Origin of the sequence: Pseudomonas marginalis (genome assembly GCF_008692035.1) — a bacterium.
Classification (GTDB): domain Bacteria; phylum Pseudomonadota; class Gammaproteobacteria; order Pseudomonadales; family Pseudomonadaceae; genus Aquipseudomonas; species Aquipseudomonas marginalis.
In genome coordinates, this window is record NZ_VTFG01000001.1 from 2,507,179 (window position 1) to 2,620,297 (window position 113,119).

Sequence of the window (113,119 nt, forward strand, 5' to 3'; positions counted from 1 at the left end):
GGTCGGTCTGGGCGATCACATCGACGTCACGGATGCAGCCATAGATCACCAACCCTTCCCAACCGTTTTTCGCGGCTTTCTCGGCGATCATGTCGCCCAGCAACGCGCGCCGCAGGGAACCACCACCGTCGACCACCAGCACCTTGCCGGCGCCCGGCTGGTCGGCCTGCTCCTTGACGAGGGAGTTATCTTCGAAACATTTGATGGTGACAATCTCGCCGCCGAAGGAATCTCGGCCACCGAAGTTGCTGAACATCGGCTCGACTACCTGCACCAGGTCCGGGTAGGCGTCGCACAGGTCGGGGGTCACGTAATGGTTCATTGAAAAATTCCTTTCCGCCAAAGAAGTGTCTTTCGAAAGAAGCACCAGCCGGAGCCGGTGCGCAACATCCCATCCGCTTCGTCGTAACGCAATAACCACTGCGCGACTGAATATGACCAGAAGCGTTTAACGCGTCATATATTAGCCGCAACCACACACGAGCGAAACGCCCTTGGCAGAGCCCTGGGTCAAACTACGACCAATGCCTCGGGCTTGGCAGCCAATAAAGGTGCCAGCGGGTCGTTCAACCATTGCTCAACCAGCGGCCAGACCTCGGCCTGGGCGGCCTTGCTGACGAGCATTTCCACATGCCCGAAATCACCGCTGAACCCTTGCTGGCGCCCCAGGCACAGGTACTGACGGTGCTCGGAGCCGATCTGCTCGAACAGCTTACGGCACGCCCAGTCCGGATCCTGCCGATCGCCCGCCGCGCTGACGGCCAACAGCGGCACATCGACGTCCGCCAGGCCTTTCCACCAATCGCGCTTACCTTCGCCAAAGCGACCGAACAGGCCATTCCAGCGCATGGCTTCGATCAGCACGCCCGCCGGTTCGTCCTCCGGGCCCCGCTTGAGCCGCGAGCCGGACACTGCGCCGAAACGCTTCAACAGCAGACGGCCGGTCCACTCCACCGGGGGAAGTTTCAAGGGCCAGTGGCTGCGACTGACCTGACAGCCAAACAGCGCCACCGAGGCCACTGCCGGCGCCCCCAGGTGCTGCCCACCCAGGGCCGCCGCCAGGGTTGTAGCGCCGAGAGAATGACCCATCCAATGGGGAATCTGCGCACTTTGCTCACGCACAAAGGCGCCAATGGCCGGCAGATCGTAACGCGCGTAGTCGGCGACGCGGTTGCGGGCGTAGCCCTGGTTGCGCCGGGACAGCCCATGACCGCGCATTTCCGGGATCCACACATCGAACCCCTGGCGGGCCAGGTAGGCGCCCAGGCCGATCCCCTTGGGCGAATACCAGAAACGCCGGTTGGAAAAACTGCCGTGCAACAAAATAACCGGGATGCCCCGGTTTTCCGGGACATCGGCCAGGCCCAAACGGGTCACCGCCAGCTCGACGGTACCGTCGGGGCTGTTACCGGGCTTGAGGCGATACACGTCTTCACTCAGGTCGCCACGACGCTCAGCGCTGATCAGGGCGACAGGAAACAGGTTGCTGCTGCTTTGCATAATGCTCTTGCACAAAAAAGGGCGACGTCCGCAAGGATTCCGCCCTGTACAGATAAGAATGCCGGTCACCCTGACGGGGGACCGGCACTTTTGACATGGCGACCTCAGGCGGACGCTTGGCCTTCCGCCAGGAAGAACCAGGTTTCCAGCACGGAGTCAGGGTTCAGCGAGACGCTTTCGATACCCTGCTCCATCAGCCATTTGGCCAGGTCTGGGTGATCGGAAGGGCCCTGGCCGCAGATACCGATGTACTTGCCGGCCTTGTTGCACGCCTGGATGGCGTTGGCCAGCAGCTTCTTGACCGCAGGGTTACGCTCGTCGAACAGGTGGGCGATGATCCCGGAATCGCGGTCCAGGCCCAGGGTGAGCTGGGTCAGGTCGTTGGAACCGATGGAGAAGCCGTCGAAGAACTCCAGGAACTCTTCGGCGAGGATGGCGTTGGACGGCAGTTCGCACATCATGATCACGCGCAGGCCATTTTCGCCGCGGGACAGGCCGTTTTCGGCCAGCAGGTCGACGACCTGGCTCGCTTCGCCCAGGGTACGGACGAACGGCACCATGATCTCGACGTTGGTCAGGCCCATCTCGTTGCGCACACGCTTGAGGGCGCGGCACTCAAGCTCGAAGCAGTCACGGAACGCTTCGCTGATGTAACGCGAGGCGCCACGGAAGCCCAGCATCGGGTTCTCTTCTTCCGGCTCATAGAGCTTGCCGCCGATCAGGTTGGCGTATTCGTTGGACTTGAAGTCCGACAGGCGCACGATGACCTTTTTCGGGTAGAACGCCGCCGCCAGGGTGCTGATGCCTTCCACCAGCTTCTCGACGTAGAAGCCCACCGGGTCGTCGTAGCCGGCGATGCGCTTGTCCACGCTTTCCTTGATGTCCAGCGGCAGGCCGTCGTAGTTCAACAGGGCCTTGGGGTGCACACCGATCATGCGGTTGATGATGAACTCCAGGCGGGCCAGGCCCACACCGGCGTTCGGCAACTGCGCGAAGTCGAAGGCACGGTCCGGGTTGCCGACGTTCATCATGATCTTGAACGGCAGGTCGGGCATGGCGTCGATGGAGTTTTGCTTGATGTCGAAGCCCAGCTCGCCTTCAAAGATGAAGCCGGTGTCGCCTTCGGCACAGGACACGGTCACGCCCTGGCCGTCCTTGAGCAGTTGGGTGGCGTTGCCGCAACCGACCACTGCCGGGATCCCCAGTTCGCGCGCGATGATCGCCGCATGGCAGGTACGCCCGCCACGGTTGGTCACGATAGCGCTGGCACGCTTCATCACCGGTTCCCAGTCCGGGTCGGTCATGTCGGAAACCAATACGTCGCCAGGCTGGACTTTGTCCATCTCGGACACGTCCTTGATGATCCGCACCTTGCCGGCGCCGATGCGCTGGCCGATGGCACGGCCTTCCACCAGCACGGTGCCGGTTTCTTTCAGCAGGTAGCGTTCCATGACGTTGGCCGAGGTACGGCTCTTCACGGTTTCCGGGCGGGCCTGCACGATGTACAGCTTGCCGTCGTCACCGTCCTTGGCCCATTCGATGTCCATCGGGCACTGGTAGTGCTTTTCGATGATCATCGCTTGCTTGGCCAACTCGCTGACTTCCGCGTCGCTCAGGCAGAAGCGCGCGCGCTCGGCCTTGTCGACGTCCACGGTTTTCACCGAACGACCGGCCTTGGCCTCGTCGCCGTAGATCATCTTGATGGCCTTGCTGCCCAGGTTGCGGCGCAGGATGGCCGGGCGGCCGGCTTCAAGGGTGTGCTTGTGCACGTAGAATTCGTCGGGGTTGACCGCGCCTTGTACAACGGTTTCGCCCAGGCCGTAGGCGCCGGTGATAAACACCACGTCACGGAAGCCCGACTCGGTGTCGAGGGTGAACATCACGCCGGCGGTGCCGGTTTCCGAACGCACCATGCGCTGCACGCCAGCGGACAGGGCCACCAGCTTGTGGTCGAAACCCTGGTGTACACGGTAGGAAATGGCACGGTCGTTGAACAGCGAGGCAAACACTTCCTTGGCGGCACGGATCACGTTTTCCACGCCGCGGATGTTAAGGAAGGTCTCTTGCTGGCCGGCGAAGGAGGCGTCGGGCAGGTCTTCGGCGGTGGCCGAGGAGCGCACGGCGACGGCCATGTCCGGGTTGCCGGCCGACAGGGTGGCGAAGGCGGTGCGGATTTCTTCGTTGAGCTTCTCGGGGAACTCGGCTTCCATGATCCATTGGCGGATCTGGGCACCGGTTTTGGCCAGGGCGTTGACGTCATCGACGTCCAGGGCATCCAGCGCGGCGTGGATCTGAGCGTTGAGGCCGCTCAGTTCGAGGAAATCGCGGTAGGCCTGGGCCGTGGTGGCGAAACCACCCGGCACCGACACACCTGCGCCTGCAAGATTACTGATCATCTCGCCGAGGGATGCGTTCTTGCCCCCTACGTGCTCTACATCATGGACGCCGAGCTTATCGAGGGAAACTACGTACTCTACCAAGGTGATCTCTCCACTAACTGTGTTGGAAAAGCTCAGGACGCCGGCTGCTCGTAGGAGCGATTACCCGCGTTTGTGGCCTGGACCTGGAAAATAAGTGAGAATGCGGCCCACTATGGGACGGCAAAATCGCGCCTATCATATCCAAGATTCGTCATCAGCTTAAGGCCCAGGGCTCAAATGAAACGATCTGCTTTCTTTATCTCCGACGGCACCGGCATTACCGCCGAAACCCTGGGTCAGAGCCTGCTCGCGCAGTTCGAAAACAATACCTTCGCCAAATTCACGCGGCCCTATATCGACAGCGTGGATAAAGCGCGGGCCATGGTACAACAAATCAATCTGGCGGCTGAAAAAGACGGCTTTCGGCCGATCATTTTCGACACCATCGTCAATCAAGACATCCGTGAGATTCTCGCAACGTCGAATGGTTTCATGATCGACATTTTCTCGACGTTCCTGGCGCCGCTGGAGCAGGAGTTGAGCGAACACTCCTCCTATTCGGTCGGAAAGTCCCATTCCATTGGGCACAACTCCAATTATATGGAGCGTATCGAGGCGGTGAACTTCGCCCTCGACAACGACGACGGCGCCCGCACTCACTACTACGACAAGGCCGATCTGATCCTGGTCGGCGTGTCGCGCTGCGGCAAAACGCCCACCTGTCTGTACATGGCCATGCAATTCGGCATCCGTGCGGCCAACTACCCGCTGACCGAAGACGACATGGAGCACCTGACGCTGCCCGCCGCGCTGCGCGCACATTCGCACAAGCTGTTCGGCCTGACCATCGACCCGGACCGTCTCACCGCCATCCGCAACGAGCGCAAGCCCAACAGCCGCTACTCCAGCTATGCCCAGTGCGAGTTCGAAGTGCGCGAAGTAGAAAATCTGTTCCGTCGCGAGAACATTGCGCATATCAATTCCACGCATTTTTCGGTGGAAGAGATTTCGGCGAAGATTCTGGTGGAGAAAGGTGTGGAGCGGCGCTTCAAATAATGCCTTGAGACACTGTTTTACTGTGGCGAGCGGGCTTGCCCCGCGCTGGGCTGCGCAGCAGCCCTAAACCAGTCACCGAGAACTGGCTGACACACCGCATTTATCTTGATTGGGGCTGCTTCGCAGCCCAACGCGGGGCAAGCCCGCTCACCACAACGAGCCTGCTCACAGCATGGACGTCCACTCGCTATAGGTGAAACCGCCCTCCCCCTTGCCCCAACGCCGTCGCCAACGCATCAAACCCCGCCCGCAACAACTGATCATCCCCCGAGGTATTGCAGATACTCGCCCGAATGAACTGCGGCACCGCCGTCTGCCCCACGGCAAACGCCTCGGCGGTGGCGATCAGGTAATTATTCTGCTTGAGCTCCGCCTCGATTTCCGACGCGCGCCAGGGCTCCGGCACCTCGATCCAGAAGTGCGGGCTGTTCAGGTGGGTGCGGTACGCCAGGCCGGCCAACAGGTCCTGCACCAGGGTCTTGCGGCGGCTGATCTCGTTGATCTGTTGGCGCAGCAGGTATTCCGCCGTGCCGTTTTCGATCCACTGCGTCGCCAGTTCCAGGGTCACCGGCGTGGCCATCCAGCAGGTGGAGCGCAACGCCGCCGAGATACGGCTGACCAGCGCCGGGGGCGCATGCACATAGCCCACACGCAGCCCGGCAGACACGGCCTTGCTCAGGCTGCTGATCAAAATCGTACGTTCGGGGGCAAAATGGCTGAGGGGCGGTGGACGGTCTTCAACCAACACGCCGTGGGCTTCGTCCTCAAGAATCAGCAGATTATGTTCCCGGCACACCTTCACCAGGGCTTCGCGGCGCGCCACGGATAACACCGCCGTGGTCGGGTTCTGGATGGTCGGCGTGCAATACAACGCTGAAACCCGGTGATTACGACAGACTTCATCCAGCGCGCTCGGCAGCACGCCTTCTTCGTCCATCTCCAGGCCGATCAGGCGGATACCCAGCATGCGAGCCGCGGTGATCAACCCCGGGTAAGTCAATTGTTCGGTGACCACCGTATCGCCGGCGCGCAACAGGGCCATCATCGCGCACAGCAGGCCATGCTGGCCGCCGTTGACGCAGATCACCTGCTCGGGGATCGGATGAAAATCACGCTGCACCAGCCACTGCGCGCCCGCGTCGCGATAACGCGGCAGGCCGGCATCGGGGGTGTAGGCGCTGATGTCCTGGAGGAACTTGGCGTTGGTCGAGAGGGTTTGGAAGCTCTGTGCCAGGAAGGTGGTTTCCTGACCCGGGATATGCATGTTGCGACTCATGTCGAAGTACTGGCGCGGCTCCTCGCTGAAGTTACGAAAGCCTTCATCACGCTGGCGCTCCATCCCACGCTTGCGGACGAAAGTGCCGTCACCCACTCGCGCTACTACCAAACCCAGACGCTCCAGCTCACCGTAGGCCCGGCTGATGGTGCCGATGGTCACCCCCAGATTGTCGGAAAGCACCCGATGAGGCGGCAGTTTTCGTCCCGGCTCAATCAAGCCTTCGAGGATGCCCCGTTCCATGACATCGGACAGGCGCTTGTACTTCACGCCCTGCCCGTTGGACAACCCCTCACGCATAATTGACACCATGTCAATATTTGTTTTGACAGCCATCTTTCGCCCTAATAGTGTGCTTTTACGGGTTCAATCGCCGAATTTCATAACTCATTACAAGTTCAATATAGAGTTCAATTCAGGCTCAGGGAAGCAATAAACGATGCCAATGTCCGCCGTTCTCGAAAACACCGCCAAAACCAAAACGCAAAAACAGTGGCTGGCCGGGCTGGTGACCAGCGTGATGTTCCTGATCGTGTGCCTGAGCTGGGGCACCACGTGGCTGGGGATCAAGATCGCCGTGGAGAGCGTGCCGCCGCTGACGTCCGCCGGCCTGCGCTTCCTGATCGCCTTCCCGCTGTTCCTGTGCTTTGCCAAGGTGCGCCGCGAGCCCATCCTGTTTCCCCGCGAGAGCCGCTGGTTCTTCGTGTTCGTGACCCTGTCCTACTTCAGCGTGCCCTACTACCTGCTCAACTACGGCGAGATGCATGTGTCATCCGGTCTCACCGCCCTGCTGTTCAGTTGCATGCCGGTATTCATCCTGATTTTCTCCGCGTTGTTCCTGCGCGAGCGCATCTACTTTTCCCAGGTGGTCGGCATCGGTATCGGCTTCGGCAGCCTCTACATGATCATCAGGAGCCAGGGCCTGCACCTGGACCACGCCGAGTTCCTGGGGGTACTGGCGATCCTGGCGGCCGCGATCATGCACGCCTTGTGCTACGTCATCACCAAGCAAAAAGGCAGCGCCATCAGCGTGATCACCTACAACACCCTGCCCATCGGCATTGCCGGGCTGATGCTGTTCGTGGCCGGGTTGTGGTTTGAAACACCGACCTTCGAAGCCATCACCCTGCGCTCCTGGAGCGCGCTGTTCTACCTGGGGCTGGTGGCCTCGGTGGGTGGGTTCATCGTGTATTTCATGCTGCTCAAGCGCTTGAGCCCGATCATCCTGTCGTTCGTGTTCATCATCTTCCCGGTGTTCGCGGTGATCATCGGCGCCTGGTACGAAGGCGTGGCGATTTCCCGCGACCTGATGCTGTATTCGGCCATCCTGCTGGCCGGCTTTGCGATCACCAAATTGCCCATTGAAAAACTCCTGGCCAAGAAAAATTGACCCGCCATCAACGCGAGAGAAACATGGACGTCCTCCGCCCAAAAGCCCTGGAACAGATCTACGCCCACGCCAGCCGCAGCTACCCCGAGGAATGCTGCGGCTTTGTCTTCGCCGACGGCAGCGTGTACCTGGGCAGCAACATCCAGAACGAACTGCACCGCAAAAACCCCGAGATGTACCCGCGCAGCGCGGCCAATGGCTACACCTTCTCGGTGGCCGACACCCTGCTGATGAACAAGGCTTTTCGCAGCGACAACCCGGTGGTGGTGATCTACCACTCCCACCCGGATGTCGGCGCCTATTTCAGCGATGAAGACCAGGACAAGGCCCTGTTCATGGGCGAGCCGATCTACCCCGTCAGTTACCTGGTGGTCGACGTTCGCCAGGGCCAGGCCCTGGGTTCAAAACTGTTTGCCTGGGATGGCGAGCATTTCACCCTTAATCCCTTCAACGACCTGCACACGGAGTTGTCCATGAACGCTGTCTCTTTCCCCGACATTCTGGTTCGCGTGGCCAAGCTGCCGGAATCGACCCTCGAGGGCGCCGGATCGACATTGCGCGAAGTCATTGAAAACCTCTGCAGCAGCCACCCGCAGTTGCGCGCCCATCTGTTTCACGAAAAGAACAACCAGCTCAAGGAACACTTCCTGTTCACCGCCGAGGAAGAGCTGATCGGCGCCGATGACCGGCTGCCGGAAAAAGCCCGCATCGAAGTGCTGCTCGCCACCTCCGGCGGTATGGACGTCGACAGCCTCAGCAACGAGGAAGTGCAACGTTACGTGCGCCATATCACCCTGCCCGGCGTCGGCCGCGAAGGCCAGTTGAACCTCAAGAAAGCCAAGGTCCTGATCATCGGCACCGGCGGCCTGGGCTCGCCCATCAGCCTGTACCTGGCAGCGGCCGGTGTCGGTACCCTGGGGCTGGTGGATTTCGACGTGGTGGAAAGCAGCAACCTGCAACGCCAGATCGTCCACGGCAACAGCACCCTGGGCATGCCCAAGGTCGACTCGGCCAAGCAGCGCTTGCAGGACCTCAACCGCCATATCCAGATCAACGCCCACGACACCGCCCTGAGCGCCGACAACGCCCTGGAACTGGTGGGCGCCTATGACCTGGTCATCGACGGCACCGACAATTTCGACACCCGCTACCAGGTCAACGACGCTTGCGTGCAACTGGGCAAACCCCTGGTGTACGGCGCCATCTACCGCTTCGATGGGCAGATCAGCGTGCTCAACTACCAAGGCGGGCCGTGCTACCGCTGCCTGTTCCCCAGCGCACCGCCCGCGGAACTGGCGCCCAATTGCAGCGCCGGAGGGGTGATCGGCGTGCTTCCCGGGGTGGTCGGGATGATCCAGGCCACCGAGGCGATCAAACTGTTGATCGGCATTGGCGAGCCCCTGTCCGGCCGCCTGATGCGCTTCGATGCACTGGCGATGAAGTTCAGCGAAATCCGTTTCAAGCGCCGTGCCGACTGCCCGTGCTGCTCCGACCTGCGCCACAGCGAAACCCTGGCGCCAGCCGTCTGTGCGGACGCAGTGCCCAGCCAACCGTCCCTGGCCGAAGAGCGCTATATCAAGCCGCGCGGACTCAAGCAGGTACTCGAACACCCCAGCAGCGCCGACGTGCTGCTGGATGTGCGCGACGCCAGCGAACTGGAGGTGTGCAAATTACCGGGGGTGGTGCATATCCCCCTGGCCGAGCTGGATGGCCAACTCGGGCGCCTCAGCCGCGACAACACCCATTACCTGATCTGCTACGCCGGCACCCGCGCCGAGCAAGCGGCCAGCACCCTGCTGGCGGCGGGTTTCGCCAACACCAAAGTCCTGCAAGGCGGCATGAAACACTGGGTTCGCGACGTCGAACCCGACATGCCGTTGTACTGACCCGGGGGCTGACCGATGCTGCATAACTCTATCCTCGACGCCATCGGCCATACGCCGATCGTCCGCCTGGCGCAGTTTTCCGAAGACCTTGGCATCGAGGTCTACGCCAAGCTCGAATCCCTCAACCCGGGGGGCAGCCACAAGGCGCGCATCGCCCTCGGCATGATCCTCGACGCCGAGCGGCGCGGCGTGCTGATCCGTGACGCCGGGCAAACCATCATCGAACCCAGCGGCGGCAATACCGGTATCGGCCTGGTGATGGCCGGCAACGTGCTGGGCTACAAGGTGGTGCTGGTGATCCCGGACAACTACAGCCCCGAAAAGCAGAAGCTGCTGCGCCTGTACGGCGCCAAGGTGGTGCTCTCCGACAGCCGCCTCGGCAACAATTCCCACGGTGAAAAATGCATGGAGTTGCAGCTGGAAAACCCCAGCTACGTGATGCTCAACCAGCAACGCAACGGCGCCAACCCGCAAACTCACCGTGACACCACCGCGCCGGAAATCCTCCGCGCCTTCGGTGATCGCCGTGTTGACTATTTCGTCAGCGGCATCGGCACCGGCGGCCATATCACCGGTATCGGCGAAACCCTCAAGGCCGCCTGGCCAGCCCTGCGCGTGATGGGCGTGGAGCCCGAAGAATGCGACCTGCTGAAGAACCAGCACGCGCCGCACCATATCCAGGGCCTGTCCATCGGCCTGATCCCGAGCATCCTCAACCTGGAGGTGATCGACGGCATGCTCAAGGTCTCGCGCCAGGACTGCATCGACATGATGAAACGCATCATGCGCACCGACGCCATCAGCCTGGGCCTGTCCTCCGCCGCCAACATGGTGGCCATCGCCAGGCTCGCCCCCGAATTGCCGCCCGAAACGGTGGTGTTGACCATGGTCTACGACAATGCCGACAGCTACCTGCCCAGTTTCGAATAACGGGTTTTCCAACCAGCCAGAATGCGGGGGTGCCTCCATGGGCGGCTTTATCGACATGCAACAGTTGCACGATGAGTTGCTCACCCAGCTCATCAAGACCCTCACCCCCATGCAGATGAAACAGCTGGAGCCGCACCTCGCGCCGCTGATCCAGAATGCCGCCCAGGCGGTGGCCGAGGACTTGATCGCCTATGCCTATCGCGACCCGGCATCCCGTGGCCGCGGCGAACTGATCCTGGAGTCCTACGCCTCGTTCAAGGCGGTGCTCTATTACCGGCTTGCGCATCAGGTGTGGAATTTCCCCGACCAGACCAACGGCGTGTTTTCACGCATCGCCCTCAAGCTGAGCAACCAGGGCAAGGTCCTGTCCGGGGCCGAAATCCACCCGGCGGCGCGTATCGGCCGGCGCTTTGTGCTCGACCACGGCTACGGCACGGTAATCGGCGAGACCTGCGAGATCGGCAACGATTGCTACATCCTCTGCGGCGTGACCCTGGGTGCCCGCGGCATCGCCAACAATCCCGATGGCAAGCGCCATCCGCGCCTGGGCAACAACGTCGAGGTCGGTTCCGGCGCCCGGGTGCTGGGCTATGTGCTGATCGGCGACAACGTGTTTATCAGCCCTTCCTGTGTGATCACCCAGGACGTACCCGCCGGCACCAAGGTGAAGGTGGTGAACCAGATCCAACTGCAAAAAAACGATGAATCGGACCACAGCAACTACCTCGGGGCCTTCGCCCTGGATGAGCGCCTGCACGTGGTCGGCGAGGTAAATGCCAGCCACAAGGTCACGGTGCTGGACGCCGACTTTCATCCGTTGCAAGGCCTGATGCTGGAGCCAACGGTGAAGGAACGTCACCACCTGCAATTCAGGCTGCACCGCCTCGAATCCGGCAACTACCTGCCGGGCCTGCCGCTGAACCTGAAAGTCTGCGGGCCGGAATTCGAAATCACCCTGCTCTCCCCCCCTGGCTTGAGCGCGATGGTGCGCCACCTGCTGCAGGCCAGCCCACTGATCGTCGGAGGTTGAACATGTCCGTGCACACCATGGAAACCCTGGCGCTGTTTGACAGCGCGCCCTACCAGAACGCATTCAGCGCCCGGGTGATTGCCGTCAGCGAACACGGCATCGCCCTGGAGCACACCCTGTTCTACCCCACCGGCGGCGGCCAACCCGGCGATACCGGCCACCTGACCCTGGCGGACGGTACCCGGGTCGACGTGACCGGCACGGTGCGCGACCCGGTGCTGCGTTCGATCATCTGGCACCAGGTGGAACACTGCCCCGAGCAACTGGTCGCCGGCGTGCTGGTGGACGCTGGCCTGGATTGGGAGCGACGCTACCAGCACATGAAAATGCACACCTGCCTGCACCTGCTGTGCTCGCTCATCGACGCACCAGTGACCGGTTGCAGCATCAGTGCCGACAAAGGCCGCCTGGATTTCGACCTGCCGGAAATGACCCTCGACAAGGACAGCATCACCCGTGACCTCAATGCGCTGATCGAACAGGCCCACGAGGTGAAGACCCTGTCGATGCCGGCTTCGGAGTACGCCACCCTGCTGCAGATCACCCGCACCCAGGCGGTTGCGCCGCCGGTGATCCAGGGTTCGGTACGGGTGATTGAAATCGGCGGGATCGATATCCAGCCATGCGGCGGTACCCATGTGCTCAACACCGAGGAAATCGGCCGGGTGTTCTGCGAGAAGATCGAGAAGAAGAGCAAGCACAACCGCCGGGTGATCCTGCGGTTTGAGTGAACGCAACAACTGTGGGAGGGGCTTGCCTCTCCCACATTTTTAGTTTTGCGGCGCCTGCTAGATGACGAACAGGTCCACGAAACGATTGACCGGCGTGGCCTCGAGCTTCGCCTGGTCCGTGCACAACGCAAAGATCTCGGCACTGCGCTGGGCGGTAAAGCGCGTGGCCAGGTTGGCCTTGAACTTGTCTTCCAGCAACGCAATGCCCTCCACTCGACGACGGCGATGGCCGATCGGGTATTCCACCGCCACTGGCTCGGTGCTGGAGCCATCCTTGAAGAACACCTGCACGGCATTGGCGATGGAACGCTTGTCGGCTTCCAGGTATTCACGGCTGTAGCGTGGGTCTTCGACGATGACCATCTTGTCGCGCAACTGATCAATGATCGGGTGAGCGGCGTGGAATGCATCCTCGTAGTGCTCGGCCACCAGGTTGCCGAATGCCAGGGGCACGGCGGTCATGTATTGCAGGCAATGGTCACGGTCGGCCGCATTGGCCAGTGGCCCGGCCTTGGAGATGATGCGAATCGCCGACTCATGGGTGGTGATCACGATGCGCTCGATGTCGTGCAGGCGATCCTTGACCAACGGATGCAAGGTCACCGCGGCTTCACAGGCGGTCTGCGCGTGGAACTCGGCGGGGAAGCTGATCTTGAACAACACGTTTTCCATCACGTAGGTGCCATACGGCTGGGACAGGCTGAACGCACGCTTGTCCTCGGGCTTGAGCGCCAGGTCGTTGTTGGTGTGGCTGAACAGCACGTCGTAGAAGCCCCATTGCGGCGCGCTCAGCACACCAGGGATGCCCATTTCGCCGCGCAGGGCTATATCCGCCAGGCGCACGCCGCGACTCGACGCATCCCCCGCCGCCCAGGATTTGCGCGAGCCGGCATTCGGCGCATGGCGATAAGTGCGCAGGGCCTGGCCATCGACGAAGGCGTGAGACAGCGCCGACAGCAACTGTTCGCGGTTGGCGCCCATCAGCTTGGCGGTAACCGCCGTGGAGGCGACTTTCACCAACAGCACATGGTCGAGGCCAACGCGGTTGAACGAGTTTTCCAGGGCAATCACACCCTGGATTTCGTGGGCCATGATCATCGCATCCAGCACCGCGCGCACGGTCAGCGGCGCGTCGCCATTGGCCACGCGCTGTTGCGACAGGTGATCCGCCACGGCAAGGATGCCGCCGAGGTTATCCGAGGGATGCCCCCACTCGGCGGCGAGCCAGGTGTCGTTGTAGTCGAGCCAGCGCACGATGCAGCCAATGTCCCAGGCCGCCTTGACCGGGTCCAGGCGAAACGAGGTGCCCGGCACCCGCGCGCCAAACGGCACCACCGTGCCTTCAACCATCGGCCCCAGGTGCTTGGTGCACTCGGGAAAACGCAGGGCCAGCAGGCCGCAACCGAGGGTGTCCATCAGGCAGTTGCGGGCGGTGTCCAAGGCGGCCTGGGACTCGATCCGGTAGTTGAGGACATAGTCGGCGATGTCCTGCAAAACCTGGTCGTAGTCGGGGCGGTTGTTCTGGTCGACGTTAGTGCTCATGGCAGATCTCCAAAGTGAGTTAGGGTTGTTGCATCCTCAGGGTCAGGGTTGATCGTTTCGCAGGTCTGAATGCCTGCTTATGACTGTGGGAGGGGGCTTGCCCCTCCCACAGGGGATTGGTGTTGGACTTTAGAAAGAGTCGCCGGGTACGCGGACGAAACCTTCCATCAACACCCGCGCACTGCGGCTCATGATGGCTTTCTTCACCACCCACTCACCGTCCACCTGGGTGGCTTCAGCCCCCACGCGCAAGGTGCCGGAGGGATGCCCGAAGCGCACGGCATTGCGCTCCACGCCGCCTGCAGCGAGGTTGACCAAAGTGCCGGAAATCGCCGCCGCCGTGCCGATCGCCACCGCCGCCGTGCCCATCATCGCGTGGTGCAGCTTGCCCATGGACAGGGCGCGCACCAGCAAATCCACATCGCCGGCCTTGATCGCCTTGCCACTGGACGCCACGTAGTCGGCAGGCTTGGCCACGAACGCCACCTTCGGCGTGTGCTGGCGCTGGGCCGCTTCGTCGAGGTGCTTGATCAGCCCCATGCGCAACGCGCCATAGGCCCGTACGGTCTCGAACATCGCCAAGGCCTTGGGGTCGCCGTTGATCGCGCCTTGCAGCTCGGTGCCGGTGTAACCGAGGTCTTCGGCGTTGATGAAAATCGTCGGGATGCCGGCGTTGATCAGCGTGGCCTTGAAGGTTCCGACACCCGGCACTTCCAGGTCGTCAACCAGGTTGCCGGTGGGGAACATCGAACCGCCGCCGCCCTCTTCTTCCGCCGCCGGGTCCATGAATTCCAGCTGCACTTCGGCCGCCGGGAAGGTCACGCCGTCCAGCTCGAAGTCGCCGGTTTCCTGCACCGCCCCGTCGGTGATCGGCACGCGGGCGATGATGGTCTTGCCGATATTGGCCTGCCAGACCCGCACCACGGCCACGCCGTTATGGGGCACGCGGGCCGCATCGACCAGCCCGGCGCTGATGGCGAACGAACCCACCGCCGCCGACAGGTTGCCGCAGTTGCCACTCCAGTCGACAAAGGGCTTGTCGATGGAGACCTGGCCAAACAGATAGTCCACGTCATGATCGGCGCGGGTGCTTTTGGCGAGGATCACGGTTTTGCTGGTGCTCGATGTGGCGCCGCCCATGCCGTCGATTTGCTTGTCGTAGGGATCGGGGCTGCCGATCACCCGTAGCAGCAAGGCATCCCGCGCCGCTCCCGGCACCTGCGCCGACTCGGGCAGGTCCTGGAGGCGGAAAAATACGCCCTTGCTGGTGCCGCCACGCATATAGGTGGCGGGGATCTTGATTTGCGCTGCGTGTGCCATGGTCATCCTCTTCAGGCGGTGGTCGCCGATTCCAGGAAATCCTGGGCAAAACGTTGCAACACGCCGCCCGCCTCGTAGATCGACACTTCTTCGGCGGTGTCCAGGCGGCACGTCACCGGCACCTCGACACGTTCGCCATCCTTGCGATTGATCACCAGCGTCAGCTGCGCACGCGGGGTGCGTTGGCCGATCACGTCGTAGGTTTCGCTGCCATCAATCTGCAAGGTGTGACGGTCGGTGCCCGGCAGGAACTCCAGGGGCAACACGCCCATGCCCACCAGGTTGGTGCGGTGGATGCGCTCGAAACCTTCGGCGGCAATCGCTTCCACACCCGCCAGGCGCACGCCCTTGGCCGCCCAGTCGCGGGACGAGCCCTGGCCGTAGTCGGCGCCGGCAATGATGATCAGCGGCTGCTTGCGCTCCATGTAGGTCTCGATGGCTTCCCACATGCGCGTGACCTGGCCTTCCGGTTCGATCCGCGCCAGGGAGCCCTGCTTGACCTTGCCGTTCTCCCGCACCATTTCGTTGAACAGTTTCGGGTTGGCGAACGTCGCGCGTTGTGCGGTCAGGTGGTCGCCACGGTGAGTGGCGTAGGAGTTGAAGTCGACTTCCGGCAGGCCCATTTTCGCCAGGTATTCGCCGGCGGCGCTGTCGAGCATGATCGCGTTGGACGGCGACAGGTGATCGGTAGTGATGTTGTCCGGCAGCACCGCCAGCGGGCGCATGCCCTTGAGCGGCCGCGCACCGGCCAGCGCGCCTTCCCAGTACGGTGGGCGGCGGATATAGGTGCTCTGCGGGCGCCAGTCGTACAACGGCGCGACTTTCGGGCCGGTGTCTTCGTGGATCGCGAACATCGGGATATACACCGCGCGGAACTGCTCCGGCTTGACCGAGGCCTTGACCACCGCGTCGATCTCTTCATCGCTCGGCCAGATGTCCTGCAGGCGGATTTCCTTGCCGTCGGCGTCGAGGCCGAGCACGTCCTTCTCGATGTCGAAACGGATGGTGCCGGCAATCGCATAGGCCACCACCAGCGGCGGCGAAGCCAGGAACGCCTGCTTGGCGTACGGGTGGATACGCCCGTCGAAGTTACGGTTACCCGAGAGCACGGCGGTGGCGTACAGGTCGCGGTCGATGATCTCTTGCTGGATCACCGGGTCGAGCGCGCCGGACATGCCGTTGCAGGTGGTGCAGGCAAACGCCACCACGCCAAAGCCGAGCTTTTCCAGCTCATGGCCCAGGCCGGCTTCTTCCAGGTACATGGCCACGGTTTTCGAACCCGGTGCCAGGGACGACTTGACCCAAGGTTTGCGCGTCAGCCCAAGCCTGTTGGCGTTGCGCGCCAGCAGCCCGGCGGCGATCACGTTGCGCGGGTTACTGGTGTTGGTGCAACTGGTGATGGCGGCAATGATCACCGCGCCGTCGGGCATTTGCCCCGGCACTTCATCCCACTGGCCGGAGATGCCCTTGGCGGCCAGGTCGCGGGTGGCGACTCGGGCGTGCGGGTTGCTCGGGCCTGCCATGTTGCGCACCACACTGGACAGGTCGAAGGTGAGGCCACGCTCGTATTGCGCGCCTTTGAGATCGTCTGCCCACAGGCCGGTGTGGCGGGCGTATTGCTCGACCAGGGCGACTTGCTCGTCTTCGCGGCCGGTGAGTTTCAGGTAGGCGATGGTCTGCTGGTCGATATAAAACATGGCCGCCGTGGCGCCGTATTCCGGGGCCATGTTGGAGATGGTCGCGCGGTCGCCGAGGGTCAGTTTGGACGCGCCTTCACCGAAGAATTCCAGCCAGGCGCCGACCACTTTCTGTTGGCGCAGGAACTCGGTCAGGGCCAGCACCATATCGGTGGCGGTGATGCCCGGCAGCAACTGGCCGGTCAATTCGACGCCGACGCTTTCCGGCAGGCGCATCCACGACGCGCGGCCGAGCATGACGCTTTCGGCTTCAAGGCCGCCGACGCCAATGGCGATCACGCCCAACGCATCGACGTGGGGGGTATGGCTGTCGGTGCCGACGCAGGTATCCGGGAAGGCCACACCGTCACGCACCTGGACCACCGGGGACATTTTCTCCAGGTTGATCTGGTGCATGATGCCGTTGCCCGGCGGGATCACGTCGACGTTCTTGAAGGCCTTTTTGGTCCACTCGATAAAGTGGAAGCGGTCTTCGTTGCGACGGTCTTCGATGGCGCGGTTTTTCTCGAACGCGTCCGGGTCGAAACCACCGGCTTCGACAGCCAGGGAGTGATCGACGATCAACTGGGTGGGGACCACCGGGTTGACCTGGGCCGGGTCGCCGCCTTGCAGGGCGATGGCATCACGCAGGCCGGCGAGGTCGACCAGGGCGGTCTGGCCGAGAATGTCGTGGCACACGACGCGGGCCGGGAACCAGGGGAAGTCGAGGTCGCGTTTGCGTTCGATCAACTGGCTCAGGGATGCGTTGAGGGTGGCCGGGTCGCAGCGGCGCACCAGGTTCTCGGCGAGCACACGAGAGGTGTAGGGCAACGTGGCATAGGCGCCGGGGCTGATTGCATCGACCGCCGCGCGGGCGTCGAAGTAATCCAGGCGGCTGCCGGGGAGTGGTTTGCGAAATTCAGTGTTCATCGTCAGGACTCGGTCACGGTGATTGCAAAAGGAAGACCTGGGCCGATCCGGAATTGAAATGCGATTCAAATGTGGGAGGGGCGGTGCGACGATTCGACTTGCCCCCGATAGCGGTGTGTCATTCAACACCTATGGCAACTGATAAACCGCCATCGGGGGCAAGCCCCCTCCCACACTGGGTCCGGTTTCCACTTCGGGATCGTCGGTGTTCCCATTCAGCGACGTTCGATTGGCACGAACTTGCGCTGTTCGACGCCGGTGTACTCGGCGCTTGGACGGATGATGCGGTTGTTGGCGCGCTGCTCAAATACGTGGGCCGCCCATCCTGTAAGCCGCGAGCAGACGAAGATCGGCGTGAACAGCTTGGTCGGGATGCCCATGAAGTGGTACGCCGAGGCATGGTAGAAATCGGCGTTGGGGAACAGTTTCTTCTGCTCCCACATGGTCTTGTCGATGGCTTCGGAGACCGGGAACAGCACGGTGTCGCCCACTTCGTCAGCGAGTTTTTTCGACCAGCCCTTGATCACTTCATTGCGCGGGTCGTTGTCTTTGTAGATCGCGTGGCCGAAGCCCATGATCTTGTCCTTGCGCGCCAGCATGCCGAGGGTGCCTTCGACCGCTTCGTCTGCCGAACCGAAACGCTCGATCATTTCCATCGCCGCTTCGTTGGCACCGCCGTGCAGCGGGCCGCGCAGGGAGCCGATGGCGGCGGTGACGCAGGAATACAGGTCGGACAATGTCGAGGCACACACCCGCGCGGTAAACGTCGAGGCGTTGAACTCGTGCTCGGCGTAGAGGATCAACGACACGTTCATGACTTTTTCATGCAGTTCGCTCGGCTTCTTGCCATGCAGCAGGTGCAGGAAGTGGCCGCCGATGCTCGGCTCGTCGGTCACGCAGTCGATGCGCTTGCCGTCGTGGCTGAAGCGGTACCAGTAGCACATGATCGCCGGGAACGCGGCGAGCAGGCGGTCGGTCACGTCGCGTTGCACGCTGAAGTCTTTTTCCGGCTCGATATTGCCAAGGAAGGAGCAACCGGTGCGCATCACGTCCATCGGGTGGGCGTCGGCGGGGATGCGTTCGAGCACTTCTTTCAGCGCTTGCGGCAGGTCACGCAGCGTGCTCAGCCTGGCGCTGTAGGCGGCCAGTTCGGCCTGGGTCGGCAGTTCGCCGTACAGCAGCAGATAAGCGACCTCTTCAAACTGTGCATCGGCAGCCAGTTCGCGCACGTCGTAGCCACGATAAGTCAAGCCGGCTCCGGCCTGGCCCACGGTGGACAGTGCGGTCTGCCCGGCGACCTGGCCACGCAGGCCGGCGCCACTCAGTACTTTTGCTTCAGCCATGGTTTTTCTCCAATCTTGTCGTTATTCAGGGAGGCGTGTTCGTCACTTTTTCGCGGCGAACAGCGCGTCAAGCTTCTGCTCGAAGGTGTGGTAGTCGATGCGATCATAAAGCTCCATGCGGGTTTGCATGGTGTCGATCACGTTCTGTTGAGTGCCGTCGCGACGGATCGCGGTGTAGACGTTCTCGGCAGCCTTGTTCATGGCACGGAAGGCGGACAGCGGGTACAGCACGATGGAAACATCGGCAGATTTCAACTGTTCAGTGGTGTACAGAGGCGTGGCGCCGAACTCGGTGATGTTGGCCAGGATCGGCGCCTTCACACGGGCGGCGAACAGTTTGTACATCTCAAGCTCGGTAATGGCTTCCGGGAACACCATGTCGGCGCCGGCTTCGATGCAGGCGGCGGCACGCTCCAGGGCGGACTCCAGGCCTTCCACGGCCAGGGCATCGGTGCGCGCCATGATCACGAAGCTGTCATCGGTGCGCGCGTCCACGGCGGCCTTGATGCGGTCGACCATTTCCTGCTGGGACACGATCTCTTTGTTCGGACGATGGCCGCAGCGCTTGGCGCCGACCTGGTCCTCGATATGAATCGCGGCCGCGCCGAACTTGATCATCGATTTGACCGTGCGCGCGACGTTGAACGCCGAGGAGCCGAAGCCGGTGTCCACGTCCACCAGCAGCGGCAGGTCGCAGACGTCGGTGATACGGCGCACGTCGGTGAGTACGTCATCCAGGCCGGTGATGCCCAGGTCCGGCACGCCGAGGGAACCGGCCGCCACGCCGCCGCCCGACAGGTAGATCGCCTTGAAGCCGGCGCGCTTGGCCAGCAGCGCATGGTTGGCGTTGATCGCACCGACCACCTGCAAGGGATGCTCGCTGGCGACCGCGTCACGGAAACGCTGGCCGGGTGTGCTTTTATTGTTCGAACTCATGACTCACCTCTATCAGGGGCGCCGCCTGGGAAATGACGGGCAATATTGCGTTTGGAAGCACCGATATGCCGGCGCATCAACAACTCGGCCAGTTCACCGTCGCGATCGGCAATCGCATCAAGAATGCGGTGATGCTCGGCAAAGGCCTGGCGTGGACGATTGGGGGTGGCGGAGAACTGGATGCGGTACATGCGCACCAACTGGTACAGCTCGCCGCAGAGCATCTGGGTGAGGGTGCGGTTGCCCGCACCTTGAATGATCCGGTAATGAAAATCGAAGTCGCCTTCCTGCTGGTAATAGCCGACACCCGCCTGGAACGCGGCGTCGCGCTCGTGGGTGTGCAGCACCTGACGCAGCTCTTCGATCTCCGCGTCGGTCATGCGCTCGGCGGCCAGGCGACAGGCCATGCCTTCCAGGGACTCGCGGATTTCATACAGTTCAACCAGCTCGGCGTGGCTCAAGGACACGACCCGGGCGCCCACATGGGGCACGCGCACCAGCAGGCGCTGGCCTTCCAGGCGGTGGATCGCCTCGCGCAGCGGGCCACGGCTGATGCCGTAGGTGCGGGCCAGTTCCGGCTCGGAAATCTTGCTGCCGGGCGCGATCTCACCCTTGACGATGGCGGCCTGGATGCGTCGGAAGACGTTCTCGGACATCGTTTGGGATTCGTCCGACGCCATTATCGGAGCTTCTGATTGACCCAGCATATTGTCGACACCTTTGAAAGCAATGCGGCAAAAACTAGCCAATAAACCGCGACCAGTCAAAGAATAAATCGATATTGTCGACAATCGTCTAATAATCCCGGCTGTATCCCCTCAGGGCATGGCCGGCTGCCAGCGCTGGCGCCAGAAAAGCATCATGTTAGAATGCCCGCCGCATTTGCCTGACATCACTTGATGAAACGGCGCACGAAGGGAGCTTGCGCAGCAATGCCAGTCGCCTTGAATTGAACATCGCACTGCACCGCCTCAGGATCTATGAGACTCAAGCCCTTCCCCCTGTTGTTTTGCCTATTGTCCATACCGAGCCTTGGCGCTGCCGCCGAGAAGACGGTGTATGGCCTCAATGAATACGCGCAATTGGCCGGCATCGACCTGGAAGTAGCCGCCAAGCTCGACACCGGCGCCAAGACCGCCTCCCTCAGCGCCCGTGACATCAAGCGTTTCAAGCGCAACGGCGAATCCTGGGTGCGCTTCTACCTGGCCATCGACACCGCCCATTCCCATCCCATCGAACGCCCCCTGGCCCGCGTCAGCAAGATCAAGCGTCGCGCCGGCGACTACGACCCCGATGAGGACAAGAACTACACCGCCCGTCCTGTGATTGCCCTGGATATCTGCATGGGCACCGCTTTACGCAGCATCGAAGTGAACTTGACTGACCGCAGCGCTTTCCAATACCCGCTGCTGATCGGCTCCGAAGCGCTCAAACGCTTTGATGCGCTGGTCGACCCCAGTCTTAAATACGCAGCAGGCAAACCTGCCTGCGCCGCCGACGCTCATACCGCCGAGTAAACCGAATGCGCGCTCTAACCCTGCACCTGAGAATCCTGATCGCCATCCTGGTGGTGTTGGGTATTTCGGTCACCGCCTACCAGATCTTCGTGCTGGGCATTCCCGTCACCGAGGACGCCACCGACGACCTGTGGAACATCGACGCCAAGGTCGAGTTCGTCGCCAACCCCAAGGACCCGGTGAAGATCCAGATGTTCGTGCCGCCCTTGAGCCGCGACTTCGTCAGTCTTAATGAGAGCTTTATCTCGAATAACTACGGGGTGAGCGTCAACCGCATCGACGGCAACCGCAAGGTCACCTGGTCGGCACGCCGCGCCAAGGGCAACCAGACCCTGTATTACCGCCTGGTGCTGACCAAGCGCTACAGCGGCGAAAAAACCAAGATCAAGGGCCCGACCTTCCGCGACAGCATTGCCGTGGAAGGCCCGGAAAAAATCGCCGCCGAAGCCCTGCTGGCGCCGATCCGCCAGCATTCGGCCGACGTCGAGACCTTTATCACCGAGGCCATCAAGCGCACCAACAACCTCAACGACGACAACGTGAAGCTGTTGCTGGCCGGCGACCCGTCGACGCCGCACAAGGCCAAGATCGTCGAGCTGCTGCTGTCCATCGCCCACGTGCCGGTGGAAAAGGTCCACACCATCCGCCTGGTGGCCGACCAGCCGCAAACCCCGGAACTGTGGCTGCGCAGCTTCAATGGCAACGACTGGCTGTACTTCAACCCGGAAACCGGCGAACAGGGCCTGCCCGCCGACCGCCTGCTGTGGTGGACCGGCGATGAAAACCTGATCACCGTCGATGGCGGCAAGAAAGCCATGGTCACCTTCAGCCTCAATAACAGCGAAATGAACGCCATTCGCCTGGCCAAGCTGACCGACGAGAACACCGACGCCAACTTCCTCGAATACTCGCTGTACGGCCTGCCGCTGCAAACCCAGCAGACCTTCATGATCATGGTGATGATCCCGATTGGGGTGCTGGTGATCCTGATCCTGCGCAACCTGATCGGCCTGCAGACCCTCGGCACCTTTACCCCGGTACTGATTGCCCTGGCGTTCCGCGAGACGCAGCTGGGCTTCGGGATTGTGCTGTTCACGATTATCACCGCGCTCGGCCTGTCCCTCAGGTCGTACCTGGAACACCTGAAGCTGCAGATGCTGCCCAGGTTGTCGGTGGTGCTGACCTTCGTGGTGGTGCTGATCGCCGCCATCAGCCTGTTCAGCCACAAGCTGGGGCTGGAGCGCGGGCTGTCGGTGGCGCTGTTCCCGATGGTGATCCTGACCATGACCATCGAACGCCTGTCGATCACCTGGGAAGAGCGCGGCGCCAGCCATGCCATGAAAGTCGCGATTGGTACGCTGTTCGCCGCGTCCCTGGCGCACATCATCATGAGCGTGCCGGAGCTGATCTACTTCGTATTCACCTTCCCGGCGATCCTGCTGATCCTGGTGGGCTTCATGCTGGCAATGGGCCGCTATCGTGGCTACCGCCTGACCGAGCTGGTGCGATTCAAGGCCTTCCTCAAGGCTGACTCGTAATGTTCGGCTTCTGGAAGACCTGGAAGGCCCTGGAAGCGCGGGGGATCATGGGCATCAACCGGCGCAATGCCGACTACGTGCTCAAGTACAACAAGCGCAGCCTGTATCCGATCGTGGATGACAAGATCATCACCAAGGAGCGGGCCATCGCCGCCGGCATCCATGTGCCGGAAATGTACGGGGTGATCTCCACCGAGAAGGAAATCGACAAGCTCGACGAGATCATCGGTGGGCGCAGCGACTTCGTGATCAAGCCGGCCCAGGGCGCCGGCGGCGACGGCATCCTGGTGGTGGCGGACCGTTTCGAGGGGCGCTATCGCACGGTGTCGGGCAAGATCATCAGCCATGAAGAGATCGAGCACCAGATTTCCAGCATCCTCACCGGCCTGTACTCCCTGGGGGGCCACCGCGACCGTGCGCTGATCGAGTACCGCGTGGTGCCTGACCAGATCTTCAAGAGCATCAGCTACGAAGGCGTACCGGATATCCGCATCATCGTGCTGATGGGCTACCCGGTGATGGCGATGCTGCGCTTGCCGACCCGCCAGTCGGGCGGCAAGGCCAACCTGCACCAGGGCGCGATCGGCGTGGGCGTCGACCTCGCCACCGGCCTGACCCTGCGCGGTACCTGGCTGAACAACATCATCACCAAGCACCCCGACACCACCAACGCGGTGGATGGCGTGCAACTGCCCAACTGGGACGGGTTCATGAAGCTCGCGGCCGGCTGCTACGAGCTGTGCGGGCTGGGGTATATCGGCGTGGACATGGTGCTCGACCAGGAAAAGGGCCCGCTGATCCTGGAGCTGAATGCGCGGCCGGGGCTGAATATCCAGATCGCCAACGACTGCGGCCTGACCTTGCGCACCCATGCGGTGGAGGCGCGACTGGAAGAACTGAAAGCCGCCGGCGTGACGGAAACTCCGGAAGAGCGGGTGAAGTTCGTGCAGGAGATGTTCGGGCATATTCCCCCCGTGGAAGGCTGATCCGGTCTTCGAACTGTCTATCCCCGACATCCCCCCTAGGAGCAAATCCTACGGGGGACTACAATCCCTCTCCCCCCGCGCCATTGGCTGATCCAACCCCGCATGTCGACCTGCTCCGTACACCCATTGCCCTACCGGGCCAACCCCGCCGAGTATTTTGCGGCGATTCGCCACGCTCCCGGCGCGGTCCTGCTCGACAGCGGCCGCCCGGCGGCCGAGCGTGGGCGTTACGATCTGCTCAGCGCCTGGCCCGACGCAACCTTGACGGTAGCGCCTGACGAAAGCGGCGCTGCTTTCCTGCAACGCTTGCGGGAAAACCTGACGCGACTGGGTGAAGCCACAATTCCTGCCGGTTTGCAGTTGCCGTTCGCCGGTGGCTTGATCGGCTACCTGAGCTACGACTTCGGTCGGCACCTGGAGCCCATGCCGCACCTGGCGGTGGATGACCTGCACCTGCCGGACGCGCGCTTCGGGCTGTACGCCTGGGCACTGATCAGTGACCACCAGGCCCGGAGCAGCCAACTGGTGTTTCACCCCTCGCTGGCAGACAGCGAACGGCAACGGCTGATCGCGTTGTTCAGCCATGGGGCGGTCGACACCTCTGCGACGTTCAAACTCCAGGGCCCGATGGCCCCCGACCTCAGTGCCGAGGCCTACCGCCTGGCCATCGTGCGGATCCAGGATTACATCCAGGCGGGCGACTGCTACCAGGTCAACTTCGCCCAGCGTTTCCGCGCGCCGTGCCTGGGTGATCCCTGGGCCGCCTACTGCGCGTTGCGCGAAGCCTGCCCGACGCCGTTTTCCGGGTTCCAGCGCCTGCCGGACGACGGCGCAGTGCTGAGCCTGTCGCCGGAGCGTTTCGTGCGCATCAGCGAGCGCCACGTCGAGACCCGCCCGATCAAAGGCACCCGCCCCCGCGGCCTTACGCCGGAAGAAGACGCGGCGAATGCCGACGAACTGCTGGCCAGCCCCAAGGACCGCGCCGAGAACCTGATGATCGTCGACCTGCTGCGCAACGACCTCGGCCGCACGTGCCGCACCGGCTCGGTCAATGTGCCGGAATTGTTCAGTCTGGAAAGCTACCCCAATGTGCACCACCTGGTCAGCAGCGTGACCGGCACGTTGGCCGACGACAAAGATGCCCTCGACCTGATCGCCGGCAGCTTCCCCGGCGGCTCGATCACCGGCGCGCCGAAGATTCGCGCGATGCAGATCATCGACGAACTGGAGCCCACACGCCGTGGGCTGTACTGCGGTTCGCTGGTGTACCTGGATGTGCGCGGCGAGATGGACAGCTCCATCGCCATCCGCAGTTTGCTGGTCAAGGATGGCCAGGTGTGCTGTTGGGGCGGCGGTGGGATCGTGGCGGATTCGCAGTGGGAGGCGGAGTACCAGGAGTCGCTGACGAAGGTGCGGGTGTTGTTACAAACGCTGGAAAGCCTGTAGCGCACAGTGCCTTCCTGGCTCTCAGACGCAGCGCCGGGCAGTAGAAAAAACCTGAATCAGAACCGCAGTAGACGTAGTTGAACTTCGGAAGATAGCGTCCGGCTTCAACCGTCCACCCGCCGTCTGTGAAGGATCACATGAAGCGACTGCCTACCCGTCAGGAAATATTTCCGAGATTGCCCCCCCTCTCAACCGCGCCTATCATCTCCCAAATTGGGAGGTTGCAGCGATGCGAATAATCGCCCTCTCGACCTTACGAATATTCTGGGAAAGCCAACCCGCCTATATCGATGCAAAGGCACCGCTTATTGAATTGTATCGCCATATGGAAAAGGCCATTTACCCAACGCCACAAGCACTCAAGGCAGCGCTCAGGACCGCGAGCATTCTCAAAGGTGGCAGGGTTGTATTCAACGTGGGCGGCAACAAATATCGAGTGATCATGGCGATCGATTACCAGCGACAGCTTGGGTTCATACGGTTCGTAGGGACTCATGCGCAGTACGACCAGATAAATGCGGAGACCGTGTAATGAACATCAAACCCATACACTCCCAGGAAGACCTCACTGCGGCACTCGCGCGGGTGCAGCAGCTCTGGGGAGCGGACATCGGCTCGACTGAAGGCGATGAGCTGGAAATTCTTGCAGTACTCATTGAGAAGTACGAAGCCGAACATTACCCAATGCCACCCTCTGATCCGGTGGAAGCCATTAAATTTCGCATGGAGCAACTGGGCATGACTGCCCGCGACCTGGAGCCATTTATCGGCACCAGCGGACGGGTGTCAGAGGTGTTGAACCACAAGCGCAAGCTGAGCCTGTCGATGATCAAGCGGCTGCATGAAGGCTTGAGTATTCCTTATGAGCGGTTGCTTGCAGAGGGCTGACAGGAACATAGGCAGTGGCTTTACCCGCCCCATCAGCCCGGCCGAAAAAATTAAAGGCTCAACGGCCGATTCGAAGCCTTGATGAATTCCTTCTTCAAATCTTCAAACGTATGCACCGCCGGGAATTGCGGGAACTCGCGGATCACGTTCTCCGGCGCATGGAACAGAATCCCACGGTCGGCCTCGCCCAACATGGTGGTGTCGTTGTAGGAGTCGCCCGCGGCGATCACGCGGTAGTAGAGGGTCTTGAACGCCAATACCGACTGGCGCTTGGGGTCTTTCTGGCGCAGTTGGTAGCTGACCACGCGGTCGTTTTCGTCGGTGATGAGACGGTGGCACAACAAGGTCGGGAAGCCCAGCTGGCGCATCAGCGGCTGGGAGAATTCGTAGAAGGTGTCGGACAGGATCACCACTTGGAAGCGCTCGCGCAGCCAGTTGACGAACTCGATGGCACCGTCCAGCGGCTTGAGGGTGGCGATCACTTCCTGGATGTCGGCGAGCTTGAGCCCGTGTTCGTCGAGGATGCGCAGGCGCTGCTTCATCAGCACGTCGTAGTCGGGAATGTCCCGGGTGGTGGCCCGCAGGGATTCAATGCCGGTTTTTTCGGCGAAGGCGATCCAGATTTCCGGCACCAGCACCCCTTCCAGGTCGAGACAGGCAATTTCCACAAGACACTCCCATTAGATGTTGTTAGTTGAGCGAGCAAAAGGACTGCCGAACTCTAGCGATTCAAGCCCGCCGCCGCAACGCAGGGCGGATTTTGATACCATCGCTCCCCTATAGAGCGCTCAGCGCCATTGACCTGTAGGAACCGTCCTGATGAACCAAGCCTTCGACGTCGTTGAACTCGCCACGACTTATGCCAACAAGTCTGCCCAGGACATTCTCAAGCTGGCGTTCAGCCAGTTCGGTGATGACCTGTGGATTTCCTTCAGCGGCGCCGAGGATGTGGTGCTGGTGGACATGGCCTGGAAGCTGAACAAGAACGTCAAGGTGTTCAGCCTCGACACCGGTCGCCTGCACCCGGAGACCTACCGGTTTATCGAACAGGTGCGCGACTTCTACAAGATCGACATTGAACTGATCTCGCCGGACCAGAGCAAGCTGGAACCCTTCGTCAAGGAGAAAGGCCTGTTCAGCTTCTACAAGGACGGCCATGGTGAATGCTGCGGCGTGCGCAAGATCGAGCCGCTGCGCCGCAAGCTTTCCGGCGTCAGCGCCTGGGCCACCGGCCAACGCCGCGACCAGAGCCCAGGTACCCGCAGCCAGGTGGCGGCGCTGGAAATCGACACGGCCTTCTCCACCCCGGAACGTACCCTGTACAAGTTCAACCCGCTGGCGCAGATGACCAGCGAGGAGATCTGGGGTTACATCCGCATGCTGGAGCTGCCATACAACAGCCTGCATGAGCGCGGCTTTATCAGCATCGGCTGTGAGCCGTGCACCCGGCCTGTGCTGCCGAACCAGCACGAGCGCGAAGGGCGCTGGTGGTGGGAGGAAGCCACACAGAAGGAATGCGGGCTGCATGCCGGGAATATCATCAGCAAGGCTTGAAGTTGATGCTGTAAAAAATGTGGGAGGGGGCTTGCCCCCGATAGCGGTGGGTCAGCCAGTTCAATAGTTGCTGACACACTGCAATCGGGGGCAAGCCCCCTCCCACATTTTGTCTTGTGCTGAATGTTAGAGATGTACACATAGATGTAACCATCGGTGCCATTTATGTGTGCAATTTCTCTTCAGCCGCACCATAACGTAACACCTCTCCCCTCCCGTCGATTGACCTGGCGAATCACAGGCTGACAGCGCAAAAATAAATAGCTGTTCAATCGGTCAATTTATATTTCTTCAAATTCAGCCAGTTATTTAACTAACCTATAAAAACGAAATTACCCAGAACGTTCATAGATCCAAAGCTGGCACGCATGTGGCTTAAGGTGAAATACGCTTTGTATACAATAAATACAAAACCTACATACACTTTGCCATCTGCAGCGCCCCGGCAGATGTGCTGGAGCCTGCCGGAATGCGTACAAGCCTCTCGAACAACATCGCACTGGATCTGCCCTCCTCCGCCCTGAACCCGGACGCCGCGAGCCCCGGCCCCCTGGTGCTCAGCCCGCGCCTGCACAACAAGGACCTGGCGCCCACCAAGATCGAAGGCCGACGCTGGGGGCGCTACAGCATCTTCGCGCTGTGGACCAATGACGTGCACAACATCGCCAACTATTCGTTCGCCATCGGTCTCTACGCGCTGGGCCTGGGCGGCTGGCAGATCCTGTTGTCCCTGGGCATCGGCGCGGCGCTGGTGTACTTCTTCATGAACCTGTCGGGGTATATGGGCCAGAAGACCGGCGTGCCGTTTCCGGTGATCAGCCGCATCAGCTTCGGCATTCACGGTGCGCAGATCCCGGCGTTGATCCGCGCCGTGATCGCGATTGCCTGGTTTGGTATACAGACGTACCTGGCGTCGGTGGTGTTCCGCGTACTGCTGACGGCGATTCATCCGGGCTTTGCCGACTATGACCACAACTCGATCCTGGGATTATCGACTCTGGGTTGGGCCTGTTTCGTGGCGATCTGGTTCGTGCAACTGGTGATCCTGGCTTATGGCATGGAGATGGTGCGCCGCTATGAAGGCTTCGCCGGACCGGTGATTCTGCTGACGGTGGCGGCGCTGGCCGGTTGGATGTACTTCCAGGCCGGCGGCAACATTGCCTGGTCGATCCGCGAACCGCTGAGCGGCGGCGAGATGTGGCGCAATATCTTTGCCGGTGGCGCGTTGTGGCTGGCGATCTATGGCACGCTGATCCTCAACTTCTGCGACTTCGCGCGCTCTTCGCCGTGCCGCAAGACCATCCTCGTCGGCAACTTCTGGGGCCTGCCGGTGAATATCCTGGTGTTTGCCGCCATCACTGTGCTGCTGTGCGGCGGGCAATTCCAACTCAATGGCCGAGTGATCGAAAGCCCGACTGAAATCATTGCAGCCATCCCCAATACCTTCTTTCTCGTGCTGGGCTGCCTGGCGTTCCTGATCGTCACCGTGGCGGTGAACATCATGGCCAACTTCGTCGCGCCGGCCTTTGTGCTGAGCAACCTGGCGCCCAAGTACCTGAACTTCCGCCGCGCCGGCTTGATCAGCGCCACCGTGGCCGTACTGATCCTGCCATGGAACCTCTACAACAGCCCGTTGGTGATCGTGTATTTCCTCTCCGGCCTGGGCGCGCTGCTGGGGCCGCTGTACGGGGTGATCATGGTCGATTACTGGCTGATTCGTAAAAGCCAGGTGGACGTGCCGCAGCTGTATAGCGAAAACCCGAATGGCGTTTATTACTACAGCCGTGGGGTGAATATGCGTGCCGTGGCGGCGTTTATTCCTGCAGCCGTGATCGCCATCCTGCTGGCGCTGTTGCCCGGATTTGCCAGCGTCTCACCGTTTTCCTGGTTGTTTGGCGCCGGTATTGCAGGGTTGCTGTACCTGCTGATCGCCAAGCGCCAGCCGTTCTACGCCGATGTCAGCGGCGAAAGCATTGCCGTCGATAACGTCAGTCACTGAGTAAGGACATTCCATGCGTATCCTTGTGGTCAACGTCAACACCACCGAATCCATCACTGAAACCATCGCTCAGCAGGCGCGGTCCGTGGCCTCGCCGGGCACCGAGATTGTCGGGCTCACGCCCTACTTCGGCGCGGAGTCGGTGGAGGGCAACTTTGAAAGCTACCTGGCCGCCATCGCCGTGATGGACCGGGTGATGGCCTACGACCAACCGTTCGATGCGGTGATCCAGGCCGGCTACGGCGAGCACGGCCGGGAAGGCTTGCAGGAATTGCTGAATGTGCCGGTGGTGGACATCACCGAAGCAGCAGCCAGCACCGCAATGTTCCTGGGCCACGCCTACTCCGTGGTGACCACCCTGGACCGCACCGTGCCGCTGATCGAAGACCGCCTGAAACTCGCCGGCCTGTACCAGCGCTGCGCCTCGGTGCGCGCCAGCGGCATGGCAGTGCTGGAACTGGAAGAAGACCCGCTGGCCGCCATGGAAGCCATCGTGCGCCAGGCGGAACTGGCCATCCGCGAGGACAAGGCCGAAGTGATCTGCCTGGGTTGCGGCGGCATGGCCGGGCTGGATGAGCAGATTCGCCAGCGCACCGGGGTGCCGGTGGTGGATGGGGTGACGGCGGCGGTGACCATTGCCGAATCCCTGGTGCGGCTGGGGTTGTCGACGTCGAAGATCCGCACTTACGCGACGCCACGCCCGAAGCAGGTGATTGGCTGGCCGACTCGGTTCGGCCGCTGACCGGCACCTGCTTTCAGATTGCGCTGAACCTCTGGCCCAGCTTCTTCTCGGCAAACTGCTCGATGATGAAATCCACAAACGCCCGGGTCTTGCCGGGCAGCAGTTTGTGCTCGGCGTAGTAGATGGAAATATTGCCGTCGTCGACACACCAGCCGGGCAACACGCGCGCCACCGCGCCACTGTCGAGGAACGGCACGGCCATGGGCATGCTCACCAGCGCAATCCCCAGGCCCTGGGCGCTGGCACAGCAGGCGGCTTCGGAGTCGCTCATGGTCATGCCGGGCTTGAGCACCAGCGGGCGGTGTTCACGTTCGACACTGGTCAACTGCCAGGAGCGGATACGCCCGGTTTGCGGCGAGCGGATCAGAATGCCCTTGCAGCGCGACAAGTCTTCGGGCTCGCGCACCGGCGGGCGCTGCGCCAGGTAACCCGGCGAGGCCACCAGCACCCGATGCGCCGGCGCCAGCTTGCGCGCCACCACCCCTTGGGGCAGCTCAAAACCGCCACCTATAGCGGCATCGAAGCCCTGGCCGATCAGGTCCACCTGGCGGTTATCGAAATGCCAGTCCGGGCTGATATCCGGAAAGCGCGCCATGAACGCCCCCAGCAACGGCACCACATAGCGATTGCCAAACACCGTGCCCATGCTGACCTTGAGCGTGCCCACCGGCCGGCCTTCGGCGCTGGCCAGGTTAGCCACGGCATTCTGGATGGTGGTGAGGCTGCCACTGACTTCGGCCAGGAACAACTTGCCGGCTTCGGTCAGGGCCAGACGCCGGGTGCTGCGCTGGAACAGCCGCACGCCGAGGCGCACCTCCAGCTTGGCGACGCTTTTGCCGACCGCCGCCGGGGTCAGGCTCAGGTGCCGGGCGGCCTCGGCAAAGCTGCCACCTTCAGCGCTGCGCACGAAGCATTCGATACTGCCAAAGCTTTCCATGTCGCCCCACTCTAAACTTTTGGTTTACACAGACTATAGCAATCACGGTCTACCGGCAGCGGCGAGCGAGGTCGATACTCGGCTCCAACAACAGGGCATTGCGCCTTGAATGACCAGGAGATCGACATGACCACACACAACCTCAGCGGCAAAGTCGCCTTGATCCAAGGCGGTTCCCGCGGCATCGGCGCCGCCATCGTCAAGCGCCTGGCCGCCCAGGGTGCAGCCGTTGCCTTTACCTACGTCAGCTCGGCCGCCAAGGCTGAAGCCCTGCAGCACAGCGTGATCAGCGAAGGCGGCAAAGCCCTGGCGATTCACGCCGACAGCGCCGATGCCACTGCGATCCGCAACGCGGTCAACGCCACCGTGGAAGCCTTTGGCCGCCTGGACATCCTGGTGAATAACGCCGGCGTGCTGGCCATCGCACCGCTGGAAGACTTCAAGCTGGAAGACTTCGACCAGACCCTGGCGATCAACGTACGCAGCGTGTTTATCGCCACCCAGGAAGCCGCCAGGCATATGGGTGAAGGTGGCCGGGTGATCAACATCGGCAGCACCAATGCCGAACGCATGCCGTTTGGCGGTGGTGGCCCGTACGCAATGAGCAAGGCGGCGCTGGTCGGTTTGACCAAGGGCCTGGCGCGGGATCTTGGGCCGCGTGGCATCACGATCAATAACGTGCAGCCTGGGCCGGTGGACACCGATATGAACCCGGCAAACAGTGATTTTGCCGAGAGCCTGATCGGGTTGATGGCGGTGGGACGTTACGGGCATGTGGAAGAGATTGCCAGTTTCGTGGCGTATCTGGCCGGGCCGGAAGCGGGGTATATCACCGGTGCCAGCCTGACTATCGATGGTGGGTTCAGCGCATAACCCAATGTGGGAGCGGCTTGCCCCCTCCCACAGGTTGACCTTGTTGGTTCAGGAGATGGGCGGCAGGCCATAGGCCGCCAGGTCGAAATCCGCAAGCTTGCGGATGATCTGGTCGGCATGCTGGTACTTGCTGTCGGCCATGGCCTCATCGGGCACGGCGATGGCGGTCATATGGGCGGCCTTCGCCGCCGTCACACCAAACGGCGAGTCTTCGAACACCAGGCAATCCTCGGGCGCAACGCCCAGGCGGCGAGCAGCAGTAAGGAAGATGTCCGGCGCAGGCTTGGCGGCGCCGACTTCCGGGTCGTCAGCGGTGACGATGGTGTCGAACAAACCAAACCACTCGCGGTGCAGGGTAGTCTTGTGGCCAAACGAATTGCGCGACGAACTGGTGCCCACGCCAATCGGTATGTTGTGCGCCTTCAAGTGCCGCACCAGCGCCTCCGCGCCGGGCATGCCCAAGGCCTTGGGAAAGCGCTCGCTCATCAGCGGCTCGCGAATTTCGAGGAATTCAGCCGGGGTAATCGGCAGGTCCAGCGCCTTGACCACATAGTCGGCCAAATCCTGGGCGCCGCGCCCGATGATGTGCTGCTTGATGCCCCAGTCGTAGGTTCGTCCGTAGCGTTCAGCGATGATCTGCGTGACTTCGGTGTAGATGCCTTCCGTATCCAGCAATAACCCGTCCATATCGAAAATCACGGCCTTGATCGGACCGACTGCGGTACGCGGTGCATTCATCACTACAAACCCTGGAGGAAGGACTAAATGGATTCAGCACAATAACGGCCTGGGTTGCCTGCAAGCAACCTTCGCGGCCAGGTATTGAGTCGGCACACGCCTGCAATCTGTGTGCGATCAGTGATTCATACCGCGCAACAGTTTTACCCGCTCGCGTGCCATGCGGCCGTCTAGGGTTTGTAGGAACAGAGCGTTCGGCCGATAGCTCTCCTCTGAAAAATACCCCTTGCAAACCTTATAAAAGACTTATTAACTTCTGATGAACTCAATCCACTGGACCCGAAAAGCCGTCAAGCAATTGCTTCGATTGCATTCGTATCATCAGCAACAAGTGCGTGATGCCGTCTTCGTACTTGAACGCATGCCCGACGCAGTCAACGTCAAGGCGTTGGTCAACCACCCCTGCGGTTACCGATTAAGGGTCGGGAGTTACCGAGTCCTTTTCGACTGGGACGGCAATATCCAGGTAGTCAGCATTCAAGAGGTCAAGAAACGTGACGAGCGAACCTACTGCCATACAGATCATCCACAATACGGAGGGCAAGCCAGCGTTCGTGGTGATCCCTTATGAACACTATCTGGCCCGGCAGAACGATCCAAACCTCATCCCCCACGCGGTCGTCAGCCGCCTGGTAGATGGAGCCACTCCGATCCGAGCCTGGCGCGAACACCTGAACCTGACCCAGGAAGAAGTCGCCCTACGCCTGGGGATTTCCCAATCCGCATTTGCCCAGCAAGAGGCGGTGAACAAACCTCGCCGGACGACGCGGGAAAAGATTGCCAAGGCATTTGGCATTAACGCCGCTCAGCTCGAGCTATAAGGTCAACCGGGACAGTCCGCGCCTTCCAGCCACTTAAAAGCGAAACCCTATGCTCTATCGTCTAGCCGCAGACAGCCTCGTGCTGTTCCACCTGTGTTTCATCCTGTTCGTACTGTTTGGTGGGCTGCTGGCCCTGAAATGGCGCCCGGTTATCTGGCTGCACCTGCCCGCCGCTGCGTGGGGCGTGGCGGTCGAAGTGTTCCACCTGCCCTGCCCGCTGACCCGCTGGGAAAACCTGTTTCGCCACCTCGCCGGGCAGGACGGTTATGGCGGTGGGTTTATCGAGCATTACATCCTCACGCTGATCTACCCGGCCGGGCTGACGCCACAGATCCAACTGGGCCTGGGCGGGTTGGTGCTGGCGATCAATATCGCGGTGTATGTGCGCTTGATCAGGCGTTACGTACAGGCTTGAGACAGCTTCTCTGGTGAAGAATCAGACTCCCTCAGTCCCTTCACCGGCGCGCCCCCATGTCCGAAGCCTTCGAAGTCCCCAGCCCCCACGAAAAACACCTCGAACACACCACCGAACATGCCCACGCCCGTGGTGACAGTTTCGCCAGCCGCATCGCCGTCATGACCGCGCTGATGGCCACCCTCGGCGCCATGCTCAGCTACCAGGCCGGCTCCACCGAGAGTGAGGCGGCGATGGACAAGAACAACGCGGCCATCATCAAGACCGACGCCGCCAACCAATGGAACTACTACCAGGCCAAGTCCAGCCGACAGAACCTGGCGGAACTCGCGACCCATATTCCCGGTGTGGATGCCGCCCATTACAAGGATGAGATCGAGCGCTACAAAAGCCAGAAGGAAGAGGTACGCAAGCAAGCGGAAAAACTGGAAGCGACCTCAAAGGAATGGGATGAAAAATCCGAGCAGGCCCTGCACCAGCATCATCGCTGGGCCCAGGCGATGACCGCGATTCAGATCGCGATTTCGCTGGCGGCGATTACGTTGTTGACGAGAAGGGAATGGTTGAAGCGCATGTCCTATGCGGCGGCGGGTGTGGCGGTGGTGCTAGGTAGCCTGGCCTGGCTGCATATCTAGCAATTTTACTTGGGCGCGTTGCACTCATCGCTATATAGTAAATGGCATAACGCTACCCAAGGAGAGACCGGTGTCCGCACAACCCAAAGAAGCCGTGGGCGCCGCCTACAGCATTGAATCCATGCGCTATGCCCAGGCCATGACCTGGCAAGCCATCGACCACCTCGCCCAGCGCATCCGCCCCGGCATGCTGGAATCCGAAGCACGCGAATTGGGCAAGCACGTGCTTGCCGAACTCGACATGCAACGCATCTGGCACCCGCTGCTGGTGCGCTTCGGCGCCAACACCCTGAAGACCTTCAAACAACGCTCCGATGGCGACCCGGTGCTGGGCGACAACGACATTTTCTTCATCGACATGGGCGCCGTGTGGCAAGGCCACGAAGGTGACGCCGGCGCGACCTTCGCCACCGGCAACGACGCGGACATGATTGCCTGCGCCCACGCCGCCAAGGCGCTGTTCGACCGCGTGCAAGCGCGCTGGAAAAACGACCAGGTCGTCGGCCTGGAGCTTTACCGCTATGCCGAAGAACAAGCCCAGGCCATGGGCTGGCAACTGAACCTGGACATCAAGGGCCATCGCGTCAGCGACTTCCCCCACGCCATCCATCGTGGCGGCGACCTGGGTGACTTCGAGCACTACCCGAATGCAGGGCTATGGATCCTGGAAATCCAGCTCGCCCACCCGACCAAGCCCTACGGCGCCTTCTATGAAGACTTACTCGCCTGACCGTTAAAGGAACAGAAATGGAACGCTCCACTGAACACTCTGTGCTGTTGTTTTCCTACGGCACATTGCAGGACAAAACCGTGCAACTGGCCAACTTCGGGCGGGAACTGGCAGGCCGACACGATGCAATGCTGGGCTACGCACAAAGCTGGGTAGAAATCACCGACCCGCAGGTACTGGCCAGCAGTGGCAAGACCCATCACCCGATTGTGCAACCTACCACCGAGGCGGGGGCGCGTATTGAGGGGATGGTGTTTCAGATTTCCGAGCAGGAACTGGCGGCGGCGGATGCGTATGAAGTGGCGGACTACAAGCGCATGGCTGTGACGTTGGCGTCCGGGCTGACGGCGTGGGTGTATGTGCAAGCCTGAAGATGACGTTGCCCAAATCGCCCAAGCTTTAACCTGAGCCCGCGACGTATCATGGGCCAACCTTTCGAGAATGGCCCATGAACCTCAGTATCTTCTACGCACTCGCCGCCGCCGCCCTGTTCGGCGCCAGCACCCCGCTCGCCAAACACCTCGGCCTGGGCCTCTCGCCCGTGCTGCTCGCCGGCCTGCTCTATCTTGGCAGTGGCGTCGGCCTCGCTGGTGTGCGCGTGATTCGTGATCGCGGCTGGAAACCCTCCGGGCTAACCCCTTCGGAATGGCCCTGGCTGCTCGGCGCCGTCGCATTCGGCGGCATCCTCGGGCCCGTCGCGTTGATGTTCGGCCTGACCCGCACCGCCGGCGCCACCGCCTCCCTGATGCTCAACCTGGAATCGGTGCTGACCGCCGTTGTCGCCTGGGTCGTGTTCAGGGAAAACGCCGACCGTCGCATCGTCCTGGGGATGATCGCCATCGTGCTGGGCGGCGTGGTGTTGTCAGGGGCCGACGGCGGTGGCACCAGCCATGACTGGACGGGGCCGCTGGCGGTTGCCGTGGCGTGCCTGTGCTGGGGGATCGATAACAACCTGACGCGCAAAGTGTCTGCGTCGGACGCGCTGTTTATCGCCGGGGCCAAGGGGTTGATCGCGGGGCTGGTGAATGGCGGGTTGGCGCTTTATCTCGGGGCGCGGATCCCGGGCATGGCGCAGCTGGCGCCTATCTTGCTGGTGGGTTTTCTGGGCTATGGCATCAGCCTGGTGATGTTCGTGCTGGCGTTGCGCGGACTGGGCAGTGCACGCACGGGGGCGTATTTTTCGACTGCGCCGTTCCTGGGGGCCGCGATTGCGCTGCTGTTGTTGGGTGAGTCAGTGACGCTGGCGTTCTGGATTGCCTCAGCGCTGATGGCCGTGGGGGTTTGGCTGCACCTGACGGAGCGGCATGCCCATGAACATCAGCATGACGCGACGGAACACGGGCATCGGCATGTGCATGATGAACACCATCAGCATGAGCACGGGTTTGCGTGGGATCCGGCGGAACCCCATAGCCATGTGCATGTGCACAGTCCGCTGAGGCACAGCCATGCGCATTTTCCGGATGTGCATCATCGGCATCGGCATTGAGGGAGCCCCCACTACCCGACGTAGCGCTGTCGCGCAGCAAACGGGGACCTTTGTGGCGAGCGGGCTTGTCGAAGCGTCGCACCGCCCGCGTTGGGGTGCGAAGCGCCCCTGATGAAGACGAATGAGGTCTATCAGGCACTCCTCTGCGCCTGGTTTTGGGGCTGCTGCGCAGCCCAACGCGGGGCAAGCCCGCTCGCCACAGGAATGCGGTCGCCTGAAATTGCTTATGCAAGGCTCAAGACTTTAGGATGAAATATTAAATCTTAAAAATCAGTAAGCTATTTTAAGTTTGGTAAGCGATGTATTGCACAGCAGCAATAGATTTGAGCAACTTCCTACAAAGCCCTCAGAAGCGCCACTCCTGCTCTTTTTGTCGACACCACCGCGCCTCTGCAGATACTGCTCGATGCCGCGACATATCGACTTCACGCCGTCACCCAAGTCCTGGAGAACCTCGTACTACACAGTGAAATCAGCTGCGATGCCGTTGTTCTGAGCGATTTTGCATTGCTCTGCTCAATCCCTCTACGAGACGGATGCGATTTGCTGGATGTCATAGGGCGACGGATGGATGTGGCGGGCGCGTGATTTAATCCTCACAGACTTTTTCAGAATCCGAAAATTACAAAACCCTGGTTTCTTTCGAAATCAGGGGTTTTGTTTAAAAATCAAATAAATCTTTCCGCTTTTCCTTGTAAAACCAGAGTGCCGGGAGCCGGTAGGCCACTCTAGGGGGGATTGGTTTCCGGAGCCCGAAAAAAGGCCCCCGCACCAGGTCAAAGTGTGGGGACCCTTTTTACATAAGCGGCGTTATTCGTAATGCGTCCAGATGAATTTTTGAAAGCCAGCTATCGACCCATAGCAGTCATCTGAACCGCATTGATCGACAGAAATGTCCACCGCCAATCCTAAAATCGTGAAGGTAGCTCATTTCCGGTCTTGATATTCGAAAAGACCTCATCTGGATCTGCCTGACACCAATATCTAAACAGAAGGCGAGGTTCGGTATTTCCGAAATACTGATCAACGGTGCTGTCGGGCGGCACGGTCAATTTAGGTGCTAGCCATTGCTGCGCTAAAACACCTATTGGTTTGTCAGACGACCAAATAATCCAAGTAGCCTTGCCTCCATTGATACCCGGTAAGTAGCCGGCATCTTGTATCACTTCGATTAAGGCGCGCAGCGTTGCTGATGGATCGAGTGTGATCGACGTCGCATGGCTTCCCAGATCATCTCCTGCATGAACGCTATCTCGATCAATGGCAACTTCCAACGTGACTACTCCTTTTTTACCGCTGTGCTGTCACTAGATCGTCCAGCGTAGAGACATCAACAGCTACCTGTCCACAGCCTGCTTTTGGCCGCAAGCTGACGTTGATCATACCGTGCAAAAGCAGGAAAAAGTGGACGTTAGGCACGAGCCTGTTGAAACTGACGTCGAATTGACCCAGAGGCCTATGCCACACTGCCCCATCCCGTCAGTAAATATCTAGTGCTGGTAATAGTTCACAGGGTAGGATCCTGGATCAGTAAAGTTTCTGTAACAGGGCCAATCCAGCACTGGCGATAATAATCTCAGGCGATATACACGTTTTACCAGAGGTGAAGTAATGCCGTTAGATAAAGATTGGCAGCCAAGTTTTGGGACTATCTTCACGTGGTTCGCCATGGATCGACATGGGCGTATAGCTGTAATGGTGAATAACTGTTTCGGCCCTATCCCTTCGAGCTTGTTGGCTATTCCAGAGCTAGAGAAAAAACTCGACAGTATAAATGAGTTTATGTGGGAAGAGTCGCGTGAGTTTCAAAGTTATCCAAAAAACAAGGAAGGTCAAACTCTTTTAGATATATATAGGTTTCGCAGGGAGCTCAAACCCTCGTCGCGCGGCGAAATGGAACGCATAGTCTTAGAGAGTTCGAACTTTTATCAAGAGCTCACGGAGTATTCAATTCCATCAATAAAAGGCTTCTATGTTTATCACGCGCTAGAAGATTACGTGTCCAGCGAAGACAATCCGATTGGTTATGAGGGCGACGCGGGAATTGGAGACTACTTTCGATATTTGATTCCAACGGCATGCGCTAGCATCGAAGACTTCCCTGAAGAATTAAGGTCACTAATCGCCGTATCCGACACATTAGATTTCACAGTTGACCGAGCCATATTTAGTATGTCAATCAATCAGAGTTTTAAGCGATCTTTTAATCAACAGACGTGAAAGATTAGCAGTTTTTAAAAAGTATTCGTTTCATCGGCTACGCAGTGAAGCGCTCTGGATTTGTAGACAAACGGAGTGTCAGTTATTGGCCGATTGCTGCCTGCGAGGTGATATTCCCTAGGCCTACCGCAGGCACATTATCGCGTCGGTAATCGCTTTTGCATTTGTGTCCAGAGTTGCCGTGGCCATGATTGCGTTATCTGCAGCACTCACTACGCCATTCTCTGGAAGCCACTTAGTGGTCTCTTCAATCGCCGCACCCAAGGCATGCTGAATGTGCAGGAGCAACGTCAAAGCGTCTGCTGCAGCGATATTGCAACCTGAGTTATCTGGCAGTCGTCCTTGATGAGAGTTGCGGAAATCCTAATTCACGCGGGCTAGAACAGTTTTCTGGTCCAAGTGTTGGCTTTTGAGCCCATCATACTTCTTCCGCTAATTTTCACACCAGAACAGGGCGCCAGTCTCATGGCGGTCCCATGAGGGCATTTTTCGGACGCAAAAAACCACAAACCCCCGACTTTCTCTAGGAAAATCAGGGGTTCGCGTTTTCAAAATGTGGCGGTGAAGGAGAGATTCGAACTCTCGATACAATTTCTTGTATACACACTTTCCAGGCGTGCTCCTTAAGCCACTCGGACACTTCACCGTATCTCGTCAAACCAGTTCAGTCTGTCGAGGCGCGCTAATGTAGTCGAAAGCCTTTCTGATGGCAAAGGTTTTTTTCAGAATTTTCATGCGGTTAGATGGGTATGCCGGGATGTGCCCGGCGAGGGGTGGTGATTCTGCCATTCTTGGGCATGGGCGTCCTGTGTCTGGGGCCAGTGTTGCGCCCTGCTCCAGGCCTTCCGGCGTTCTCCCTGCGGGGAAAGTCTGACTGGGCAGTCAGTCACGGCGCTTTACCGGGGCGGGCGTGGTGGGTAACGTCTGCGCATGCGCCTTTATAAACAGCCTCTCTATAACAAATCCTACAAGGAACCGCGTCATGAGTGAGTTGATTGCTTACCACCTCGAAGACGGTATCGCGACCCTGACCCTGAGCAACGGCAAGGTGAATGCCATTTCTCCGGATGTGGTCAGTGCGTTCAATACAGCGCTGGACCAGGCCGAGAAAGATCGGGCGGTGGTGATCATCACCGGCACGCCGGGGATCCTGTCGGGTGGGTATGACTTGAAGGTGATGACAGCCGGCCCCAAAGAAGCCATCGGCCTGGTGACGTCGGGCTCGACATTGGCACGTCGCCTTTTGTCCCACCCGTTTCCGGTGATTGTGGCGTGCCCTGGGCATGCGGTGGCCAAGGGTGCTTTCCTGTTGTTGTCGGCAGATTATCGGATCGGGGTGGAAGGCCCGTTCAGAATTGGCCTGAATGAGGTGGCGATCGGCATGACCATGCACCACGCCGGTATCGAGCTGGCGCGGGACCGTCTGCGTAAATCGGCGTTTCATCGCTCGGTGATCAATGCCGAGATGTTTGACCCGCAAGGCGCGTTGCAGGCCGGTTTCCTCGACAAGGTGGTGGCACCTGAAGAGCTGCAGGCGGCGGCGCTGGAAGCGGCACGTCAGTTGAAGAAGCTGAATATGAATGCCCATAAGCACACCAAGCTGAAGGTGCGTAAGGCGTTGCTGGAGGCGTTGGATGAGGCAATCATCCAGGATCAGGGGCATATCCTGAGTTAATACCTACAACCGGAACATCGAAGCCCGACCTTGCGTCGGGCTTTTTCGTACAAATGAATCCGAAACATCTTTAGCCGCTCTAGCCTGCCTATATCGGCACATGATGAAACATGTGCTTAAACATCGCCCATCTCCTACCTCTTTACGGGTAATTGCCGAATTCAGTGCACATCCGTACACTGCGCCACCTTTTATCCCGATGGGCCGTGTCGATGCTTTTTCTGTTACGCATGTTATTGATGGGCCTGCACTTTATGGTGGCCGGTGTACTGGGCGTGCTGCTCGGGGCCTGCCGGCCATTCCACCCGGACAACAGTCGCTTGTGTGCGCGCCTGTATGCGCTGCCGGCCATGTGGATCCTGCGCCTGAAGGTGAAGACCGATGTCGACTCCCTGCGCAACAAGCCTGGTACGTGTGTGATCATCGCCAACCACCAGTCCAACTATGACCTGTTTGTGCTGGGCACCGTGGTGCCCCATCGCACCGTGTGTATCGCCAAAAAGAGCCTGAAATGGGTACCGCTGTTCGGCCAGTTGTTCTGGCTGGCGGGCAATGTGCTGATCGACCGCGGCAATGCGCACAAGGCACGTCGCGCGATGCTCACCACCACTCATACGTTGCAGCATCAGGACACCTCGATCTGGGTGTTTCCGGAGGGCACGCGCAATCTGGGCAAAGGCTTGTTGCCGTTCAAGAAAGGCGCGTTTCATATGGCCATCGCCGCTGGCGTGCCCATCGTGCCGGTGTGTGTCAGCAATTACGTCACCCATATGAAGCTCAATCGCTGGAACAGCGGTGATGTGCTCATACGCTCGTTGCCGCCGATTCCTACTGTGGGCCTGACTTCGGATGACATCCCGCAGTTGATGCAGACCTGTCAGGCGCAGATGGATGAGTGCATTACAGCGATGGATCGCGAAGTGCAACCTGCCTGAACACCTTCCGGGGGGCCTGGCCTCCCCACGCAAACAAGCTTGCTCGTCACAAAAAGCGAGCACCTGCAGACGCCGCAACGGAACGTCATTCAAGCTAAGCTGCCCAACACCTGTCCTCCTAATAAGAAGTGATCAGCACCATGGGTAGAGTTGTTGCGGCCGCCGTGTACAGCGCCGGAAAGAAAGTCACGGATATCACCCTAGACGAAGGCGCGGCCTGGGCCGCCAAACCCGGGCATTTTGTGTGGATCGGCCTGGAAGAGCCCAACGCCCAGGAGTTGGCCAACCTGCAACGCCAGTTCAACCTGCATGAACTGGCCATCGAAGATGCCCTGGAAAAACACAGCCGCCCCAAGCTGGAAACCTTCGGCGACGCACTGTTTATCGTCACCTATTCACCGGTGCGCGAGAACGGCAAGCTGGAGTTTATCGAGACCCATATCTTCGCCGGCAACGGCTACATCATCACCGCGCGTAACGGCCATTCGGCGTCCTACGGCTTTGTTCGGCAACGCTGTGAGGCGCGGCCGTTATTGCTGGAGCATGGGGAAGATTTCGTACTCTACGCCCTGCTGGATTTTGTCACCGAGAACTACCAGCCGGTCAGCGAGGCGATCCACGCCGAGATCGATGAACTGGAGCACAACGTGCTGTGCAGCTCGCTGAGCGAGCGCGATATCCAGAAGATCCATGGCCTGCGCCGCGACGTGCTGCGACTCAAGCGCTATGTGGCGCCGATGGTGGAGATCAGCCAGGAACTGCAGAAGCTGAGCTTTCCGTTTATCGACAAGAACATGCGCCCGTATTTCCGTGACGTGCAGATCCACGTCACGCGGCAGATGGAAGACCTCACCACCCTGCGCGATATCGCCAGCCAGACCATCGAGATCGGTGTATTGCTTGAGGCCTCGCGCCAGAGCGTGGTGCAGCGCAAGTTTGCCGCGTGGGCGGCGATCCTGGCGTTCCCCACCGCGGTGGCGGGGATTTATGGGATGAACTTCCAGAACATGCCCGAGCTGCAATGGCACTACGGCTATTTTGCGGTGCTCGGGTTTATTGCGTTCGGTTGCACCGGCTTGTGGGCCAGTTTCAAGCGCTCGGGCTGGCTTTAAACCCGGGCCTCAGGCTTGTGCGCCACGAAGCGCATCATCCATTCCGCCACGGTCACGCCGTGGTGGTCGCGCGCCAGGCTGGCCACGCCGTTTGTGTAGACTTTTTCACCCAGGGTTGTCTGAAGAATCTCCAGCAACTCGCGGGAATAATCATGGATAAATTCCGGGTGCCCCTGGAAGCACAGCACCTGGTCGCCGATGTGATAGGCGGCGAACGGGCAAAACTCGCTGGAGGCGATGACCGTGGCATTGTCCGGCAAGGTGGTGACCTGGTCCTGGTGGCTGATCAATAGCGTCAACTCTGGCACTTCAGGGCTCATCCACGGCGCCTTGGTATCCAGTTTGTAATCGTGAATGCCCATGCCCCAGCCCTGCCCCGCGCGCTCGGCCTTGCCGCCCAGCAGCAGCGCGAGCAATTGATGGCCGAAGCAGATGCCCAGCAACTTGTCGCCGCGCTCATAGCGTTCGAGCAGGTAGGTCTTGAGGGTCTGGATCCAGGGGTCGGTGCCGAAGGAATCGGCCTTGCTGCCGGTCACCAGGTAGGCGTCGAACACTTCGTCGTCCGACGGGTATTCGCCCTGCACCACGTTGTACACAACGAATTCGGCGGCAATCGGCTGCTTGGAGAACAGGCGCTTGAACATCTGCCCGTAGCCTTGGTATTGATCGATCAAGCCTGGACGCAGGATATCGGTTTCCAGGATACAGACGCGTAGCGACATAAAAAATACCTGACACGGTGATGGGAATAATGCACACCCGAGAGCCTGCCTTGAAATACCCTGACAAGGCAAGCCCTGTGCATGCCCAAAACCGTCAGAAGGTCGTGTTCTGCGCAGCTTTGTCGAGCAACAATGCCGGCGGCGAGAACCGCTCCCCATACTGTTCCGCCAGGTAGCGGGCACGGGCGATAAAGTCATTGAGGCCGTACTGGTTGATAAACTGCAACGCGCCACCACTCCAGGCGGCAAAACCGATCCCGAAGATCGACCCCACGTTGGCATCCGCGGTGGACATCAACACGCCCTCCTCTACGCAGCGCACGGTCTCGATGGCCTGGATAAACAGCAAACGGTCGCGCACATCCTGTGCTGAAATGCGCTGGTCGGCTCGCTCAAAGCGCGCTTTCAATTCAGGCCACAAATGCTTCTGCCCGCCCGCCGGGTACTCGTAGAAACCGCCTCCCGCCGCCTTGCCCGCGCGTTTGTACTCGTTCACCAACAGATCAATTACCACCGTCGCCGGATGGCGTGGGACTGTTTTACCTTCCGCCTGCAGATCCTTGGCAGCCTGCTGTCGGATATGACTCATCAGGCTGAGGGACACTTCATCGGACACCGCCAGCGGCCCCACCGGCATACCCGCCTTGCGCGCCTCGGTCTCGATCATCGGCGCAGCCACGCCTTCGCCGAGCATGGCGATGCCTTCATGGGTGAAGGTGCCGAACACCCGCGAGGTGAAGAACCCGCGACTGTCGTTGACCACGATCGGAGTTTTCTTGATTTGCAGGACGAAATCGAACCCTCGGGCCAGGGTTTCGTCCGAAGTGCGGGCGCCCTTGATGATTTCCACCAGGGGCATCTTGTCCACCGGGCTGAAGAAATGCAGGCCGATGAACTTGCCTTGATCCGGCACCGCCGTGGCCAGGCCGCTGATGGGCAAGGTAGACGTGTTGGAGGCGATCACCACGTCGGCGCCGACCACATTGTGTGCGGCAGCCGAGACCTTGGCCTTGAGTTCACGGTCTTCGAACACGGCCTCGATGATCAGGTCACAGCCGGCCAGATCAGCATCCGAAGCCGTAGGATGAATCCGCGCGAGGGTGGTTTCGCGCTGCTCAGCGGTCAATTGCCCACGGCTGACCTTCTTCTCCAGCAGCGCCGTCGAATGCGCCTTGCCCTTCTCGGCGGCCGCCTGGTTGATGTCCTTGAGCACCACATCGATACCGGCGCAGGCGCTGACATAGGCGATGCCTGCGCCCATCATCCCCGCACCGAGTACCCCGACCTTACGCGTCACGTAAGGCGCAAAGCCCTGAGGCCGCGAGCTGCCGGCGTTGATTTCATTGAGTTGGAACCAGAAGGTGCCCATCATGTTTTTCGCCACCTGCCCGGTGACCAATTCGGTGAAGTAGCGGGTTTCAATCACATGTGCGGTATCGAAATCCACCTGCGCGCCTTCCACGGCGGCGCAGAGGATTTTCTCCGGGGCCGGGAAGCAGCCGTTGGTTTTGCTGCGCAAAATCGATGGTGCGATGGCGAGCATTTGCGCCACTTTCGGGTGAGACGGCATACCACCGGGAATCTGATAGGCCTTGTTGTCCCACGGCTGACTGGCCTGCGGATTGGCGAGAATCCATGCGCGGGATTTGGCCAGCAGCTCAGTGCGATCCGCCGCCAGCTCATCGACCCACCCGGCTTGCAGCGCTTGCTGGGGCCGGACTTTCTTGCCTTCGAGCAAATACGGCAAGGCCTTCTCCAGCCCCAGCATGCGCACCATCCTCACCACGCCACCACCGCCTGGCAGCAGGCCAAGGGTGACCTCCGGCAAACCGAGTTGTACCGACTTGTCGTCCAGCACGATGCGGTAATGACACGCCAGGCAGATCTCCCAACCGCCGCCGAGGGCTGCGCCATTGATGGCGGCCACCACCGGCCTGCCGAGGGTTTCCAGGCTGCGCAATTGCGCCTTCAACACCAGGACGCTGGCGTAGAAATCCTGGGCGTGGGCCTTGTCGACCTTGATCAGTTCATTGAGGTCGCCGCCGGCGAAAAAGGTCTTCTTCGCCGAGGTGATAACCACACCGGCAATGTCGTCCTTTTCCGCTTGCAGGCGTGCGACGGTGGCCGCCATTGCCTCACGGTACGCGGCGTTCATGGTGTTGGCGCTCTGGCCGGGCATGTCGAGGGTCAGCACCACGATCTGGTCCTGGCCTTTTTCGTAACGAATGGCAGCGGTCATGACAAATTCCTTGGGCTCAGAGGCGTTCGATAATGGTGGCGATGCCCATGCCGCCGCCGACACACAGGGTGGCCAGGCCGTAGCGCTGCTGGCGCACCTCCAGTTCGTCGAGCAGGGTGCCGAGGATCGCGCAACCCGTGGCGCCCAGCGGGTGGCCCATGGCGATGGAGCCGCCGTTGACGTTGACGCGCGCGGCGTCGATGCCCATGTCCTTGATGAACTTGAGCACCACCGAGGCAAAGGCCTCGTTGACCTCGAACAGGTCGATGTCTTCTACGCGCAAACCGGCCTTGGCCAGCGCTTTACGGGTGGCCGGCGCCGGGCCTGTGAGCATGATGGTCGGGTCGGTGCTAGTGACGGCCGTGGCGACGATGCGTGCCCGCGGTTGCAGGCCCAGCTCGCGGCTCTTCGCTTCGGAGCCGATCAACATCAATGCGGCGCCGTCGACGATGCCCGAGCTATTGCCCGGTGTGTGTACATGGTGGATGCGTTCTACATGGCTGTAGACCCGCAACGCGGTGGCGTCGAAGCCCATCTGCCCCATCATTTCGAAGCTGGGCTTGAGCTTGCCCAGGCCTTCGAGGGTGGAATCGGCGCGAATGAATTCATCATGGTCCAGCAGCACAATGCCGTTCTGGTCCTGCACCGCGATCAACGACTTGTTGAAGGAACCGTCTGCACGCGCCCTGGCGGCTTTCTGCTGGGACTGCAGGGCAAAGGTATCGACATCCTCGCGGGTGAAACCTTCCAGGGTGGCGATCAGGTCGGCGCCAATGCCCTGGGGCGTGAAGTGGCTGTGCATGTTGGTCTGCGGGTCGAGCACCCAGGCCCCGCCATCGCTGCCCATGGGCACGCGGGACATGGACTCCACGCCGCCGACCACCACCAGGTCCTCAAAGCCGGAACGCACTTTCATCGCGCCGAGGTTAACCGCCTCCAGGCCCGAGGCGCAGAAGCGGTTGATCTGTACACCGGCGACGCTGACGGCCCAGTCCGCCACCAGGGCGGCGGTCTTGGCGATGTCGGCGCCCTGGTCGCCCACCGGGGTAACGCAGCCGAGCACGATGTCATCCACCTGCTGGGTGTCGAGGTCGTTGCGTTGTGCCAGCGCGGTGAGCAGGCCGGCCACCAGGTTTACCGGCTTGACGCTGTGCAGGGCGCCGTCGGCCTTGCCTTTGCCGCGGGGCGTGCGTATCGCATCAAAGATCAAAGCTTGGGTCATGACGTCCTCGAACCATTGCGCAGTAATGCCCTTACCTTAGGCCCGATTGACACGGTTTCAATGACGGATGCGCTCATTGCTTTTGACCGCCACGCTCGGACGAACGGTAGGCACCTAAGGTAATTGCTGGATTAATCGTTTTAGCTGTCTAGCCAAGGCATTGGCGCCAAGATGGCGTTATGCCTCATGCCTTTTTAAGCTGAAATGTTGATCAGGTGATATGAAATGGGTCTAAGCCGCGCAGAACGAGGGCTCTAAGGTTCAATCAGTAAGAAGTTGCTGCCGGGTTTTGCTGGAGCAGCTGTAAGAAAAGCGACACGTCACATTGCGATACTCATATTCAACGGCACGCATTTGACGCTCAGGAATAACAACAAAAGGCAGTCAGCCATGTTCAAACATTCGAAAGTACGTCAGGCGGGACTTATTCTGTTCGCCACCACATTGATTCTGATCTTGCCCAACTTGACCAAGGTCATTGGGTGACCTCTTCTTGAGCCTGTTCTTTCCTCAGGATTACCGCTTTTGGCAGCACCTGCCGGGACTTCGTGCATAGCGATCCTGTTGCAGGTGCTGCCTTTTTACCTGCACTTTTCCGCTATCGTGGGCCCTATCGCCACTTAACACGGGGCCGCCGTCTTGAAACCGATCTTCGCATTCCTTGCCTTGTTGCTCGCCCTGCCCGCTTCGGCGGCGCAATTGACCGTCGAGCTGGATCACAGCCGCAAGACCTTGCAGACCGCCGACCTGCTCAAGCATCCGGACGCGCAGACAGTGCAGGTCGTCGATGACGTTTCCTACAAGCGCAACATGACCTATCGCGCAGTACCGCTGGCAGTGCTCCTGCCGGGCCTACAGCCCGATAATCATCTGCAAGCCGTTGCCCTGGATGGCTTCGCCGCCGAACTGACGGCTGCACCGTTGCTGCAAAAAAACGGCGCCCGCGCCTGGCTGGCCGTGGAAGACCCGGTCCACCCATGGCCCCCGTTGGCAGACGGCAAGCCGAGTGCCGGGCCGTTCTACCTGGTGTGGACCGATCCGCAGGCCGGGCATATCAGCCCGGAGCAGTGGCCGTTCCAGATCTCCGCGATCAAGCAGTTGAAGACGGTGGCCGAACGTTTTCCGGCGCTGCTGCCCGACCCGACGCTGGCTGCGAATGATCCGGTCAACCAGGGCTTTGCGCTGTTCCAGAAGAACTGCCTGGCCTGTCACCGCCTCAATGGCGCCGGCGATGCACAGGTGGGGCCGGACCTGAATGTTCCCTACAACCCTACGGAATATTTCAGCGGCGACTTCCTCAAGCGCTATATCCGCGACCCGCAGAGCCTGAGGCACTGGCCGCAGGCGAAGATGCCAGCGTTCGCCGCCAGGGTGTTGCCTGACAGCGAGCTGGAATTGCTGGTGGGGTACTTGAAGCATATGGCGGGGCGTAAACAACACCCCTGATCCCAGCCTGATCTCGGTGGCGAGCGGGTTATTGCTGCTGGACCAGGACCACCGGCGTCGGCGCCACGAATACCTTGGCATGCATCTGCTCATGCCCACCGCCACGGCGCATGCCGCGCACCGGGCAAGCGTCGAGGTAGTCCAGGCCCACGGCCAGTTTCAAATGCCGCTCCGGCCGGGCCAGTTGGTTGGTCACGTCAAAGCTGTACCAGGCGTCATCCAGCCAGGCTTCGGCCCAGGCGTGGCTGGCCAGGTGAGTACTGTCTTCCGTGTACAAATACCCCGACACATACCGCGCAGGAATGCCCAGGCTGCGCGCGCAGGCCAGGAACGCATGGGTATGGTCCTGGCACACCCCCGCCCGCCCTGCGAAGGCCTGGGCGGCGCAGGTGTCGACTTCGGTGGCGCCGGGCGTGTAGACCATCGACTGGTTGAGGGCGTGCATCAGGTCGATCAACGCGGTGCGATCACGACGCTGGTGGCAATGCTGCTGCGCAAAAGCGCGCAGGGCGTCGTCGGGCTCGGTCAGGCGGGTGCAGCGCAGGAACGGAAAGGCTGACTGGCTCTCGTGTTCAGCCTCACGCAGCTCATCGATATCCACCTGGCCACGGGCGCCAATAATGATGGCGTCGTGGGGTTCGTCCAGGGTCAGCACGTGCAGGATGTTGCCGAACGGGTCGATCTGCGCGCGCACCGGGCGAGGCAGGTCCAGTTGCCAACTGAGCACGTGCTGGCGCTCGCTGTCGTGGGGCGTGAGGCGCAGGTACTGGATGCTGGCGCGTACCTGGTCTTCGTAGTGGTAGGTGGTTTCGTGGCTGATGGAGAGTCTCATGCGGCCTCCAGGTAGGAACTGTAGATGGCGTCGCCCAACTGGCGGACCAAGGGGATAAAGTCGGTCAGCCAGGCGTGCAGGCCTTCCTCGAGGATTTCATCGATCGCGGTAAACCGCAGCCGCGCGTCCATCTCGGCCGCCAGACGCTGGGCCGGACGGCCGTTGATGCCGGGCAGGCTGGCGAGGATCTGGTCGATCTCTTCGCTGCAGGCCCGCAGGGAGCGCGGTACATCGGCGCGCAACAGCAACAGTTCCGCGACTTGCCGGGCCCCTGGGGCGTCGCGGTAGATCTCGGTGTAGGCCTCGAACGACGATAACGCGCGCAGCAAGGCACTCCATTGATAGTAGGCGTGGGCGGTGCCATCGGTAACGGCTTCGGCCTGGTCACCGGCCATTTCATAGCGCGCATCCAGCAGGCGCAGGGTGTTGTCGGCGCGCTCGATAAACGTACCCAGCCGAATAAAACGGAAGGCGTCATTGCGCATGATGGTGCCGTAGGTCGCCCCTCGGAACAGATGGGAACGCTCCTTGACCCACTCGCAGAAGCGGCTCATGCCGTAGCGGCTGAGGCCCTGCTGTGAGATTTCGCGAATCTCCAGCCAGGTTGCGTTGATGTTTTCCCACATGTCGGCAGTAATTCGCCCACGCACAGCATGGGCGCTGGCCCGCGCGGCACCGAGACAACTGTAGATGCTGGCCGGGTTGGCCGCATCCAGTGCGAAGAAATGCAGCAGGCGTTCGGCGTGCAATTCGCCGTGGCGCTCGCGGTAATCATCCAGCGTGCCGGTGATCAACAGCGGCATGGCCAGTTCATGCAGGCCATCACCGCGCCCATCCTGGGGCATCAGCGACAGCGAATAACTGACATCGAGCATGCGCGCGAGGTTTTCCGCGCGTTCCAGGTAGCGCGACATCCAGTACAAATCCGAGGCAGTTCTACTCAACATGGCATCAGTCCTCGACCACCCAGGTGTCTTTGGTGCCGCCGCCCTGGGACGAATTGACCACCAGCGACCCTTCACGCAGCGCGACACGGGTCAAACCGCCGGGTACCACACGGGTTTCCTTGCCGGACAACACGAACGGGCGCAGGTCGATATGGCGCGGCGCAATGCCGTTTTCGACAAAGGTCGGGCAGGTGGATAAACACAGGGTTGGCTGTGCGATATAGGCGTGGGGCTTGGCCTTGATACGCGCGCGGAAGGCTTCGATTTCCGCGGCCGTGGACGCTGGGCCCACCAGCATGCCGTAGCCGCCGGAGCCCTGGGTTTCCTTCACCACCAGGTCCGGCAGGTTGGCCAGCACGTGGGACAATTCGTCGGGCTTACGGCACTGGAAGGTGGGAACGTTCTGCAGGATCGGTTCTTCGTCCAGGTAAAAACGGATCATCTCGGTGACGAAGGGGTACACCGACTTGTCATCCGCCACCCCGGTGCCGATGGCATTGGCCAGCACCACATTGCCCGAGCGATACGCCGCCAGCAGGCCGGGCACGCCGAGCATGGAGTCGGGGTTGAAGGCCAGCGGGTCGAGGAATGCGTCGTCGAGGCGACGGTAGATCACGTCCACGGCTTTGGGGCCGTCGGTGGTGCGCATGAACACACGGTCATCGCGCACGAACAGGTCGGCGCCTTCCACCAACTCCACACCCATTTCCCGGGCTAAAAATGCATGCTCGAAAAACGCGCTGTTGAAGCGCCCCGGGGTCAGCACCACGACGCTGGGATTATCCAGGGGGCTGGCGCTTTTCAGGGTATCGAGCAGCAGGTTGGGGTAATGATCGATCGGCGCGATGCGCTGGGCCGCGAACAGCTCGGGGAACAGGCGCATCATCATCTTGCGGTCTTCGAGCATGTAGCTCACGCCGCTGGGTGTACGCAGGTTGTCTTCCAGCACGTAGTAGGTGCCGTCGCCGTCGCGTACGAGGTCGACTCCGGAGATGTGGGAATACAGGTCGCGGTGCAGGTTCAGCCCCTGCATTGCCAACTGGTATTGCTCGTTGGCCAGTACCTGTTCGGCGGGAATGATCCCGGCCTTGATGATGCGTTGTTCGTGATAGAGGTCGGCGAGAAACATGTTCAGCGCCTTGACCCGCTGGATGCAGCCACGCTCGACCATCCGCCATTCGCTGGCGGGAATGCTGCGGGGGATGGTGTCGAACGGAATCAGGCGCTCGGTGCCCTGCTCGTCGCCGTAAAGCGTGAAGGTGATCCCGGCGCGGTGAAACAGCAAATCGGCTTCGCGCCGGCGCTGGGCCAGCAGTTCAGCGGGGGTGTCGGCCAACCAGCGGGCGAACTCGCGGTAGTGAGGGCGAACCTGCCCTGCCCCATCGTACATTTCGTCGTAATAAGTGCGGATCATGCCGTACTCCTTGTCACCCGGACGCAAGAACCATCGCAAGGCCCGTGCCAGCGGCATAAACACTTAAAAATCAGTGAGTTGAATATAAGCAAAGACCTGATCGCACCGTCCTGGTGCGCGGAATCCCCACTGCACTGCCGCACGCTTCATGGCAATGCAGGCTTTGGCTATCAACAGCATAGTCAGAGTTGATTTCACTGCCCGTGCCAGCCTGCGGATAATTCTCCCCATCCGCTGAACAGGACACGTCCTACAGCCTTACCCATCCCGCACTCGGTACCTTGAAGCTCGTGTACTGACCGGCTCCTTCGGTCTTCCCTTTCAGCCACCCTTTTCGGGTGGCTTTTTTTTGTGCGGGAAAGGGCAACGGTAGTTCCGGAAATTTTCACACAGCACATACAAAATCGGCCGACCCCAGGGTCAGCCGATACGCTGTGTTGCTCATACAATGGCGCTACATGGGTAACCCACGCACCTCCTGCTTGACGCCCCAACCTTCGATGATTCCGCCCAGCGGCTCGACCACCGCTTCAAAGTCCTGCTCGAAGTCTCCTATGCCATCGTAGGTTGCAAACATGATCTTGCTCAGTTCCAGGTACCAGGCGCCATCGTCGCGCGCACTGACCTGGGCATTCAGGGACTCACCACGAAATTCACCCGCAGCCCTGCGCGCCCGTTCCTCATCCGGGAAAATGGCGTAGAACTCAATGGGGTGGAACCGTGAAAAGTCGAAACCGCCTTCTTTCATGCGGCGCAGAACGTTGGTGCTGATGTCTTCTTGATAGGCTGTGCTCATGAAACGTCCTCCTCAAACCGATGGATAGACTTTCCGTGCTTCCCAAAGCCCGCGCGCTGACGGCGCGGGTACCACGGCAACAACATCACCACGGGAAAACAAGCATGTAGCTGACAAGACCAGACCTTAGCGATTCATTCGCTGATCTCACTTGCAGAGTAGCGCGAAGCTATCACCTCCACCAGAGGTGCTTGAATGGCATACAGGAAATGTTCAGGCGGCGGGAGAGATGTCGAGGATTTGAATACTGTTCTGGTCTTTGAGGATCTTGACCGTTGGCTCGGGCTTGCGGCCCTCAAGGTCGTTGAGGTCCAGTTCGGCGGCCACGGGCACCAGCTTGTTGCGGATCATGTGTGCCGCATCTTCGAGGCTGGGCTTGTGCTCGCAGGTGAACTGCTCCACGGACTGTACGCCGTGATCATCAACGAAGGTAATCTGCCACTTTTGCATCGGTGCCTCCTCGATAAAACCCATGTGTGGGCTTACATCTATCTGGACCTTGAGGGCTCGGCAAACGTTCCACTCAAGTCAGGAAGCACCGGATCAAGCACAGTTATTTTTCAGCGTGTTCCTTCAAGGCTTTCAGGGTGTTGAACGGCGCTTCCACCACGAACTTGTTGGCCAGCCACGACGGCACGCTGCCGCCTGGCTCGGTGTGTACCTGGTAGGTGACTTCGGTCTCATTGGCGCCTTTAGGGACCAGTTTCCAGAAGCCCTCGACCTGAGCGACTCGCACGTAGCCTTTTTCTTCGGGCTTGTAGGTCGGCACGCCCTGCAGCTTGCGGGTTACGCTGCCGTCGGCGTCCTTGGTGGTGGTGACATGGATGTACGAATCACGATCGGTCACCGGGAACGGCGCCTTGAACTGGGTGTAGGTCCAGGCCTCATCGCCTTTCTTGTCCACCAGCTTCTGGGATTTGCATTCATGAATCCACGAGCAGGCACCAGCCACATCTTCCTGCAGGGCCTGGATCCTGGCGACAGGCGCCTTGATCACGGTCACACCGCGATACGCCTTGTATTTGGAGCCGGCGACTTCGCTCAGGGACACTTTGATACCGTCTTCATCCTTGGCAACCTGCCAATCCTCTGCCTGGGCAGTGGCAGCAAATACCAGGGTAAAACCGCACAGCACAGCCATTCGTTTCAGCGAACCCATTGTTGTATTCCTTATTGTTGAAGTTCCGATAGTAAAGCCCCTCAAGCCGCCGTCATCTGCTCCCACCAGCCGATCAACCGGATCGCATCGGCCTGGTCGGTGCCGCAGACATCGATATCCGCCTTGAAATCACTGCACACCGCCGGGCGCTCCGGCTGGCCGAACAGTTGGCACAGCTGTTCGACCGACAGGTGCAGGCAGCGTTCGCCCGCCGGTTTGCCATTGGGCATCCCGGGTAACGGCGAACTGATGGAGGGGGCGATGCAGCAGGCGCCACAGCCTTCACGGCAATTCATGACCAGCAGGTCCTCGACGACTCAATAGGGACGGCCGGGCTAGGGTACGCCCTTAAACAGTCGTTTTAAAATGGGTTAACAGGGGTTTTTCGCACAAAACAAAAGTGACCGACCAGTCTGCGACAGATGGTCGACGGCCTGCGTCACTTTGTAGGAAAAAGTTTACTGTTTGAACTCGAATTCCAACGCGGCACCTTCCACTTCACGGCGCTCTTCGTTGCGCAGTTGCAGCTTCATCTCATTGCTGAGCAAACGGCCGTTGATCTGGAACGCACTGTTGTCGGTGGGCTTTTCACCGAACATCGGCGGCAACAACGGCACGCTCTTGGGCTTGGGCACGGTCCCCAGGGGCTGCAGATGCCTGACCATGTCCGAAGGCAGGGACAAATCCAACTGTGCCGGTGGCAGTTTGGTCTGTGCCACTTCCTGGGCTGACTTGGATTTTTTCGCCGTCGACGCACGTTTTTTCGCCGTGGCGGTTGGTTTTTTCGCGACGGGGGCTTGCTTGGCGGGGGAAGGTTTTTTTGCCGGGGCATCCTGCCGGGTATTGGCAGCGGGCTTGTTTTCAGCCACGGGTGCCGCCGCCAGCGCTGTGCCGACGTTACACAGGCTTAACAGGCCAATCACCAAAGCAGCGCGAACAATCGAGGTCATATTGCCTACAGCATTAACGGCAGAGGGCCATATGCTCGCTTGTTGTGCGCGGCATGACAAGCGCGGTGATCAGCCAGCTATCGGCGCTGCGCCTTTTCGGCGCCTCAAAAGCCGGCTGCGGTTTCCTGGCATAGCTGGCTGGCCAGCATCCCCAGGGTCATCAGCGCACGCTCTGCTTCGCGGTTCCACGGTGTGCCGCAGTTAAGGCGAATACAGTGGTTGAACTGCTCGGTATTGCTGAAGATCAAGCCCGGCGCAATGCTGATGCCCTGTTGCAGGGCGCGCACGTGCAGTTCCTGGGTATTGACCCGCCCTGGCAAACTGACCCACAAGATAAAGCCGCCCGTCGGACGAGTCATCTGGGTGCCTTCCGGGAAATACTGCTGCACCGCCAGTTGGAAGGCGCTGAGATTCTTGCGGTATTCCTGGCGGATGTAACGCAGGTGCCGGTCGTAGCCGCCGTTCTCCAGATACGCTGCCACGCCCATCTGGGTGACGCTGCAGGCCGAGTGGGTGCTGAACATTTGCAGGCGCTGGATTTCCTGCTGGTACTTGCCGGCGATCATCCAGCCGATGCGCACACCCGGCGACAAGGTCTTGGAAAAGCTCGAGCAATAAATGACCCGGTCCAGGCGATCATAGGCCTTGAGGGCCTTGGTGCGGCCGAGTTCGAACATCAGTTCGCCGTAAATATCGTCTTCGACAATCTGGATGTCGAAATCCGAGGCCAGGCGCAGCAACTGTTTCTGCCGTTCCTCGGGCATGGTGCCGCCCAGGGGGTTGCTCAGGCGCGTGGTCAACACCAGGGCCTTGATCGACCATTGGTTGGCGGCCAGTTGCAGGGCTTCCAGGCTCATGCCGGTGGACGGGTCGCTGGGGATCTCGATGACCTTGAGGCCCAACAGGTCGGCCAGTTGCAGCAAGCCGTAATAGGTCGGCGATTCAGCCGCGATCAAGTCGCCGGGGCGTGTCAGCACCCGTAGCGACATCTGCAAGGCGTCAACACAGCCGTGGGTGATCACCACTTCGGAGGGGTCCACCACCACGCCGGCGTCACGCATGCGAATCGCCACCTGGCGACGCAGCGGCTCGAAACCGGGGCTGAACATGTAGCTGAAGGCGCGTGGGCTCTGGAAGCGCGTGACCTTGGCCAATTGCTGGTGCAGCGCCCGTACCGGCAGATAGTCGACGCTCGGCACGGCGGCGCCCAGGGGAAATACACCTTCGCGGCGCGACTCGCCCAATACCTGCTGGATAATGCTGCTGCGGGTGACCAACCCCGGGCGCTCGACCCGCGCGATGTCCGGCGTGGGCGCCGTGAGTGCTGGTGTCTGGTGCACGTAGTAACCGGACTGCGGCCGTGCCCGGATCAGCCCCTGGTCTTCCAGGTTGGCGTAGGCCTGCAATACCGTAGCGTGGCTGACATTGAGCTGGGAGCTCATCTTGCGCACCGAGGGCACGCGCTCGCCAGGTTGATAGACACCGCGACGGATGTCCTCAGCCAGTTGCTGGGCGATACGTTGGTAAAGCAACAGATTGGTCATGACGCAGCACTCGATTTCACGGGTATTTTATTTTTGTGTGAAACATACCAGCACAGTTTAGAAGTGTACGGGGACAGTTGCCACAATAGTCGAGCGCGCGCGGGAGTGACAGTAAAAACTGTAAGGTGAGTGGAGAGAATATTCAGATGTATACAGAACAATGTGGGAGGGGGCTTGCTCCCGATGACGGAGTGTCAGTCGCCGAAAATAGTGACTGGTCCACCGCTATCGGGGGCAAGCCCCCTCCCACCCTTTTGATTTGCGCAAGGCTTCAGCGAGCGGCGCCCAACTGGCCCTTCTCGTCGGAGAACACTATTTCCACGCGACGGTTCTGCGCGCGGCCACGCTCGGAGGCGTTGGCTTCCACCGGGTACTGGTCGCCGTAGCCTTCAACCTGGATGCGCTTCTCATCGATCCCCAGGTCCACCAGCACATCGGCCACCGACTGCGCACGATCACGGGACAGCTTGAGGTTTTCCTGCTGACCACCGGTATTGTCGGCGTACCCCTCGATGCGCACCACACGCTTGGGGTTCAGTTGCAGGAACTGCACGATTTTCAACACCGTGCGGTTGGCCGAATTTTTCAACTCCGCTTCGCCGGTATCGAACAGCACGTCGCCCAGGGTCATCACCAGGCCGCGATCGGTCTGGGTGGTGGTCAGGCTGGCGATCTGTTCTTCGAGCCATTTACCCTGCTGCTGCACGCTGATCAGCTTGCTTTCGCGCAGGGCCAATTGCAGGCGCTGGCGTTCCAGTTCGAGCTTGGCGGCACGCTCTTCGTTAAGTGTCTGCTCGGTGTGTTCGCGGGCGATGGCACTGTAGCGCTGGCTCAGGTAGGCGTAATGCACCACGTCGGCACCGCTGCCCCAGTAGCTGGACAAACGGTCGGCCCGCGCCAGGGATTCGCCGGCGCGGATCACGTCCTTGGGTGCGATACGCAGCACGTTGGCGTCTTCCTTGACCTTCTGGAAGTCGCTGCCCGCCTGTTGCAAGGCCTGTTCGCCATTGGGGTGGCTGGCACAACCGCCCAGTGCCGCACTGCCCAGCAGCACCGCACAGCCCAGACCACGGATCATCGGGTTCATTGGGCTTCTCCCAGCTGCAATTGCTTGCGCAGGCGCGTGATGCGGGTGTTGAGCACGTTCAGTTGTTCCTGGCTCTTGCGGGTCAGTACCTGGGCTTCGGCAAGGCGCGCGTCCAGCTCGGCCTGTTCGGCCTGCATGCGCGCGTCCTTGTAGGATTGCTCGGCCATGTCGGCCTTGGCCTGGGCGAATTTGTCCTCGGCCAGTTTCAGTTCGGGTGATTCATCGGCGCTGGCGCCCACGGCGTTGGCTTGTTCCAGGGCTTGCTGGGTGAGGCGAATTTGTTCATTCGGCGCAGGATCGGCCGCACATCCCGCCAGAGCGACAACGGCGAGGGCCGCGAAAAAAGGTCGAAGAGTCACTGAAAATCCCTACTTTGTTGGGGTGCCGACGGGTTGTTGCAATTGCGCTTTCCAACGCTCCAGATTGCGCTGCAGCGCGGCTTCCGTCACACCAGACCCGGGCAATTCTGTCATCTTTTTGGCCAGCTGTCCGCGCAGCCACGGATCATTGCAGGCCGAGTTGTGGGAAATCGCCAGGTACAGGCCGGGCTGATCGACGGGCACGTCGCGGGCGACCAGGTCATTGCTCATCCCTAACGTCTGGGCCATGGCCATGCCGGAGTAACGCCCGGCCAGCACGTAGTCCACTTCCCCCAGCAGCAGTTTCTGGAAGGCCGGGGTCAACGTGGGCAGGCGTTGCAGGGTCAGTTGCTGGCCGGCGAAGGTTTCAAAGTCGCGGCTCAAGCGTGCTCGCTCCGACACTGCACCCTTGTGGCCATGCAGGTCGGCCGCCGTGGTATAGGCCAGCGCCGAATCCTTGCGGGTCCAGACCAGATAATCGAGCTGTACCAGCGCCGGGTGGATGTAGTCGAGGGTTTCCAGCTCGCCAAGGTTCAGCGGTGCATCGGCGAGGATGTCCATGCGCCCGCTGCGCACTTCGTCCAGGGCCAGGGAACGCTTGCCGCCGTAGAGCAGGTCGATTTTCAACCCAAGCTCCTTGGCTACCTGTTGCAAGACATCGGCGGTGGCGCCGATCAGGTGCGTCGGGTCTTGGGGATCGCGCCACAGCAGCGGCGGTGCGTCCGGGCTGCCGGTGATCACCAGGCGGTCACATTTGCCGGCTGCCTGGGTCAGGCTCGGCAGCAGCGTAAGTCCCAGCAGTACGGCCCAGGGGCGCAGTTCCATGGCGGTTTCTCCGGCGTTCAAAAAAGCCCGGGCCAAAAAAAGCCCGGTCACTAGACCGGGCTCTTTATAAGTGAAGCGGCTGGATTAGACCAGCTTCTCCAACTCAGGTACGGCTTCGAACAAGTCCGCCACCAGGCCGTAATCGGCCACCTGGAAGATCGGTGCTTCTTCGTCCTTGTTGATCGCGACGATCACCTTGGAGTCTTTCATGCCGGCCAAGTGCTGGATCGCGCCGGAGATACCGACGGCGATGTACAGCTGTGGCGCAACGATCTTGCCGGTCTGGCCGACCTGCATGTCGTTGGGTACGAAGCCTGCGTCGACGGCCGCGCGGGAGGCGCCGACCGCAGCGCCGAGCTTGTCGGCCAGGGCGTACAGGTGCTTGAAGTTGTCACCGTTCTGCATGCCGCGGCCGCCGGAAACGACGATCTTGGCAGCGGTCAGCTCAGGACGGTCCGACTTGGCCAGCTCTTCGCCGACAAAGCTGGAGGTGCCAGCGTCGTGGGCCGCGGAAACAGCTTCAACGGCAGCCGAGCCACCTTCAGCGGCAACCGGGTCGAAACCGGTGGCACGCACGGTGATGACTTTGACGGCAGCGGTCGATTGCACGGTGGCAATCGCGTTACCGGCGTAGATCGGGCGCTTGAAGGTGTCGGCGCTTTCTACCGAGATGATCTCGGAGATCTGGTCAACGTCCAGCTGCGCGGCAACGCGTGGCAGGATGTTTTTGCCGTTGGAAGTGGCGGCAGCCAGGATGTGGCTGTAGCCAGCGCCCAGCTCTGCTACCAGAGGGGCGACGTTTTCCGGCAGTTGGTGAGCGTAAGCGGCATTGTCGGCCAGCAGTACTTTGCTCACGCCAGCCACTTTGGCTGCAGCCTCAGCCACGGCGCCAGCGCCTTGACCGGCGACCAGTACGTGGATGTCGCCACCGATTTTAGCGGCAGCAGCAACAGTGTTCAGGGTGGCCGGGGCCAGCACCTTGTTGTCGTGTTCAGCGATTACCAAGATAGTCATTTTTAGATTACCTTCGCTTCGTTTTTCAGTTTCTCGACCAGTTCAGCCACCGACTTGACCTTGATGCCCGCGCTGCGTGCAGCCGGCGCTTCGACTTTGACGGTCTTGTTGGTGGAGGCGGTGGAAACGCCCAAAGCATCCGGAGTCAGCACTTCGAGAGGCTTCTTCTTGGCTTTCATGATGTTTGGCAGGGACGCGTAGCGCGGCTCGTTCAAACGCAGGTCGGTGGTGACGATGGCCGGCAGTTTCAGGGAAACCGTCTGCGCGCCGCCGTCGATTTCACGGGTCACGGCAACGTTGTCGCCGCTCACTTCGACTTTGGAAGCGAAGGTGCCCTGGCCGTAACCGGTCAGTGCAGCCAGCATCTGGCCAGTCTGGTTGTTGTCGCTGTCGATCGCCTGTTTGCCGAGGATCACCAGCTGAGGCTGTTCCTTGTCGACAACGGCCTTGAGCAACTTGGCCACGGCCAGGGAGGTCAGCTCTTCAGCGGACTCGACCAGGATAGCGCGGTCGGCACCCAGTGCCAGGGCGGTACGCAACTGCTCTTGAGCAGTGGTCGGGCCGATGGAAACCACAACGATTTCAGTCGCCACGCCTTTCTCTTTCAGGCGTACGGCTTCTTCCACGGCGATTTCACAGAAAGGGTTCATCGACATCTTGACGTTAGCAAGGTCGACGCCGGAATTGTCCGCCTTGACGCGAACTTTCACGTTGTAATCGACAACGCGTTTGACAGCTACAAGAACCTTCATGGATTCCTCGTTACTCTCCGGTGAAAAGAAAGTCGCCTAGGCGAACCTGGCGGTTGATGCTCATCGGCACACAAGGGCACCTCCAAAAACGGCGGCGAATGACCTTGCTCACGGGAAGTGATGACCGTTCGTCAGTGGTGACTGGGAGGTCATTCTTTATCGCGGCGTGTAAACTGCGCGCCATCAATTAAACGCGCGTCACCTGTTTTGCCTTTGCCGTGCTTTTGGACGTGCTCTTGAAACCTACAGTCTGCCTACGGTCTGTGCAAAACCGACCGTATATTGACCGGAACGCCTATTCTGGTCAATACGGCAAAATGGCCAGTCATAAGCCGCGTTGCTTTGATTTACCTAGCCTGCGGGCAATTCAAACAAACGTTTGTATTGGACGCTGACAGTGGTCTATATATAATGCGCCACCTAGAGAGACAGGTGGGTCATCCCCTGCCGTTGCGCACGGCGATGACGGACACGACACCGAACCTCCACCCATTAGAAAAAAAGCCTGTTGAGCCTTGAGTAGGAGATAGCCTGTGGAACGCGAATACATGGAATTCGACGTGGTCATCGTCGGCGCTGGCCCGGCGGGCCTGTCTGCCGCCTGCCGACTGAAGCAGAAGGCCGCCGAAGCCGGTAAGGAAATCAGCGTCTGCGTGGTCGAGAAAGGCTCCGAAGTGGGCGCACACATCCTCTCCGGTGCCGTGTTCGAGCCCCGCGCCCTGAACGAACTGTTCCCGGACTGGAAGGAACTCGGCGCCCCGCTCAACACCCCCGTGGTGCGCGATGACATCTATGTGCTGCGCAGCGCCGACACCTCCACCAAGGTGCCTGACTTCTTCGTGCCCAAGACCATGCACAACGAAGGCAACTACATCATCTCCCTGGGCAACCTGTGCCGCTGGCTGGCCCAGCAGGCCGAGAACCTGGGCGTGGAAGTCTACCCAGGCTTCGCCGCCCAGGAAGCACTGTTCGATGAAAACGGCGTGGTGCGCGGGATCATCACCGGCGACCTGGGCGTCGACCGTGAAGGCCAGCCAAAGGAAGGCGTCTATACCCCCGGCATGGAACTGCGCGGCAAGTACACGCTGTTCGCCGAAGGCTGCCGTGGGCATATCGGCAAGCAGTTGATCCAGCGTTTCAACCTGGACAGCGACGCCGACGCCCAGCACTACGGCATCGGCCTCAAGGAAATCTGGGAAATCGACCCGGCCAAGCACCAGCCAGGCCTGGTGGTGCACACCGCCGGTTGGCCGCTGGACATCATGAGCAACGAGAACACCGGTGGCTCGTTCCTCTATCACCTGGAAAACAACCAGGTGGTGGTTGGTCTGATCGTCGACCTGTCCTACAGCAACACCTTCCTGTCGCCCTTCGATGAGTTCCAACGCCTCAAGCACCACCCGGTGCTGGCCCAGTACCTGGAAGGCGGCAAGCGCATCAGCTACGGCGCACGCGCCCTGGCCAAGGGAGGTATCAACTCGTTGCCGAAGATGGTCTTCAAGGGCGGCGCGCTCATCGGCTGCGACCTGGGCACCATGAACGTGGCCAAGATCAAGGGCAGCCACACTGCGATGAAGTCCGGCATGCTCGCTGCCGATGCCGTGGCCGAACGCCTGCTGGCCGAATCCGAAGGCGGCGATGAGCTGACCAACTATGTCGACAGCTTCAAGGCAAGCTGGCTCTACGAAGAACTGTTCGCCAGCCGCAACTTCGGCCCGGCGATGCACAAGTTCGGCCCGATCATCGGCGCCGGCTTCAACTGGTTCGACCAGAACATCCTCGGCGGCAAGATGCCGTTCACCCTGCACGACACCAAGCCGGACTACGCCTGCCTGAAGCTGGCCAAGGACAGCAAGAAGATCGACTACCCGAAACCCGACGGCAAGTTGAGCTTCGACAAGTTGAGCTCGGTGTTCATCTCCGGTACCAACCACGAAGAAGAGCAGCCGTGCCACTTGAAGTTGAAAGACCCAAGCATCCCGATCGGCACCAACCTGCCGCTCTACGATGAACCGGCGCAGCGTTACTGCCCGGCGGGCGTGTATGAAGTGATCACCCAGGAAGACGGCGAGAAGCGCTTCCAGATCAACGCCCAGAACTGCGTGCACTGCAAGACCTGTGACATCAAGGACCCTTCGCAGAACATCACGTGGGTCACACCGGAAGGTGCGGGCGGGCCGACTTACCCGAATATGTAAGCCAAGCGAGGCTCCCGAATGGGAGCCTTTTTTATGCAGTCAAACTCGGACAACTGTGGGAGGGGGCTTGCCTGAAATGACTAGGCAGCCCGCTCTTCGCCAGGGTTGCGCTCGAAGTAGCGCTTGTACTCGCGACTGAACTGCGACGTACTCTGGTACCCCACGCTATGCGCCGCCTGCGCCACGCCCATGCCCTCCACCAGCAGCAACTGCTGAGCCTTGAGCAAGCGCAAACGCTTCAAGTACTGCACCGGCGACAGCAGCGTGCAACGCTTGAAATGCTCGTGAAACGTCGACGCACTCATATGCGCGTACCCCGCCAACGTCTCGATATTCAGCGGCTCGGCGTAATGGGCATGCAGGTGATTCAACGACGTGGCGATCCGCGAAAACTGCCCCTGCTGTTCCACCAAGGCGCGCAGCACATCGGCCTGGGGGCCGCGCAAGGCGGTGAACAATAATTCCCGCACCCGCGCCGGGCCCATGATCCGGCTTTCCAGTGGATCGTGCAGGCACTGCAGCAGCCGCTCCACGCAGCCGCGCATGGCGTCATCCAGGACCACCGAACTCATCGACTCCAGGGTTTGCGCGGTCGGCGGCGGACCGGCCTGCATGCCCATGGCCATCACCAACTCACCCAGCACCACGCGGTCGATGCCCACGGTCACCCCCAGCAGCGGCGCACCGGGCGCCATGGCGAATGTCTCGCACTCGAACGGCACCGGCATCGCCTGGATCAGGTAGTGCCCGGCGCCATACTCCAGCGTACGCGGGCCCAGGTAGGCGACCTTGCTGCCTTGGGCGACGAACATCAGGCTCGGCTCGTAGATCTGCGGACCGCGTGCCACGTCGCAACTGGCGCGCAGTACTTGCACACCCGGCAGGTGGGTCGGGGAGAAACCGTCGCGGGACGTCAGCCCCTCGATCAGGGCAACCAGCGTGGCGTTAGCATCAACATGGCGGGTCAACAGCATGGCAAAAAACTTCGCGAATAAGGGATGAGAGCATCATCGCAGGTCTGGCCGCAGATGAATCCAAACAGGGGGCACTCCCGGACGAATAGGCATGAGACTCGGAGCAATCGCCATGGCCGCATCAGGGGGTGACGCGGAAAATGGCCCGCCTCATCTGTCCCTGCTTTTGCGAGGTTTTCGCCATGTATACCGCCATCGGTTACGCCGCCCAGTCGGCCACCACTCCCCTCGCCCCCATGTCGTTTGAACGCCGCAGCCCGCGCGCCGATGACGTGGCCATCGAGATTCTCTACTGCGGCGTGTGCCATTCCGACATCCACCAGGCGCGCAACGAATGGGGCATCGCCGTGTACCCGCTGATGCCGGGCCACGAGATCGTCGGCAAGGTCACCGCCGTCGGCGCCCGCGTGACCGCGCATAAAGTCGGTGACCTGGTCGGCGTCGGCTGCATGGTCGATTCGTGCCGCCACTGCGAAGCGTGCAAATCGGACCTGGAGCAATATTGCCTCGAAGGCCCGACCATGACCTACGCCACACCGGACCGCGTCGATGGCAGCAACACCATGGGCGGTTACTCCGACAGCATCGTGGTCAGCGAGCACTTCGTGGTGAAGATCCCGGCCAAGCTCGACCTGGCCAGCGCCGCGCCGATCCTGTGCGCAGGCATCACCACCTATTCGCCGCTCAAGCACTACGGCGTCAAGGCTGGCGACAAGGTCGGGGTTCTCGGCATGGGTGGCCTGGGCCACATGGGCATCAAGTTCGCCAAGGCCATGGGCGCGGAAGTGACACTGTTCACCCGCTCGGCGAGCAAGGCTGAAGAAGGTCGTCGCCAGGGTGCCGACCATGTGATCGTGTCCACCGATGCCGAACAGATGCAAGCCGCCGCCGGCAGCTTTGACTTCCTGCTCGACACCATCCCGGTGCAGCACGACCTGAACCCCTACCTCGACGTATTACGCTTTGATGGCGTGCACATCCTGGTTGGCCTGATCGAGCCCGTGGACCCACCGGTCAACGCCGCCAAACTGGTATTGGGGCGTAAAGTGCTGGCCGGTTCGCTGATCGGTGGCATTGCCGAAACCCAGGAAGTCCTGGATTTCTGCGCCGAGCATGGCATCACCTGCGACATCGAAATGCTCGACATCCGCCAGATCAACGAGGCCTACACCCGCATGATCGCCGGTGATGTGAAGTACCGCTTTGTCATCGACATGGCGACCTTGAAGGTCTGATCAGGCCTTCGCACCCAACTCCGCCGACAGCCGTGCTGCGACCTGTTTGATCACAGGGATCAGCTCGGCCATTTTCTCCAGCGGCATGTAGGGCACGGTACTGGCGATGCTGATGCCGGCGACGATTCGCCGGCTGGCATCGCGCACCGGTGCCGCTACGCAACGGATCGACGGTTCGTTGTCTTCCAGGTCGAACGCATACCCGCCCACCACATACTCACGCATGCGCTGCTCGAACTGCGCCCAGGACTGTTCTGGATGCTGCGGCCATTGCAGGTTTTTCCCACCCGCCGGCAGGCTGGTCTCGTACAAGCGCTGCCACTCTTGCACCGAGTCATCCAGCAGCATCGCCTTGCCCACGCCCGTGCGCGCCAACGGCATGCGATGGCCGACCCGCGAGCGCATTTCCGGACCGTTGCGGCCAGGGTTCTTGTGCAGGTAGAGCACATCGTCGTATTCGCGAATGGCCAGGTGGATGGTGTCGCCGGTCAATGCCGACAGCTCATCCAGGTACGGCACCGCCAGGGTCACCAGCGGCAGCTCTTCGCGGGCCTGAAACCCCAGCTCGATCAACTTCGGCCCCAACAGGTAGCCGACTTGCGGCACCACGCGCAGGTAACGCTCTTCCACCAGGCAACTGGCCAGGCGGTGGGTGGTGCTGCGGGTGGTGCCGATGCGCCTGGCGATCTCTTTCAGATCCCGCGCACCGGCCGCCACCGCCTGCACGACGCCCAGGCCACGCAGCAGGGTCTGGGTGCCGGTGGGGGCAGCGTCTTTGACGGGGGTGTGGGCGTTTTCCTGCATATCGGGCCTATAGGTATGAAAGCGGGGGCATTATGGCAAATACCGTCCCTCAATACAGTGGCGATCCAAAGGTGGGAGGTGTTCGGTCTAGCGCTGCTTCATGCGGTCGATGATGACCGCCAGCAACAGGATCGAACCACGAATCACGTACTGGTAGAAGGTGTCGATATTCTTCAGGTTCATCGCGTTCTCGATGATCGCCAGGATCAGCACCCCGGCAATCACATGGCGGATCATGCCGATGCCGCCGCTCAACGACACCCCGCCCAGCACGCAGGCGGAAATCACCGTCAGCTCGAACCCCTGGCCGATCATCGGCTGGCCCGAGGTCATGCGCGAGGCGAGGATCACCCCGGCCAAGGCGCCGATCAGGCCGTGCACGGCGAAGATGATGATCTTGGTGCGATCAACGTTCACCCCGGCGAGCAACGCCGCTTCCTGGTTCCCCCCGATCGCCATGGTGTTGCGCCCATAGGTGGTGTAGTTCAACAGCCAGCCAAAAAACACAAAGCACAGCACGGTGATGATGATCGGCACCGGCACGCCCAACAGTTGGCCGTTGCCGAACACAAAGAAATCCTCGTTCATCACCCCTACCGCTTTGCCGTTGGAGAAGATATAGGCCAGGCCGCGCACGATCTGCATGGTCGCCAACGTCGCGATCAACGCATTGATACGCAGCTTGGCGATGACAATGCCGTTGATCAGCCCCACCACCAGACCCATGGCCAATGCAGCGGACACACCGAGCGCCACGCTGTCGGTGTCGCGAATCACGATCCCCGCCACCACACCGGCGCAGGCGATCACCGAGCCCACCGACAGGTCGAAGTGCCCCGAGGCCAGGCAGAACAGCATGGTGCAGGCGGCGATGCCCACGGTGGAAATCGCCAGGCCCAGGCCACGCATGTTCAGCGGCGAGAGGAAGTTGTCGATAAACAGCGCGCTGAGCACAAAGATGCCCAATGCCGCCAGCAGCATCACCCAGTCATCGAGAAACTTGCGCTGGTTGAAACCCGGCCAGAAGCCCTTTGCAGTTTTTACCTGAGACATGCCTACACCCTCTTATTCTTCAAGCCCGCGAACGCGGGAGTGCCAATTGCAGCAGGCGTGCTTCATCCGCTTGATCGCGGCTCAGCTCGCCGGTCAGCGCGCCTTCGCTCATCACCAGGATGCGATCGGAGATGCCCATCACTTCCATCAGGTCGCTGGACACCACAATCACCGCAATACCGCTGGCGGCCAGGTTATGAATGATCTGGTAGATCTCCGACTTGGCGCCGATGTCGATGCCGCGAGTCGGCTCGTCCAGCAGCAGCACCTTCATCGGCATCGACAGCCAGCGGCCAAGAATGGCTTTCTGCTGGTTGCCGCCGGACAGGTACATGATCTTTTGCGCGGCAGTCGGGGTTTTGACCTTCATTGCCTTGATCTGCTGGTCGGCATTGCCCTTCTCCCAGCCATCGCGCAGTAACCAGCCGAACGAAGAGTGGGCGCCACGGGCGCTGATATTGATGTTCTCGGCGACGCTGGACAGCGGAATGATGCCTTCCTTCTTGCGGTCTTCCGGGCACAGCAGTACACCGGCGGCGATGGCGTCGCGGGGCGAGCGCAGTTGCAGGGCCTCCCCACATAACTCAAGGCTGCCGGCGCTGGCGCGCTCCAAGCCGCTGAGCAAACGGAACAGCTCCGTGCGCCCTGCCCCGACCAAGCCGAACAGGCCGAGAATCTCGCCCTTGCGCACCTCAAAACTGACCGGCTCACGCAAACCCGGGCCCAACAAACCGTCGACCTTGAGCGCCACCTCGCCGTGCTCGCGCGGGCGGTAGTCGTAGATGTCCTGGATGTCGCGACCGACCATGCAGGTCACCAACTGGTCGTGGGTCAGCGCGCTCATGTCATCGAAGGTGCGCACGTAGCGGCCGTCCTTGAACACCGTCACCGCGTTGCAGATGCGGAACACTTCTTCCATGCGGTGCGACACGTAGAGCACCACTTTGCCCTCGTCCCGCAGGCGCGCGATGATCGCCATCAAGCGGTCGATCTCCCGCGCCGACAGGCTGCTGGTGGGTTCGTCGAAGGCAATCACATGGGCGCCACGGGACAGCGCCTTGGCGATTTCCACCAGTTGGCGCTGGCCCAGGGACAGACGCCCGAGTTTTTCCTCGGGGTCGATTTCATCCGCCAGGCCCTTGAGGCAAGCCAGGGCCTGCTTGCGCAGCAGGCCCCGGTTGACCACGCCGAAGCGCGAGGGCAAATGCCCGAGGAACAGGTTTTCGGCGACGGTCATTTCCGGCACCAGGTGCAGCTCCTGGTGGATCACCGCGACGCCGCTGGCGATGCTGTCGGCGGCGCATTTGAACGCCATGGTCTGCGCGCCGATCTGCACGCTGCCGCTGCTGGGAATATAGGCGCCGCCGAGGATCTTCAGCAGCGTCGACTTACCGGCACCGTTCTCGCCCATCAGGGCGTGTACCTGCCCCGGGTGGGCGGTGAAGCTGATGCCGTCCAGCGCCTTGACCCCGGGAAAGGTCTTGCCGATAGCGTCGAAACGCAGGGCTGCCGCCGTCATTTCCACAGCCCGATCTTGGTCAGTTCTTCCTGGAAGTTGGCGCGGGTGATCAGGGTCACTTCATCCATGGCCGTGTACTTCGGCGGTTCGGTGCCCTTGGTGACCCACTCGTACATCATCAGCGCAGTGTTGTAGCCCTCGATGTGCGGGCTTGGCAGCATGGAGCCGAAGAAGCCGCTGTTGGCCTTCTTCAATTCGCCGATGGCGTCGGTGCCATTGATGCCGATACCGATCACATTGGCCGCAGCGAAACCGGCGCTTTCGGTGGCGCGCACGCCGCCGAGCACGGTGTTGTCGTTCATGCCGCCGATGATCAGGTTTTTCGCACCGCTGGGCAGCTTGACCAGGGCCGAGTTGGTGGCGTCCATGCTGCCGGGGACGTCGAGGGTTTTCAGTGCGGCGGTGAGGATGTGGTCTTTAGGGATGCCGGCTTCTTCGAGGGATTTGATCGAGCCGTCGGTGCGTTTCTTGCCGGTGTCGAGTTCATTGAAGGTGTTGATCACCGCGTAGGTGTCCTTCCAGTCCCAACCGCGTTTTTTCGCCTCGGCGGCCATGGCCGCGCCCTGTTTCTGGCCGACTTCAAAGGCGGCCATGCCCAGGTACGGCACGTCCTCCATGAAGTTGCCCTTGGCATCGACAAAGCGGTCATCCACGGCAATCACTTTCAAGCCGTTGGCCTTGGCCTTGGCGACGATCGCCGGGCCCAGGGACACATCCGGCGGGCAGATCACAAAGCCCTTGGCGCCGTTGGCGGCCAGGCTGTCGATGGCCGAGAGGGTTTTCTCGCCATCGGGCACGGCGATCTTGATCACGGTAAAGCCATGCTCCTTGCCGGCTTTTTCGGCAAAGGCCCATTCGGTCTGGAACCACGGTTCCTCGGCCTGCTTGACCAGGAAACCGATCTTCACTTCCTCGGCAAATGCGAAAGTACTGAGGCCGCTGAGCACGGCGGCAGCTGCCAGTACGCGTATTGCTTTTTTCATGAACGGCACCTCTTGTTGTTATTGGGAGTGGCAAGTTCTAGTCGTGGTACATCACCGACCGCCCGCCATCGATCATCAGGCAGGTGGCATTGATAAAGGGCGCCTCGTCGGTGGCCAGGAACAGCGCCGTCATCGCCACCTCGACGGGCTGGCCGATGCGCTTGGGCGGGTGCAGGTCGAACGCGCGCTGGCGCTCGGCGTGGGGGTCGGGGAAACCGTTCCAGTAATCGACGTTGAGCTGGGTCTCGATATAACCCGGGGCGATGGCATTCACGCGGATGCCCTTGGGCGCGTATTCGATACCCAGGGCGCGGGTGAGCCCGAGCAGGCCATGCTTGGCCACGGGATAAGGGAAACAGCCGGGAATGATGTGGCTGGAATGGGTGGAGGCGATATTGATGATGTTGCCGATGCCCTGCTCGAGCATGTGCGGCAACACCGTGCGGCAGCCGTACCAGGCGCCGTCGAGGTCGATGGCGAAGCAACGGCGCCAGTCTTCGTCGCTCATCTCCAACGGGTCGCGGAACACGTTGACCCCGGCGCAGTTGACCAGCACATCCACCCGGCCGAAGCGCTCAATGGCCACATTGACCAACGCCAGCCATTGCGCTTTGCAGGTGATATCGACGGGTTGGGCGTAGATCTCGGCGCCGCGTTCGCGCCAGTGGGCGGCGACTTTCTCGACCTTGTCGCCCTGTATATCCGCGATCACCAGGCGCGCCTGCTGGGCCTGGAAACACGCGACGATCGCCTCACCAATGCCCTGGGCGGCGCCGGTGATGATCACCACCTTGTTCTTCAGGCGCTCGCCGTAGGTTGGCTCGGGCACGGCGGGTAATGACAACGGTTGGGCCTGCATCGCGTCACCTGTTTTATTTTTGGCAGTGAGTGCTGATGCAGACGACTATAAACCCATCATTTGAAATATCTCAATATATAAATTTGCATCCCATATAGTGAGCAAAATCAAAAAATAATGTGGGAGCAAGCCGCCTCCCACATTTGATCTACAGTGCTTTCAAAACGGTGGCTTCAGCCGAGGGCGAAGTCCCGCAGCGCATCACCTTCCATGCGATAACGCACCCACTCCTCCTGCGGCTGGGCACCGATGGATTTGTAAAAGGCAATCGCCGGCTCGTTCCAGTCCAGCACGCTCCACTCGAAGCGCGCGCAACCGTTATCAAAGGCAATCTTCGCCAAATGACGCAACAGCTTCTTGCCCGCCCCGCCGCCACGCTGTTCCGGGTTGATGTACAGGTCTTCCAGGTACAGGCAGTTGCTGCCCAGCCACGTGGAATAGCTGAAAAAGAACACCGCAAACCCAATCGGCAAACCATCCCGCGAGCAGATCAGGCCATGGGCCGTGGCGCCCTCGCTGAACAGGCTGCGCTGGATGTCCACCACGCTGGCGATCACTTCATGCCGGGCTTTCTCGTACTCGGCGAGTTCGGTGATGAAAGTCAGGATCTGCGCAGCATCGCTGGGCACGGCGGGGCGAATCTCGATGGTCATGGGCGAGCCTTGGCAATTTCAAAGCACACATACTAAGGCGCTTTGATGACTGATTGCAGTGCAATTTATGGGGAACCCGGCAGCCGACACACAAAATCTTACAGGTGCCACGGCACCGTTCGTCGCCACCCAGGCACGATCATCAAGGCACAACTGACCAATAGAGGGTAAGGACATCAATCATATGGAGACACCCTCATGAAGCATTCCAAGTTTGCCGCCCTCGCATTTGCCGGCCTGTTGTCTTCGGTTTCGCTGAGTGGTTTCGCTGCCACGTCGTCCACCGGTCCTACCAACCCGGACGCCACCACGGAATCGCAGAAATCCATGGGCACCGGCCTGGACACCAACGGCGGCGCGGTCATCGATAACACCAATGGTGCCGACCCGCATACCCAGGGCCACGATACCCAACGCCAGGCTCCCGCTGCCGTCGGCAACGGCAAAATGGGTCCTTCGGTGAATGAGCCGAAGATCAATAAAGGCGATGACTCGAACCTGCCGGGCGCGCCGAAACAGCCTGCGCCTTAACGCTTCACACACAATCGCAACACCCGATCATTCCCCAATGAAGAGGTACGCATGAACGTCGATAAAGACCTTGAAAAAGAAGTCCTCACCCGCCTGCTGCACGCTCATCCCCAGGGGCTGGGCAAGGAGGTGCTGGATAACTACCGCGGAGAGAAAGTGGTCGCCAGTGCGTTGGCATTTCTGCAGGACCGCGGGTTGATCAAGGATGGGCATGTGACCACCGACGACGCCGGTGAATACTCGCTGAATCTGCCGATCAAGTTGACGGCGTCAGGTGTGGATGAAGCGCGCAAGCTCGAAGGTGAAACGCGCCAGTAGCCCTCATGCAAAACCCAATGTGGGAGGGAGTAAACCTTCCTCTCACATGCTTGGGCCTATCTTCAGTCCGTAAGTAATGCGTCGACTTCGGCGGTGCCCGGGGAAGTTGCCGGCCCCCAACGCGTCACCGCCAGGGCCGCCGCTGCATTCGCCCGCCGCGCCGCCTCAGCAGGTTTCAAACCATCCGCCAAACCCGCAATAAACACCCCCGCATGCGCATCCCCCGCGCCATTGCTGTCGACCGCCTGTACCTTGAAGCCGGGCACATGCTCGATCTGACCCGCACGCCCCACCCAGCAGCCATTCGGTCCGTCACGCACCACCAATAGCGTCTCGGCGCGCAGGTGCTGGCTGAGCGCCGGCAACGCGGCAGCGATGTCCGCCGCGCCGGTAAACGCCAAGGCTTCAGGACCATTGCTGGTCCAGATATCGATACGTGGCAACAGCGCACCCATCAAGGCCGAATCCGGCGCTTTGACCAGCGGCCCCGGATCGAACACCACCACGACTTCCCGGGGCAGTGCCAGCAGCCAGTCGATCAGCGCCTGGGCCTTGCCTTCCAGGAGCAGGCTGTAGCCACTGACATAGACGTAGTCGTCGACACGCGCTGCGACGGTGGTCAAATCCTCCTGGCTGAGTTCACCCTCGACGCCGATATGGGAAATGAACGTGCGCTCGGTGGTGGCTTCGGTCAAGGACACACACAAGCCAGTGTCCTTTGCGCTGCTGGCTGCCAGGGCCATTTCAATGCCCTCGGCCTGCATCGCCGCGCGGGCCAGGTCGCCGAAGCGACCAGTGCCGTGACGGCCCAGATAGACCACCGGCAAGCCATTGCGCCGCGCCGCCGCCATCACATTGAAGCCCCCGCCGGCTTCGAAGCGGGCGGACTTGGCCAGCACGTCGCCGCCGGTCGCGGGCAAGGTGTCGAGGGCCATGACCAGGTCGACGATGACCTGGCCGGTGTGCAGCAATCTAGACATTAGCACTCTCTACCAACGCCGGACGACGGTCAGTCGCGCCGCCCAGTACCGCATAAATCCCACCGGCAACCAGGAAAGTGACGATCCAGCCCAGGCCATTGTGGCCCAGCCAGGAGTCGGACAACGGCCCGGCGAACCAGATGTTCTCGGCAGTGGTGCCGATGGTGGTGAAGCTGAAACCCAGCACGATGGCCACGGCCCAGGCGCCGAAGGCGCGCCATTCCACACCGCCGCGATACCAGTAGGCGCTGCTCGGGCTCACGTCCAGCAGGTCCTTGGGGCTGTAGTAGTGACGATGGATCAGGTCGACCACGAAGATCCCCACCCACGCGGTGATCGGCACCGCCAGCAACGAGATGAAGGTGATGAACGGGCCGTAGAAACTGTCGGCGATCAGCATGAAGTAGATGGAGCCGGCGAAGATCGCCACGATGTCGACGATCACCGCATGCACGCGCTTGACCTTCAGGCCAAGGGTCAAGGTGGTCAGGCCGGCCGAATACACCGACAGGTTGTTCGACAGCAGCAGCCCGCCAAACGCAGTGATCAGGTACGGCACCGCCATCCAGGTGGGCAGCATGTCGCGGATCGCGATGATCGGGTCAGTGGCCGCGGCCAGGTCGTTGTTGCCGACCGACAGCAGGCCGCCGAGGGTAATCAGCAACACCAGCGGAATGCCCGCACCAAACGCCGCCGACGCCACCAGGCGCACGGCGGTGACGCTGCGGTGCTGGTAGCGCGACATATCGGCACCGGCGTTGGCCCAGCCGATACCGGTACCGGCGGCCATGGTACCGACGCCGATGATCATCGCGCTCAGGGGAGCCGGGGTGGTGTGGAACACCGCGCTCCAGTCGATGGTGGCGCAGAGGAAACCGCCCACCAGGATATTCAACGCGCCGAACACGTAGGTGGCCCACTTCTGGATCACCAGCAAGGTGGCGTGGCCGAGGCCCGAAACGGCCAAGGTCAGCAACACGAAAATGCCGATGAAGATCAGGGTGAGGACCGGTGCGCTTTTCGCTTCCACCGCAGAGCCGAACAGAATCGAACACAACGACAGCAGCACGAAGGCCGCCGTGGTGGTGTTGACGGTTTCCCAGCCCAGGCGCGACATCAACGACACCAGCGTCGGGCCGATATTGCCGCGCACGCCGAAGATGGCGCGGGACAAGGTCAGGCTGGGGGCACGGCCGCGACGGCCGGCGATGGAGATGATGCCCACCACGGCGAACGAGCCCGCGGCGCCGAGGATCGCGACGATGATCGCCTGCCAGATGGCCAGGCCGCGAAACGCCACGAGGGTGGCGCCGAGGGGCAGGCCGAGGATGCTGATATTGGCGGCGAACCACACCCAGAACAGTTGCAGTGGATGGCCGTTGCACTCGCCCTCAGGGACCGGTTCGATACCGCGGGTTTCCAATTGCCCGGCGCTTTGGCCGGAAGAAGTGCTGCTCATGAGTGGTGCTCCTGGTGCCTGTATTGTTGTGGTTGTGGCGGATACGCGGTCTTCCTGACTCAGCGCAATGCGAGCAAGCCTTGAACCAGCGGCTGCAGATCGAGGCCGTTGACCTGCTTGACCTGTTCGATCATCGATTCGGGCCAGCACTGCAGGCCGAGGCAGGCACCGAGCATCGCGCCGAGCATCGCGGCAATCGTGTCGGTATCGCCGCCCAGGCTGGCAGCCAGGCACAGGGCTTCGAACGCGTTCATGGCCCCCACCGCCACTTGCTGGGCGAGGGCAAACGACACCACCACCGACTCCTGGGAGGCGACGGAGGTGCCGATCAATTCATACAGCAGGTCGGCGAACAGGGCTGTGTCGCCGCTGCCGACGCTCAGGGTGCGCGCCCAACTGATACGGGTGGAGATGCGCCCGCCGGCAATCCAATGGCCATGGCCTTCCGCCTGTTGAGCCACCTGGGTGCCGATATTCAAGGCCTCACCCAAGTCCACACCGTTGATGCCTGCGGACACCACCGCCGCCACTGCCGCGGCGCTGGAGATGCCCAGGGTGGTGTTGTGGGTGACCTGGCAGGCCTGGATCACCGCCTGGATAAATCGCGCCGGGTCGCTGACATCGGCGGCGATCCCCACGGGCGTGATGCGCATGGCGGCGCCATTGGTGGTGCCGTAGCGCCCGGATTCTTCCGGGGTATGGCCGTTGAGGATCATGTCGATTGCACGCTTGGTCGACGGGCCGAGCAGATCCTGGGAACCTTTGGCGCGCATCACCGCTTCCCAATCGATCAGGCGCCGGGCGAGCACGGCGGGGTCGATCTTGCCTTGGCCCTCGACCAGCAGTTCACCCACCAGGATCGCTTGCTCGGTGTCATCGGTGATGGAGCCCGCCGGCATATTGGGCGCGATGGGTTGGTCGGCGTCGGCATCTTCCAGGCCGGTAATGGCACCGAAGCGCTGTTGCACTTGCTCACGGCTCAGGGATTGGGTGGGCATGCCCAGGGCATCGCCCAACGCCAGGCCGTAGAAAGCGCCGAGGGCGCGGGTATTGGGGGTCATTTCGAAGATCCAAACTGCAGGTGCAGGCGAAAGTGCAGAGGGTCGAGCAGGCTTTCGACGTACTCCATGAAGCGCTCGCGGCGATCGTAGGTGGTGCGCGAGGCCTTGAGGAACACCGTGCCCACCGGGCGGCCAAGCAGCTCGGCGTCTTCATCGCTGAGGGGCTCGGCGCCGATCCACTGGTCACCTTCGGCACCGACGTAACCGTAGGCTGCCAGGGTGATGGTCAGGGAATTGTCGATCAGCCCAACGCGCGGCAGGCTTTCCAGGCCACCGGACGCGGGCATCAGCGAGCGCTCAAGGGAAACGGCCGTGCCATCAGTCGTGCGGCGACGGCGGTCGAGGGCGATAAATTGGTCGGTGCCGAAGCGACTGAACAGATCGGCGCGCGTCACCGCTTCCAGGCGCAGGATATCGGTGGTCACCAGGGCCCCGGTGTCCGCCAGGGCCTGGGCCCAACCGCTGGTTTGATCCAGCGCCATGCCATCAAATGTGACGATGGAGCCCACGCCGCTCTGGGTCGCGATGTAATTGCGCCTTTTGAGTTCGGCGAGGGCTTCACGCAGCGTGCCCCGGCTGACCGCAAACTCTTCAGCCAGTTGATGCTCGCCCGGCAACAGGAAACCGTCGGCCATCACCCCTCCCTCGATACGGCGGATGAGCTCGTCGACGACGCGTTTTTTCTTATCAAATCGGACATGTCTAATCATGTACAAATTGATAACCGAAAGCGGCCATTTGCAGCAAGGGAATTATTTCAGGGAGATGAAAAAACCGGCCTCACGGCTCCAGGCCAATACGGAAAAACTCGCCGCCGCTCCATACGCCAAGCCAGTTCTGACCATTGATCGGGCGGCTCACTGCCAACTCCACCAATTGGTAGAACACATTGCGATGCACCAGGGCTTCGAGGTTGGTACGCACCCGCAGATAGGGGGACGGTTCCTGGGTGACGGGGTCGATCACCACCCGCAGTGGATGCTCGATATCGGCTGCAACCTGTTCGTCGACGTTGGTGGTGAAGCGCAGCACCTGGCTTTCGCCCTGCCCTTCGACGTCGAGGGTAACCGCGACAAAGGGCGCATCATCGACGGTGATACCGACTTTTTCCACCGGGGTGATCAGGAAGTAATCATCGCCATCGCGGCGGATGATAGTAGAGAACAATTTGACCATCGGCTTACGCCCGATCGGCGTGCCCTGGTAGAACCAGGTGCCGTCACGGGCGATGCGCATGTCGATGTTGCCGCAGAAATCCGGGTTCCACAGATGCACCGGCGCCGGTCCCTTGCCCTTGGGCAACTGAGCCAACAGATCGTTGGTCTTGGCGGAATCGGTCATGGTGTTCTCCTCGGTGTTACTGATCGCCCATGCCCAGCAGGCCTCGGGCGTACTGCGCCAAGGGGCGGGCAATCAGGTCTTCTGGCTTGTTGTCGTGGAACGTCAGTAAACCGCCACGACTGCGAATACGTGCAGTATCAATCAAATACTGGGTGCTGGTCTCGATCAACATGATCTGGATTACCCCGTTGTCCAGGCCAAGCCGGTCCAGCGCCTCTTGATCAGCCCATTCGTCGGCGTTGCCGATACGGTCATCGGCCTTGGCGAAGCGGCAGTACAGCAGATAATGGGCACCCGCCGCACGGGCTTCGGCCATCGCCTGCTCCAGGCCTTCCGGCTGACGAGCACGACGCACCATGGGGAAGTATTCGACGAAACCGTTGAAGGCTTCCTCCGCCACCACATTCGGCCGCGGGTAGGCGCTGCCGGGGGGTACGAACGCACCCTGGGCGATAAAGACAAAGGAATCCGGCTGTATGCGCACCGAGGCAGTCCGACGAGTGTCGCTGTGGTCCAGCAACCCGGCGTCGCTCATCTGATAACGGGTGCCTTCGGCCATATCGCTGACGGTCATGCAACCACTCAGCGTCAACGACGCCAGCAACAAAACCAGACTACGCATCCTAATCCTCCAGAAGCCGGTGACGGAAAACCGGCGAATGGGCACGAGATGCAGAATCCGCGCCATTTGGAAACAACGCAGAACTAAATGTGGGACGGGGCTTGCGCCCTCCCACATTGGATGATGTTTAATCTTGGGAAAGCATTATCCGCCAATTATCTTCATGACCGTCGCACCGCCGGAGAAGGCCACTTCCTGCTTGTCGCCCAAGGCCTTCATCAGCAGGCCTTGCAGGGCCGGCAGCGCCTGGTGGCGAGGCTTGTCCAACAGGTCGCCGACATAGTGACGGTTGCTCGACGACAGGCAGCCATGCAGCCAGCCGGTCGACGACAACCGCAGCCGTGAACAGGTACGGCAGAACGGCACGCTTTCGTTGGCGATCACGCCGAAGAAGCCTTTGCCCGGCACCTCGTAGCGTACCGCCGTGGCATCCACGGGAGCGTTGGCTTGCAGGTATTCGTGGTGTTCGCCGATCAGGCCGAGCAGTTGTTGCAGGCTGACGAACTGCTGCAGGAAGGCATTGGAGTCCTTGGCCAGGTGGCCCATGCGCATCAACTCGATAAAACGCAGCTCGTAGCCACGCTCCAGGCAGTAATCGAGCAGCGGCATCACCTGGTCGAGGTTCTGGCCGCGCAACGGCACCATGTTGACCTTGATCTTGATCCCGGCGGCACGCGCCTGGTCCATGCCATCGAGCACGGTCGCCAGGTCGCCGCCACGGGCGATGCTGCGAAAGGCATCGGCATCCAGGGTGTCGAGGGAAACATTGATGCGCCGAATCCCCGCATCCACCAGCAGCGGCAGTTTGCGCGCCAGCAACTGGCCGTTGGTGGTCAGGCTGATGTCGCTGAGGCCCATGCCGCCCACCGCGCCCATGAAGGCTTCCAGCTTGGGGCTGACCAGCGGTTCGCCGCCGGTGATACGCAAGCGGTCGATGCCCGCCGCCTCGATCAGGTAGGCCACGCCACGGGCCATGGCCTCGGCCGAGAGTTCGTCCTGGGCAGCCACCAGCCGCTTGCCGTTCGGCACGCAGTAGGTACACGCGTAGTTGCAGGCTGAGGTCAGGCTGATCCGCAAATTGCGAAAACGCCTGCCTTGACGATCAACGATCATGGATCACTCCGGCAGAGGATGATTCGGGCGCGCTAAAAGCTGACTGATAAATCAGCTTTTAGCAAGATCCTTGCCTGAGTATATTCCTGGGTTACTGCGCCTGGCAGCAAATCATTACGTGGCCGGGGTTTCGACGGGGGCCGCTTCAACCAGTGCCGGCTCGGAGCTGTGCTTACGCTTGTTGCCCATGCGCACACCGATGTCCATCAGGAACTGGAAGAAACCTTCCTGGTCTTCCAGCACATTGCTCCAGAACGGTGAGTGGTACAGCGCCACGGCGCCGTGCACCAAGGCCCAGGCGGCGCAGTAGTGGAAGTACGGCGGTACGTCTTCAAGCTTGCCTTCGCTGATGCGGCCCTTGATCAGCAGGGTCAGGCGCTCGAAGTTCGAGGCGCGAATCTTGTGCAACTCCTCGACCATCTCCGGCACTTGATGGCCCTTGACCACCTTCTCTTCCAGGCGGTCGAACAGGCGGTAGCGCTGCGGGTCACGCATGCGGAACTCGAAGTAGGCGCGGGACAGCGCTTCCTTGTCCTTGTCGACATCGGCCGAATGCAGCAGCTCGTTCAAGTCGCGCTCGTAGTCGAGCATCAGGCGCAGGTAGATCTCGGCCTTGGACTTGAAGTGCTTGTAGATCGTGCCTTTGCCGATACCCACGGCATCCGCGATCATCTCGACGGTGACGCTGTCTTCGCCTTGTTCGAGGAACAACTTGAGTGCGGTGTCGAGAATTTCCTGCTCACGGCGGCGAAACTCACGGACCTTACGGGGTTCTTTGTGCATGAGGAAGAGGTCTGCAAAGGTCGGAATAGGGAGGGCTGCGCAGGGCCACGAATACATGGCGATACGATTTACCCAGTGCGAGGGATTATCCCGACTGAACGGTCGTTGGGCAACGTCTATGTGAACCCGTCCTGCACTTTACTTTCAAGGTGCCAACGTTTTCATGTCTACCAGTCAGAAATAATACGCAACAACTGCACCCGTGCACTGCCCAATGAGAACTCAAGCGAAGCGCATGTATTCCAAATCTGTTTAAAAAACGATCAGTCGCGACTGGACTGAATCAGATACTGATCAATACTTGAACTGTCGGCGTGACATCTCCCCCAAGTGAAGCGCCGACCTGGGTACCGACGGACTGTGTGCCCTTGTTTTACTCCTAATGGTCTTAACCCGGATTCACCCCCCAGAACCCGGGTTTTTTTTGCCTGCGATTCAGTCGTGTCATGCAGCAACGTGGGCCAGCGGGAACAGGCGCTTGAAGTTCTCGGTGGTCTGCTCGGCAAAGCGCTCATAGGACTCACCGCGCAGCATCGCCAGGTAATCCGCCACATCCCGTACATATTCAGGCAGGTTCGGTTTGCCACGATGGGGAATCGGCGCCAGGTACGGCGAGTCGGTTTCCACCAGCAGGCGGTCGGCTGGCACCTGGCGCGCCACGTCGCGCAGGGCATCGGCATTGCGGAAAGTGACAATGCCCGACAGGGAAATATAGAACCCCAGGTCAAGTGCGGCCCTGGCCATGTCCCAATCCTCGGTAAAGCAATGCAACACGCCGGCCTGGGGCAACGCGGCTTCGCGCAACAGGGTCAGGGTGTCGGCACGGGCGCCACGGGTGTGGACGATCACCGGCTTGCCGGTTTGCCCGGCGGCCTGTAAATGCAGGCGAAACGAGGCCTGCTGCAACTCGGCGGCTTCCGGCTCGTAATGGTAGTCCAGGCCGGTTTCGCCAATGGCCACCACCCGCGGGTGATTGAGTTCGCCCAGCAGCCAGTCGAGGGCCGGGGCTTCGCCAGGCTTGAGATCCAGCGGGTGGATACCCACCGAGCAATCCACATCGGCATAACGCTCGGCCAGGGCTTTGACGTCGGCAGCATTGTCGGCGCTGACGCCAATGCACAGGAAATGCCCTACCCCACGCTGGCGTGCAGCGTCGAGGGCAGCATCCAGGGAGCCGCCGTGCTGGGCGAGGTCAAGGCGATCAAGGTGGCAATGGGAATCTACAAGCATAGGAAATTACGACTTAGGTCACGGAAAGTGTCTGGCCAACGATACATCCGTCGGCCACGGAAATTAACGCCGGCCGAGCAAGCCGACCCACTGCACCAGCAGCGCTTCAAGCAACAGCACGCGGTTGAGGTTGGCCTTGCCGAGCACCTTCTGGCGCTGGGCGAGGATCCAGTCCTGGATAGCCAGCACCTTGTCCTGGGCACTCTTCTGCGCGAGGTATTGCACCACCTTGCGCATGTCGGGCAGGCCCAGGCCGTTTTCGTCCTGGGTCAACTGGTAGCGCAGGATCAGGCTCGACCAATCACAGAACCAGTCGAACAGCAGCAGCAAGGGAATGTCCTTCCAGGCGCTTTCAGCCAACTGGGTGGCGGACAGCTCTTGCTTGAGCAGTTTTTTCACCCCATCCACAACCAGGGCGCGTTGCTCACGCACACCTTGGGCTTGCAGCTTGACGGCCGCCAGGGGGGAACCGGCCGCCAGGGTCAGCAACTCGATCCGCTCCTCTGCGGAGCAATCCGGCAGCGCCTTCGCCAGCCATTGCAGGCTCATGGTTTCACTGGGTAACGGGCAGGCCTGCTGTACGCACCGGCTGCGAATGGTCGGCAACAAGCGGCTGGACTGGTGGCTCACCAGCAACAGCACTGTGTCGCCGGAGGGTTCTTCCAGGCTCTTGAGCAAGGCGTTGGCGGCGTTGATGTTCATCGCCTCCACCGGCTCGATCAACACCACCTTGCGCCCACCCATCTGCGCGGTCTGCACCACGAAACTGACGAGGTCACGCACCTGGTCGACCTTGATCGCCTTGTCGGCTTCCTCGGGTTCGAGCAGGTAGTTGTCCGGGTGGCTGCCGGCCTTGAGCAACAGGCAGGATTTGCACGCGCCGCAGGCTTCAAGGTTGACCGGGCGCTGGCACAGCAGGCTGGCCATGAGTCGCTCAGCCAGATCGCGCTTACCAATCCCGGCCGGCCCGTGCAGCAAATAGGCGTGGGCGTGCTGGGCACGGCCGGCCAACTGCTGCCAGAGACTGTCCTGCCACGGGTAGGCTTCAGCCACGGGCGCGCTCCAACAGCTTGGGTAACAGGGCGTCGATGGCCTGCTGCACCTGCGTCAACGGCTGGGCCGCGTCCAGCAGGTGGTAGCGCGCCGGTTCAGCCTGGGCGCGCTTGAGAAACGCGCTGCGCACAGCATCGAAAAACCCCTGGCCTTCCAGTTCGAAACGGTCGAGACGCCCACGGGCGCTGGCGCGGGCCATGCCCACTGCCACCGGCAGGTCGAACAACAGAGTCAGGTCGGGACGTAGATCACCCTGCACAAAGGTTTCCAAGGTGGCGATACGCGCCAGGGACAAACCCCGGCCACCGCCCTGGTAGGCATACGTGGAATCGGTAAAACGGTCGCAGATCACCACGGCACCGCGGGCCAGGGCCGGACGAATCACCTCGGCCAGGTGCTGGGCACGGGCAGCGAACACCAGCAGCAGCTCGGTGTCCGGGTTCATCTGTTCTTCGCCTGGGGCCAGCAACACGTCACGGATGCGCTCGGCCAGGGGTGTACCGCCGGGCTCACGGGTCAACACCACCTCGACACCTTCAGCCCGCAAGCGGCCGGCCAGGTAATCGCGGTTGGTGCTTTTGCCGGCGCCTTCCGGGCCTTCCAGGGTAATAAACAAGCCAGTCACAGGCAGTCCTTAGTCAGAGTCATTGCGGGCTTTGCGGCGCGGCGGCATCCGGCGCGGGCTCGGCGGGAGCATCAGCAGGCGGCGCCAGGTCTTCCGGCGGTTTTACCAGCGGTGCCGGGCTTGAGCGGTAATCGGCACGGCGCTTGAGCTGGAACTCACGCACAGCAGCATTATGCGCACCCAGGTCATCGGAGAAAATATGGCTGCCGTCGCCACGGGCGACGAAATACAGGCTGCTGCCCGGCACCGGGTTCAACGCGGCATGGATCGCCTCGCGGCCGACCATGGCGATGGGTGTCGGCGGCAGGCCGGCCACCATGTAGGTGTTATAAGGGTTGGCTTCCTTGAGGTGCGCACGGGTCAACTTGCCGTTGTAGCGCTCGCCCAGGCCGTAGATCACGGTGGGGTCGGTCTGCAGCAGCATGCCGATCTTCAGGCGGCGTACGAACACACCGGCAATCTGCCCGCGCTCTTCCGGCACACCGGTCTCTTTCTCCACCAGGGAGGCCATGATCAAGGCTTGATAGGGGTCGGTATAGGGCACGTCGGCAGCACGCTTGCTCCACTCCTGGGCGAGGACATCATCCAGGCGGTTATAGGCTTTCTTCAGGAACTCGACATCGGTCATGCCGCGCACGAAGCGGTAGGTATCCGGGAAGAACCGACCTTCGGGGAACACGCCAGGATGGCCGAGCTTGTCCATCACTTCGCTGTCACTCAGGCCCGCCAGGGTCTGCACGATCTTTTCATGCTTGGCCAGGGCCGAACGCACCTGGCGGAAATTCCAGCCCTCCACCAGCGTCAGGCTGTATTGCACCACCTCGCCGTGCTGCCACAGGCCGATCAGGCCTTCGGCGGTCATGCCCGGGGTCATGCGGTATTCACCGCTGTGCAGCGGTTGGCCTTCCAGGTTGAAACGCCAATACAGGCGCAACCAGAACGCGCCGTCGAGCACGCCATCCGCCTCCAGACGATTGAAGGTGCCAGTGGGGGTGGCCCCTGCCGGCACATCGAGCAATTGCTCCTGGGTCAGATTCAACGGCTGCTTCAAGGCAGCGTCATATTTCCACGCGGAAAACCCCAACAGCAAAGCCGCCGAGAACAGACCGATCAGCAGCAGTACAACCAGTTTTCGTATCAACTCAAATATCCAATAGCGCGCGAACAATGCCCTGCAGTTTACGGGTGAGCGGCCCAACCGACCAGCTCATCGCAGCGCACCCACGCACCGGCCAAATGCCATAAACGCTGTTGCACACAAAGACTTCGTCAGCCTCCCGCAAGTGCTCGAGGCTGATGTCAGCCACGGCCACCGGGATGCCCAGGGCGCTCGCCTGAGCCAGAATCTCGGCGCGCATGACCCCTGCAACGCCGCAACGATTCAGATCGGCGGTTAGTAACAAGCCATTACTTACCAGGAACAGGTTGCTGAATACGCCTTCGATGACACGCCCGGACACATCCAGCATCAACCCTTCGGCATGTTCGGCATCCTGCCATTCGGCACGGGCGATCACCTGCTCGAGGCGATTGAGGTGCTTGAGACCGGCCAGCAACGGCTGCTCGGCCAGGCGGGTGGCACATGCAAACAGACGAACACCGTCGGTTCCATGGGCCTGGGGATAGGTCGCAGGCGGACTGCCCTGCAAGATACGACGCACCGGGGCCTGGGGGTTGACGCCATAACCGCGCAGGCTGTCGCCGCGGGTGAGGATCAGCTTGAGGACACCGTCGCCGAGAGCGGCGGCATAGGCCTGCACTTCGCTGCGGACCAAAGTCTGATCCACAACGAAAGCGAGGCGCCTGCAGCCCTCATCCAGGCGATGCAGGTGACGGTCAAGCAGCACGGGCTGCCCGGCCTTGACGGCGATGGTCTCGAACAGGCCATCACCGTACGCCAGGCCGCGATCTTTCAGGGGCACGCTGTCCGCTGGCTGACCGTCGACCCAGCTGTGCATCACTCGGCGAACCGGCGGAACACCAGGGAACCGTTGGTGCCACCGAAGCCGAACGAGTTGGAGATCGCAACGTCGATCGGCATCTGTTGCGGCTCATGCGGCACGAAGTTCAGGTCGCAGCCTTCGTCCGGCTCATCGAGGTTGATGGTCGGCGGAGCGACCTGATCCTTGATGGCCATCACGCTGAAGATCGCTTCTACCGCGCCCGCCGCACCCAAGAGGTGGCCGGTCATGGACTTGGTGGAGCTGACCGCCAGCTTGTAGGCGTGCTCGCCGAACACCGACTTGATGGCTTCGGCTTCCGCCAGGTCGCCCGTCGGGGTCGAGGTGCCATGGGCATTGATGTACTGCACTTGGTCCGTGTTGACCTTGGCATCGCGCAAGGCATTGGTGATGCACCGCGCAGCGCCGGCACCGTCGGACGGTGGCGAGGTCATGTGATAGGCGTCGCCACTCATGCCAAAACCGATCAACTCGGCATAGATGGTGGCACCACGCGCCTTGGCGTGCTCCAACTCTTCGAGCACCAGGGCACCGGCGCCGTCGGCCAGTACAAAGCCGTCACGGCCCTTGTCCCACGGACGGCTGGCACGGGTCGGCTCGTCATTGCGGGTCGACAGGGCACGGGAGGCGCCAAAGCCGCCCATTCCCAGGCCACAGGCGGCCATTTCAGCACCACCGGCGATCATCACGTCGGCTTCGTCATAGGCGATGTTACGCGCCGCCATGCCGATGCAGTGGGTACCCGTGGTGCACGCGGTGGCAATCGCGTAGTTAGGCCCCTGCGCCCCCAAGTGGATGGACAGGAAACCGGAAATCATATTGATGATCGAGCCAGGCACGAAGAACGGTGAAATTCGACGAGGGCCGGAATCATGCAGCGTGCGGCTGGTTTCTTCGATATTGGTCAAACCGCCAATACCCGAACCCATGGCCACGCCGATGCGCTCACGGTTGGCGTCGGTCACTTCCAGGCCAGCGTTACGCACTGCCTGAAAACCGGCTGCCAGGCCGTATTGAATGAACAGGTCGAGCTTGCGGGACTCTTTGATCGAGAGATATTCCTCGACATTGAACCCCTTTACCGAGCCGCCAAAACGGGTGGAATAGGCAGAAAGGTCCGTGTGTTCGATCAGACCAATACCACTGCGGCCAGCCAGAATGCCCTGCCAACTGCTCGGCACATCCGTACCCAGTGGCGACAACATACCCATACCGGTGACTACGACGCGTCTACGCGACACAGCACTCTCCTTTTTCTAATGACGACACTTTGCTTCAGAGCTTACTTTTCATCAGCGCTAAAGAAAAAACCGCACGCCGTTACAGCAGTGCGGTTTTTCCCTAACAGCAGGCGACGACTACAAACTATTACGCCTGGTGGTTCGTAACGTAGTCGATAGCAGCTTGAACAGTAGTGATTTTTTCAGCTTCTTCGTCCGGGATTTCGGTCTCGAATTCCTCTTCCAGAGCCATCACCAGCTCAACGGTGTCAAGGGAATCGGCACCCAGGTCTTCTACGAAGGAAGCAGTGTTGACCACTTCTTCTTCTTTGACGCCCAGTTGCTCGGCAACGATTTTCTTGACGCGCTCTTCGATGGTGCTCATACCTTGTTTAACTCCTAATGGACAAATTCAGGCAGCTGGCCAGTGGGTAAGTGTATAGAAAGCCTTTTCAGCTTTTCAACTGAAAGCTTCACCCTGTACCCGGTTTGCCACCTGCCTATAAATTAAGTTGCAGCTTTATAACGGATTTTAGACAGCTCGTATGACATTTTTTTGAAGCGATCCGTCACAATTTAGCTCATGTACATCCCGCCGTTCACCGGGATTGTAGCCCCAGTCACGTATGCCGCACCGTCGGATGCCAGGAAAGCGACCACATTCGCGATCTCTTGAGCCTGGCCCAGACGGCCCAGCGGAATCTGCGTCAGCAAGCCTTCACGCTGTGCTTCCGGCAGTTCGCGGGTCATATCGGTGTCGATGAACCCTGGGGCCACCGAGTTGACCGTAATCGACCGCGAGCCGACTTCACGCGCCAGTGCACGGCTGAAACCTTCCAGGCCGGCCTTGGCGGCTGCATAGTTTACTTGGCCTGCGTTGCCCATGGCACCCACTACGGAGCCAATATTGATAATTCGCCCCCAACGGGCCTTGGTCATGCCGCGCAAAACACCCTTGGACAGGCGAAACAGACTGTTCAGGTTGGTATCGACCACGTCGTACCATTCGTCGTCTTTCATGCGCATCATCAGGTTGTCGCGGGTGATACCGGCGTTGTTCACCAGAATCGCCGGCGCGCCGAACTGTGCGGTGATCTCGGCCAGTACGGCAGCCACGGACTCATCGCTGGTTACGTTCAGCTCAAGGCCGGTGCCTTGAACGCCGTGTTCCTTCAGGGTCGCGGCGATACGCTCGGCGCCCGAGGCGGAAGTGGCGGTGCCGATCACGACGGCGCCCTGACGGCCCAGTTCCAGGGCGATGGCCTGGCCAATGCCACGGCTCGCGCCGGTAACCAGTGCAACTTTACCTTGCAGACTCATGCAGGCTTCTCCTAAGTTCGGGGATCAGGCCAGCGCCGCACGAGCGGCAGCGAAGGCATCCGGGGTATTGAGGTTGGCAGTCGACACGCCGTCGGCGCAGCGCTTGTTCAGGCCAGCCAGGACTTTGCCCGGGCCGCACTCGACCAGCTCGGTGGCGCCATTGGCGGCCAGGGTCTGGACCGACTCGACCCAGCGCACAGGCTTGTAGAGTTGCTCCAGCAGGTCGCGCTTGAGGGTGTCGAGGTCGGCGGCCACGGCCGCGCTGACGTTCTGCACCAGCGGAATCTGTGGCGCCTGCCAGTTGATGGCAGCGATGGACTCGGCGAAGCGCTCGGCAGCCGGGCGCATCAGCTCGCAGTGCGACGGCACGCTCACCGGCAACGGCAATGCACGCTTGGCACCGCGCGCCTTGCAGCCTTCGATGGCACGCTCGACGGCTGCCCTGGCGCCGGCGATCACCACCTGGCCCGGGGAGTTGAAGTTTACCGCGCTGACCACTTCACCCTGGGCCGCTTCGGCACAGGCTTCGATCACCACAGCATCGTCCAGCCCCAGAATAGCGGCCATGCCGCCCTGCCCGGCCGGAACGGCTTCCTGCATCAGCTGGCCACGACGCTCGACCAGCTTGACCGCTTCAGCAAGGGTCAGGCTGCCCGCCGCCACCAGGGCGCTGTATTCGCCCAGGCTATGACCGGCCACGAACGCCGGACGCGCACCGCCTTCGGCCAACCACAAGCGCCACAGGGCGATCGAAGCGGTCAGGATGGCTGGCTGGGTTTTATCGGTTTGATTGAGCTGCTCTTCCGGCCCCTCTTGGGTCAGCGCCCACAGGTCGTAACCCAGGGCCTCGGAAGCTTCCTTGAACGTGTCCAGGATCAGCGGGTATTGCGCGCCCAGCTCGGCCAACATGCCGAGGGACTGCGAACCCTGCCCTGGAAAGACGAATGCGAGGGATGTAGACATGTAACAAGCCCCTAATGATCTGGTCGTCGGAAATGGTCGCTCCTCGGTGGGAGCGCACGAAACTGACAGATTGGATGGTGAATTGAACTGGCCGGTCACATTTAAGCATTCCCCGGCCGATTCGCCTAAGGCAACAGGTCCTCGAGGCGGCCGTGCAAGCGTTGCGGCAGGTTTTCCTGGATCTCGATCACCGCGCGCGCAATCGCACTCTGGAAGCCTTCGACCCCGGCCGAACCGTGGCTTTTCACCACGATGCCCTGCAACCCCAGGAAGCTCGCACCATTATGCCGCGCCGGGGCCAGGTCGGCCTGCAGGCGACGCATCAACGGCAGCGCCAGGGCGCCCACCAGGCGCGATACCAGGTTACGCCTGAACAAGGCCTCGATACGCGAGGCGATCATGGTCGCCAGGCCTTCGCTGGACTTGAGCAGGATATTGCCGACAAACCCGTCGCACACCACCACATCCGCCTCGCCCCGGTACAACCCATCACCCTCGACAAAGCCGATGTAGTTCAGGCCTCGCGCACCGTGCAGCAAGGTGGCGGCAAGCTTGACCTGCTGGTTGCCCTTGATGTCTTCGGTGCCGATATTCAGCAAGGCCACCCGCGGCCGGGCCACGCCCAGCGCTTCGGCGGCCACCGAGCCCATCACGGCAAACTGGAACAGGTGCTCGGCACTGCAATCGACGTTCGCCCCCAGGTCCAGCAACTGGCAATAGCCCTTCTGCGTCGGAATCGCCGCCACCATTGCCGGCCGATCAATGCCCGGCAGCGTCTTGAGCACATGCCGCGACAACGCCATCAGTGCGCCGGTGTTACCGGCACTGACACAGGCTTGCACCTTGCCATCACGCAGCAGCTCCAAGGCCACTCGCATCGACGAATCAGGCTTGCCACGCAGGGCCGTCGCCGGTTTCTCATCCATGGTGATGGTTTCGCTGGCCGGCGTAATCGTCAGGCGCGCGCGATCCACCGCCGGATGGCTGGCAATCAATTCTTCAAGGAGGGAGGGTTGACCGACGAGGGTCAGGTGCAGCGAGGGCGTGGCGGACAGGCTGGCAATGCAGGCCTGAACAATGCTGCGGGGACCGAAGTCCCCGCCCATTGCGTCAATCGCGATGACTTGAGCAGACAAGTGATTACTCGTCAGCGCCCTTGTCGATCACTTTACGGCCACGGTATACGCCTTCTGGCGATACGTGGTGACGCAGGTGAATTTCACCGGTGGTTTTTTCTACAGACAGAGTGCTTGCCGTCAGGGCATCGTGGGAACGACGCATGTCACGGGCAGAGCGGGATTTTTTGTTCTGCTGAACAGCCATAATTGATTAACTCCTAAACGTTTGGGTCACGCTTTAACTGCGCCAATACACTGAACGGGTTGGACCGCGTTACCTCGTCCTCGCTCGGTTCGGACTCGTCATCGAGACCCGCCGGCTGCTGGCATTCTTCCGGATGATGAGCAGGCACAATGGGCAAGGCGAGCAGAAGCTCCTCCTCGATCAGTGCATGCAGATCCAAAGGATCTTCGCCCAGTTCCAGCACGTCATAACCTTTCGGCAACGACTGGGTATTCGCACCCTCCTTTACCACAGCATAACTGCACTCGCTGTGAATCGGCAGGGTGACCAGCTCAAGACAACGCTGGCAAACCATTTTGACCTCGGTGTCGATAAAACTGTGAATTACCACAGATTTACGTTCATCTCGTTCAAAAACGAATTTGGCCTGCACCGTACCGACAGTGTCGGAAAGCGGGTCGCAGAGTCTCTCCAAATCGGCCAGCAGCAACTCACCTTGAAGGGAAGTGCCACGATCAGCCAATTTGCGCGGGTCAACGTGAGGTGGAATCGGGTCATTCAACATAGGCGCAGCATTATAGGGATGCCCCCAGCCATGTCAAAGGAAATTCAGCCCTGTGCGTCGGCCGGTCGCCCCGCTAGAATCGGCGGCTGCCTTGAGGAGACGTATATGCTGCCTTTATTACTCGCTTCCAGCTCGGTTTATCGCCGGGAATTGCTCAGCCGCCTGCACCTGCCATTCATCTGCAGCTCGCCGGATATCGACGAAAGCCATGCTGCAAACGAGTCCGCCACAGACCTGGTCAAGCGCCTGGCCGAACAGAAAGCCCGCGCCCTCGCCGCCAGCCACCCCGGCCACCTGATCATCGGCTCAGACCAGGTCGCCGCGCTGGAAGGCCGCATCATCGGCAAGCCTCACACCTTCGAAAATGCGCGCGAGCAGTTATTGGCCGCCAGCGGCAAACGTGTCAGCTTCCTCACCGGCCTGGCCCTCCTTAACAGCGAGACCGGGCACTGCCAGGTGGACTGCGTGCCTTTCACTGTGCACATGCGCGAGCTGGATGCAGCGCGCATCGAGCGCTACCTGCGGATCGAGCAGCCGTATGACTGCGCAGGCAGCTTCAAGGCGGAAGGGCTGGGCGTGAGCTTGTTCCAAAGCACCGAAGGGCCGGACGCGACAAGCCTGGTCGGCTTACCGCTGATTCGTTTGGTGGACATGCTGCTCAGCGAAGGCGTGCAAATCCCTTAAGAACACTGCTAAACCAAATATGGGAAGGGAGGGCTTACCCCCGATAGCAGTGTGTCAGCCAACCTTGGATTGATTGATCCACCGCTATCGGGGGCAAGCCCCCTCCCACATTTTGATCTACGACAGACTTGAGATATTAACGCAGTGCCGGACCCTGGAAGCCCATGTACAGCGCCAGCTTCTCAGCCACGCTGGCGCCGAGCTTCTTGGAGAAACGATCAAACGGCGATTCTTCAACGGTGAAGTCCACCAGCTCTTTCTCGCCGACCACATCCCGCGCTACCGAACTGGCACTGCCCAAACCATCGATCAGCCCCAGCGGCAATGCTTGCTCCCCCGACCACACCAACCCGGAGAACAGCTCCGGATGGTCTTTGTCCTTCAGGCGATCCCCACGCCCCTGTTTCACGCTGGCGATGAACTGGCGATGGGTGGTATCGAGCACTCCCTGCCAGAACTGGGTTTCATCGGCCTTTTGCGGCTGGAACGGATCAAGGAACGACTTGTGCTCGCCCGAGTTGTAGGTACGACGCTCAACCCCCAGCTTTTCCATGGCACCGACAAAGCCGTAGCCGGCTGCCGTCACACCAATGGAGCCGACAAGACTGGCCTTGTCGGCGTAGATCTGGTCGGCGGCACTGGCAATGTAATACGCGCCCGAGGCCCCCAGGTCGGAAATCACCGCGTACAGCTTGATATCCGGGTGCAGGCCGCGCAGGCGGCGAATCTCGTCATACACATAACCCGATTGCACCGGGCTGCCGCCTGGGCTGTTGATGCGCAGGATCACGCCCTTGACCTTGGGGTCTTCAAACGCGGCACGCAGGCTGCTGACGATATTGTCAGCGCTGGCAGGCTCCTTGTCGGCGATCACTCCCCGCACTTCGATCAACGCGGTGTAGTTGGCGCCACGGGTCGCGCTTTTTTCCATGTCCATCAGCGGGCTGAACAGCGCCAGCATCAGCAACAGGTAAGTGAAGGTCAGCAGCTTGAAGAAAATCCCCCAGCGCCGTGCACGGCGCTGCTCCTGGACGCTGGCCAGGAGCGTCTTCTCCAGCAGTTTCCAGCTCTTGTCATCACCGCTTTCAGCCTTTTCAGGCGCTTTCCACTCGTCACTCATGCCATCAACCCCAGCAAAGACTTATTGGGCCCGACCGAGCCAGGCCTGCAATTCAGAAAAATGATCAATCGTGACCCTCGGCTCGTATTGCTGCAACGCCTCGGCGGACTGGGCGCCATAGCTGACTGCCACGCTGTCCATGCCGGCGTTGCGCGCCATCACCAGATCGAAGGAAGCATCACCCACCATCAACGCCTCACGCGGCGACACACCGCAATGGGCAAGGATCTGCTCCAGCATCAGAGGGTGAGGTTTGCTGGCGGTTTCATCTGCGGCACGGGTGATGTCGAAATAATCCTCCCAGCCATGGGCGCTGAGCACCCGGTCCAGCCCGCGGCGGGCCTTGCCGGTGGCGACGGCCAGGTGATAGCCCCCGGCGCGAAAAGCCTCCAGCGACTGCGCCACACCCTCGAACAACGGCGAAGGTGTGGCCTCCAGCGCAATGTAGTGATCCGCGTAATGCTCGCGGAACGTCACCAGTTCAGCGTCGCTGATCTCGGGGTACAAGGTGCGGATCGCCTCAGGCAAGCCCAGGCCGATAATGCCTTTGACCGCCAGGTCAGTGCACACGTCGAAGCCCGAGCGGGTCGAAGCTGCGTGCATCGACTCGACAATCCGACCGATGGAGTTACACAGGGTGCCGTCCCAATCGAAAATCAGCAGCTTGTAGTCAAGGTGCGACACTCAAACGCTCCACGGTCTTGGCCCACATCTCATCCACCGGCGCCTGCAGCTTCAGCTCGCCGCCGTCAGGCAGCGGCACGGTGAGCATGTAGGCGTGCAGGAACAGGCGCTTGCCGCCCAGGTCACGGATTTCCCTGGAAAAATCCTCGTCGCCATACTTGGTATCGCCGGCGATGCAATGGCCTGCATGCAGGGTGTGCACACGAATCTGGTGGGTGCGCCCCGTCACCGGCTTGGCCTCGACCATGGTGGCGAAGTCACCGAAACGACGCAGCACCTTGAACAGGGTCAGGGCTTCTTTGCCCTCCTCGTCCACTTCGACCATGCGCTCGCCGGAGCGCAGGTTGCTCTTCTGCAACGGCGCGCGGACGCTCTTGATCGAGCTGGCCCAGTTACCGCGCACCAGCGCCATGTAGCGCTTGTCCACACCATCGCCGCGCAGGGCGGTGTGCAGGTGGCGCAACATGCTGCGCTTCTTGGCGATCATCAACAGCCCAGAGGTGTCGCGGTCCAGGCGGTGAACCAGTTCCAGCTCCTTGCAATCCGGGCGCAGCTGACGGAAGGCTTCGATCACGCCGAAATTCAGGCCGCTGCCACCGTGAACCGCAATACCGCAGGGCTTGTTGATCACGATCAGCTTGTTGTCTTCGAAGACAATCGATGCCTCAAGGCGCTGCAACAGGCCCTGGGCCAATGGCACGGGCTCATCGCGTTCAGGCACGCGCACGGGCGGCACACGGACAATATCGCCCGCCTGCAACTTGTACTCAGGCTTGATGCGGCCCTTGTTCACGCGCACTTCGCCTTTGCGCAAGATGCGGTAGATCAAGGTCTTGGGCACACCCTTGAGCCTGGCCAGGAGAAAATTATCGATGCGTTGGCCGGCATATTCCGGCGAGACCTCGAGCAGCTGGACGCTGGGGGTCTGGGGGGCGGTAGTCGTCATGGCGGCGATGATAACAATTTTTTATGGAATTGAAGCACTTAATCATTGCTGCTATAGTCGCGAACGCCGCCAAAAGCGGCCTGGGCAGAGGACTAGCGGCAAACTGCCGGCCCTGACCATCGCAATTCATCAGGACGCGAGGCCGTCCTACGGGGCTTTCGCCACCCTGGAAGGCTCGAGATTGTAACAAGCGCAGGTGACATGAGGCCTGAAGCGAGTGCAGAAAGCAGAGTGAATACTCGCGTTCTGCGCCGATATTTACGGCCAGTTCACAAAGTGCAGTCAGTCTTGAGCCGGACCACGGCGAATGCTTCGGAAACAACGCCTGTTAAGAGCTGAGTGTGAGCGCAGTCGCCCACATTCAGTCTTGTTTAGCCATGAGCGTGGACTCCCCATTGGAGAACACGGTAAATGCCAACCCGCTGCGGATTCTGCGCGCGGCAGCACCCGAATTATCAGGGATACGTGTAGGGTGGAGATGCACAACCGTCGGACCGTGTAGCACTAGGCTTATATTTAGACGCTTCATCTCGTCCACAGTCGCCGGTTGATTCCTCCTCCTGACCTTAGCTTTTGTTGAAGTGGTGCCTTTGTCACCACCGCTAACAAGCAGGACGCGTCCGTCGCGATACCGGCCCAATTGGCCGATTTTGCTGGACACTGGAGTGGCCAACCACTCTTGACGCACCTGACACCGACCGTGAGAAGTCGTGTGTGCCGAACGCCGTTTCCGGCAGCCCGGAAACCGACGGTACAACATGAAAAGAATGCTGATTAACGCAACTCAACCCGAAGAGTTGCGTGTTGCACTGGTAGATGGCCAACGCCTCTACGACCTGGACATCGAATCCGGTGCACGCGAGCAAAAGAAGGCCAACATCTATAAAGGCCGTATTACTCGCATCGAACCAAGCCTTGAGGCTGCCTTTGTCGATTTCGGCTCCGAGCGCCACGGCTTCCTGCCACTCAAAGAAATCTCCCGCGAATACTTCAAGAAATCCCCCGAAGGCCGCGTAAACATCAAGGACGTCCTGAGCGAAGGCCAGGAAGTCATCGTTCAGGTCGAAAAAGAAGAACGTGGCAACAAGGGCGCCGCCCTGACCACCTTCATCAGCCTGGCCGGCCGTTACCTCGTGCTGATGCCGAACAACCCGCGTGCCGGCGGCATCTCCCGTCGCATCGAAGGCGAAGAGCGCAACGAACTGCGTGAAGCGCTGAACGGCCTGATCGCACCGGCCGACATGGGCCTGATCGTGCGCACTGCCGGCCTGGGCCGCAGCAGCGAAGAAATGCAGTGGGACCTCGACTACCTGCTGCAACTGTGGACCGCCATCAAAGAAGCCTCCCTGGATCGTTCCGCGCCGTTCCTGATCTACCAGGAAAGCAACGTGATCATCCGTGCCATCCGCGATTACCTGCGCCAGGACATCGGCGAAGTGCTGATCGACAGCGTCGAAGCCCAGGACGAAGCCCTGACCTTCATCCGCCAGGTGATGCCGCAGTACGCCAGCAAGATCAAGCTGTACGAAGACAGCGTGCCGCTGTTCAACCGTTTCCAGATCGAAAGCCAGATCGAGACCGCTTTCCAGCGTGTGGTCGAACTGCCTTCCGGCGGCTCCATCGTGATCGATCCGACCGAAGCCCTGGTGTCCATCGACATCAACTCGGCGCGCGCCACGAAGGGTAGCGACATCGAAGAAACCGCCCTGCAGACCAACCTGGAAGCGGCTGAAGAAATCGCCCGCCAGTTGCGCCTGCGCGACATCGGCGGCCTGATCGTGATCGACTTCATCGACATGACCCCCGCCAAGAACCAGCGCGCCGTGGAAGAGAAAGTCCGCGAATGCCTGGAAGCCGACCGAGCCCGCGTACAGGTCGGCCGTATCTCGCGCTTCGGTCTGCTGGAAATGTCCCGTCAGCGCCTGCGTCCATCCCTGGGCGAGAGCAGCGGCATCGTCTGCCCGCGTTGCAACGGCACCGGCATCATCCGTGACGTTGAATCGCTGTCCCTGGCGATCCTGCGCCTGATCGAAGAAGAAGCCCTCAAAGACCGCACCGCCGAAGTCCGCGCGCAAGTGCCGATCCCGGTCGCAGCCTTCCTGCTCAACGAAAAACGCAACTCGATCACCAAGATCGAACTGCGCACCCGTGCTCGTATCGTGATCCTGCCGAACGATCACCTCGAGACGCCGCACTTCGAAGTACAGCGCCTGCGTGACGACAGCCCGGAAGCCCACAGCGGCCAGTCCAGCTACGAAATCGCTGCCGCCGCCGCCGAAGTGGAAGAAGTCCAGCCAGCCGCCGCGACCCGCACCCTGGTGCGCCAGGAAGCCGCCGTGAAAACCGCCCCAGCCCGTGCCAACGCACCGGTGCCGGTTGAAGCCGCTGCCCCGGTTGCCGCACCGGCCGCCCTGCCTGAGCCGAGCCTGTTCAAGGGCCTGGTGAAGTCGCTGGTCAGCCTGTTCGCCACCAAGGAAGAGCCTGCGGCACCGGTCGTGGTTGAAAAACCTGCGACCGAACGCCCTGCACGCAACGAAGAGCGTCGCAACGGTCGCCAGCAGAGCCGTAACCGCAACGGTCGCCGTGACGAAGAGCGCAAGCCGCGTGAAGAACGTGCGCCTCGCGAAGAACGCGCACCACGTGAAGAGCGTGCACCTCGCGAAGCACGTGAAGAAACCCCGGCCGTGGCCCGTGAAGAACGTGCACCACGCGAAGAGCGCGCACCACGTACCCCACGTGCGCCGCGTGAAGATCGCAAGCCGCGTGGCGAGCGTGAAGAACGTGTGCGTGAACTGCGCGAGCCATTGGATGCCGCCCCTGCCGTTGCAGGTGTTGCAGCCACTGCCGCTGAAGAGCGCCCAGCTCGCCAGCCGCGTGAAGAGCGTGCACCACGTGAAGAGCGCCAGCCGCGCCCACCGCGTGAAGAGCGTCAACCACGTGCCGAGCAAGCCGCTGCCGCCAGCGAAGAAGAAGTGCTGGCCGGCGAAGAGCAATTGCAGGAAGACGGCCAGGACAACGCCGAAGGCGATCGTCCACGCCGCCGCTCCCGTGGCCAGCGTCGTCGCAGCAACCGCCGTGAGCGTCAGCGTGATGCCAATGGCAATGTGATCGAGGGCTCGGAAGAGGCCGGCGAGAACGCAGAAGGCGCCGCCCACGAACCGACCGGTGCCGAACTGGCTGCCGGCCTGGCCGTTACCGCAGCGGTTGCCAGCTCGGTGATCAGCGCACCTGCTGAAGCCCAGGCTCACGAACAGGCTGAACGCGCGACTGCCGCTGTCGAAGAAACCGTTGCCGTTGAAGCGCCAGTTGCCGAGACCCCAGCGGTTGAAGCACCGGTCGTTGAAGCAACTACCCCTGTCGAAGCCCCAGTGGTTCCGGAAGTGGAAGTGGCACCGACCCGCGACGCCCAGCCAGAAACCGAAGTGGTCGCAGTTGAAGCCGCTCCGGTCGTTGAGCCTCAGCCAGTAGTTGAAGCCGCCGCTGAAGCCCCGGCTGTCGAAGAAGCTGCCCCGGCAGTGCGTGAAGTTCGCGAAGAACAGACCGCCTTCCAGTGGACTGCCGAACCTGCCGCCCCGGTTGAAGCACCAGCGCCTGCACCGGTGGTAGAAGAAGCGCCTGCGCCGGTTGCCGAAGTAGTGGTTGCCGAGCCTGCGCCAGCTGTCGAGGCTGCGCCAGTGGTTGTTGAGGCCCCGGTGGTTGCCGAAGCACCCGTGGTAGAAGCCGCACCAGCCAGCGCCCTGACCGAAAACGGCCGTGCGCCGAACGACCCACGTGAAGTGCGTCGTCGTCGCAAGGAAGCTGAGGCAGCTGCCGCCGCCGCTGCTGCCGCTCCAGCCGTAGTCGAAGCTGTCGAGGCGCCAGCCCCGGTTGCTGAAACCGTGGTTGAGCACACCGCTGCTGAAGCAGGGGTAGAGCACAAGGCCCTGGAAGAAGAACACGAGCCTAAACCCCTCGCCTGATTCCATCAGCCACTAAAAAGCCCCGCCTGAGTGATCAGGCGGGGCTTTTTTTATGTCCTTTACTTAGTCCGCACTAAAATTTAACCGTTTCGGCAGATCCACATCCCACAGAACACCCGCATCTTCCACCTGCACTTCCCGCACCCGGACACGTGCGAACAATGGCTTGCCTCCACGATCCCCGGTCAGCGCCATCAAGTCCGGACCAAAAGCGCGACCAAAGGCCACTGGATGCCCATAGTCACCCGCCTGCACCGGCACGCTGATGCCATCCTCCTCCAGCGCGTCAATCACCCGTTCAATGCTCGATGACTGGATAAACGGCATATCCCCCAACACCACCAGCCAGCCATCCGCCGAGGCACTGGCCGCGACGGCTGCGGCGATGCTCTCGCCCATGCCGGCTGACTGCAACAGCAAGACCTGGCAGCCATACGCCTGGGCCAACCGAATGATCTCCGTGCGATCCGGCGTGGTCACCAGCCAGCGCGCCATCAGGCGATCCGGCAAATTCACCAATACCTGCTCGATCACCGGACGCATCACCCCATCACGGCCCACGCAATCGGCCAGCAACTTATCCTGGTCAGCCCCCGCCTCGGCTCGGAACCGGCTGCCCCGCCCCGCCGCCAAGACAATCGCCGCCAGCATTATTCAGCAACCGCCGGCAGGGGCTTTTTCTGCATTGGCGCCACGCCGTTCTTGATCGCGACAATTTCCGCCATCAACGACAAGGCGATCTCCGCCGGCGTATGGCTACCGATATGCAGGCCAATCGGCCCATGTAAACGCGCAATCGCGTCCGTCGACAATCCCAACGCCGCCAGGTTCTCGCGACGCGTCTGGCTATTGACCCGCGAACCCAGCGCGCCGATGTAGAAGGCACTGGAGTTCAACGCCGTCAGCAACGCCATATCATCAAGGCGCGGATCATGGGTCAGGCAGACAATGGCCGTGCGCTCGTCGGTCTGGATATTCAGCACCGCCTCATCAGGCATACCCGGCACGAAGCGGCCGTGCTGCTCTTCCCAGCCGTAGACAAACTCACTACGCGGATCGCATATCAATACTTCGAAATCCAGCAGGCGCGCCATTTCCGCCACGTAGCGCGACAGTTGCCCGGCACCGATCAACAGCAGGCGCCAGCGCGGGCCATAGATAGCCCGCAGGCGTTCGCCATCGAAGGTGACCACATCGGTCTTGTTCGCACTGCTCAACGTGACTTCACCGGAGACCAGGTCCAGTTCCCGCGCGACAATTTCATGCGCTTCGCAACGCTCCAGCAACTGCGCGACCCAGGCCCAGTCTTGCACCCGCTCTTCGGTCAAGCGCAAGGTGCCGCCGCATGGCAGGCCGAAACGCGCCGCCTCGTCGCGCGTCACGCCGTAGGTCACCAACTGCACCGGCGGCCCGTCGTGCGTCAGGCGACCATCCTGCAAGCGGGCGATCAAGTCGTCCTCGATGCAACCGCCGGACACCGAGCCGATCACCACGCCATCCCCCCGCAACGCCAGCATGGCGCCCGGTGGACGCGGCGCGCTGCCCCAGGTCTGGACAACGCTATACAACACCACCTGCTGCCCGGCGCGGCGCCATTCGAGCACGCTGCGCAGGACATTCAAATCAACACTGTCCATATATCCTCCTGCCAGTCTGCGTTTGGAACATGCCGCGTAGCGCGAATTTCATCAGTCGCTGACTCTAAGTGAAAATATTGCAAAAAAGTAATCCCGCACAAACGCAAACGCCCCGAACCAGTCGGGGCGTTTGCGGATAGCTGTCGGCGCGGATTTCACGCCATCAGCGGTTTACTTGATCACAGGGGCTGGGCCCTCGGCCACGCCCAGGTCATCGACTTCGCGGGTTTCAGAGATACCGGTACCGCCGGATGCCAGCTCGCTTTGCAGCTTGTCGGTGTCCAGTTCCTTGACCCACTTGGCCACAACGAGGGTAGCAACGGCGTTACCCACCAGGTTGGTCAGTGCACGGGCTTCGGACATGAAGCGGTCGATACCCAGGATCAGCGCCAGGCCGGCAACCGGCAGGTGGCCGACAGCCGACAGGGTTGCAGCCAGAACGATGAAGCCACTGCCGGTCACGCCAGCAGCGCCTTTGGAGGACAGCAGCAGCACCAGCAGCAGGGTGATCTGGTGGGTGATATCCATGTGGGTGTCAGTCGCCTGGGCGATGAACACGGCAGCCATGGTCAGGTAGATCGAGGTACCGTCGAGGTTGAACGAGTAACCGGTCGGGATTACCAGGCCGACTACGGATTTCTTCGCGCCCAGACGCTCCATCTTGATCAGCATGCGTGGCAGTGCGGATTCGGAGGAGGACGTACCCAGAACGATCAGCAGTTCTTCACGGATGTAGCGGATCAGTTTGATCACGCTGAAACCGTGGGCGCGGCAGATACCGCCCAGCACCACCAGCACGAACAGCAGGCAAGTGATGTAGAAGCAGATCATCAACTGGCCCAACTGCACCAGGGAACCTACACCGTAGGCACCGATGGTGAACGCCATGGCGCCCAGGGCACCGATTGGCGCGAGCTTCATGATCATGTTGATGATGTTGAACATCACGTGGGCGAAGCGATCGATGAAGTCCAGCACCGGCTTGCCGTAGGCACCCAGGCGATGCAGGGCGAAACCGAAGATCACCGAGAACATCAGCACTTGCAGGATGTCGCCGTTGGCGAAGGCACCGACGATGGTGTTCGGGATCACATTGAGGATAAAGCCAACGATGCTCTGGTCTTTACCGGCAGTGACGTAGGCCGCCACTTTGGAGGCGTCCAGGGTTGCCACGTCGATGTGCATGCCGGCGCCCGGTTGCACGACGTTCACCACGATCAAGCCGATCAGCAGTGCGATGGTGGAAACGATTTCGAAGTACAGCAGCGCGTAGCCGCCGGTTTTGCCGACCGATTTCATGCTTTGCATGCCGGCGATGCCGCTGACAACGGTGCAGAAGATGATCGGGGCAATGACCATTTTGATCAGCTTGATAAAGCCGTCACCCAGTGGCTTGAGCGCCACGCCGGTCTGCGGGTAGAAGTGACCGAGCAAAATACCGATAACGATTGCAACGATCACCTGGAAATACAGGGATTTGTAGATTGGCTGACGAGTCGTCATTGCAAAATTCCTCAATCGTCCCGTGTGGCAAATATCCGCCATTGCCCACGACACTTGAATTGCGAACCCTCCTGCACTGGAGGGATTTGTTGTTTGCGAAGCCTGTAGGACCAGGCCTGCGCTGTAATCCTTATCGCAAACGCCGTGCCACTTTGCTGAAAACCCCTGGGAGCCTTAATACATCAGGGTTGCGGATTTCAAAGCCGCCACCAATGTGCCGAATAGGCTGGCGGATTTCCGCCACGCCGCCCAATCCCGTCCTACAATTTGGCGGATATCCGCCTTGTCGCCCTGCCAGGTGATGACTACCATCCGCCATTCCATGGACGAGGGCCCCGCATGCGTGAACGTACCATCGCCAGCCATTACGCCCGGGCAGCCCTGGGCGGTGCGCGTCGAACCGGTTACGACTATTCGGGCCTGTTGCAACAGCTGGGCATCACCCCGGAACTGTTGGCCGAACCCCGTGCCCGCATTGCACCCGAGCAATTCACCCGGCTGTTGCAAATGCTCTGGCTGGCACTGGACGATGAATACTTGGGGTTCGCCGACGGCCCGAGCAAACGCGGCACCTTCGCCATGATGTGCCATGCGCTGATCCACTGCCGCACCCTGGAGAAGGCCCTGGAACGCGGCTTATTATTTTATAGCCTATTCCCACAAGGCCCGCGCTGGCAGCTGACACGAGAAGGCGAAATGGCCCGCCTGAGCCTGGATGATTCTCACCTGTGGGACCCGGATCACTTCCTCAGCGAATGCCTGCTGGTGATCTGGCACCGCCTGGGCAGTTGGCTGATCGGCCGGCGCATTCGTTTGCACCAGGCCACCTTCAGCTACCCGATGCCGGCCCACGCCGCTGAATATGACCTGCTGTTTCCCTGCGCCCAGGTGTTCGGTGCCCCGCACAGCAGCCTGGTGTTTCCCGCCCGCTACCTGAGCCTGCCGCTGTTGCAGGACGAGCGCACCCTCAAGCATTTCCTCGAGCGCTCCCCCGCCGACCTGCTGTCACGCCCGGATGAAGGCGACAGTTTGAGCAGCCAGCTGCGACGCTTATTGAGCCGCGACCGCACGCCCTGGCCAGACCTGGAAGCCGTCGCCCGGCACTTGCACGTCAGCCCGCAAACCCTGCGCCGACATTTGCGCGAAGAAGGCACCAGCTTTCAGGCGCTCAAGGATGAATTGCGGCGGGACATCGCCATCTACCACCTGGGGCGGGCGGACTTGTCCTTGCAGGCGATCGCCGAGCAGCTGGGGTTCTCAGAACCGTCGGCGTTTCATCGGGCGTTCAAGAAGTGGACGGGGCTGACACCGGGGGCCTATCGGGCGCAGGAGAGTTAGCGCTGCGTCGTGTGTGGGGCCTCATCGGCGGCAAGCCCCCTCCCACCTTTGACTGTGGTTACAAAGTTTGATCTGTGAATACGTTCAAAATGTGGGAGGGGGCTTGCCCCCGATAGGGCCAGCCCAGCCACTACCGTTCACAAGGCCGGAAAGTGAATCTTGAACGCCGCGCCACCCAGCGGCGAATCCCCCAGGGTCAATCGCGCGCCGTAGCTTTCTATGATGTCCTTGACCACCGCCAACCCGATCCCCTGCCCCGGATGCTGACGGTCCAGGCGCTCGCCCCGTTGCAGGATCCGTGCACGCTGGTCCGGCGGCACTCCGGGGCCGTCGTCCTCGATGCACAACTCGAGCCCTTCGGAATTTTCCACCAGGCTGATGCGCACTTCACTCAGGCACAACCGGTAGGCGTTTTCCAGCAGGTTGCCGAGCAATTCAAGCAGGGCGCCCTTCTCGATCGGTACATCGCATTCGTCCGGCAATTCAAAGGACACCGTGACGCCCTTGTCGCGGTAGACCTTGCCCAGGGTATCGCAGAGGCTTTGCACTACCGGCTCCAGGCGCACCTGATGGCGCACCAGGCCGCTTTTACGCAGGCTGGCACGCTGCAGCTGGTAGCCGATCTGCTGGCTCATGCGTTCGATCTGGGATTGCAGCACCCAGGCCTGGTCGCGATCTTCCGGACGTTGCGCCATGTCTTCGCTCACGCTTTGCAACACGGCGAGCGGCGTTTTCAGGCTGTGGGCCAGGTCATCGAGGGAGTCGCGGTAACGTGCCCGTTGTTCGCGCTCGCTGTGCAGCAGGCGGTTAAGGGAGCCGGTGAGACGCAGCAATTCGCGCGGGTGTTGCTCGGAGAGGCTTTCGCGGGTACCGCCTTCGATCTGGTCAAGCTCCTGGCTCAATCGCCGCAGGGCCTGCAGGCCCCAGGTCAGGCCCAGCCACAGCAAGGTCAGCAGCACCAGCAGTGCCGCGCCGAAGCCCAGGTAGAGGTTTTCGCGCAGGCCTTCGAGGGTCAATTGGTATTCGCGCACCGGTTGCAGGGCCACGATACTGAACGCCGCGCTCTTGCCACCGAGCAGCCTGACCTCGACGTCGTAGACGAAGAACTCCTGGCCGTCGGCCTCGCGAATCCGCGCGAACTCATTGCCGCGCCCGTCATAGCGCGGCTTGTAGTTGATGTTTTCGTCCCGGGTGGCCCGCGAACGCCACACCAGGTGGCCTTCGCGGTCATAGATATAGCCGAGCAAGCGGCTATCGGTGAGGTTGAAGCGTTCATCCGGCAACTGCGCCGGCATCAGCAGGCGATTGTTTTCCACCCGCGCGGCGGAGATCAGGGTGGTGACGTCCGACGCCAGGCGCTGCTCGATGGAATCCTGCAATGCCAGGCTGAACGCACCCTGCATGGCGGGCAACAGGCCCAGCATAAACAGCACGGCCAGGGTGGCGGCCGCCAGCATCAAGCGCACACGGAGCGAGCGAATCAACGGCAGCGCTCATTGAACAGGTAGCCCAGGCCGCGCACGGTGTCGATCGGCTTGAACCCCGCCGGGCCTTCCAGCTTGCGGCGCAGGCGGCCGACCAGCACTTCAATCACATTCGGATCGCGCTCATCGTCGTCGGGGTAGAGCTGCTCCATCAGGCGGTCCTTGGCGACGACCTGCTGGTGATGGCGCATCAGGTATTCGAGGATGCGATATTCATAGGCGGTCAATGCCAGGGGCTGTTCATCGAGGGACGCTTGCTTGCGGTTGAGGTCCAGCAGCAAGGGCCCGGCGACGATGGTCGACTGGGTAAACCCGCTGGAGCGGCGCAGCAAGGCGTTCATCCGCGCCTCCAGCTCTTCGAACTGGAACGGCTTGACCACATAGTCGTCGGCCCCGGCGGCCAGGCCTTCGACCTTGTCCTGCCAGTTGCCGCGCGCGGTGAGGATCAGGATCGGAAAGGTCTTGGCCTGGCTGCGCAGTTGGCGGATCAGGTCCAGGCCGCCCATGCCGGGCAGGCCCAGGTCGATGATCGCCAGGTCATGGTTGAATTGACCGGTCTGGTACAGGGCCTCTTCGGCATTGGCCACGGCCTCGACCACGTGGCCGCTGTCGGTCAGGCGGGTAAACAGGTGATGGCGCAGCAGCGCCTCATCTTCCACCACCAGCAATTTCATAAGGCTCTCCAAAGCAAATCAACTGTCCGACAGAGGGATATCATAGCGGCCCTGCAGGTCTTGCGGGCGCAGTTTAATGCCGTTGAACCGGCCGCTCAGGTGTTCATAGCCGGCGCGATAGCTCGGCTGCGGGGTGGCCTGGCCCAGGGACTGGCCCCAGGGCGCGGGCTGACTGCCAGCATCTTCGATGCTGACGCGCTGCATCAGGATGCTGGACTTCTTGGTTTTCTCACGACCGAATGCGGCAAAGGCACCATCGGAGGCCTGAACCCCGACGGTGGCACTGAGCATGGTTAAGGCCAACATCAGCTTCTTGATCGCAGTCATGGTGTTACCTCATTACGCGTTTGGCTGTGAGGCCAGACTACGCAAGCGCCCCTGAACTCCCCCTGAACAGGCTTTGAACCTCGCCTGAATCACGGCGGGCTATCCTCTTGCCCTCCAACTCGGCAAAATACCGCCCATGACCCCCCTACCCGCTTGCTGCACCCCACTCGACGCCCATTGGCCGCTGCCCGCCCCCTTGCCGGGCACGGTGTTTCTCAGCACCCGGTTCGATCCTGCATTGCTGGCGCCCGGCGACTTCCAGCATTGCGCCGTGCCGCCACCGGCGAGTATCCAGCGTTCGGTGGCCAAGCGTCAGGCCGAGTTTCTCGCCGGTCGCCTGTGCGCGCGCGCGGCCCTGCAACGGCTCGATCAGATCAACTGCATCCCGGCGATCGGCGAAGACCGCGCACCAGTGTGGCCCGCCCATATCAGCGGCTCCATCACCCACAGCACCGGGCATGCCGCCGCGATTGTCGGGCACAAGGCGCAATGGCGCGGGTTGGGGATGGACCTGGAAAACCTGCTGAGCCTGGAACGGGCGGAGCGCCTGGCCGGGGAGATTCTGACGGCGCAAGAGCTGCAGCGTATGGCCGACCTGCCGCGAGAGCAGATCGCCTTGCTGGTGACGCTGACGTTTTCGGTCAAGGAGAGTTTGTTCAAGGCGCTCTACCCGATCGTGCAGAAGCGCTTTTATTTTGAACATGCCGAGGTGGTGGAGTGGTCAGAGGCCGGGCATGTGCGCTTGCGCTTACTCACAGACCTGTCCAGCGAGTGGTGCCACGGCAAGGAACTTACCGCGCAGTTTGCGGTGAATGAGGGGCAGTTGTTGAGCCTGGCTGCCATCGGCGCTTGATAGACCGACATCAGGGTTTGTCTTGATCCCTTGGCCAACTCAGGCTGAAACACGCACCGCCCAGGTTGTTGCTCTTGCTGATCAATGCTCGCCCGCCGTGCCAATAAATGATGCGTCGCACAATCGACAACCCCAGGCCATGCCCGCCCGAGGCGCGGGTGCGGCTGTCGTCCAGGCGCAGGAACGGCGTGAAGATACGCTCCCAGGCGCTTTCCGGCACACCGGGCCCGTCGTCCTCTACATCAATGCGACAGCGCACCTGGCCCACCTGATAACTGATCAGCACCTGGCCCTGGGCGTGGCGCATGGCGTTGCTCACCAGGTTTTGCAGGGCGCGGTGCAAGTAGCGCGGCTCGGCATCGACCCAAGCGTCGTCCCAATGTGCCGACGACAGGCAAATCCCCCTGGCCACGCTCACCTGCGGGCGCAGTGGCGATAATTCGCCGATCACCTGGTCAAGCAGCGCATCGAGGTCGACCCGTTGGAAAATCAACGCCGGCGCACCCTGCTCAAGCCTTGCGTAGGTGAGCATTTCATCCACCAGGCCGTCGAGGTCCTGGATATCACTGTCCATGCCTTCCAGGTACTTGCGCCGGGCTTCAGGCGTGGCGGCGTCGCCGATCATCTCCAGGCCGAAGCGCAGGCGTGCCACCGGTGTGCGCAATTCATGGGACACCGCGCGCACCAGTTCACGCTGGATCGCCAGCAGTTGCTGCAGGTGCTCGGCCATGCCATTAAAGGCCGCCGCCAGGCGCCCCACCGAGTCGGCACCCCGGGCCGGCACACGCACCTCGAGATTGCCTTTGGCGATGCGCGTGGCGGCGGCTTCCAGGCCTCGGAGCCGGCGCTCAAGCTGACGCACCAATAAATAGACAATCAGGCCGATCAGGGTCAGGCCGATCAACGCGATCAGGACCAGCCATTGCGCCGGATACGGGTTCATCTGATACAGCGGGCCAAGCTCCAGCACCCAGGGCGTGCCGACCATGCCGGCAAACACGCGGATCGAATCGCCGCCCTTGCCCAGGGCCATGACCGTATCGCCCTCCGATACGCGGCGGCGTTGGTCGTCGTCCATGTCGGCCTGGTCGAGGGTCATCAGGTGCATTTCGAAACCAAAGCCCTTGGCTTCCTTGATATCCGCCAGCCGTTGCGGCTGCTCGGCCACGGGGAAGCGCACCAGTTCATCGGCCAGCAGGTAAATGGTCGCGCGGGCCAGTTGCTCGCTGATCTGCTGCACCTCCCCCGTCAAAACCCACTGTTCCTTATCGCTGACCAGGCGCAGCACCCGGGCGGCGTGGGGGCCGGTCTGTTCCACCAACACCTGGCCGCGTTGCAGGCGGGTTCGCTGGCTGAGGTCCAGTTGGGCATCGGTAAGGCTGCGCAATTCCAGGGGGATGCCGAGCAAACGTTCCCACACGGCCAGGGCGCGCTGGCGTTCGATGGCGCTCATGGGCTGCAGGTTATCGCCCATCAAGGCAAAGGTGCCGTGGGCCAGACGCTCGCGGTATTGGCCGCTGCGCACCTCGTTGAGCAGGTGCAGGGCCAGCACGCCGAGCAGCGCCACCAGAATCAGCGCCGCGCACATGCCGCCGTAGATACGCAGGAAGATCGAGTTCACAACGGCATATCGGCAGCGGCTTCAGGGACGAACAGATAGCCTTTGCTGCGGATGGTCTTGATCAGCCGTGGGTGGATCGGGTCATCGCCGATTTTCGGGCGAATCCGTGAGATGCGCACATCAATGGAGCGGTCCTGGCCGTCATAGCCGATGCCGCGCAGGGCGATAAAGATTTCTTCGCGGGACAGGATGCGCCCGGCATTCGCCACCAGCAGCCACAGCAGGTCGAACTCGGCACTGGTCAACTCGATACCTTCACCCTGCAGCCAGGCTTCGCGCAGGGCGTTGTCCACCAGCAGCGGGCCGAATTGCAGGCGGCGCTGGCTTTCCACGCTGGTGGGTTCCGCCGGCTCACTGCGGCGCAACAGGGCCTGGATACGCGCGAGCAACAGGCGCGGGCGCACGGGTTTGCACACGTAGTCGTCGGCGCCCATGTCCAGGCCGAGCACCTGGTCCATGTCGTCGGTGCGGGCGGTGAGCATCAGGATCACGCCGTCGTAGCGTTCGCGCACTTTGCGGCAAATGCTCAGGCCGTCTTCGCCGGGCAGCATCAGGTCGAGAATCACCAGGTCCGGCTGCTCGGCGATGATCCGCGCCGCAGCCAGGGCGCCATCACCTTCCACAGAAACCCGCAGGCCGTTGCTCTCCAGGTAATCGCGGGTCAACTCGGCGAGTCGCTCGTCGTCCTCGACGATCAGGATGTGCCAGGCTTCTTGCTCCACGGGTGATCCTCGTTGTTATAAAGGGATGCGTTGGCCGAACAGGCCACACCTTATTTGTAATGTTTTGAGGGCATAACAGAGGCCGATTGTAGCCATGCCCAAGCCCTCTCGCACAAGCCGGGAAATCCATTCGGTGATCGCGCTTTTCTGTGATAGGGTTCGCGCCCTCAAAAATCCAACCGGCTGTTTTCAACTTGGAATATTCAGTGACAAACGGCCGAATCCAGCAGTGCTGCGGCCTACACGGGTGTTCCACGTTTCATACACATTTTACCCACAACGTTATCCACAGGTAGTGCGTTGCTAAGCCCCCCAAAACGCATTATCTTGTAGCTCGGCGCAAAAAAAACCCTACATGTAGGGTTTTCAGCGAAAAGACCCAACACAAATCAGACAAGAAACTCAAGCCCTTTCTTGCTCCTGTTGGGTCTAATCCAAGCATTTTTTGAAAGCCCAAACCGCTCAAGCGGATGGCAGCCGTTTTCCAGCTCCAACAGCGGAAAACGGTACGGGTGTTGCAGTGCTTGAACCTGGCAACTGTCACCCACCAGGAATACGGCCAAGGGCGTTTGAGCCCCGAACCGAAGACTTCGGCATGGAAGCGGCGCGTTCAGCTCCCTTCCTCCTGTCCCGAAGTTGTTATGCCAGGCCCAGGCCTGCTGTAAGTGCTTCAGGACGGAACGGTGGGCACCGTGATGGTGCCCAAATAAATATAGAAATGTGGAGACAACCCCCCATGCAAACCGACACAACTCGCGAGAACCCGCAAGGCTCCGTGCCGCAGGCCGCCGATTCGACTATGGATCTGTCCGCCACTGCACCTGGCCAATTGCGCGTGATCAAGCGTAACGGCACTGTCGTTCCTTACACCGATGACAAAATCACCGTCGCCATCACCAAAGCGTTTCTTGCAGTTGAAGGCGGCACCGCTGCTGCCTCGTCGCGCATCCACGACACCGTTGCCCGCCTGACCGAACAGGTCACCGCGACCTTCAAGCGTCGCATGCCGTCGGGCGGCACCATCCACATCGAAGAAATCCAGGACCAGGTCGAACTGGCCCTGATGCGTGCCGGCGAGCAGAAAGTGGCCCGCGACTACGTGATCTACCGCGATTCACGCGCCAAGGAACGTGCCGTCCGCACCCCGGCCGAAGAAGCCGCCGTGCAAGCGCACCCGTCGATCCGCATCACCCTGGCCGACGGCAGCTTCGCGCCGCTGGACCTGGGCCGCCTGAATACCATCATCACCGAGGCCTGCGAAGGCCTGGAAGAAGTCGACGGTGACCTGATCCAGCGCGAAACCCTGAAGAACCTGTACGACGGTGTGGCCCTGACCGACGTCAACACCGCCCTGGTGATGACCGCCCGTACCCTGGTTGAACGCGAGCCGAACTACTCGTTCGTGACCGCGCGCCTGCTGATGGACACCCTGCGTGCCGAAGGCCTGGGTTTCCTGGGCGTGGCCGACAGCGCCACCCACCACGAAATGGCCGACCTGTACGCCAAGGCGCTGCCTGCCTATATCGCCAAGGGTATCGAATTCGAATTGCTGAACCCGGTCCTGGCCACCTTCGACCTGGAAAAACTCGGCAAGGCGATCAACCACGAGCGCGACCAGCAGTTCACTTACCTGGGCCTGCAAACCCTGTACGACCGTTACTTCATCCACAAGGACGGGATCCGCTTCGAACTGCCGCAAGTGTTCTTCATGCGCGTGGCCATGGGCCTGGCGATCGAAGAGAAGCACAAGGAAGACCGTGCGATCGAGTTCTACAACCTGCTGTCGTCCTTCGACTACATGTCGTCCACTCCGACCCTGTTCAACGCCGGTACCCTGCGTCCACAGCTGTCGAGCTGCTACCTGACCACCGTGCCGGATGACCTGTCGGGCATCTACCACGCGATCCACGACAACGCCATGTTGTCCAAATTCGCCGGTGGCCTGGGCAACGACTGGACACCAGTGCGCGCACTGGGTTCGTACATCAAGGGCACCAACGGCAAGTCCCAGGGCGTCGTACCCTTCCTGAAAGTCGTGAACGACACCGCCGTAGCGGTTAACCAGGGTGGCAAGCGCAAAGGCGCTGTGTGTGCCTACCTGGAAACCTGGCACATGGACATTGAAGAGTTCATCGAGCTGCGCAAGAACACCGGTGATGACCGTCGTCGTACCCACGACATGAACACCGCCAACTGGATCCCTGACCTGTTCATGAAGCGCGTCTTCGATGACGGCAAGTGGACCCTGTTCTCGCCATCCGAAGTACCGGACCTGCACGACCTGACCGGCAAGGCCTTCGAAGAGCGCTACGAGTACTACGAAGCCCTCACCGAATACCCAGGCAAGGTCAAGCTGTTCAAGACCATCCAGGCCAAGGACCTGTGGCGCAAAATGCTGTCGATGCTGTTCGAAACCGGCCACCCATGGCTGACCTTCAAGGACCCGTGCAACCTGCGCAGCCCGCAGCAGCACGTGGGCGTGGTCCACAGCTCGAACCTGTGCACCGAGATCACCTTGAACACCAACAAGGACGAGATCGCCGTTTGCAACCTGGGCTCGATCAACCTGCCGAACCACATCGTCAACGGCAAGCTGGACACCGCCAAGCTGGAACGCACCGTCAACACCGCCGTACGCATGCTCGATAACGTGATCGACATCAACTACTACTCGGTGCCACAGGCGCAGAACTCCAACTTCAAGCACCGTCCGGTCGGCCTCGGCATCATGGGCTTCCAGGACGCACTGTACCTGCAGCACATTCCCTACGGTTCGGACGCTGCGGTCGAGTTCGCCGACAAGTCCATGGAAGCGGTCAGCTACTACGCGATCCAGGCTTCCTGCGACCTGGCCGACGAGCGCGGCGCCTACGAGACATTCCAGGGTTCGCTGTGGTCCAAGGGCATCCTGCCGCTGGATTCGCAACAGATCCTGATCGAACAGCGTGGCCAGAAGTACATCGACGTTGACCTGAACGAATCCCTGGACTGGGCGCCGGTACGTGCCCGTGTGCAGAAAGGCATCCGTAACTCCAACATCATGGCCATCGCACCGACCGCGACCATCGCCAACATCACTGGCGTATCGCAGTCGATCGAACCGACCTACCAGAACCTGTATGTGAAATCGAACCTGTCGGGCGAATTCACCGTGATCAACCCGTATCTGGTCCGCGACCTGAAAGCCCGCGGCCTGTGGGACTCGGTCATGATCAACGACCTGAAGTACTACGACGGTTCCGTGCAGCAGATCGAACGCATCCCGCAGGAACTCAAAGAGCTCTACGCGACCGCCTTCGAAGTGGACACCAAGTGGATCGTCGACGCCGCGAGCCGTCGCCAGAAGTGGATCGACCAGGCTCAGTCCCTGAACCTGTACATCGCCGGCGCATCGGGCAAGAAGCTCGACGTGACCTACCGCATGGCCTGGTACCGTGGCCTGAAAACCACTTACTACCTCCGTGCCCTGGCCGCGACCAGCACCGAGAAGTCGACCATCAACACCGGTAAGCTGAACGCTGTGTCCAGCGGTAACCACGGTGATGATTCGGTGCTCGCCGCCCCGGCCGGCCCGGCGCCAGTGCCAAAGGCCTGCGCGATCGACGAGCCGGATTGCGAAGCTTGTCAATAAGCTGAGCGGTTCCCGGGCTTGAACGCCCGGAACTGAAAAAGCCCGATAGACCCCGACTGTATAGGGTTTATCGGGCTTTTTTCGTTTTCCGGCAAGGCGTTTGCCACTCCAACCTCTAGAGAAATGTGTATGCAATACCCGCTTTGGGATGACCGCCACGGGTCCCCCACATCTCCACCAGCCCGCCAATCACAGCCATTGAATGGCCGTCATAGGCCACGATCCCCAACCTGCCATTCGCGAGTTCACTGCTCGTAGAAGGCCTGTAGAGCCCCCTCAACCCCAGACGATCCAAGGCCTCATGGGCCGCCTCGCCGTTGTTCATGCTTTCCAACGCATCGGCATAGCTCCTTTTTGATTTATTGATATCGTCGTCGATACCATTACCCTCCATTTCAATGCGCTTGCCGCTCACGGCAAACATGAAAATGGCGTCGGCCAGCATCTCCGGATCGGTCCCTTTAAACTTAGACGCAAGGGCAGCCTGCCTTAACTCGTCCTTGGTTAAATGAAGCTCAAATCCATCCCGCATCTTCACGTAATAGCCATCGTCCGTTTCTTTCACCTCCTTGAAGACATCGGTGGGTTTCTGGCCAAACTGCATCATTGCAGCCTTTATCGCTGAAACGGTGACGCAATTGCCATCAGGCCCCTGGCTGAATCCACTCCAAATATCATTGGGTTTCTTGCCAGGGTTGGATCGATCCGGTCGATAGTTAAAATAATTCGCCCCACTCAAAATGGGCTTGTTGCTCATTTTCTCGCCAAACCCATATACCCTGCCGCTTGAAGGTCCACCGCCAGCCGCACCTCCTCCTACTCCTAGACCCCCAGCAAGCCTTGGACCGAGCAACGGCTGAAGAAGCTGGCGAAACTGCGGGGACTCCGAGCCCGCAGCCAGCTCGCCAAGTATGTTTTTGAATTGTTCAGCACCCAGTTCCTCGCGAAGATCGTTCAGCTTATCGCGCAAGTCCTGAGCCAATTGTTTTTTTGAGCCTTGCTCTGCGTAAAACAGCTGGTTGAGCAACTGCTTGACCGCCGACCCGCCAGCCACGGGCTGAGTGCGAGTCGATGCTCCTGAAGCGATACCGGGCACGAATGTTACGTGCCCAGCGCCTGACACGGACACTATTGAACTGCACATCTTCACCTCTCCATAGATTGATGAGCCTGCAGGCCCTAGACCAATCAGTGGCAAGGTAGGAATGGAGTGTTCCTCTCCATACATTTCAACGCGTAACCTGCCGCGTCTAGAGGTATTTTCCCACATCCACAAAAAAGCCCCTCTTACGAGGGGCTTCTTGTGGAGCACTACCGCATCAGGTCATCTGAATGATGGTCTGCATGATGGTGCTCTGGGTGGAAATGGTCTTGGCGTTCGCCTGGTAGTTGCTCTGGGCCTTGATCAGGTCCACCAGTTCGTTGGTCAGGTTGACGTTGGAGTTCTCCAGGGAGTTGGCCACGATCGAACCCAGGGTGCCGGATTGCGGGGAGTCATAACCCGGCTGGCCCGAAGCGAAGGTTTCTCTCCAGGTGGTGCCACCCGATGGCTGCAAGCCTTGCTCGTTGTTGAAGCTGGCCAGGGAGATCTGGCCGATGGCCTTGCTCTGCTGGTTGCTGAACGTGGCGAACATTACGCCATTGCCGTCGATTTTCAGGCCGGTGATCTGGCCAGTGGCGTAACCGTCGGTGGTCGGCGGGTTGCGGTAGCTGGCGGAGTTGTACTGGGTGATATTGGCCATGTTGACGGCAATATTTGGCGCTGTAGCCTTGTTAGGCGTCCATACGCCATTGGTCACCGAGCCCGGGATCCAACCGGTGAGCGTCAGGGTCGTGCCGGACACGCCTGCGGTGGTGATATCCGTCAGTTTACCGGCACCGTCAAAGCTCAATACCGACGGCACGGGAGCAGTGGTACCCGTCGTTGTAGGCTTGGAACCATCCAGGTTACGGCCATCGATCAGCGTGTAGGCGCTCCACTTGTTGGCGTCGGTTTTCACCATGTACTGCACCATCTCGTGGGAGTTGCCCTGGGAGTCGTACAGGGTGGTGCTGTACTGGGTGGTGAAAGTGGTGGTGTCAGTCGGGTCGAACGGCTTGGTGGTCTGGTTGATCACCGGCTCCGACGAGTTCAGGTTACTGGTGGAGTCCACTTTGGTGGACGCCTTCGGTGGCAGGTACGACAGGTTCAATTGCAGGTCGGTCAAGCCGCCTTTGATGATCTTGCCGTCGTCATCTGCCGCGTAGCCCTGCAGGCGCGAGGTACCGGTGTTGTTGGTGATGTAGCCGTCTTTGTCGGCACGGAAGGCACCGCTACGGGTGTATTCCAGCGAGCCATCGCTGCCCTTCTGCACGAAGAAGCCACCGCCCTGGATCGCCATGTCCAGCACGCCGCCGCTGTTGTTGACGTCACCCTGGGTGAACTGCTGGGACACCGCTGCCAGGTTCACACCGTTGCCGATGCTGTTCTGGCCGGTGCCCAGTTTGGACGCGGCGTAGATATCCGCGAACTCCGCACGGGACGACTTGAAGCCAGTGGTCGCAACGTTGGCGATGTTGTTGCCGGTTACGTCCAGTTGTTTGTTGGCCGCATAGAGGCCGCTAAGGCCGATATTAAAAGACATGTTTCTCTCCCTCTGCCGTATTTAGCCGGCTCTATGTACCGATAGTCTGAATTTGCGACAGCT

Annotated in this window: 111 protein-coding genes, 1 tRNA gene and 1 pseudogene (2 of these 113 running past the window's edge); 38 read left to right on the plus strand and 75 right to left on the minus strand. The window is 61.0% G+C overall.

Features of this window, described 5'->3' with window-relative positions:
- The 3 genes from rraA to ppsA all read right to left on the minus strand — a co-directional run.
- A protein-coding gene (gene rraA, locus FX984_RS11660) for a ribonuclease E activity regulator RraA (protein WP_027603684.1) crosses the window boundary here: on the minus strand, window positions 1-322 show its 5' portion. It extends 170 nt beyond the left edge of the window; the window shows 322 of its 492 coding nt (coding positions 1-322); the start codon lies at window positions 320-322; its stop codon lies off the left edge, out of view.
- A gap of 188 nt (window positions 323-510) precedes the next feature.
- The gene (locus FX984_RS11665; RefSeq protein ID WP_027603683.1) at window positions 511-1,500 is read right to left on the minus strand and encodes an alpha/beta fold hydrolase; all 990 of its coding nucleotides are present in this window, start codon (window positions 1,498-1,500) and stop codon (window positions 511-513) included.
- Between the two features lie 104 nt (window positions 1,501-1,604).
- Window positions 1,605-3,980, minus strand: a complete 2,376-nt coding sequence (ppsA, locus tag FX984_RS11670) for a phosphoenolpyruvate synthase (RefSeq protein ID WP_027603682.1) — start codon at window positions 3,978-3,980, stop codon at window positions 1,605-1,607.
- A 177-nt stretch (window positions 3,981-4,157) separates the two neighbouring features.
- On the opposite strand from ppsA, the gene ppsR reads away from it, so the two are divergent.
- Entirely contained in the window at window positions 4,158-4,976 is an 819-nt protein-coding gene (gene ppsR, locus FX984_RS11675; RefSeq protein ID WP_027603681.1) for a posphoenolpyruvate synthetase regulatory kinase/phosphorylase PpsR, read from the plus strand.
- Window positions 4,977-5,163: 187 nt separating this feature from the next.
- Here ppsR and FX984_RS11680 read toward each other — a convergent pair whose 3' ends face one another.
- On the minus strand, window positions 5,164-6,588 hold the full coding sequence (locus FX984_RS11680; RefSeq protein WP_027603680.1) for an aminotransferase-like domain-containing protein: 1,425 nt from the start codon (window positions 6,586-6,588) through the stop codon (window positions 5,164-5,166).
- A gap of 160 nt (window positions 6,589-6,748) precedes the next feature.
- Between FX984_RS11680 and FX984_RS11685 the strand changes: the two genes are divergently transcribed.
- From FX984_RS11685 to FX984_RS11705, 5 genes are read left to right on the plus strand one after another with little or no spacing between them, the layout of a single operon-like run.
- Window positions 6,749-7,642: a DMT family transporter gene (locus tag FX984_RS11685; RefSeq protein WP_161985727.1), complete on the plus strand. Its 894-nt coding sequence runs from the start codon at window positions 6,749-6,751 to the stop codon at window positions 7,640-7,642.
- Window positions 7,643-7,665: 23 nt separating this feature from the next.
- Complete coding sequence (gene moeB, locus FX984_RS11690) at window positions 7,666-9,528, plus strand: molybdopterin-synthase adenylyltransferase MoeB (RefSeq protein ID WP_146476749.1); 1,863 nt, start codon at window positions 7,666-7,668, stop codon at window positions 9,526-9,528.
- Between the two features lie 15 nt (window positions 9,529-9,543).
- Window positions 9,544-10,458: a PLP-dependent cysteine synthase family protein gene (locus FX984_RS11695; RefSeq protein WP_027603677.1), complete on the plus strand. Its 915-nt coding sequence runs from the start codon at window positions 9,544-9,546 to the stop codon at window positions 10,456-10,458.
- A 37-nt stretch (window positions 10,459-10,495) separates the two neighbouring features.
- Window positions 10,496-11,488, plus strand: coding sequence for a serine O-acetyltransferase (locus FX984_RS11700; protein WP_146476750.1), 993 nt, complete (start codon window positions 10,496-10,498; stop codon window positions 11,486-11,488).
- 2 nt (window positions 11,489-11,490) lie between these two features.
- Entirely contained in the window at window positions 11,491-12,219 is a 729-nt protein-coding gene (locus FX984_RS11705; RefSeq protein WP_092355416.1) for an alanyl-tRNA editing protein, read from the plus strand.
- A gap of 57 nt (window positions 12,220-12,276) precedes the next feature.
- Here FX984_RS11705 and prpD read toward each other — a convergent pair whose 3' ends face one another.
- From prpD to FX984_RS11735, 6 genes are all read right to left on the minus strand, one after another.
- Window positions 12,277-13,761 (minus strand): 2-methylcitrate dehydratase, encoded by a 1,485-nt coding sequence (gene prpD / locus FX984_RS11710; RefSeq protein ID WP_092355419.1) that lies wholly within the window; start codon window positions 13,759-13,761, stop codon window positions 12,277-12,279.
- Window positions 13,762-13,890: 129 nt separating this feature from the next.
- Window positions 13,891-15,081 (minus strand): 2-methylaconitate cis-trans isomerase PrpF, encoded by a 1,191-nt coding sequence (prpF, locus tag FX984_RS11715; RefSeq protein ID WP_146476751.1) that lies wholly within the window; start codon window positions 15,079-15,081, stop codon window positions 13,891-13,893.
- A gap of 11 nt (window positions 15,082-15,092) precedes the next feature.
- Window positions 15,093-17,687 carry a Fe/S-dependent 2-methylisocitrate dehydratase AcnD gene (acnD, locus tag FX984_RS11720; RefSeq protein WP_065946896.1) on the minus strand — a complete coding sequence of 865 codons (2,595 nt, stop codon included), beginning with the start codon at window positions 17,685-17,687 and terminating at the stop codon, window positions 15,093-15,095.
- Between the two features lie 215 nt (window positions 17,688-17,902).
- Window positions 17,903-19,030, minus strand: coding sequence for a bifunctional 2-methylcitrate synthase/citrate synthase (gene prpC / locus FX984_RS11725; protein WP_027603671.1), 1,128 nt, complete (start codon window positions 19,028-19,030; stop codon window positions 17,903-17,905).
- A 42-nt stretch (window positions 19,031-19,072) separates the two neighbouring features.
- The gene (gene prpB, locus FX984_RS11730; protein ID WP_027603670.1) at window positions 19,073-19,966 is read right to left on the minus strand and encodes a methylisocitrate lyase; all 894 of its coding nucleotides are present in this window, start codon (window positions 19,964-19,966) and stop codon (window positions 19,073-19,075) included.
- Window positions 19,963-20,673, minus strand: coding sequence for a GntR family transcriptional regulator (locus FX984_RS11735; protein ID WP_027603669.1), 711 nt, complete (start codon window positions 20,671-20,673; stop codon window positions 19,963-19,965). The genes prpB and FX984_RS11735 overlap by 4 nt, the downstream gene beginning before the upstream one ends.
- A 273-nt stretch (window positions 20,674-20,946) precedes the next feature.
- Between FX984_RS11735 and rloA the strand changes: the two genes are divergently transcribed.
- From rloA to FX984_RS11765, 6 genes are all read left to right on the plus strand, one after another.
- Window positions 20,947-21,483, plus strand: coding sequence for a retropepsin-like aspartic peptidase RloA (gene rloA, locus FX984_RS11740; RefSeq protein ID WP_027603668.1), 537 nt, complete (start codon window positions 20,947-20,949; stop codon window positions 21,481-21,483).
- A 5-nt stretch (window positions 21,484-21,488) separates the two neighbouring features.
- Window positions 21,489-23,021 carry an osmotic stress tolerance membrane protein RloB gene (gene rloB, locus FX984_RS11745; protein ID WP_027603667.1) on the plus strand — a complete coding sequence of 511 codons (1,533 nt, stop codon included), beginning with the start codon at window positions 21,489-21,491 and terminating at the stop codon, window positions 23,019-23,021.
- A complete protein-coding gene (locus FX984_RS11750; protein WP_027603666.1) occupies window positions 23,021-24,007 on the plus strand; it encodes an alpha-L-glutamate ligase-like protein in 987 nt (328 codons plus the stop codon). The genes rloB and FX984_RS11750 overlap by 1 nt, the downstream gene beginning before the upstream one ends.
- A 102-nt stretch (window positions 24,008-24,109) precedes the next feature.
- Window positions 24,110-25,453, plus strand: a complete 1,344-nt coding sequence (gene pabB / locus FX984_RS11755) for an aminodeoxychorismate synthase component I (RefSeq protein ID WP_092355427.1) — start codon at window positions 24,110-24,112, stop codon at window positions 25,451-25,453.
- A 229-nt stretch (window positions 25,454-25,682) separates the two neighbouring features.
- Window positions 25,683-25,985, plus strand: a complete 303-nt coding sequence (locus tag FX984_RS11760; protein WP_053132719.1) for a type II toxin-antitoxin system HigB family toxin — start codon at window positions 25,683-25,685, stop codon at window positions 25,983-25,985.
- Window positions 25,985-26,341, plus strand: a complete 357-nt coding sequence (locus tag FX984_RS11765; protein ID WP_027603663.1) for a helix-turn-helix domain-containing protein — start codon at window positions 25,985-25,987, stop codon at window positions 26,339-26,341. Before FX984_RS11760 ends, FX984_RS11765 begins: the two co-directional genes overlap by 1 nt.
- A gap of 50 nt (window positions 26,342-26,391) precedes the next feature.
- Here the strand turns inward: FX984_RS11765 and thrH are convergent, their stop codons facing one another.
- On the minus strand, window positions 26,392-27,009 hold the full coding sequence (gene thrH, locus FX984_RS11770) for a bifunctional phosphoserine phosphatase/homoserine phosphotransferase ThrH (protein ID WP_027603662.1): 618 nt from the start codon (window positions 27,007-27,009) through the stop codon (window positions 26,392-26,394).
- 151 nt (window positions 27,010-27,160) lie between these two features.
- Here thrH and FX984_RS11775 point away from each other — a divergent pair, with 151 nt between their 5' ends.
- From FX984_RS11775 to FX984_RS11785, 3 genes are all read left to right on the plus strand, one after another.
- A complete protein-coding gene (locus FX984_RS11775; RefSeq protein ID WP_027603661.1) occupies window positions 27,161-27,895 on the plus strand; it encodes a phosphoadenylyl-sulfate reductase in 735 nt (244 codons plus the stop codon).
- Between the two features lie 469 nt (window positions 27,896-28,364).
- Entirely contained in the window at window positions 28,365-29,894 is a 1,530-nt protein-coding gene (locus FX984_RS11780) for an NCS1 family nucleobase:cation symporter-1 (RefSeq protein WP_027603660.1), read from the plus strand.
- A gap of 13 nt (window positions 29,895-29,907) precedes the next feature.
- On the plus strand, window positions 29,908-30,636 hold the full coding sequence (locus FX984_RS11785; protein WP_027603659.1) for an aspartate/glutamate racemase family protein: 729 nt from the start codon (window positions 29,908-29,910) through the stop codon (window positions 30,634-30,636).
- Window positions 30,637-30,649: 13 nt separating this feature from the next.
- Here the strand turns inward: FX984_RS11785 and FX984_RS11790 are convergent, their stop codons facing one another.
- Window positions 30,650-31,573 (minus strand): LysR family transcriptional regulator, encoded by a 924-nt coding sequence (locus FX984_RS11790; RefSeq protein WP_146476752.1) that lies wholly within the window; start codon window positions 31,571-31,573, stop codon window positions 30,650-30,652.
- 126 nt (window positions 31,574-31,699) lie between these two features.
- Between FX984_RS11790 and FX984_RS11795 the strand changes: the two genes are divergently transcribed.
- Entirely contained in the window at window positions 31,700-32,446 is a 747-nt protein-coding gene (locus FX984_RS11795) for a 3-oxoacyl-ACP reductase family protein (RefSeq protein WP_027603657.1), read from the plus strand.
- A gap of 48 nt (window positions 32,447-32,494) precedes the next feature.
- Here FX984_RS11795 and FX984_RS11800 read toward each other — a convergent pair whose 3' ends face one another.
- On the minus strand, window positions 32,495-33,184 hold the full coding sequence (locus tag FX984_RS11800; RefSeq protein ID WP_098478907.1) for an HAD-IA family hydrolase: 690 nt from the start codon (window positions 33,182-33,184) through the stop codon (window positions 32,495-32,497).
- Between the two features lie 259 nt (window positions 33,185-33,443).
- Here FX984_RS11800 and FX984_RS11805 point away from each other — a divergent pair.
- The 8 genes and pseudogenes from FX984_RS11805 to FX984_RS32710 form a co-directional block, all read left to right on the plus strand.
- Window positions 33,444-33,695 (plus strand): annotated as a pseudogene (locus FX984_RS11805) (type II toxin-antitoxin system RelE family toxin); the annotation flags it as partial.
- The gene (locus FX984_RS11810) at window positions 33,679-34,005 is read left to right on the plus strand and encodes a helix-turn-helix domain-containing protein (protein WP_027603655.1); all 327 of its coding nucleotides are present in this window, start codon (window positions 33,679-33,681) and stop codon (window positions 34,003-34,005) included. The pseudogene FX984_RS11805 and the gene FX984_RS11810, both read left to right, overlap by 17 nt.
- 49 nt (window positions 34,006-34,054) lie before the next feature.
- On the plus strand, window positions 34,055-34,420 hold the full coding sequence (locus FX984_RS11815; protein WP_027603654.1) for a DUF2784 domain-containing protein: 366 nt from the start codon (window positions 34,055-34,057) through the stop codon (window positions 34,418-34,420).
- A gap of 56 nt (window positions 34,421-34,476) precedes the next feature.
- Complete coding sequence (locus FX984_RS11820; protein ID WP_027603653.1) at window positions 34,477-35,055, plus strand: DUF4337 domain-containing protein; 579 nt, start codon at window positions 34,477-34,479, stop codon at window positions 35,053-35,055.
- 70 nt (window positions 35,056-35,125) lie between these two features.
- Window positions 35,126-35,785 (plus strand): M24 family metallopeptidase, encoded by a 660-nt coding sequence (locus FX984_RS11825; protein ID WP_092355441.1) that lies wholly within the window; start codon window positions 35,126-35,128, stop codon window positions 35,783-35,785.
- 17 nt (window positions 35,786-35,802) lie between these two features.
- Window positions 35,803-36,156, plus strand: a complete 354-nt coding sequence (locus tag FX984_RS11830; protein WP_027603651.1) for a gamma-glutamylcyclotransferase family protein — start codon at window positions 35,803-35,805, stop codon at window positions 36,154-36,156.
- 77 nt (window positions 36,157-36,233) lie between these two features.
- On the plus strand, window positions 36,234-37,274 hold the full coding sequence (locus FX984_RS11835; protein WP_146476753.1) for a DMT family transporter: 1,041 nt from the start codon (window positions 36,234-36,236) through the stop codon (window positions 37,272-37,274).
- Between the two features lie 390 nt (window positions 37,275-37,664).
- Window positions 37,665-37,862: a short-chain dehydrogenase gene (locus FX984_RS32710; protein ID WP_081744370.1), complete on the plus strand. Its 198-nt coding sequence runs from the start codon at window positions 37,665-37,667 to the stop codon at window positions 37,860-37,862.
- 320 nt (window positions 37,863-38,182) lie between these two features.
- Here FX984_RS32710 and FX984_RS11845 read toward each other — a convergent pair whose 3' ends face one another.
- Window positions 38,183-38,548 carry a hypothetical protein gene (locus FX984_RS11845; RefSeq protein ID WP_146476754.1) on the minus strand — a complete coding sequence of 122 codons (366 nt, stop codon included), beginning with the start codon at window positions 38,546-38,548 and terminating at the stop codon, window positions 38,183-38,185.
- Window positions 38,549-38,885: 337 nt separating this feature from the next.
- Here FX984_RS11845 and FX984_RS11850 point away from each other — a divergent pair, with 337 nt between their 5' ends.
- Window positions 38,886-39,494, plus strand: a complete 609-nt coding sequence (locus FX984_RS11850; protein ID WP_027603649.1) for a hypothetical protein — start codon at window positions 38,886-38,888, stop codon at window positions 39,492-39,494.
- Window positions 39,495-39,617: 123 nt separating this feature from the next.
- Here the strand turns inward: FX984_RS11850 and FX984_RS32715 are convergent, their stop codons facing one another.
- The gene (locus FX984_RS32715; RefSeq protein WP_146476771.1) at window positions 39,618-39,830 is read right to left on the minus strand and encodes a hypothetical protein; all 213 of its coding nucleotides are present in this window, start codon (window positions 39,828-39,830) and stop codon (window positions 39,618-39,620) included.
- Between the two features lie 220 nt (window positions 39,831-40,050).
- A tRNA-Ser gene (locus FX984_RS11860) sits at window positions 40,051-40,140 on the minus strand.
- A gap of 336 nt (window positions 40,141-40,476) precedes the next feature.
- On the opposite strand from FX984_RS11860, the gene FX984_RS11865 reads away from it, so the two are divergent.
- From FX984_RS11865 to FX984_RS11875, 3 genes are all read left to right on the plus strand, one after another.
- The gene (locus FX984_RS11865) at window positions 40,477-41,169 is read left to right on the plus strand and encodes a crotonase/enoyl-CoA hydratase family protein (protein WP_146476755.1); all 693 of its coding nucleotides are present in this window, start codon (window positions 40,477-40,479) and stop codon (window positions 41,167-41,169) included.
- A gap of 212 nt (window positions 41,170-41,381) precedes the next feature.
- Window positions 41,382-42,104: a lysophospholipid acyltransferase family protein gene (locus FX984_RS11870; protein WP_108573725.1), complete on the plus strand. Its 723-nt coding sequence runs from the start codon at window positions 41,382-41,384 to the stop codon at window positions 42,102-42,104.
- Between the two features lie 140 nt (window positions 42,105-42,244).
- Entirely contained in the window at window positions 42,245-43,216 is a 972-nt protein-coding gene (locus FX984_RS11875; RefSeq protein WP_027603646.1) for a magnesium and cobalt transport protein CorA, read from the plus strand.
- On the opposite strand, the gene FX984_RS11880 is transcribed toward FX984_RS11875, so the two are convergent.
- The 3 genes from FX984_RS11880 to FX984_RS11890 form a co-directional block, all read right to left on the minus strand.
- Entirely contained in the window at window positions 43,213-43,938 is a 726-nt protein-coding gene (locus FX984_RS11880; RefSeq protein WP_027603645.1) for an amidotransferase, read from the minus strand. The genes FX984_RS11875 and FX984_RS11880 overlap by 4 nt on opposite strands.
- A gap of 94 nt (window positions 43,939-44,032) precedes the next feature.
- Window positions 44,033-46,177, minus strand: coding sequence for a 3-hydroxyacyl-CoA dehydrogenase NAD-binding domain-containing protein (locus tag FX984_RS11885; RefSeq protein ID WP_146476756.1), 2,145 nt, complete (start codon window positions 46,175-46,177; stop codon window positions 44,033-44,035).
- 16 nt (window positions 46,178-46,193) lie between these two features.
- Entirely contained in the window at window positions 46,194-47,399 is a 1,206-nt protein-coding gene (locus tag FX984_RS11890) for an acetyl-CoA C-acetyltransferase (protein ID WP_092355451.1), read from the minus strand.
- Between the two features lie 639 nt (window positions 47,400-48,038).
- On the opposite strand from FX984_RS11890, the gene FX984_RS11895 reads away from it, so the two are divergent.
- On the plus strand, window positions 48,039-48,845 hold the full coding sequence (locus FX984_RS11895; RefSeq protein ID WP_146476757.1) for a c-type cytochrome: 807 nt from the start codon (window positions 48,039-48,041) through the stop codon (window positions 48,843-48,845).
- 28 nt (window positions 48,846-48,873) lie between these two features.
- Here FX984_RS11895 and FX984_RS11900 read toward each other — a convergent pair whose 3' ends face one another.
- From FX984_RS11900 to FX984_RS11965, 14 genes are all read right to left on the minus strand, one after another.
- The gene (locus FX984_RS11900) at window positions 48,874-49,677 is read right to left on the minus strand and encodes a transglutaminase family protein (RefSeq protein WP_027603641.1); all 804 of its coding nucleotides are present in this window, start codon (window positions 49,675-49,677) and stop codon (window positions 48,874-48,876) included.
- A complete protein-coding gene (locus tag FX984_RS11905; protein WP_027603640.1) occupies window positions 49,674-50,624 on the minus strand; it encodes an alpha-E domain-containing protein in 951 nt (316 codons plus the stop codon). The genes FX984_RS11900 and FX984_RS11905 overlap by 4 nt, the downstream gene beginning before the upstream one ends.
- Window positions 50,625-50,628: 4 nt before the next feature.
- Window positions 50,629-52,038, minus strand: a complete 1,410-nt coding sequence (locus FX984_RS11910) for a circularly permuted type 2 ATP-grasp protein (protein ID WP_027603639.1) — start codon at window positions 52,036-52,038, stop codon at window positions 50,629-50,631.
- A 454-nt stretch (window positions 52,039-52,492) separates the two neighbouring features.
- Window positions 52,493-52,834 carry a ribonuclease E inhibitor RraB gene (locus FX984_RS11915; RefSeq protein ID WP_015885395.1) on the minus strand — a complete coding sequence of 114 codons (342 nt, stop codon included), beginning with the start codon at window positions 52,832-52,834 and terminating at the stop codon, window positions 52,493-52,495.
- A 213-nt stretch (window positions 52,835-53,047) separates the two neighbouring features.
- The gene (locus tag FX984_RS11920) at window positions 53,048-53,284 is read right to left on the minus strand and encodes a hypothetical protein (RefSeq protein WP_027603638.1); all 237 of its coding nucleotides are present in this window, start codon (window positions 53,282-53,284) and stop codon (window positions 53,048-53,050) included.
- Window positions 53,285-53,387: 103 nt separating this feature from the next.
- Window positions 53,388-53,993 (minus strand): START domain-containing protein, encoded by a 606-nt coding sequence (locus FX984_RS11925; RefSeq protein WP_027603637.1) that lies wholly within the window; start codon window positions 53,991-53,993, stop codon window positions 53,388-53,390.
- Between the two features lie 41 nt (window positions 53,994-54,034).
- Complete coding sequence (locus FX984_RS11930) at window positions 54,035-54,289, minus strand: YkgJ family cysteine cluster protein (RefSeq protein ID WP_017527406.1); 255 nt, start codon at window positions 54,287-54,289, stop codon at window positions 54,035-54,037.
- Window positions 54,290-54,451: 162 nt separating this feature from the next.
- Complete coding sequence (locus tag FX984_RS11935; RefSeq protein WP_027603636.1) at window positions 54,452-54,943, minus strand: hypothetical protein; 492 nt, start codon at window positions 54,941-54,943, stop codon at window positions 54,452-54,454.
- A 104-nt stretch (window positions 54,944-55,047) separates the two neighbouring features.
- Complete coding sequence (locus FX984_RS11940) at window positions 55,048-56,487, minus strand: aminotransferase-like domain-containing protein (RefSeq protein WP_017527404.1); 1,440 nt, start codon at window positions 56,485-56,487, stop codon at window positions 55,048-55,050.
- A gap of 271 nt (window positions 56,488-56,758) precedes the next feature.
- Window positions 56,759-57,574 carry an OmpA family protein gene (locus FX984_RS11945; RefSeq protein WP_027603635.1) on the minus strand — a complete coding sequence of 272 codons (816 nt, stop codon included), beginning with the start codon at window positions 57,572-57,574 and terminating at the stop codon, window positions 56,759-56,761.
- Window positions 57,571-57,933 (minus strand): DUF4398 domain-containing protein, encoded by a 363-nt coding sequence (locus FX984_RS11950; protein WP_027603634.1) that lies wholly within the window; start codon window positions 57,931-57,933, stop codon window positions 57,571-57,573. The genes FX984_RS11945 and FX984_RS11950 overlap by 4 nt, the downstream gene beginning before the upstream one ends.
- A gap of 9 nt (window positions 57,934-57,942) precedes the next feature.
- Window positions 57,943-58,758 carry a substrate-binding periplasmic protein gene (locus FX984_RS11955; protein WP_027603633.1) on the minus strand — a complete coding sequence of 272 codons (816 nt, stop codon included), beginning with the start codon at window positions 58,756-58,758 and terminating at the stop codon, window positions 57,943-57,945.
- A gap of 84 nt (window positions 58,759-58,842) precedes the next feature.
- Window positions 58,843-59,772, minus strand: coding sequence for an electron transfer flavoprotein subunit alpha/FixB family protein (locus tag FX984_RS11960; RefSeq protein WP_027603632.1), 930 nt, complete (start codon window positions 59,770-59,772; stop codon window positions 58,843-58,845).
- Between the two features lie 2 nt (window positions 59,773-59,774).
- A complete protein-coding gene (locus FX984_RS11965; protein WP_065924817.1) occupies window positions 59,775-60,524 on the minus strand; it encodes an electron transfer flavoprotein subunit beta/FixA family protein in 750 nt (249 codons plus the stop codon).
- 533 nt (window positions 60,525-61,057) lie between these two features.
- Between FX984_RS11965 and FX984_RS11970 the strand changes: the two genes are divergently transcribed.
- Window positions 61,058-62,722 (plus strand): electron transfer flavoprotein-ubiquinone oxidoreductase, encoded by a 1,665-nt coding sequence (locus tag FX984_RS11970; RefSeq protein ID WP_027603630.1) that lies wholly within the window; start codon window positions 61,058-61,060, stop codon window positions 62,720-62,722.
- Window positions 62,723-62,802: 80 nt separating this feature from the next.
- Here FX984_RS11970 and FX984_RS11975 read toward each other — a convergent pair whose 3' ends face one another.
- Window positions 62,803-63,696: an AraC family transcriptional regulator gene (locus FX984_RS11975; protein WP_027603629.1), complete on the minus strand. Its 894-nt coding sequence runs from the start codon at window positions 63,694-63,696 to the stop codon at window positions 62,803-62,805.
- 182 nt (window positions 63,697-63,878) lie between these two features.
- Here FX984_RS11975 and FX984_RS11980 point away from each other — a divergent pair, with 182 nt between their 5' ends.
- A complete protein-coding gene (locus FX984_RS11980; RefSeq protein WP_027603628.1) occupies window positions 63,879-64,931 on the plus strand; it encodes an NAD(P)-dependent alcohol dehydrogenase in 1,053 nt (350 codons plus the stop codon).
- On the opposite strand, the gene FX984_RS11985 is transcribed toward FX984_RS11980, so the two are convergent.
- From FX984_RS11985 to FX984_RS12010, 6 genes are all read right to left on the minus strand, one after another.
- A complete protein-coding gene (locus FX984_RS11985; RefSeq protein ID WP_027603627.1) occupies window positions 64,932-65,735 on the minus strand; it encodes an IclR family transcriptional regulator in 804 nt (267 codons plus the stop codon).
- Window positions 65,736-65,822: 87 nt separating this feature from the next.
- Window positions 65,823-66,788, minus strand: a complete 966-nt coding sequence (araH, locus tag FX984_RS11990) for an L-arabinose ABC transporter permease AraH (RefSeq protein ID WP_065924819.1) — start codon at window positions 66,786-66,788, stop codon at window positions 65,823-65,825.
- 19 nt (window positions 66,789-66,807) lie between these two features.
- Complete coding sequence (gene araG, locus FX984_RS11995) at window positions 66,808-68,307, minus strand: L-arabinose ABC transporter ATP-binding protein AraG (RefSeq protein WP_154905347.1); 1,500 nt, start codon at window positions 68,305-68,307, stop codon at window positions 66,808-66,810.
- Window positions 68,304-69,290, minus strand: coding sequence for a substrate-binding domain-containing protein (locus FX984_RS12000; RefSeq protein ID WP_065926341.1), 987 nt, complete (start codon window positions 69,288-69,290; stop codon window positions 68,304-68,306). Before FX984_RS12000 ends, araG begins: the two co-directional genes overlap by 4 nt.
- 37 nt (window positions 69,291-69,327) lie before the next feature.
- Window positions 69,328-70,149 (minus strand): SDR family oxidoreductase, encoded by an 822-nt coding sequence (locus FX984_RS12005; protein WP_146477395.1) that lies wholly within the window; start codon window positions 70,147-70,149, stop codon window positions 69,328-69,330.
- A gap of 173 nt (window positions 70,150-70,322) precedes the next feature.
- Window positions 70,323-70,802 carry a GNAT family N-acetyltransferase gene (locus tag FX984_RS12010; RefSeq protein ID WP_027607824.1) on the minus strand — a complete coding sequence of 160 codons (480 nt, stop codon included), beginning with the start codon at window positions 70,800-70,802 and terminating at the stop codon, window positions 70,323-70,325.
- 198 nt (window positions 70,803-71,000) lie between these two features.
- Here FX984_RS12010 and FX984_RS12015 point away from each other — a divergent pair, with 198 nt between their 5' ends.
- Complete coding sequence (locus FX984_RS12015; protein ID WP_027607823.1) at window positions 71,001-71,333, plus strand: hypothetical protein; 333 nt, start codon at window positions 71,001-71,003, stop codon at window positions 71,331-71,333.
- A gap of 51 nt (window positions 71,334-71,384) precedes the next feature.
- Window positions 71,385-71,651, plus strand: coding sequence for a hypothetical protein (locus FX984_RS12020; protein WP_027607822.1), 267 nt, complete (start codon window positions 71,385-71,387; stop codon window positions 71,649-71,651).
- Between the two features lie 62 nt (window positions 71,652-71,713).
- Here the strand turns inward: FX984_RS12020 and FX984_RS12025 are convergent, their stop codons facing one another.
- The 20 genes from FX984_RS12025 to FX984_RS12120 form a co-directional block, all read right to left on the minus strand.
- A complete protein-coding gene (locus FX984_RS12025) occupies window positions 71,714-72,631 on the minus strand; it encodes a PfkB family carbohydrate kinase (protein ID WP_027607821.1) in 918 nt (305 codons plus the stop codon).
- Window positions 72,624-74,090 (minus strand): purine-cytosine permease family protein, encoded by a 1,467-nt coding sequence (locus FX984_RS12030; protein WP_027607820.1) that lies wholly within the window; start codon window positions 74,088-74,090, stop codon window positions 72,624-72,626. The genes FX984_RS12025 and FX984_RS12030 overlap by 8 nt, the downstream gene beginning before the upstream one ends.
- A gap of 59 nt (window positions 74,091-74,149) precedes the next feature.
- A complete protein-coding gene (locus tag FX984_RS12035; RefSeq protein ID WP_146477392.1) occupies window positions 74,150-75,151 on the minus strand; it encodes an ADP-ribosylglycohydrolase family protein in 1,002 nt (333 codons plus the stop codon).
- Window positions 75,148-75,861: a GntR family transcriptional regulator gene (locus tag FX984_RS12040; RefSeq protein WP_051429403.1), complete on the minus strand. Its 714-nt coding sequence runs from the start codon at window positions 75,859-75,861 to the stop codon at window positions 75,148-75,150. The genes FX984_RS12035 and FX984_RS12040 overlap by 4 nt, the downstream gene beginning before the upstream one ends.
- 70 nt (window positions 75,862-75,931) lie before the next feature.
- Window positions 75,932-76,492 carry a DUF1285 domain-containing protein gene (locus FX984_RS12045; RefSeq protein ID WP_027607817.1) on the minus strand — a complete coding sequence of 187 codons (561 nt, stop codon included), beginning with the start codon at window positions 76,490-76,492 and terminating at the stop codon, window positions 75,932-75,934.
- 16 nt (window positions 76,493-76,508) lie between these two features.
- On the minus strand, window positions 76,509-77,114 hold the full coding sequence (locus FX984_RS12050) for a DUF4823 domain-containing protein (RefSeq protein ID WP_027607816.1): 606 nt from the start codon (window positions 77,112-77,114) through the stop codon (window positions 76,509-76,511).
- Window positions 77,115-77,258: 144 nt separating this feature from the next.
- Entirely contained in the window at window positions 77,259-78,227 is a 969-nt protein-coding gene (locus tag FX984_RS12055; protein ID WP_027607815.1) for a GTP 3',8-cyclase MoaA, read from the minus strand.
- 114 nt (window positions 78,228-78,341) lie between these two features.
- Window positions 78,342-79,010 carry a TetR/AcrR family transcriptional regulator gene (locus tag FX984_RS12060; protein ID WP_027607814.1) on the minus strand — a complete coding sequence of 223 codons (669 nt, stop codon included), beginning with the start codon at window positions 79,008-79,010 and terminating at the stop codon, window positions 78,342-78,344.
- A 444-nt stretch (window positions 79,011-79,454) separates the two neighbouring features.
- On the minus strand, window positions 79,455-80,240 hold the full coding sequence (locus FX984_RS12065; protein WP_115489001.1) for a TatD family hydrolase: 786 nt from the start codon (window positions 80,238-80,240) through the stop codon (window positions 79,455-79,457).
- Between the two features lie 63 nt (window positions 80,241-80,303).
- Window positions 80,304-81,293, minus strand: a complete 990-nt coding sequence (locus FX984_RS12070) for a DNA polymerase III subunit delta' (protein ID WP_146477390.1) — start codon at window positions 81,291-81,293, stop codon at window positions 80,304-80,306.
- Window positions 81,286-81,918: a dTMP kinase gene (tmk, locus tag FX984_RS12075; protein ID WP_027607811.1), complete on the minus strand. Its 633-nt coding sequence runs from the start codon at window positions 81,916-81,918 to the stop codon at window positions 81,286-81,288. The genes FX984_RS12070 and tmk overlap by 8 nt, the downstream gene beginning before the upstream one ends.
- A gap of 19 nt (window positions 81,919-81,937) precedes the next feature.
- A complete protein-coding gene (gene mltG, locus FX984_RS12080; RefSeq protein ID WP_146477388.1) occupies window positions 81,938-83,059 on the minus strand; it encodes an endolytic transglycosylase MltG in 1,122 nt (373 codons plus the stop codon).
- Between the two features lies 1 nt (window position 83,060).
- Window positions 83,061-83,876: an aminodeoxychorismate lyase gene (gene pabC, locus FX984_RS12085; RefSeq protein WP_146477385.1), complete on the minus strand. Its 816-nt coding sequence runs from the start codon at window positions 83,874-83,876 to the stop codon at window positions 83,061-83,063.
- Window positions 83,876-85,120: a beta-ketoacyl-ACP synthase II gene (gene fabF / locus FX984_RS12090; protein ID WP_108574838.1), complete on the minus strand. Its 1,245-nt coding sequence runs from the start codon at window positions 85,118-85,120 to the stop codon at window positions 83,876-83,878. The genes pabC and fabF overlap by 1 nt, the downstream gene beginning before the upstream one ends.
- 127 nt (window positions 85,121-85,247) lie before the next feature.
- On the minus strand, window positions 85,248-85,484 hold the full coding sequence (gene acpP / locus FX984_RS12095; RefSeq protein WP_003442511.1) for an acyl carrier protein: 237 nt from the start codon (window positions 85,482-85,484) through the stop codon (window positions 85,248-85,250).
- Window positions 85,485-85,675: 191 nt separating this feature from the next.
- Window positions 85,676-86,419 (minus strand): 3-oxoacyl-ACP reductase FabG, encoded by a 744-nt coding sequence (fabG, locus tag FX984_RS12100; RefSeq protein ID WP_115488997.1) that lies wholly within the window; start codon window positions 86,417-86,419, stop codon window positions 85,676-85,678.
- A 24-nt stretch (window positions 86,420-86,443) separates the two neighbouring features.
- On the minus strand, window positions 86,444-87,382 hold the full coding sequence (fabD, locus tag FX984_RS12105) for an ACP S-malonyltransferase (protein ID WP_027607806.1): 939 nt from the start codon (window positions 87,380-87,382) through the stop codon (window positions 86,444-86,446).
- A 125-nt stretch (window positions 87,383-87,507) separates the two neighbouring features.
- Complete coding sequence (gene plsX, locus FX984_RS12110; RefSeq protein WP_081744488.1) at window positions 87,508-88,518, minus strand: phosphate acyltransferase PlsX; 1,011 nt, start codon at window positions 88,516-88,518, stop codon at window positions 87,508-87,510.
- A 4-nt stretch (window positions 88,519-88,522) separates the two neighbouring features.
- Complete coding sequence (gene rpmF, locus FX984_RS12115) at window positions 88,523-88,705, minus strand: 50S ribosomal protein L32 (RefSeq protein WP_008152339.1); 183 nt, start codon at window positions 88,703-88,705, stop codon at window positions 88,523-88,525.
- 13 nt (window positions 88,706-88,718) lie between these two features.
- The gene (locus FX984_RS12120) at window positions 88,719-89,249 is read right to left on the minus strand and encodes a YceD family protein (RefSeq protein WP_027607804.1); all 531 of its coding nucleotides are present in this window, start codon (window positions 89,247-89,249) and stop codon (window positions 88,719-88,721) included.
- 105 nt (window positions 89,250-89,354) lie between these two features.
- Here FX984_RS12120 and FX984_RS12125 point away from each other — a divergent pair, with 105 nt between their 5' ends.
- Entirely contained in the window at window positions 89,355-89,933 is a 579-nt protein-coding gene (locus FX984_RS12125; protein ID WP_108574840.1) for a Maf family protein, read from the plus strand.
- Between the two features lie 136 nt (window positions 89,934-90,069).
- Here the strand turns inward: FX984_RS12125 and FX984_RS12130 are convergent, their stop codons facing one another.
- The 3 genes from FX984_RS12130 to rluC are packed head-to-tail and all read right to left on the minus strand — an operon-like array spanning window position 90,070 to window position 92,683.
- Window positions 90,070-91,053 carry a S49 family peptidase gene (locus tag FX984_RS12130; protein WP_027607802.1) on the minus strand — a complete coding sequence of 328 codons (984 nt, stop codon included), beginning with the start codon at window positions 91,051-91,053 and terminating at the stop codon, window positions 90,070-90,072.
- 21 nt (window positions 91,054-91,074) lie between these two features.
- Window positions 91,075-91,737, minus strand: a complete 663-nt coding sequence (locus tag FX984_RS12135; protein WP_146477383.1) for an HAD-IA family hydrolase — start codon at window positions 91,735-91,737, stop codon at window positions 91,075-91,077.
- Window positions 91,724-92,683, minus strand: a complete 960-nt coding sequence (gene rluC, locus FX984_RS12140) for a 23S rRNA pseudouridine(955/2504/2580) synthase RluC (RefSeq protein ID WP_027607800.1) — start codon at window positions 92,681-92,683, stop codon at window positions 91,724-91,726. The genes FX984_RS12135 and rluC overlap by 14 nt, the downstream gene beginning before the upstream one ends.
- A 767-nt stretch (window positions 92,684-93,450) precedes the next feature.
- Between rluC and rne the strand changes: the two genes are divergently transcribed.
- Window positions 93,451-96,642 carry a ribonuclease E gene (rne, locus tag FX984_RS12145; protein WP_146477381.1) on the plus strand — a complete coding sequence of 1,064 codons (3,192 nt, stop codon included), beginning with the start codon at window positions 93,451-93,453 and terminating at the stop codon, window positions 96,640-96,642.
- Between the two features lie 63 nt (window positions 96,643-96,705).
- Here rne and FX984_RS12150 read toward each other — a convergent pair whose 3' ends face one another.
- From FX984_RS12150 to FX984_RS32470, 4 genes are all read right to left on the minus strand, one after another.
- Window positions 96,706-97,296 (minus strand): nucleotidyltransferase family protein, encoded by a 591-nt coding sequence (locus FX984_RS12150; protein ID WP_027607798.1) that lies wholly within the window; start codon window positions 97,294-97,296, stop codon window positions 96,706-96,708.
- Entirely contained in the window at window positions 97,293-98,279 is a 987-nt protein-coding gene (locus tag FX984_RS12155; protein ID WP_092359490.1) for an XdhC family protein, read from the minus strand. Before FX984_RS12155 ends, FX984_RS12150 begins: the two co-directional genes overlap by 4 nt.
- Window positions 98,280-98,450: 171 nt before the next feature.
- Window positions 98,451-99,782 carry a dicarboxylate/amino acid:cation symporter gene (locus FX984_RS12160; protein WP_065939069.1) on the minus strand — a complete coding sequence of 444 codons (1,332 nt, stop codon included), beginning with the start codon at window positions 99,780-99,782 and terminating at the stop codon, window positions 98,451-98,453.
- A 174-nt stretch (window positions 99,783-99,956) separates the two neighbouring features.
- On the minus strand, window positions 99,957-100,094 hold the full coding sequence (locus FX984_RS32470; protein ID WP_155954385.1) for a hypothetical protein: 138 nt from the start codon (window positions 100,092-100,094) through the stop codon (window positions 99,957-99,959).
- Between the two features lie 27 nt (window positions 100,095-100,121).
- Between FX984_RS32470 and FX984_RS12165 the strand changes: the two genes are divergently transcribed.
- Window positions 100,122-101,120 (plus strand): AraC family transcriptional regulator, encoded by a 999-nt coding sequence (locus tag FX984_RS12165; RefSeq protein WP_146477379.1) that lies wholly within the window; start codon window positions 100,122-100,124, stop codon window positions 101,118-101,120.
- Window positions 101,121-101,257: 137 nt separating this feature from the next.
- Here FX984_RS12165 and FX984_RS12170 read toward each other — a convergent pair whose 3' ends face one another.
- Genes FX984_RS12170 through FX984_RS12180 form a run of 3 tightly spaced genes read right to left on the minus strand, consistent with a single transcriptional unit; the run spans window position 101,258 to window position 103,605 of the window.
- Window positions 101,258-102,604 (minus strand): ATP-binding protein, encoded by a 1,347-nt coding sequence (locus FX984_RS12170; protein ID WP_027607794.1) that lies wholly within the window; start codon window positions 102,602-102,604, stop codon window positions 101,258-101,260.
- Window positions 102,601-103,278: a response regulator gene (locus tag FX984_RS12175; protein WP_017138377.1), complete on the minus strand. Its 678-nt coding sequence runs from the start codon at window positions 103,276-103,278 to the stop codon at window positions 102,601-102,603. Before FX984_RS12175 ends, FX984_RS12170 begins: the two co-directional genes overlap by 4 nt.
- Before the next feature lie 18 nt (window positions 103,279-103,296).
- Window positions 103,297-103,605, minus strand: coding sequence for a hypothetical protein (locus tag FX984_RS12180; RefSeq protein WP_108574842.1), 309 nt, complete (start codon window positions 103,603-103,605; stop codon window positions 103,297-103,299).
- A 136-nt stretch (window positions 103,606-103,741) separates the two neighbouring features.
- Between FX984_RS12180 and FX984_RS12185 the strand changes: the two genes are divergently transcribed.
- Window positions 103,742-104,458 (plus strand): 4'-phosphopantetheinyl transferase family protein, encoded by a 717-nt coding sequence (locus FX984_RS12185; RefSeq protein ID WP_027607792.1) that lies wholly within the window; start codon window positions 103,742-103,744, stop codon window positions 104,456-104,458.
- 10 nt (window positions 104,459-104,468) lie between these two features.
- On the opposite strand, the gene FX984_RS12190 is transcribed toward FX984_RS12185, so the two are convergent.
- Both FX984_RS12190 and FX984_RS12195 read right to left on the minus strand, forming a co-directional pair.
- Window positions 104,469-106,079 carry an ATP-binding protein gene (locus FX984_RS12190; RefSeq protein ID WP_027607791.1) on the minus strand — a complete coding sequence of 537 codons (1,611 nt, stop codon included), beginning with the start codon at window positions 106,077-106,079 and terminating at the stop codon, window positions 104,469-104,471.
- Window positions 106,076-106,801, minus strand: a complete 726-nt coding sequence (locus tag FX984_RS12195) for a response regulator (RefSeq protein ID WP_027607790.1) — start codon at window positions 106,799-106,801, stop codon at window positions 106,076-106,078. Before FX984_RS12195 ends, FX984_RS12190 begins: the two co-directional genes overlap by 4 nt.
- A gap of 736 nt (window positions 106,802-107,537) precedes the next feature.
- Between FX984_RS12195 and FX984_RS12200 the strand changes: the two genes are divergently transcribed.
- A complete protein-coding gene (locus FX984_RS12200; RefSeq protein WP_027607789.1) occupies window positions 107,538-110,432 on the plus strand; it encodes a ribonucleoside-diphosphate reductase subunit alpha in 2,895 nt (964 codons plus the stop codon).
- A gap of 115 nt (window positions 110,433-110,547) precedes the next feature.
- Here FX984_RS12200 and FX984_RS12205 read toward each other — a convergent pair whose 3' ends face one another.
- The 3 genes from FX984_RS12205 to flgD all read right to left on the minus strand — a co-directional run.
- Complete coding sequence (locus FX984_RS12205; RefSeq protein WP_223841624.1) at window positions 110,548-111,528, minus strand: hypothetical protein; 981 nt, start codon at window positions 111,526-111,528, stop codon at window positions 110,548-110,550.
- A gap of 223 nt (window positions 111,529-111,751) precedes the next feature.
- Window positions 111,752-113,056: a flagellar hook protein FlgE gene (flgE, locus tag FX984_RS12210; protein ID WP_092359502.1), complete on the minus strand. Its 1,305-nt coding sequence runs from the start codon at window positions 113,054-113,056 to the stop codon at window positions 111,752-111,754.
- A 31-nt stretch (window positions 113,057-113,087) separates the two neighbouring features.
- Window positions 113,088-113,119 carry the final stretch of a flagellar hook assembly protein FlgD gene (gene flgD, locus FX984_RS12215; RefSeq protein ID WP_065939080.1) on the minus strand. 694 nt of this gene lie beyond the right edge of the window, so 32 of the gene's 726 nt are visible here — the last part of the coding sequence; the start codon falls outside the window, past its right edge; its stop codon occupies window positions 113,088-113,090.

What these genes read in the sequence shown, in the direction of transcription:
- FX984_RS11920 (WP_027603638.1), bottom strand. Translation starts at nt 53,284, where the DNA reads ATGCAAAAGTGGCAGATTACCTTCGTTGATGATCACGGCGTACAGTCC.
- pabC (WP_146477385.1), bottom strand. Translation starts at nt 83,876, where the DNA reads ATGCACAGCTGGGTCGACGGTCAGCCAGCGGACAGCGTGCCCCTGAAA.
- FX984_RS11890 (WP_092355451.1), bottom strand. Translation starts at nt 47,399, where the DNA reads ATGACCCAAGCTTTGATCTTTGATGCGATACGCACGCCCCGCGGCAAA.
- FX984_RS11750 (WP_027603666.1), top strand. Translation starts at nt 23,021, where the DNA reads ATGTTCGGCTTCTGGAAGACCTGGAAGGCCCTGGAAGCGCGGGGGATC.
- FX984_RS11775 (WP_027603661.1), top strand. Translation starts at nt 27,161, where the DNA reads ATGAACCAAGCCTTCGACGTCGTTGAACTCGCCACGACTTATGCCAAC.
- FX984_RS11850 (WP_027603649.1), top strand. Translation starts at nt 38,886, where the DNA reads ATGCCGTTAGATAAAGATTGGCAGCCAAGTTTTGGGACTATCTTCACG.
- FX984_RS11930 (WP_017527406.1), bottom strand. Translation starts at nt 54,289, where the DNA reads ATGAATTGCCGTGAAGGCTGTGGCGCCTGCTGCATCGCCCCCTCCATC.
- FX984_RS11800 (WP_098478907.1), bottom strand. Translation starts at nt 33,184, where the DNA reads ATGAATGCACCGCGTACCGCAGTCGGTCCGATCAAGGCCGTGATTTTC.
- FX984_RS12065 (WP_115489001.1), bottom strand. Translation starts at nt 80,240, where the DNA reads ATGCTTGTAGATTCCCATTGCCACCTTGATCGCCTTGACCTCGCCCAG.
- FX984_RS11875 (WP_027603646.1), top strand. Translation starts at nt 42,245, where the DNA reads ATGGGTAGAGTTGTTGCGGCCGCCGTGTACAGCGCCGGAAAGAAAGTC.
- FX984_RS12175 (WP_017138377.1), bottom strand. Translation starts at nt 103,278, where the DNA reads ATGAAATTGCTGGTGGTGGAAGATGAGGCGCTGCTGCGCCATCACCTG.
- FX984_RS11910 (WP_027603639.1), bottom strand. Translation starts at nt 52,038, where the DNA reads ATGATCCGCACTTATTACGACGAAATGTACGATGGGGCAGGGCAGGTT.
- FX984_RS12155 (WP_092359490.1), bottom strand. Translation starts at nt 98,279, where the DNA reads ATGGACAGTGTTGATTTGAATGTCCTGCGCAGCGTGCTCGAATGGCGC.
- FX984_RS11830 (WP_027603651.1), top strand. Translation starts at nt 35,803, where the DNA reads ATGGAACGCTCCACTGAACACTCTGTGCTGTTGTTTTCCTACGGCACA.
- araH (WP_065924819.1), bottom strand. Translation starts at nt 66,788, where the DNA reads ATGTCTCAGGTAAAAACTGCAAAGGGCTTCTGGCCGGGTTTCAACCAG.
- moeB (WP_146476749.1), top strand. Translation starts at nt 7,666, where the DNA reads ATGGACGTCCTCCGCCCAAAAGCCCTGGAACAGATCTACGCCCACGCC.
- FX984_RS11780 (WP_027603660.1), top strand. Translation starts at nt 28,365, where the DNA reads ATGCGTACAAGCCTCTCGAACAACATCGCACTGGATCTGCCCTCCTCC.
- FX984_RS12120 (WP_027607804.1), bottom strand. Translation starts at nt 89,249, where the DNA reads ATGTTGAATGACCCGATTCCACCTCACGTTGACCCGCGCAAATTGGCT.
- FX984_RS11980 (WP_027603628.1), top strand. Translation starts at nt 63,879, where the DNA reads ATGTATACCGCCATCGGTTACGCCGCCCAGTCGGCCACCACTCCCCTC.
- FX984_RS12165 (WP_146477379.1), top strand. Translation starts at nt 100,122, where the DNA reads ATGCGTGAACGTACCATCGCCAGCCATTACGCCCGGGCAGCCCTGGGC.
- fabG (WP_115488997.1), bottom strand. Translation starts at nt 86,419, where the DNA reads ATGAGTCTGCAAGGTAAAGTTGCACTGGTTACCGGCGCGAGCCGTGGC.
- rloB (WP_027603667.1), top strand. Translation starts at nt 21,489, where the DNA reads ATGCGCGCTCTAACCCTGCACCTGAGAATCCTGATCGCCATCCTGGTG.
- FX984_RS12015 (WP_027607823.1), top strand. Translation starts at nt 71,001, where the DNA reads ATGAAGCATTCCAAGTTTGCCGCCCTCGCATTTGCCGGCCTGTTGTCT.
- FX984_RS11945 (WP_027603635.1), bottom strand. Translation starts at nt 57,574, where the DNA reads ATGAACCCGATGATCCGTGGTCTGGGCTGTGCGGTGCTGCTGGGCAGT.
- FX984_RS11735 (WP_027603669.1), bottom strand. Translation starts at nt 20,673, where the DNA reads ATGCTGGGTCAATCAGAAGCTCCGATAATGGCGTCGGACGAATCCCAA.
- FX984_RS11795 (WP_027603657.1), top strand. Translation starts at nt 31,700, where the DNA reads ATGACCACACACAACCTCAGCGGCAAAGTCGCCTTGATCCAAGGCGGT.
- FX984_RS12050 (WP_027607816.1), bottom strand. Translation starts at nt 77,114, where the DNA reads ATGCGTAGTCTGGTTTTGTTGCTGGCGTCGTTGACGCTGAGTGGTTGC.
- FX984_RS12060 (WP_027607814.1), bottom strand. Translation starts at nt 79,010, where the DNA reads ATGCACAAAGAACCCCGTAAGGTCCGTGAGTTTCGCCGCCGTGAGCAG.
- FX984_RS11865 (WP_146476755.1), top strand. Translation starts at nt 40,477, where the DNA reads ATGAGTGAGTTGATTGCTTACCACCTCGAAGACGGTATCGCGACCCTG.
- FX984_RS11785 (WP_027603659.1), top strand. Translation starts at nt 29,908, where the DNA reads ATGCGTATCCTTGTGGTCAACGTCAACACCACCGAATCCATCACTGAA.
- araG (WP_154905347.1), bottom strand. Translation starts at nt 68,307, where the DNA reads ATGACGGCGGCAGCCCTGCGTTTCGACGCTATCGGCAAGACCTTTCCC.
- FX984_RS12125 (WP_108574840.1), top strand. Translation starts at nt 89,355, where the DNA reads ATGCTGCCTTTATTACTCGCTTCCAGCTCGGTTTATCGCCGGGAATTG.
- FX984_RS11820 (WP_027603653.1), top strand. Translation starts at nt 34,477, where the DNA reads ATGTCCGAAGCCTTCGAAGTCCCCAGCCCCCACGAAAAACACCTCGAA.
- FX984_RS11815 (WP_027603654.1), top strand. Translation starts at nt 34,055, where the DNA reads ATGCTCTATCGTCTAGCCGCAGACAGCCTCGTGCTGTTCCACCTGTGT.
- FX984_RS11960 (WP_027603632.1), bottom strand. Translation starts at nt 59,772, where the DNA reads ATGACTATCTTGGTAATCGCTGAACACGACAACAAGGTGCTGGCCCCG.
- FX984_RS12000 (WP_065926341.1), bottom strand. Translation starts at nt 69,290, where the DNA reads ATGAAAAAAGCAATACGCGTACTGGCAGCTGCCGCCGTGCTCAGCGGC.
- FX984_RS11885 (WP_146476756.1), bottom strand. Translation starts at nt 46,177, where the DNA reads ATGACCGCTGCCATTCGTTACGAAAAAGGCCAGGACCAGATCGTGGTG.
- FX984_RS11695 (WP_027603677.1), top strand. Translation starts at nt 9,544, where the DNA reads ATGCTGCATAACTCTATCCTCGACGCCATCGGCCATACGCCGATCGTC.
- FX984_RS11665 (WP_027603683.1), bottom strand. Translation starts at nt 1,500, where the DNA reads ATGCAAAGCAGCAGCAACCTGTTTCCTGTCGCCCTGATCAGCGCTGAG.
- rloA (WP_027603668.1), top strand. Translation starts at nt 20,947, where the DNA reads ATGAGACTCAAGCCCTTCCCCCTGTTGTTTTGCCTATTGTCCATACCG.
- FX984_RS11700 (WP_146476750.1), top strand. Translation starts at nt 10,496, where the DNA reads ATGGGCGGCTTTATCGACATGCAACAGTTGCACGATGAGTTGCTCACC.
- FX984_RS11935 (WP_027603636.1), bottom strand. Translation starts at nt 54,943, where the DNA reads ATGACCTCGATTGTTCGCGCTGCTTTGGTGATTGGCCTGTTAAGCCTG.
- FX984_RS12010 (WP_027607824.1), bottom strand. Translation starts at nt 70,802, where the DNA reads ATGACCATCGAGATTCGCCCCGCCGTGCCCAGCGATGCTGCGCAGATC.
- FX984_RS12055 (WP_027607815.1), bottom strand. Translation starts at nt 78,227, where the DNA reads ATGATCGTTGATCGTCAAGGCAGGCGTTTTCGCAATTTGCGGATCAGC.
- prpF (WP_146476751.1), bottom strand. Translation starts at nt 15,081, where the DNA reads ATGGCACACGCAGCGCAAATCAAGATCCCCGCCACCTATATGCGTGGC.
- FX984_RS11905 (WP_027603640.1), bottom strand. Translation starts at nt 50,624, where the DNA reads ATGTTGAGTAGAACTGCCTCGGATTTGTACTGGATGTCGCGCTACCTG.
- prpC (WP_027603671.1), bottom strand. Translation starts at nt 19,030, where the DNA reads ATGGCTGAAGCAAAAGTACTGAGTGGCGCCGGCCTGCGTGGCCAGGTC.
- FX984_RS11985 (WP_027603627.1), bottom strand. Translation starts at nt 65,735, where the DNA reads ATGCAGGAAAACGCCCACACCCCCGTCAAAGACGCTGCCCCCACCGGC.
- FX984_RS11870 (WP_108573725.1), top strand. Translation starts at nt 41,382, where the DNA reads ATGCTTTTTCTGTTACGCATGTTATTGATGGGCCTGCACTTTATGGTG.
- FX984_RS11915 (WP_015885395.1), bottom strand. Translation starts at nt 52,834, where the DNA reads ATGAGCACAGCCTATCAAGAAGACATCAGCACCAACGTTCTGCGCCGC.
- FX984_RS11900 (WP_027603641.1), bottom strand. Translation starts at nt 49,677, where the DNA reads ATGAGACTCTCCATCAGCCACGAAACCACCTACCACTACGAAGACCAG.
- flgE (WP_092359502.1), bottom strand. Translation starts at nt 113,056, where the DNA reads ATGTCTTTTAATATCGGCCTTAGCGGCCTCTATGCGGCCAACAAACAA.
- FX984_RS11940 (WP_017527404.1), bottom strand. Translation starts at nt 56,487, where the DNA reads ATGACCAATCTGTTGCTTTACCAACGTATCGCCCAGCAACTGGCTGAG.
- FX984_RS12180 (WP_108574842.1), bottom strand. Translation starts at nt 103,605, where the DNA reads ATGACTGCGATCAAGAAGCTGATGTTGGCCTTAACCATGCTCAGTGCC.
- prpB (WP_027603670.1), bottom strand. Translation starts at nt 19,966, where the DNA reads ATGAGTTCGAACAATAAAAGCACACCCGGCCAGCGTTTCCGTGACGCG.
- FX984_RS12030 (WP_027607820.1), bottom strand. Translation starts at nt 74,090, where the DNA reads ATGAGCAGCACTTCTTCCGGCCAAAGCGCCGGGCAATTGGAAACCCGC.
- FX984_RS12025 (WP_027607821.1), bottom strand. Translation starts at nt 72,631, where the DNA reads ATGTCTAGATTGCTGCACACCGGCCAGGTCATCGTCGACCTGGTCATG.
- rne (WP_146477381.1), top strand. Translation starts at nt 93,451, where the DNA reads ATGCTGATTAACGCAACTCAACCCGAAGAGTTGCGTGTTGCACTGGTA.
- FX984_RS12130 (WP_027607802.1), bottom strand. Translation starts at nt 91,053, where the DNA reads ATGAGTGACGAGTGGAAAGCGCCTGAAAAGGCTGAAAGCGGTGATGAC.
- FX984_RS11975 (WP_027603629.1), bottom strand. Translation starts at nt 63,696, where the DNA reads ATGCTGTTGACCCGCCATGTTGATGCTAACGCCACGCTGGTTGCCCTG.
- FX984_RS11925 (WP_027603637.1), bottom strand. Translation starts at nt 53,993, where the DNA reads ATGGGTTCGCTGAAACGAATGGCTGTGCTGTGCGGTTTTACCCTGGTA.
- FX984_RS12160 (WP_065939069.1), bottom strand. Translation starts at nt 99,782, where the DNA reads ATGACGACTCGTCAGCCAATCTACAAATCCCTGTATTTCCAGGTGATC.
- FX984_RS11955 (WP_027603633.1), bottom strand. Translation starts at nt 58,758, where the DNA reads ATGGAACTGCGCCCCTGGGCCGTACTGCTGGGACTTACGCTGCTGCCG.
- acnD (WP_065946896.1), bottom strand. Translation starts at nt 17,687, where the DNA reads ATGAACACTGAATTTCGCAAACCACTCCCCGGCAGCCGCCTGGATTAC.
- FX984_RS12045 (WP_027607817.1), bottom strand. Translation starts at nt 76,492, where the DNA reads ATGACCGATTCCGCCAAGACCAACGATCTGTTGGCTCAGTTGCCCAAG.
- FX984_RS11680 (WP_027603680.1), bottom strand. Translation starts at nt 6,588, where the DNA reads ATGGCTGTCAAAACAAATATTGACATGGTGTCAATTATGCGTGAGGGG.
- fabD (WP_027607806.1), bottom strand. Translation starts at nt 87,382, where the DNA reads ATGTCTACATCCCTCGCATTCGTCTTTCCAGGGCAGGGTTCGCAGTCC.
- FX984_RS11760 (WP_053132719.1), top strand. Translation starts at nt 25,683, where the DNA reads ATGCGAATAATCGCCCTCTCGACCTTACGAATATTCTGGGAAAGCCAA.
- FX984_RS12035 (WP_146477392.1), bottom strand. Translation starts at nt 75,151, where the DNA reads ATGACCCCCAATACCCGCGCCCTCGGCGCTTTCTACGGCCTGGCGTTG.
- FX984_RS11835 (WP_146476753.1), top strand. Translation starts at nt 36,234, where the DNA reads ATGAACCTCAGTATCTTCTACGCACTCGCCGCCGCCGCCCTGTTCGGC.
- pabB (WP_092355427.1), top strand. Translation starts at nt 24,110, where the DNA reads ATGTCGACCTGCTCCGTACACCCATTGCCCTACCGGGCCAACCCCGCC.
- FX984_RS12005 (WP_146477395.1), bottom strand. Translation starts at nt 70,149, where the DNA reads ATGCAGGCCCAACCGTTGTCATTACCCGCCGTGCCCGAGCCAACCTAC.
- FX984_RS11765 (WP_027603663.1), top strand. Translation starts at nt 25,985, where the DNA reads ATGAACATCAAACCCATACACTCCCAGGAAGACCTCACTGCGGCACTC.
- FX984_RS32470 (WP_155954385.1), bottom strand. Translation starts at nt 100,094, where the DNA reads ATGGTAGTCATCACCTGGCAGGGCGACAAGGCGGATATCCGCCAAATT.
- rpmF (WP_008152339.1), bottom strand. Translation starts at nt 88,705, where the DNA reads ATGGCTGTTCAGCAGAACAAAAAATCCCGCTCTGCCCGTGACATGCGT.
- FX984_RS12040 (WP_051429403.1), bottom strand. Translation starts at nt 75,861, where the DNA reads ATGATTAGACATGTCCGATTTGATAAGAAAAAACGCGTCGTCGACGAG.
- FX984_RS12200 (WP_027607789.1), top strand. Translation starts at nt 107,538, where the DNA reads ATGCAAACCGACACAACTCGCGAGAACCCGCAAGGCTCCGTGCCGCAG.
- FX984_RS11705 (WP_092355416.1), top strand. Translation starts at nt 11,491, where the DNA reads ATGTCCGTGCACACCATGGAAACCCTGGCGCTGTTTGACAGCGCGCCC.
- FX984_RS11790 (WP_146476752.1), bottom strand. Translation starts at nt 31,573, where the DNA reads ATGGAAAGCTTTGGCAGTATCGAATGCTTCGTGCGCAGCGCTGAAGGT.
- ppsR (WP_027603681.1), top strand. Translation starts at nt 4,158, where the DNA reads ATGAAACGATCTGCTTTCTTTATCTCCGACGGCACCGGCATTACCGCC.
- FX984_RS11965 (WP_065924817.1), bottom strand. Translation starts at nt 60,524, where the DNA reads ATGAAGGTTCTTGTAGCTGTCAAACGCGTTGTCGATTACAACGTGAAA.
- FX984_RS11880 (WP_027603645.1), bottom strand. Translation starts at nt 43,938, where the DNA reads ATGTCGCTACGCGTCTGTATCCTGGAAACCGATATCCTGCGTCCAGGC.
- prpD (WP_092355419.1), bottom strand. Translation starts at nt 13,761, where the DNA reads ATGAGCACTAACGTCGACCAGAACAACCGCCCCGACTACGACCAGGTT.
- FX984_RS12020 (WP_027607822.1), top strand. Translation starts at nt 71,385, where the DNA reads ATGAACGTCGATAAAGACCTTGAAAAAGAAGTCCTCACCCGCCTGCTG.
- rluC (WP_027607800.1), bottom strand. Translation starts at nt 92,683, where the DNA reads ATGACGACTACCGCCCCCCAGACCCCCAGCGTCCAGCTGCTCGAGGTC.
- FX984_RS12185 (WP_027607792.1), top strand. Translation starts at nt 103,742, where the DNA reads ATGACCCCCCTACCCGCTTGCTGCACCCCACTCGACGCCCATTGGCCG.
- acpP (WP_003442511.1), bottom strand. Translation starts at nt 85,484, where the DNA reads ATGAGCACCATCGAAGAGCGCGTCAAGAAAATCGTTGCCGAGCAACTG.